100 protein-coding genes and 6 pseudogenes are annotated in these 97,359 nt (G+C 46.9%); 25 read left to right on the top strand and 81 right to left on the bottom strand.

Going from position 1 to position 97,359, the window contains the following annotated elements:
- Both BM058_RS09350 and BM058_RS18230 read right to left on the bottom strand, forming a co-directional pair.
- A pseudogene (locus BM058_RS09350) lies at nt 1-214 on the bottom strand (ISLre2-like element ISAot1 family transposase); the annotation flags it as partial.
- A 79-nt stretch (nt 215-293) separates the two neighbouring features.
- Nucleotides 294-545, bottom strand: coding sequence for an aspartyl-phosphate phosphatase Spo0E family protein (locus BM058_RS18230; protein ID WP_090926769.1), 252 nt, complete (start codon nt 543-545; stop codon nt 294-296).
- A gap of 166 nt (nt 546-711) precedes the next feature.
- On the opposite strand from BM058_RS18230, the gene mqnE (BM058_RS09340) reads away from it, so the two are divergent.
- Both mqnE (BM058_RS09340) and mqnE (BM058_RS09335) read left to right on the top strand, forming a co-directional pair.
- Nucleotides 712-1,830 carry an aminofutalosine synthase MqnE gene (gene mqnE / locus BM058_RS09340; protein ID WP_090926768.1) on the top strand — a complete coding sequence of 373 codons (1,119 nt, stop codon included), beginning with the start codon at nt 712-714 and terminating at the stop codon, nt 1,828-1,830.
- Between the two features lie 27 nt (nt 1,831-1,857).
- On the top strand, nt 1,858-2,955 hold the full coding sequence (mqnE, locus tag BM058_RS09335; RefSeq protein WP_090926767.1) for an aminofutalosine synthase MqnE: 1,098 nt from the start codon (nt 1,858-1,860) through the stop codon (nt 2,953-2,955).
- Between the two features lie 1,082 nt (nt 2,956-4,037).
- Here the strand turns inward: mqnE (BM058_RS09335) and dapF are convergent.
- The 3 genes from dapF to BM058_RS09320 all read right to left on the bottom strand — a co-directional run bounded on the left by dapF (nt 4,038) and on the right by BM058_RS09320 (nt 5,473).
- Entirely contained in the window at nt 4,038-4,901 is an 864-nt protein-coding gene (dapF, locus tag BM058_RS09330) for a diaminopimelate epimerase (protein WP_090926766.1), read from the bottom strand.
- Between the two features lie 13 nt (nt 4,902-4,914).
- Complete coding sequence (locus BM058_RS09325) at nt 4,915-5,154, bottom strand: hypothetical protein (protein ID WP_090926765.1); 240 nt, start codon at nt 5,152-5,154, stop codon at nt 4,915-4,917.
- A gap of 82 nt (nt 5,155-5,236) precedes the next feature.
- Nucleotides 5,237-5,473, bottom strand: a complete 237-nt coding sequence (locus BM058_RS09320) for a YuzB family protein (RefSeq protein ID WP_090926764.1) — start codon at nt 5,471-5,473, stop codon at nt 5,237-5,239.
- A 165-nt stretch (nt 5,474-5,638) separates the two neighbouring features.
- Between BM058_RS09320 and BM058_RS18605 the strand changes: the two are divergent.
- From BM058_RS18605 to BM058_RS09310, 3 genes and pseudogenes are all read left to right on the top strand, one after another.
- Nucleotides 5,639-5,797 (top strand): annotated as a pseudogene (locus BM058_RS18605) (TetR/AcrR family transcriptional regulator); the annotation flags it as partial.
- A gap of 411 nt (nt 5,798-6,208) precedes the next feature.
- Nucleotides 6,209-7,279 carry an NAD(P)/FAD-dependent oxidoreductase gene (locus tag BM058_RS09315; RefSeq protein ID WP_245736917.1) on the top strand — a complete coding sequence of 357 codons (1,071 nt, stop codon included), beginning with the start codon at nt 6,209-6,211 and terminating at the stop codon, nt 7,277-7,279.
- Nucleotides 7,280-7,419: 140 nt separating this feature from the next.
- Entirely contained in the window at nt 7,420-7,662 is a 243-nt protein-coding gene (locus BM058_RS09310; protein WP_170841014.1) for a NifU family protein, read from the top strand.
- Nucleotides 7,663-7,739: 77 nt separating this feature from the next.
- Here BM058_RS09310 and thrB read toward each other — a convergent pair whose 3' ends face one another.
- From thrB to BM058_RS09285, 5 genes are all read right to left on the bottom strand, one after another.
- Complete coding sequence (gene thrB / locus BM058_RS09305) at nt 7,740-8,669, bottom strand: homoserine kinase (protein WP_090926762.1); 930 nt, start codon at nt 8,667-8,669, stop codon at nt 7,740-7,742.
- Nucleotides 8,659-9,729: a threonine synthase gene (thrC, locus tag BM058_RS09300; protein ID WP_090926761.1), complete on the bottom strand. Its 1,071-nt coding sequence runs from the start codon at nt 9,727-9,729 to the stop codon at nt 8,659-8,661. The genes thrB and thrC overlap by 11 nt, the downstream gene beginning before the upstream one ends.
- Nucleotides 9,726-11,033, bottom strand: coding sequence for a homoserine dehydrogenase (locus tag BM058_RS09295; protein WP_090926760.1), 1,308 nt, complete (start codon nt 11,031-11,033; stop codon nt 9,726-9,728). Before BM058_RS09295 ends, thrC begins: the two co-directional genes overlap by 4 nt.
- A gap of 160 nt (nt 11,034-11,193) precedes the next feature.
- A complete protein-coding gene (locus BM058_RS09290) occupies nt 11,194-11,973 on the bottom strand; it encodes a TIGR01457 family HAD-type hydrolase (protein ID WP_090926759.1) in 780 nt (259 codons plus the stop codon).
- Nucleotides 11,970-12,425 carry a DUF86 domain-containing protein gene (locus tag BM058_RS09285; RefSeq protein WP_090926758.1) on the bottom strand — a complete coding sequence of 152 codons (456 nt, stop codon included), beginning with the start codon at nt 12,423-12,425 and terminating at the stop codon, nt 11,970-11,972. The genes BM058_RS09290 and BM058_RS09285 overlap by 4 nt, the downstream gene beginning before the upstream one ends.
- Before the next feature lie 151 nt (nt 12,426-12,576).
- Between BM058_RS09285 and glpX the strand changes: the two genes are divergently transcribed.
- Both glpX and BM058_RS09275 read left to right on the top strand, forming a co-directional pair.
- Nucleotides 12,577-13,551 (top strand): class II fructose-bisphosphatase, encoded by a 975-nt coding sequence (gene glpX / locus BM058_RS09280; protein WP_090926757.1) that lies wholly within the window; start codon nt 12,577-12,579, stop codon nt 13,549-13,551.
- 89 nt (nt 13,552-13,640) lie between these two features.
- Nucleotides 13,641-13,922: a hypothetical protein gene (locus BM058_RS09275; RefSeq protein ID WP_090926756.1), complete on the top strand. Its 282-nt coding sequence runs from the start codon at nt 13,641-13,643 to the stop codon at nt 13,920-13,922.
- A gap of 117 nt (nt 13,923-14,039) precedes the next feature.
- Here the strand turns inward: BM058_RS09275 and BM058_RS09270 are convergent, their stop codons facing one another.
- Nucleotides 14,040-14,360, bottom strand: coding sequence for a YutD family protein (locus BM058_RS09270; protein ID WP_407690170.1), 321 nt, complete (start codon nt 14,358-14,360; stop codon nt 14,040-14,042).
- Nucleotides 14,361-14,471: 111 nt separating this feature from the next.
- On the opposite strand from BM058_RS09270, the gene BM058_RS09265 reads away from it, so the two are divergent.
- Nucleotides 14,472-15,083 (top strand): YhcN/YlaJ family sporulation lipoprotein, encoded by a 612-nt coding sequence (locus BM058_RS09265; protein ID WP_177195496.1) that lies wholly within the window; start codon nt 14,472-14,474, stop codon nt 15,081-15,083.
- Nucleotide 15,084: 1 nt separating this feature from the next.
- On the opposite strand, the gene lipA is transcribed toward BM058_RS09265, so the two are convergent.
- Nucleotides 15,085-16,041 carry a lipoyl synthase gene (lipA, locus tag BM058_RS09260; RefSeq protein ID WP_281244690.1) on the bottom strand — a complete coding sequence of 319 codons (957 nt, stop codon included), beginning with the start codon at nt 16,039-16,041 and terminating at the stop codon, nt 15,085-15,087.
- A gap of 136 nt (nt 16,042-16,177) precedes the next feature.
- On the opposite strand from lipA, the gene BM058_RS09255 reads away from it, so the two are divergent.
- On the top strand, nt 16,178-17,173 hold the full coding sequence (locus tag BM058_RS09255) for a M23 family metallopeptidase (protein ID WP_090926754.1): 996 nt from the start codon (nt 16,178-16,180) through the stop codon (nt 17,171-17,173).
- A gap of 78 nt (nt 17,174-17,251) precedes the next feature.
- Here the strand turns inward: BM058_RS09255 and BM058_RS09250 are convergent, their stop codons facing one another.
- From BM058_RS09250 to BM058_RS09140, 23 genes are all read right to left on the bottom strand, one after another.
- Nucleotides 17,252-17,359: a methionine/alanine import family NSS transporter small subunit gene (locus BM058_RS09250; protein ID WP_090926753.1), complete on the bottom strand. Its 108-nt coding sequence runs from the start codon at nt 17,357-17,359 to the stop codon at nt 17,252-17,254.
- A gap of 5 nt (nt 17,360-17,364) precedes the next feature.
- Nucleotides 17,365-18,885 (bottom strand): sodium-dependent transporter, encoded by a 1,521-nt coding sequence (locus BM058_RS09245; RefSeq protein WP_090926752.1) that lies wholly within the window; start codon nt 18,883-18,885, stop codon nt 17,365-17,367.
- Nucleotides 18,886-19,038: 153 nt separating this feature from the next.
- Nucleotides 19,039-19,893, bottom strand: a complete 855-nt coding sequence (gene yunB, locus BM058_RS09240; protein WP_090926751.1) for a sporulation protein YunB — start codon at nt 19,891-19,893, stop codon at nt 19,039-19,041.
- A gap of 64 nt (nt 19,894-19,957) precedes the next feature.
- Nucleotides 19,958-20,449 carry a dihydrofolate reductase gene (locus BM058_RS09235; RefSeq protein WP_090926750.1) on the bottom strand — a complete coding sequence of 164 codons (492 nt, stop codon included), beginning with the start codon at nt 20,447-20,449 and terminating at the stop codon, nt 19,958-19,960.
- Nucleotides 20,446-21,240 carry a thymidylate synthase gene (locus BM058_RS09230; protein ID WP_090926749.1) on the bottom strand — a complete coding sequence of 265 codons (795 nt, stop codon included), beginning with the start codon at nt 21,238-21,240 and terminating at the stop codon, nt 20,446-20,448. Before BM058_RS09230 ends, BM058_RS09235 begins: the two co-directional genes overlap by 4 nt.
- 14 nt (nt 21,241-21,254) lie before the next feature.
- Entirely contained in the window at nt 21,255-22,367 is a 1,113-nt protein-coding gene (locus BM058_RS09225; RefSeq protein WP_090926748.1) for an HD-GYP domain-containing protein, read from the bottom strand.
- A 60-nt stretch (nt 22,368-22,427) separates the two neighbouring features.
- Nucleotides 22,428-23,813 (bottom strand): bifunctional metallophosphatase/5'-nucleotidase, encoded by a 1,386-nt coding sequence (locus BM058_RS09220; protein WP_090926747.1) that lies wholly within the window; start codon nt 23,811-23,813, stop codon nt 22,428-22,430.
- Nucleotides 23,814-23,850: 37 nt separating this feature from the next.
- Entirely contained in the window at nt 23,851-24,675 is an 825-nt protein-coding gene (locus BM058_RS09215) for a sulfite exporter TauE/SafE family protein (protein ID WP_090926746.1), read from the bottom strand.
- Between the two features lie 67 nt (nt 24,676-24,742).
- Complete coding sequence (locus BM058_RS09210; protein ID WP_090926745.1) at nt 24,743-25,606, bottom strand: DUF72 domain-containing protein; 864 nt, start codon at nt 25,604-25,606, stop codon at nt 24,743-24,745.
- A gap of 80 nt (nt 25,607-25,686) precedes the next feature.
- Complete coding sequence (gene sufB, locus BM058_RS09205; protein ID WP_090926744.1) at nt 25,687-27,084, bottom strand: Fe-S cluster assembly protein SufB; 1,398 nt, start codon at nt 27,082-27,084, stop codon at nt 25,687-25,689.
- 138 nt (nt 27,085-27,222) lie between these two features.
- The gene (sufU, locus tag BM058_RS09200; RefSeq protein ID WP_090926743.1) at nt 27,223-27,672 is read right to left on the bottom strand and encodes a Fe-S cluster assembly sulfur transfer protein SufU; all 450 of its coding nucleotides are present in this window, start codon (nt 27,670-27,672) and stop codon (nt 27,223-27,225) included.
- The gene (locus tag BM058_RS09195; RefSeq protein ID WP_090926742.1) at nt 27,659-28,882 is read right to left on the bottom strand and encodes a cysteine desulfurase; all 1,224 of its coding nucleotides are present in this window, start codon (nt 28,880-28,882) and stop codon (nt 27,659-27,661) included. Before BM058_RS09195 ends, sufU begins: the two co-directional genes overlap by 14 nt.
- Nucleotides 28,882-30,192: a Fe-S cluster assembly protein SufD gene (gene sufD / locus BM058_RS09190; RefSeq protein ID WP_090926741.1), complete on the bottom strand. Its 1,311-nt coding sequence runs from the start codon at nt 30,190-30,192 to the stop codon at nt 28,882-28,884. Before sufD ends, BM058_RS09195 begins: the two co-directional genes overlap by 1 nt.
- Nucleotides 30,193-30,209: 17 nt before the next feature.
- On the bottom strand, nt 30,210-30,995 hold the full coding sequence (gene sufC, locus BM058_RS09185) for a Fe-S cluster assembly ATPase SufC (protein WP_090926772.1): 786 nt from the start codon (nt 30,993-30,995) through the stop codon (nt 30,210-30,212).
- 580 nt (nt 30,996-31,575) lie between these two features.
- Nucleotides 31,576-31,974 carry a carboxymuconolactone decarboxylase family protein gene (locus BM058_RS09180; RefSeq protein WP_090926740.1) on the bottom strand — a complete coding sequence of 133 codons (399 nt, stop codon included), beginning with the start codon at nt 31,972-31,974 and terminating at the stop codon, nt 31,576-31,578.
- A gap of 53 nt (nt 31,975-32,027) precedes the next feature.
- Nucleotides 32,028-32,261, bottom strand: a complete 234-nt coding sequence (locus BM058_RS09175) for a hypothetical protein (RefSeq protein ID WP_090926739.1) — start codon at nt 32,259-32,261, stop codon at nt 32,028-32,030.
- A gap of 868 nt (nt 32,262-33,129) precedes the next feature.
- A complete protein-coding gene (locus BM058_RS09170) occupies nt 33,130-34,011 on the bottom strand; it encodes a MetQ/NlpA family ABC transporter substrate-binding protein (protein ID WP_090926738.1) in 882 nt (293 codons plus the stop codon).
- A gap of 16 nt (nt 34,012-34,027) precedes the next feature.
- The gene (locus BM058_RS09165) at nt 34,028-34,696 is read right to left on the bottom strand and encodes a methionine ABC transporter permease (protein ID WP_090926737.1); all 669 of its coding nucleotides are present in this window, start codon (nt 34,694-34,696) and stop codon (nt 34,028-34,030) included.
- Nucleotides 34,689-35,711 (bottom strand): methionine ABC transporter ATP-binding protein, encoded by a 1,023-nt coding sequence (locus BM058_RS09160; RefSeq protein WP_090926736.1) that lies wholly within the window; start codon nt 35,709-35,711, stop codon nt 34,689-34,691. The genes BM058_RS09165 and BM058_RS09160 overlap by 8 nt, the downstream gene beginning before the upstream one ends.
- A 630-nt stretch (nt 35,712-36,341) precedes the next feature.
- Nucleotides 36,342-38,168 (bottom strand): ABC transporter ATP-binding protein, encoded by a 1,827-nt coding sequence (locus BM058_RS09155; protein WP_407690169.1) that lies wholly within the window; start codon nt 38,166-38,168, stop codon nt 36,342-36,344.
- 16 nt (nt 38,169-38,184) lie between these two features.
- The gene (locus tag BM058_RS09150) at nt 38,185-39,933 is read right to left on the bottom strand and encodes an ABC transporter ATP-binding protein (protein WP_090926734.1); all 1,749 of its coding nucleotides are present in this window, start codon (nt 39,931-39,933) and stop codon (nt 38,185-38,187) included.
- Nucleotides 39,934-40,134: 201 nt separating this feature from the next.
- Complete coding sequence (gene gcvH, locus BM058_RS09145; protein ID WP_090926733.1) at nt 40,135-40,518, bottom strand: glycine cleavage system protein GcvH; 384 nt, start codon at nt 40,516-40,518, stop codon at nt 40,135-40,137.
- Between the two features lie 26 nt (nt 40,519-40,544).
- The gene (locus tag BM058_RS09140) at nt 40,545-40,904 is read right to left on the bottom strand and encodes an arsenate reductase family protein (protein ID WP_090926732.1); all 360 of its coding nucleotides are present in this window, start codon (nt 40,902-40,904) and stop codon (nt 40,545-40,547) included.
- 158 nt (nt 40,905-41,062) lie between these two features.
- Here BM058_RS09140 and BM058_RS09135 point away from each other — a divergent pair, with 158 nt between their 5' ends.
- The 3 genes from BM058_RS09135 (at nt 41,063) to thpD (ending at nt 42,851) form a co-directional block, all read left to right on the top strand.
- Entirely contained in the window at nt 41,063-41,332 is a 270-nt protein-coding gene (locus BM058_RS09135) for a hypothetical protein (RefSeq protein WP_090926731.1), read from the top strand.
- A 13-nt stretch (nt 41,333-41,345) separates the two neighbouring features.
- Entirely contained in the window at nt 41,346-41,681 is a 336-nt protein-coding gene (locus BM058_RS09130; protein ID WP_090926730.1) for a spore coat protein, read from the top strand.
- A gap of 225 nt (nt 41,682-41,906) precedes the next feature.
- Nucleotides 41,907-42,851, top strand: coding sequence for an ectoine hydroxylase (gene thpD, locus BM058_RS09125; protein WP_090926729.1), 945 nt, complete (start codon nt 41,907-41,909; stop codon nt 42,849-42,851).
- Nucleotides 42,852-42,874: 23 nt separating this feature from the next.
- On the opposite strand, the gene BM058_RS09120 is transcribed toward thpD, so the two are convergent.
- Both BM058_RS09120 and BM058_RS09115 read right to left on the bottom strand, forming a co-directional pair.
- The gene (locus BM058_RS09120; protein ID WP_143083006.1) at nt 42,875-43,066 is read right to left on the bottom strand and encodes a hypothetical protein; all 192 of its coding nucleotides are present in this window, start codon (nt 43,064-43,066) and stop codon (nt 42,875-42,877) included.
- Nucleotides 43,067-43,189: 123 nt separating this feature from the next.
- Nucleotides 43,190-43,489 carry a hypothetical protein gene (locus BM058_RS09115; RefSeq protein ID WP_090926727.1) on the bottom strand — a complete coding sequence of 100 codons (300 nt, stop codon included), beginning with the start codon at nt 43,487-43,489 and terminating at the stop codon, nt 43,190-43,192.
- A gap of 257 nt (nt 43,490-43,746) precedes the next feature.
- Here BM058_RS09115 and ilvD point away from each other — a divergent pair, with 257 nt between their 5' ends.
- Both ilvD and BM058_RS18010 read left to right on the top strand, forming a co-directional pair.
- Nucleotides 43,747-45,444 carry a dihydroxy-acid dehydratase gene (gene ilvD / locus BM058_RS09110; protein ID WP_090926726.1) on the top strand — a complete coding sequence of 566 codons (1,698 nt, stop codon included), beginning with the start codon at nt 43,747-43,749 and terminating at the stop codon, nt 45,442-45,444.
- 173 nt (nt 45,445-45,617) lie between these two features.
- Nucleotides 45,618-45,878: a hypothetical protein gene (locus tag BM058_RS18010; RefSeq protein WP_143083005.1), complete on the top strand. Its 261-nt coding sequence runs from the start codon at nt 45,618-45,620 to the stop codon at nt 45,876-45,878.
- 340 nt (nt 45,879-46,218) lie between these two features.
- Here the strand turns inward: BM058_RS18010 and BM058_RS09105 are convergent, their stop codons facing one another.
- The 4 genes from BM058_RS09105 to BM058_RS09090 form a co-directional block, all read right to left on the bottom strand.
- On the bottom strand, nt 46,219-47,247 hold the full coding sequence (locus tag BM058_RS09105; protein ID WP_407690171.1) for a siderophore ABC transporter substrate-binding protein: 1,029 nt from the start codon (nt 47,245-47,247) through the stop codon (nt 46,219-46,221).
- 88 nt (nt 47,248-47,335) lie between these two features.
- On the bottom strand, nt 47,336-48,091 hold the full coding sequence (locus BM058_RS09100; RefSeq protein WP_090926724.1) for an iron ABC transporter ATP-binding protein: 756 nt from the start codon (nt 48,089-48,091) through the stop codon (nt 47,336-47,338).
- Nucleotides 48,085-49,035 (bottom strand): iron chelate uptake ABC transporter family permease subunit, encoded by a 951-nt coding sequence (locus BM058_RS09095; protein WP_090926723.1) that lies wholly within the window; start codon nt 49,033-49,035, stop codon nt 48,085-48,087. Before BM058_RS09095 ends, BM058_RS09100 begins: the two co-directional genes overlap by 7 nt.
- Nucleotides 49,025-49,978, bottom strand: a complete 954-nt coding sequence (locus BM058_RS09090; RefSeq protein ID WP_090926722.1) for an ABC transporter permease — start codon at nt 49,976-49,978, stop codon at nt 49,025-49,027. Before BM058_RS09090 ends, BM058_RS09095 begins: the two co-directional genes overlap by 11 nt.
- Before the next feature lie 243 nt (nt 49,979-50,221).
- Between BM058_RS09090 and BM058_RS09085 the strand changes: the two genes are divergently transcribed.
- Entirely contained in the window at nt 50,222-51,028 is an 807-nt protein-coding gene (locus tag BM058_RS09085; RefSeq protein WP_090926721.1) for a ZIP family metal transporter, read from the top strand.
- 347 nt (nt 51,029-51,375) lie between these two features.
- Here the strand turns inward: BM058_RS09085 and BM058_RS09080 are convergent, their stop codons facing one another.
- From BM058_RS09080 to BM058_RS09045, 8 genes are all read right to left on the bottom strand, one after another.
- Nucleotides 51,376-52,959, bottom strand: a complete 1,584-nt coding sequence (locus tag BM058_RS09080; protein ID WP_090926720.1) for a catalase — start codon at nt 52,957-52,959, stop codon at nt 51,376-51,378.
- A 350-nt stretch (nt 52,960-53,309) separates the two neighbouring features.
- Entirely contained in the window at nt 53,310-54,251 is a 942-nt protein-coding gene (locus BM058_RS09075) for an aldo/keto reductase (RefSeq protein WP_090926719.1), read from the bottom strand.
- Nucleotides 54,252-54,272: 21 nt separating this feature from the next.
- Nucleotides 54,273-55,292: an NADP-dependent oxidoreductase gene (locus BM058_RS09070; protein WP_090926718.1), complete on the bottom strand. Its 1,020-nt coding sequence runs from the start codon at nt 55,290-55,292 to the stop codon at nt 54,273-54,275.
- A gap of 220 nt (nt 55,293-55,512) precedes the next feature.
- Nucleotides 55,513-57,447: a BglG family transcription antiterminator gene (locus tag BM058_RS09065; RefSeq protein ID WP_090926717.1), complete on the bottom strand. Its 1,935-nt coding sequence runs from the start codon at nt 57,445-57,447 to the stop codon at nt 55,513-55,515.
- 65 nt (nt 57,448-57,512) lie between these two features.
- Nucleotides 57,513-58,904, bottom strand: a complete 1,392-nt coding sequence (locus tag BM058_RS09060; RefSeq protein WP_090926716.1) for a glycoside hydrolase family 1 protein — start codon at nt 58,902-58,904, stop codon at nt 57,513-57,515.
- Nucleotides 58,905-58,919: 15 nt separating this feature from the next.
- Nucleotides 58,920-59,225, bottom strand: coding sequence for a PTS lactose/cellobiose transporter subunit IIA (locus tag BM058_RS09055; RefSeq protein ID WP_090926771.1), 306 nt, complete (start codon nt 59,223-59,225; stop codon nt 58,920-58,922).
- 31 nt (nt 59,226-59,256) lie between these two features.
- Nucleotides 59,257-60,561 (bottom strand): PTS cellobiose transporter subunit IIC, encoded by a 1,305-nt coding sequence (gene celB / locus BM058_RS09050; protein WP_245736910.1) that lies wholly within the window; start codon nt 60,559-60,561, stop codon nt 59,257-59,259.
- A gap of 49 nt (nt 60,562-60,610) precedes the next feature.
- A complete protein-coding gene (locus BM058_RS09045; protein WP_090926715.1) occupies nt 60,611-60,922 on the bottom strand; it encodes a PTS sugar transporter subunit IIB in 312 nt (103 codons plus the stop codon).
- A gap of 201 nt (nt 60,923-61,123) precedes the next feature.
- Between BM058_RS09045 and BM058_RS09040 the strand changes: the two genes are divergently transcribed.
- Both BM058_RS09040 and BM058_RS18005 read left to right on the top strand, forming a co-directional pair.
- Nucleotides 61,124-62,374, top strand: a complete 1,251-nt coding sequence (locus tag BM058_RS09040) for an NAD(P)/FAD-dependent oxidoreductase (protein ID WP_090926714.1) — start codon at nt 61,124-61,126, stop codon at nt 62,372-62,374.
- A gap of 200 nt (nt 62,375-62,574) precedes the next feature.
- On the top strand, nt 62,575-62,757 hold the full coding sequence (locus BM058_RS18005) for a hypothetical protein (protein ID WP_143083004.1): 183 nt from the start codon (nt 62,575-62,577) through the stop codon (nt 62,755-62,757).
- A 123-nt stretch (nt 62,758-62,880) separates the two neighbouring features.
- Here the strand turns inward: BM058_RS18005 and BM058_RS18225 are convergent, their stop codons facing one another.
- The 15 genes from BM058_RS18225 to BM058_RS08955 form a co-directional block, all read right to left on the bottom strand.
- Nucleotides 62,881-63,027 (bottom strand): hypothetical protein, encoded by a 147-nt coding sequence (locus tag BM058_RS18225; protein WP_177195495.1) that lies wholly within the window; start codon nt 63,025-63,027, stop codon nt 62,881-62,883.
- Nucleotides 63,028-63,126: 99 nt separating this feature from the next.
- Complete coding sequence (locus BM058_RS09030) at nt 63,127-63,882, bottom strand: TspO/MBR family protein (RefSeq protein WP_090926712.1); 756 nt, start codon at nt 63,880-63,882, stop codon at nt 63,127-63,129.
- A gap of 27 nt (nt 63,883-63,909) precedes the next feature.
- Nucleotides 63,910-65,361, bottom strand: a complete 1,452-nt coding sequence (locus BM058_RS09025) for an NAD(P)H-binding protein (RefSeq protein ID WP_090926711.1) — start codon at nt 65,359-65,361, stop codon at nt 63,910-63,912.
- Nucleotides 65,362-65,650: 289 nt separating this feature from the next.
- Nucleotides 65,651-66,517, bottom strand: coding sequence for a nuclease-related domain-containing protein (locus BM058_RS09020; protein ID WP_090926710.1), 867 nt, complete (start codon nt 66,515-66,517; stop codon nt 65,651-65,653).
- Nucleotides 66,518-66,523: 6 nt separating this feature from the next.
- Nucleotides 66,524-66,772, bottom strand: coding sequence for a hypothetical protein (locus BM058_RS09015; RefSeq protein ID WP_090926709.1), 249 nt, complete (start codon nt 66,770-66,772; stop codon nt 66,524-66,526).
- Nucleotides 66,773-66,914: 142 nt separating this feature from the next.
- Complete coding sequence (locus BM058_RS09010; RefSeq protein ID WP_090926708.1) at nt 66,915-68,180, bottom strand: ABC transporter permease; 1,266 nt, start codon at nt 68,178-68,180, stop codon at nt 66,915-66,917.
- Complete coding sequence (locus BM058_RS09005) at nt 68,173-69,072, bottom strand: ABC transporter ATP-binding protein (RefSeq protein ID WP_090926707.1); 900 nt, start codon at nt 69,070-69,072, stop codon at nt 68,173-68,175. The genes BM058_RS09010 and BM058_RS09005 overlap by 8 nt, the downstream gene beginning before the upstream one ends.
- A gap of 174 nt (nt 69,073-69,246) precedes the next feature.
- Complete coding sequence (locus BM058_RS09000) at nt 69,247-70,272, bottom strand: hypothetical protein (protein WP_090926706.1); 1,026 nt, start codon at nt 70,270-70,272, stop codon at nt 69,247-69,249.
- A gap of 29 nt (nt 70,273-70,301) precedes the next feature.
- On the bottom strand, nt 70,302-71,015 hold the full coding sequence (locus tag BM058_RS08995; protein ID WP_090926705.1) for an OmpA family protein: 714 nt from the start codon (nt 71,013-71,015) through the stop codon (nt 70,302-70,304).
- A 12-nt stretch (nt 71,016-71,027) separates the two neighbouring features.
- Nucleotides 71,028-71,333, bottom strand: coding sequence for a hypothetical protein (locus tag BM058_RS08990; RefSeq protein ID WP_090926704.1), 306 nt, complete (start codon nt 71,331-71,333; stop codon nt 71,028-71,030).
- Between the two features lie 123 nt (nt 71,334-71,456).
- The gene (locus BM058_RS08985; RefSeq protein ID WP_090926703.1) at nt 71,457-71,762 is read right to left on the bottom strand and encodes a hypothetical protein; all 306 of its coding nucleotides are present in this window, start codon (nt 71,760-71,762) and stop codon (nt 71,457-71,459) included.
- A gap of 1,040 nt (nt 71,763-72,802) precedes the next feature.
- Complete coding sequence (locus BM058_RS08970; RefSeq protein WP_090926700.1) at nt 72,803-73,105, bottom strand: hypothetical protein; 303 nt, start codon at nt 73,103-73,105, stop codon at nt 72,803-72,805.
- 516 nt (nt 73,106-73,621) lie between these two features.
- Nucleotides 73,622-73,927, bottom strand: coding sequence for a hypothetical protein (locus BM058_RS08965; RefSeq protein ID WP_090926699.1), 306 nt, complete (start codon nt 73,925-73,927; stop codon nt 73,622-73,624).
- 10 nt (nt 73,928-73,937) lie between these two features.
- Nucleotides 73,938-75,068, bottom strand: coding sequence for a hypothetical protein (locus BM058_RS08960; protein WP_090926698.1), 1,131 nt, complete (start codon nt 75,066-75,068; stop codon nt 73,938-73,940).
- Between the two features lie 17 nt (nt 75,069-75,085).
- Complete coding sequence (locus tag BM058_RS08955; RefSeq protein ID WP_090926697.1) at nt 75,086-75,331, bottom strand: hypothetical protein; 246 nt, start codon at nt 75,329-75,331, stop codon at nt 75,086-75,088.
- Nucleotides 75,332-76,091: 760 nt separating this feature from the next.
- On the opposite strand from BM058_RS08955, the gene BM058_RS08950 reads away from it, so the two are divergent.
- The gene (locus BM058_RS08950) at nt 76,092-76,499 is read left to right on the top strand and encodes a helix-turn-helix domain-containing protein (RefSeq protein ID WP_245736915.1); all 408 of its coding nucleotides are present in this window, start codon (nt 76,092-76,094) and stop codon (nt 76,497-76,499) included.
- Between the two features lie 55 nt (nt 76,500-76,554).
- Here BM058_RS08950 and BM058_RS08945 read toward each other — a convergent pair whose 3' ends face one another.
- The 8 genes from BM058_RS08945 to BM058_RS08915 all read right to left on the bottom strand — a co-directional run bounded on the left by BM058_RS08945 (nt 76,555) and on the right by BM058_RS08915 (nt 82,837).
- Nucleotides 76,555-77,211, bottom strand: coding sequence for an acyltransferase family protein (locus BM058_RS08945; RefSeq protein ID WP_090926695.1), 657 nt, complete (start codon nt 77,209-77,211; stop codon nt 76,555-76,557).
- 175 nt (nt 77,212-77,386) lie between these two features.
- Nucleotides 77,387-77,545 (bottom strand): hypothetical protein, encoded by a 159-nt coding sequence (locus BM058_RS18220; protein WP_177195494.1) that lies wholly within the window; start codon nt 77,543-77,545, stop codon nt 77,387-77,389.
- 117 nt (nt 77,546-77,662) lie between these two features.
- Nucleotides 77,663-77,854, bottom strand: coding sequence for an SGNH/GDSL hydrolase family protein (locus tag BM058_RS08940; RefSeq protein WP_090926694.1), 192 nt, complete (start codon nt 77,852-77,854; stop codon nt 77,663-77,665).
- Nucleotides 77,830-78,135, bottom strand: coding sequence for a hypothetical protein (locus tag BM058_RS08935; RefSeq protein ID WP_090926693.1), 306 nt, complete (start codon nt 78,133-78,135; stop codon nt 77,830-77,832). Before BM058_RS08935 ends, BM058_RS08940 begins: the two co-directional genes overlap by 25 nt.
- Before the next feature lie 308 nt (nt 78,136-78,443).
- Nucleotides 78,444-79,244, bottom strand: coding sequence for a polysaccharide deacetylase family protein (locus BM058_RS08930; protein WP_090926692.1), 801 nt, complete (start codon nt 79,242-79,244; stop codon nt 78,444-78,446).
- Between the two features lie 193 nt (nt 79,245-79,437).
- Nucleotides 79,438-80,127, bottom strand: a complete 690-nt coding sequence (locus BM058_RS08925; RefSeq protein ID WP_245736909.1) for an N-acetylmuramoyl-L-alanine amidase family protein — start codon at nt 80,125-80,127, stop codon at nt 79,438-79,440.
- A 242-nt stretch (nt 80,128-80,369) separates the two neighbouring features.
- Nucleotides 80,370-82,154: a HAMP domain-containing sensor histidine kinase gene (locus tag BM058_RS08920; protein WP_090926690.1), complete on the bottom strand. Its 1,785-nt coding sequence runs from the start codon at nt 82,152-82,154 to the stop codon at nt 80,370-80,372.
- Entirely contained in the window at nt 82,151-82,837 is a 687-nt protein-coding gene (locus BM058_RS08915; protein ID WP_090926689.1) for a response regulator transcription factor, read from the bottom strand. Before BM058_RS08915 ends, BM058_RS08920 begins: the two co-directional genes overlap by 4 nt.
- A 528-nt stretch (nt 82,838-83,365) precedes the next feature.
- On the opposite strand from BM058_RS08915, the gene BM058_RS08910 reads away from it, so the two are divergent.
- On the top strand, nt 83,366-84,004 hold the full coding sequence (locus BM058_RS08910; protein ID WP_090926688.1) for a hypothetical protein: 639 nt from the start codon (nt 83,366-83,368) through the stop codon (nt 84,002-84,004).
- Between the two features lie 149 nt (nt 84,005-84,153).
- On the opposite strand, the pseudogene BM058_RS08905 reads toward BM058_RS08910, so the two are convergent.
- A pseudogene (locus BM058_RS08905) lies at nt 84,154-84,348 on the bottom strand (ATP-binding protein); the annotation flags it as partial.
- Nucleotides 84,349-84,465: 117 nt separating this feature from the next.
- On the opposite strand from BM058_RS08905, the pseudogene BM058_RS08900 reads away from it, so the two are divergent.
- Nucleotides 84,466-84,645, top strand: a pseudogene (locus BM058_RS08900) (VOC family protein); the annotation flags it as partial.
- A gap of 67 nt (nt 84,646-84,712) precedes the next feature.
- On the opposite strand, the pseudogene BM058_RS08895 reads toward BM058_RS08900, so the two are convergent.
- Nucleotides 84,713-84,988: pseudogene (locus BM058_RS08895) on the bottom strand (ATP-binding protein); the annotation flags it as partial.
- Nucleotides 84,989-85,106: 118 nt separating this feature from the next.
- On the opposite strand from BM058_RS08895, the gene BM058_RS18600 reads away from it, so the two are divergent.
- A complete protein-coding gene (locus BM058_RS18600; RefSeq protein WP_322787878.1) occupies nt 85,107-86,411 on the top strand; it encodes an ISL3 family transposase in 1,305 nt (434 codons plus the stop codon).
- Nucleotides 86,412-86,673: 262 nt separating this feature from the next.
- Here BM058_RS18600 and BM058_RS18795 read toward each other — a convergent pair whose 3' ends face one another.
- The 5 genes and pseudogenes from BM058_RS18795 to BM058_RS08865 form a co-directional block, all read right to left on the bottom strand.
- Nucleotides 86,674-88,314, bottom strand: coding sequence for a GDSL-type esterase/lipase family protein (locus BM058_RS18795; protein ID WP_090926687.1), 1,641 nt, complete (start codon nt 88,312-88,314; stop codon nt 86,674-86,676).
- A 41-nt stretch (nt 88,315-88,355) separates the two neighbouring features.
- Nucleotides 88,356-89,507, bottom strand: a complete 1,152-nt coding sequence (locus tag BM058_RS08880; RefSeq protein WP_090926686.1) for a DHHW family protein — start codon at nt 89,505-89,507, stop codon at nt 88,356-88,358.
- 13 nt (nt 89,508-89,520) lie between these two features.
- A complete protein-coding gene (locus tag BM058_RS08875; protein ID WP_090926685.1) occupies nt 89,521-90,927 on the bottom strand; it encodes an MBOAT family O-acyltransferase in 1,407 nt (468 codons plus the stop codon).
- Between the two features lie 42 nt (nt 90,928-90,969).
- Nucleotides 90,970-91,329, bottom strand: a pseudogene (locus BM058_RS18215) (GDSL-type esterase/lipase family protein); the annotation flags it as partial.
- A 275-nt stretch (nt 91,330-91,604) separates the two neighbouring features.
- Nucleotides 91,605-92,645, bottom strand: coding sequence for an IS30 family transposase (locus BM058_RS08865; RefSeq protein ID WP_090926684.1), 1,041 nt, complete (start codon nt 92,643-92,645; stop codon nt 91,605-91,607).
- Between the two features lie 124 nt (nt 92,646-92,769).
- On the opposite strand from BM058_RS08865, the gene BM058_RS08860 reads away from it, so the two are divergent.
- Nucleotides 92,770-93,312 carry an acyltransferase family protein gene (locus BM058_RS08860; protein WP_245736907.1) on the top strand — a complete coding sequence of 181 codons (543 nt, stop codon included), beginning with the start codon at nt 92,770-92,772 and terminating at the stop codon, nt 93,310-93,312.
- A gap of 227 nt (nt 93,313-93,539) precedes the next feature.
- Here BM058_RS08860 and BM058_RS08855 read toward each other — a convergent pair whose 3' ends face one another.
- A complete protein-coding gene (locus BM058_RS08855) occupies nt 93,540-94,004 on the bottom strand; it encodes an SDR family NAD(P)-dependent oxidoreductase (RefSeq protein WP_281244691.1) in 465 nt (154 codons plus the stop codon).
- A gap of 306 nt (nt 94,005-94,310) precedes the next feature.
- Here BM058_RS08855 and BM058_RS08850 point away from each other — a divergent pair, with 306 nt between their 5' ends.
- From BM058_RS08850 to BM058_RS08840, 3 genes are all read left to right on the top strand, one after another.
- Nucleotides 94,311-94,598 carry an ArsR/SmtB family transcription factor gene (locus BM058_RS08850; protein WP_090926682.1) on the top strand — a complete coding sequence of 96 codons (288 nt, stop codon included), beginning with the start codon at nt 94,311-94,313 and terminating at the stop codon, nt 94,596-94,598.
- Nucleotides 94,599-94,738: 140 nt separating this feature from the next.
- Nucleotides 94,739-95,932 (top strand): MFS transporter, encoded by a 1,194-nt coding sequence (locus tag BM058_RS08845; RefSeq protein WP_090926681.1) that lies wholly within the window; start codon nt 94,739-94,741, stop codon nt 95,930-95,932.
- 183 nt (nt 95,933-96,115) lie between these two features.
- Nucleotides 96,116-96,415 (top strand): muconolactone Delta-isomerase family protein, encoded by a 300-nt coding sequence (locus tag BM058_RS08840; RefSeq protein WP_090926680.1) that lies wholly within the window; start codon nt 96,116-96,118, stop codon nt 96,413-96,415.
- Between the two features lie 311 nt (nt 96,416-96,726).
- Here BM058_RS08840 and BM058_RS08835 read toward each other — a convergent pair whose 3' ends face one another.
- Nucleotides 96,727-97,068 carry an MFS transporter gene (locus tag BM058_RS08835; protein WP_090926679.1) on the bottom strand — a complete coding sequence of 114 codons (342 nt, stop codon included), beginning with the start codon at nt 97,066-97,068 and terminating at the stop codon, nt 96,727-96,729.
- Nucleotides 97,069-97,359: the final 291 nt, after the last annotated feature.

Below are 97,359 nucleotides of genomic sequence, written 5' to 3'. Positions count from 1 at the left end.
CGAATAAAAACTGGACGGTTCTCGCATCCCGCGTTTCAACGTCCCATCCTTCGTCCTTTTTCGCTTCTCTCACCGGGTTATCCAGCAGGGTGAGAGCTTCTCCCACCAAATCACTGAACCAACGGAACATCAGCTGCTGCAGCTTTTCTTCCATATCCAAAACATCCGGTGTTTCTTTCAATATCTCGTGCATTTCTGCTATAATGGGTTTCATGAGAAGGCCTCTTTTCACTCTGTATTTGCTCGCTAGGCATACATTGATGATAGAGGACCTTCTCTTTTTTTGCCACCGATCAGCTCTCGCAACTACCGAGAACTATTTTACACATACGCCAATGTCTGCGAGTTGGATAAATCGTTGAAGGGAACCTCTTTTCATGATACTGAAGGCCGAGCATACGGTTGTGTTCCTGGTCAACTTCATGACTGTAGTAAAGCACCAATGGATGATGAAAGCCGTGTGTCCGGGCCGCTTCCATCATTTTCATGCGTAGAAGTTCCAGATGCTCTTTTTGATAATCATAGTAACCATACCTATTCCCCATCACACTACCTCCCTTTTCAAAGGTTCCCCTTCTTAAAACGGTGATTACTTCTATTCTACCTTTTTTTCCATAAAAAAACAATTGTTTTTGCTCAAAATTTGATGTGTATTTCTTCCATCGTCTTTAATTTTATTACAACCAGTAGTATAATATAGGAAATATAAGGGTGAAGGAGGCGGCTCACATAAAGCTGATACCGGATCAGATACAGGATGTTGCAGAAAAAGTCCATGCTGGTAAACGTTTGAGTTTTGAAGACGGTATGTTTCTCATGACGTCCCCCGACCTTCTGAACATTGGCTCCCTGGCCGACAGTGTACGCAGAAAATGGAATGAAAATCATGTGTATTTTATCCAAAACACCCATTTGAACTACACGAATGTCTGTTATCTTGACTGCAAGCTTTGTGCCTTTGGCGTTAAACCAGAAAACAGTTCCTCCTATTCCCTTAGTTTAAAACAGCTGGAAGAGAAATTCATGGATCTGCGGGGAAAAGGATTCACCGAACTCCACATTGTGGGAGGGGTGAACCCCAGGCTCCCATTTTCCTATTACGAAGATATGCTGGCACTGGCTAAAAAACATAACCCCGGCATTCACATTCAAGCTTTCACTGCTGTAGAGATTCATTACCTCGCCAAAGTATCCCGGATACCTGAAGAGGAAGTGCTCCAGCGGTTGCAGGCGGCTGGACTCGGTTCTATACTTGGAGGCGGGGCGGAGATTTTCGACCCTGAAATCAGGGGCATTATATCAGGGCATAAGACCGATGCCGGACATTGGTTTCATATCCACAGAACCGCCCATCAGTTGGGGATGCCGTCCAATGCTTCCATTCTTTACGGCCATATCGAGAAACCTGAACATGTTGTGGACCATTTCCTCCGGCTGCGGGCTTTGCAGGATGAAACGAATGGATTCCATGCTTTTTTCGGTTTTGCGTTTCAGCCGGAGAACACGACGCTTGCGGGGGAATTCAATATTCATCAGACGTCCACCGGATGGTATGATCTGAAAATACTTGCCGTTGCGCGGCTGATGCTCGATAATTTCCCGCATATCCGTGCCTTCTGGATGCTGATTGGGAAGAAACTGGCACAAATTTCTCTGCAGTTTGGTGTCGATGACCTTGACGGAACAGTGATGGAAGAACAGATTGTTCATGCTGCAGGAAACCAGTCATCACATATGGTGCCGAAACAGTGGTTCATTGATATGATTAAAGAATCCGGGAACATCCCTGCCGAGCGGGACACGCTTTATCGCATTCTGCAAACTTATTAAACCGTCCACCTGGAAAGGAAGGATAAAATGGCAGTCACCTTATCGAAAGACACCCGTATGGAAGAAATCGCCGCTAAAGTCCAGACCGGAGAAAGGTTATCCATCGAGGACGGCCTTTACCTGTATGATACAACGGATCTACTTACAATCGGCCAGCTCGCCGACCAGGTTAATAAACAAAAAAGCGGGGACAACGTCTACTTCATCGAGAACATGTATATCAACCCGACAAACGTCTGTGAAGCCAACTGCGGATTCTGCGGGTTTAAACGTAAACCGGGGCAGGAAGGCGCCTATACGATGCATGAAGAAGAACTGCTTGAATACGTGGAAAAACGCTGGAATGACAATATCCAGGAATTTCACATTGTCGGCGGCCACAACGTAGAAGTCGGTTTTGAATATTATCTGAATACTATCCGCACGTTGAAAAAACATTATCCACAGGCCGCTGTAAAAGCATATACCGCTGCGGAAATTGAGTTTTTCGCCCGTATCTCCGGCCTTTCCATGAGAGAAGTTCTGCAGGAATTGATGAATGCAGGACTGGACACACTCCCAGGCGGCGGGGCTGAAATACTTACTGAGCGTTACCGCGCCAAAATGAGCCCGGAAAAAGCTTCCACCTATGAATGGCTCGAAGCACATGAAACAGCCCATAATCTCGGCATGAAAACCCATGCTACGATGCTTTACGGTTCCATTGATACATTTGAAGAACGGCTCATTCATATGGATCGTCTGCGTCAGCTGCAGGACAAAACGAACGGCTTCATGGTTTTTATTCCGCTTGCCATGCAGCCGCGTAAATTGAATGCCGGATGGCACCAGCGTACATCTCCATATGATGATATGCGCACCATTGCTATTTCACGTCTGATGCTTGATAACTTCGATCACGTTAAAGCGTACTGGATTAATATCGGCGCGCAGCTTACCCAGATGGCGCTCACGTTCGGTTCCGACGACATTCACGGTACGTTGATTGAAGAGCGGATTTCTCATTCTGTCGGTGCATTAACGTCCCAGGGACTGACAAGAAAAGAACTGATTCACCTCATCAAAGCCGCCAACAAACAACCGGTAGAGCGGGACACTTTCTATAACCGCATTAAGACATACTAACAACCGGAAATGAGGATGCGACAAAGCCTTTTATAAGCTGAAAAAATGCCGCGCGATTTTTTTAATCGCCCGGCATTTTTCGTTGTTGAGACAAACCACTGCGCTAACATTCTTCGCTTTTACTTCAGAGCACAAGGGCGGCATCGATTCGCTGGCGCTCATCGTGTCTTCTATGCACTCCAGAGCACAAGGGCGACATCGATTCGCTGCGCTCATCGTGTCTTCTATGCCTGAATACGGTTTGCGGCCGCGGTGCTGTCGGATCAGCTGCTTGTTGCGTTCAGGTTGGGGGGACGGACGTTCGTTGAAAATGGGTTCTAAGGCACTTTAGGGGGTTGAGAGCCCCCGTAAACGTCGTTCGGCATGACGCCTGAGGCACTTTATAGTATCCAGTGCCCCCTTAAACGTCATTATGAATGGTTCATAAAGCACTTTAGAGGGGGTCACGCCACCATAAACGTCACCATGAAAGGATCGAGGCTGCATTCAACGGGAAAATGAACGGGCCGACGCAGCAAAGAGCCCGCATCCCTGCGTGAAAAAAGGGATGAATGGTCCCCAAGGCACTTTAGGGGGGACAGCGCTCCTGCAAACGTCGCTGGGGACATCGCCTGAGGCACTTTAGAATGTCCGGTGTCCCCTTAAACGTCGTCATGAATGGTTCATAAGGCACTTTAGAGAGTCTCGTTCCCCGGCAAACGTCATTATCCTGTGGAAGTACATCACATTCGGACGCCGACCTGACCGCACATCCTTCTGAGTACCCGTACTCCTGCTATACGACTGTTGAACAACGCCGCAAGACATTGTGTTTTCCCCCGCCTATTTTACTTTTGTCCCAGACTCTTTTAATGGAAAGCTGTTTCGCATGGATACTGTCAGAGGCTGACGAAGAATTAGTGTCCACTCATCAGCGTTTAGTGGACACTACAGCACTGCCGTCGGCGCCACAGTGTCCGTAAATACCGTTCCACCGTACACTATCGCTGTAAATCAGTCCGTTAGTGTTCACTTCCAGTTCATCTCAAAAAAGATACTCAAGCCCCGCCTGAGTATCTCTGCCTCTATTACCACCCGGTTTCCTACAACGAACGGATATAAGTACCGTGACAAATCGTTTCAGCGGGCCCTTTCATCCAGACGCGTCCGTCATGATCCCAGGTAATCCGCAGGTCTCCTCCTTCCAAATGAACAAGTACTTCCTCTCCCTGTCTGCTTCTCCCGGTCAGACAGGCGGCTGCCACAGCAGCACAGGCTCCTGTTCCGCAGGCCTGAGTTATTCCTGATCCTCTTTCCCACACCCGGAAGTTCATTTCGCCTGGGTTTACCATTTCTACAAATTCAATATTGGCTCTATCTGGAAACATCGAATGGTTCTCAAGCAGTGGTCCTATTTCGGCAACCGGTGCCGTCTCCAGATTTTTCTCAAATAATACAGCATGGGGATTTCCCATCGACAAAGTGGTGAGTAAAAGCCTTCGGCCGTTAAATTCAAATGGCTCCTCCACAGTCTGAGAAGCAGAATCCCCGGCCAATACCATTGGCACGTCCTGTTTTCGGAGATGCGGCTCCCCCATATCCACTGTGACATCCGTCTTTTTTCCGCCTGTGTCCCCGTCATCCAGAACAGCTTTCATGATGCCGCCCAATGTTTCCACTTGAATACGAGGAGAATTTACCCGGCCGTTTTCATAAGCGAGCTTCACGGCACACCTTATTCCGTTGCCGCAGTTTTTGGCCTCGGAGCCATCTGCATTAAAGACTCTCATTTTTATATCTGCTGTATCGGAGGGACCAATGAGGATCAGACCATCGGAACCGATACCAGTGTTTTTATCCGAAACCTCCTGTGCCAACACCGAAAGTCCGTCTTCGTCCAGTACTTCTTCAAACCCATCGACGTATATATAACTGTTGCCGAGCCCATGCATTTTCGTAAACTTCATTCTCTGTCTCTCCTCACTGCCGCAGCTTTTCTGTCGTCCAGAAATAATCATCATCCGCTTCAATGATCATCATCCGGCCGTGGCAGCAGGGCATAACGAGCCTTGTTTTCACGCGTTCTTTTGCCTGCTGCAGGTGTTTTTCCTTCATATGTGTTAAAACGCTCGTGCTGCCGCAGAAGGGACACTCTTCAATATAAATGTCTTCTCCCTGCTTTTCATACGGCCATGATTGTTCAAATGGAATTGGTTTCATCCGGCTCCTCCCATCGTCGTTGTGGTACAAACAGGGCTGCTTCCAAACAGCCGTTGGTCTGTAAGAAGCAGCCCCGTTCTTATTAAAACATCGGATTGTCTTCCAGATGTTGATAAACATTGCTTACAAGCTGATCTGCGTCTTCCCCTTGAACAACCTCACCGTTTACGAGTGCGTACATGGACATTGCACACTGCGAGCAATTACCGAGGCAGTCGTACTCAATGATATCGAGGCTTGGATCTTTTTCCAGTTCCTCCATGGCATCGTGGGCGCCGCTGGCCAGGTTGCTCATGCAGAATTCTATAATTGGCAGCATTGGTATTCACCCTCTTTATGATACTCTTGTTCATCCTATCTCTGCAGCTTCGATTCGTCAACCTGTATGCTTGAGTGAAATAATTGCGCATTGTATTCTTTTATTATAGTCGTTATAATCAAAGTGACCAGGGTCATTTTTACTTCAGCGCGGAGTTGATTCTCCTTGAAACGTACAGAAAAAAAACAACAGACACGCCAGAAAATACTTGATGCAGCAGCCGGTCTCTTTCGAAATCATGGATTCGACAATACCACTGTACAAGAAATAACCGAAGCTGCTCAAGTCGGCAAGGGAACTTTTTTTAATCACTTTCCCACCAAACAGTCGATTATGCAGACCCTTGCGGAGGACCGCCTGTTGCAGTTGGATGAACACATAGATACATACCGCTTGTGGAAACTTCCCTTTCTTCCGAAGCTGCGAGCTTACTTCAGCTTTTTTCTCGGCGAATATGAAAGGAACAGAGAATTAACCAGGCGCGCCTGGATGAACCTTCTGGAAACAGATTCTTATGTTCTGAAAAAATGGGAAGAACTATTGGAAGAAGGAATGAAAAATCAGGATATTGCACCTGACATTTCTCTGCGGACCTGGGCTTCAGTGATCAGCAGCCATTTTTATTACACTCTGGCTGTCTGCAGAAAGGAAACAAAAGACGCATTTCTGCATGAATTAATGTCGCTTGTGCATGTAAGTCTGCAAAGTATTTTAACGCAAAGGGGACATCGCATGATGAAAAAATTAGTTATGGTAGGCGGCGGCTACGGAGGAATGCGGATTCTTCAGAAGCTGCTTCCGAACGAACTGCCCGATGACGTGGAACTCGTTTTGATTGATAAGCTCCCTTACCACTGTATGAAGACAGAATACTACGCCCTTGCCGCCGGTACAGAATCCGATCAGGAAGTCCGCGTCCCGTTTCCGAAAGAGGACCGGTTGGTTCTTCGGTTTGGAACCGTGGAACAGATCGACAGGGAGAACCGCCTGATTCACCTGGTCGGAGAGGAACCTGTTTCTTATGATTACTTGATTATCGGGCTTGGCTGTGAGGACAAATATCACGGAGTTCCGGGCGCTGATACCCACACGTACAGCATTCAAAGTATGGAAAAAACGCGCCGCACCAGCGAAGCACTGAACAACCTTCCTCCTAACTCCGTCGTATCGGTTGTCGGCGCAGGACTCAGCGGAGTGGAATTGTCCAGCGAGCTCCGGGAAAGCCGGGATGATTTGTATATCCGGTTATTTGACCGGGGCGAGACCATTCTGCCGATGTTCCCGAAAAGACTCAGCAACTATGTGCAGAATTGGTTTGAAAAAAACAATGTGGATGTCATCAGTAACTCCGATATCACCAAGGTGGAGGAAGACGGCCTTTATAACCACAATGAGTTTATGCCTTCTGACGCCATTATCTGGACAGCAGGTGTCCAGCCGAATAAGGTGGTTCGTAACCTGGATGTGGAAAAAGACGATAAAGATCGTATCATCCTTACCAACCACCATCACCTTCCGGACGATGAAAATGTTTATGTTGTAGGCGACTGTGCCAGCCTCCCCCACGCACCAAGCGCCCAGCTTGCCGAAGGTCAGGGAGAACAGATTGCATCCATCCTGAAAAAGCGCTGGAAAGGAGAGGAACTCCCGAACCGGCTTCCTCCGATTAAACTGAAAGGAGTCCTCGGCTCCCTCGGCAAAAAACATGGCTTCGGTGTCATGGGAGATACAGCACTCACCGGCCGGGTTGCGCGACTTCTTAAAAGTGGTGTGCTGTGGATGTATAAACACCACTCCGGCGTATAACACAAAACTTATCTTCAAAAGGGAGAATACTTGTGGACGTTATCCCGGAGCTGTGCCGGTTGCCACTTACGGGTATTTCATAGTAGAATGTGTAGTAAGCCTTGCGTTTGGTAAAGGTAGAAGAAAGGAGAGATTGAATCATGCCGCAGACGACTGACAATATGTATGCACAGGTTAATGAAGTTCTCGAAAAACTCCGTCCGTTCCTCCTTCGTGACGGCGGGGATGTTGAATTAGTAGACGTAGAAGATGGCATCGTGAAAGTTCGGCTGATGGGAGCATGCGGTTCCTGCCCGTCCTCCACCATCACACTCAAAGCCGGTATTGAACGCGCACTGCTCGAAGAAGTACCAGGCGTTGTCGAACTGGAGCAGGTATTCTAAATACAGCATCAAAAAGAAGCGGGGTCCGGCAAAACCGGATCCCGCTTCTTTTTGCGGTATCTGTCTGAAAGCAGCGGCTACATGCTCATCGTACTGTCTTCGCTCATCTGCACGTACTTGGCGCTTGCCCCAAATGCGTCGGGCTGTACCGTCTGCACATCAAAATCGGGGAAATCCATCTGCAGCTGTTTTTGAACCGTTTCCCCGCTGCCACGCGGAGCAAGACACATCACGGTAGGGCCCGCGCCGCTAAGCGCAGCGCCGTATGCCCCGTACTCTTTGGCATGTTCCATGATATCTTCCAGACCAGGAACGAGTTTCGCCCGGTACGGATGATGAAATACGTCCTGTCCCATCATTTTCCCGGCAAGCTCCCAATCTCCTTTTATGAGCGCCGCGACTAATACATTGCTGACGGAACTGCCGCGGATGGCCTGATGATACTCCACCTGTTCAGGGAGGATACCGCGGGCTTTTTTTGTCATTAATTCTGCCGCTGGAATAACCATGACAAGATCAACCCCCGGCACACCACAATGAACCATGTCCGTCGCATCTTGGGAATGAGCTCCGACAAGCAGCCCGCCGTAAAGGCAGGGGCCTACGTTATCGGGATGACCTTCCCATAGACTCGCAAATCTCATTTTCTCCTTTTTCGAAAGAGAAGCGCCGGTTAATCGATCAGCCAGTTCCACAGCGGCGATGATAGCCGCTGCACTGCTTCCCAGTCCGCGGGCAAGCGGAATGTCACTGGTCATTTTCACGCGGCACGGGGGCAGTTCCAGCCCCAGCTGCCTGGCCAGTTCCTCTGCTGCCACATAAATGAAGTTCTCTTTTCCCTGCGGGATATCCTGAAGTTCCGCGGAATCAGAAGAGAAATGCCATTCCGGAGCCGGTTCTGCTTCCAGTGTCAGATAGCGGTTCACAGCGAGACCGATTGAATCAAACCCCGGGCCAAGATTCGCGGAACTCGCCGGCACGGTAATGACCAGTTTCTCATCTTGCACCTGCGGCACCTCCTTTAATCTTCTCCAGAAAGGCTTCTTCGCTGTTCGGAATAACGGTCGGCTTCACGGTTACTGTGTCGATGGCGGTGCTTGGATCCTTCAGTCCGTTACCGGTGAGTACACACACCACCTTGGAACCTTTGGCGATTTCACCACTCTCCAGCTGTTTTTTCAGACCGGCAATGGAAGCGCACGATGCCGGCTCGGCAAAAATACCTTCCTTCCGGGCAAGGAGCTGATAGGCGTTCAGTATTTCGTCATCGGTGACGTACCGGATAGATCCGTTTGATTCCTCCGCTGCTTCGACTGCACTCGACCAGCTTGCCGGATTACCAATGCGGATGGCAGTGGCCACAGTCTCCGGATAATCGATAACGCGGTTCTGCACAATCGCAGCAGCGCCTTCCGCTTCAAAACCGCGCATTTGCGGGAGAGCTGTTCCTTTGCTCTCATGATACTCTTTAAACCCTTTCCAGTAAGCGGTAATGTTTCCGGCATTACCAACCGGTATGGAAAGCACATCCGGTGCATCACCGAGTGCATCACAAATTTCGAAGGCTGATGTTTTCTGGCCCTCAATCCGGTATGGGTTGACGGAGTTCACGAGCGTAATGTTTTCTTTTTCGCTGATGGAGCGGACAATCTCAAGGGCATGGTCGAAGTTGCCCTGGATTTCAAACACTTCCGCTCCGTACATCACTGCCTGTGCGAGTTTTCCAAGCGCAATTTTGCCTTCGGGGATGACGACAATGCAGCGGAGTCCGGCTCTGGCCGCATAAGCGGCAGCTGAAGCCGAGGTATTACCGGTGGAAGCACAGATGACAGCTTTGCTGCCTTCTTCTTTGGCTTTGGCAACCGCCATTACCATTCCCCGGTCTTTAAACGAACCGGTCGGATTCGTCCCTTCGGTTTTTACGTATATTTCGGCTCCCCATTGCTCAGACAGATTCTCGAGTCCGATTAAAGGAGTGTTTCCTTCATTCAACGACAGTTTCGGGGTTTTTTCTGTCAATGGCAGTAATTCATCATAGGCATGGAGCAAACCTTTCCAGCTGCTCATGAGACTTTTCCTCCCTCTACGCGGTACGTGCTTTTTACATCAATAACAACGTCCATGTTCTCCAGTTCATGGTATATGCGTTCATAGGCTGCCCGGTTGGTGCTGTGCGTAATAATAACGACTTCCGACGCCGCGCCGTTCTCTTCTTCAAGCGGCCACTGCTGGAGTTTATCAAATCCGACATCTTCGTTTTTGAACAAAGTGGATAGATCGTCGAATGTGCCTGTCTGGTCTTTCACATGAAGACGGATGAAGTATTTCGATTCTACTTCCTCGTTGTTTTGAAGAACTTTCGTGTGAAGCGGTTTGGAAATCGTACTTCCCTCTGCTCCAAGCATCATATTTTTTACGACAGCAGTCACATCCGATACAATCGCCGTTGCTGTTGGAAGCGATCCGGCACCAGGTCCGTAGAACATTGTTTCTCCTACTGCTTCCCCGTGAATATACACCGCATTGTATTCATCCTGCACGGAAGCGAGAGGGTGATCGTTTGGAATGAGCATCGGCTGTACGGTCAACTCAATCCGGTCTTCCAATCTCTTGGCAAGCCCAATCAATTTCAGGCTGTAACCAAGCTGGGCGCAGTACTGCATATCTTCTGTCGTTACGCCTCGTATACCTTCCACTTCAACATCCTCAAGTTCCACATTCGTGGAAAAACCAAGCCTTGCCAGAATCGCAATTTTTCTGGCAGCATCAAGGCCGTCCACATCTGATGTCGGATCACTTTCTGCAAAACCGAGATCCTGAGCTTCGGCAAGGACTTCTTCATAGTCCCTTTCATCCTGGAACATTTTCGTCAGAATATAATTGGTCGTCCCGTTCATCACTCCCATAATCCGCGAAATTCGATCGGCGGCCAGGCCTTCGGTCATCCCTCGTATTACGGGAATTCCGCCGGCGACACTTGCTTCGTACAACAGCCAGCAGCCATTGTCTTCGGCTGCCTGAAGCAGTTCCGTTCCATGCAGAGCCATAACATCTTTGTTTGCGGTAATCACATGTTTTTTGCTGCCGAGCGACTGGAGAATGTAATCCCGGGATTCTTCCACTCCTCCCATTACTTCAATAACGATGCGGATTTCCGGGTCTTCCAGAACGTCTGCAGCATTTTCGGTCAACGTCATACCTTCTACATTCACATCACGCTGCTTGGATGCATCCTGAACGAGTATTTTTTTCGCATATATATCGCACCCGGTCTGGTGCGTCAGTTCTTTCCTGTGAGCCTCAAGTATCCGGATCACACCGCTTCCTACGGTTCCAAGACCTAATATGCCAACCGCCGCTTTTTGGGTCATTTTCTCTCTCCTCCTGCTGCTTCTATCTATTTCTGATTCGATTAATGTGTTTTCACGACAAAAACAAATGTCTTTTTATAATGGACATTATATAAGGTTTTGCGTTATTTTACAAGAGCGCAGAACGGACCTCTGTTGAATAAACACAGGTGCCCGGGTGTCACAGACGCCAGTCCGACAACGTCGCTACCGCGTGAGTGGGAAGAACAGGTTTGGAGGAAATTTCATGCGCCGGCGTCACGCCGGTTCCGACATGAAGCGTCGCGATACCGGCACGGATCCCGGCGGCAATATCTGTGTCATAATTGTCTCCTACAAGGAGCAGCTCTTCCTTTTGTACACCAAGCATCTGCAGGGCCTGATCCACCATCGTACTCTCGGGTTTTCCGATAAAAACCGGTTCCACTCCGGAAGCAAGACTGACAACAGATGTTAACGACCCGTTACCGGGAACAAATCCCTTTTCAGACGGCATGGCTTTGTCAGCGTTTGTACTGATAAAGTAAGCACCGTTTCGGACGGCGGTACAGGCAGCTGCCAGTTTGCTGTATGTGAGGTCACGGTCCATTCCCATGACAACGTAATCAGGATGGTCTTCTTTCTCCACAATCCCTGCGGTCTGTATGGCTTCTTTCAATCCGGCTTCTCCGATAACGTAGGCACTCGGATCGGACTGTCCCCGGGATTGTATGTAAGACGCAGCTGCCATGCTTGTCGTAAGCACCTGGTCTTCCCTGCACGATATCCCCATCTTTCTCAATTTCTCTGCCACCGAGCGCGGCGGTGCTGTTGAATTATTGGTGACAAATACGTAGGGGATGCCTTTGTCACGGAGCCTGTTCACAAAATCAACGGCCTCAGGAATAGGATCGGCGCCCCGGTAGATCGTTCCGTCCAGATCGAAAAGATACGCCTCATAGGGTGCATGGTCTTCCTTCATTGCCCGCGGTCCTCCTCCGGCAGAAAAGCCGAAACAGTGCCCGGTTCATGTGCGAGAAAGGTACGCACGCGGCCGGGAAAATGTTCGAGCGCCTGCTGATTGCCGGACAATGTTTCATGCAGGGCGTGCACCTGGATTGCATAATAATCCTGGAGCAGCATGCGGCGGTATCCTATAACGCTTTTCAAACCTTGCGCCTCCTCTTCAGGCAGCACATTTTCATCCTCTAAAATATCCACAATGTCCTCATAACTGCCGGGATCCCTCATCACAAACCCGTCGATCAATTGATTGCCTGTATCAGTTACGGCTTCCACCCAGCCCTGTGCCATTCTCTCAAGCGCCAGTTTCTCAATCTGAGTGTCCACTTTATCGAGGCTCTTGAATGCTGCCGCCAATGTTTCCATGTACTCCAATATCTCTTCGATTTTTTTCCGGTCTACAAAATACAAGTCAAAACCTCCTCTTCTGACATCTTCTCATCGTATTATACCACATGCCGCTCCCTCGTTTTCCATGAAAGAAATTATCCATTGACCTCTCTTTTGTGATAGGATAATGACGGATTTATTCTTACCTGGAAAAGATGGAGGAGGACACACTGTGGATAGAGAATTAGCGCTTGAAATCGTCCGGGTGACAGAAGCGGCAGGTATTGCATCCGCCCAGTGGCTCGGCCGCGGCGAAAAAAATGAAGCCGACGATGCAGCGACAACCGCGATGCGGACCATGTTTGATTCTGTCAGCTGCAAAGGCACAGTTGTTATAGGCGAAGGCGAAAAAGACCAGGCGCCGATGCTTTATATCGGCGAAGAAGTCGGAAGCGGTGAAGGACCGGAAGTTGATATTGCCGTCGACCCTCTTGAGGGAACCAATATCGTCGCCGGCGGACGGGCCAATGCTATGGCAGTCATTGCGGTGGCAGACCGGGGGACCCTTCTTCATGCTCCGGATATGTACATGGAAAAAATCGTCGTTGGACCTAAAGCCGCCGGGCTGATACGAATTGATGACCCGATTGAAAAAACCATTGAAATAACAGCCAAGATGACCAACAAACGAGTCCGCGACCTGACGGTTATCATTCAGGACCGGGAGCGCCACCAGCCTCTGATTGACCGGGTACGCGCCAAAGGAGCAAGGGTGAAATTGTTCGGGGACGGGGACGTCGGCGCTTCCATAGCCACGGCACTCCCGCAGACGGGTATTGATTTATTTGTCGGAACAGGAGGTGCTCCGGAAGGTGTCATTTCCGCGGCTGCCATTAAAGCGCTTGGCGGCGACATGCAGGCCCGTCTCGCTCCAAAAGATGACGAGGAACTGCAGCGCTGTCGTGAGATGGGCATTGAAGATACAGATGAACCGCTGGAACTCCGTGATCTCGTCAAAGGCGACGACGCCATCTTTGCAGCTACCGGCGTATCTTCGGGTGAACTTCTGGAAGGCGTCCGCTTTCTCGGGGGAGACTGGACCGAAACGGATTCCATCGTGATGCGCGCCAAAACACGTACCGTACGGTTCATTAAAGCTCATCACCATCTCGAACATAAACCTCATCTGATTATGGAAGAAGAGTAGGACCGGCTTTTTCTTTAGATGCCGCAACAGATATTCCCTCTTATGCCCGGCCGTTCAGCCGGGCATTTTAAAACGGAGGAGGGAAAAACATGCCGAACCGATATGAGAAAAACCGGGAACGCCATGAATCCGCGGAATACGAAGATTTCTCCAACGTGGAAGACGCGCGTGATACCGTACTTCCGGAAATTTTTCCAGAGGGACCGTACGGCTCTCCTATTAACAAAAAGCCCGGAAAAAGCACGTCCTGGAAAAAAGGACAGCATGCCGTCAGTGCGTTTACGTATGAAAACAGAAATCTCCACAACGACAACCCGCGGCATTATCCAAACAGTCACCCTGTTCATTCCTATTCCCAAAAGAAAAAGTAAAATACACGGGAGCTTGAAAAACCAGGGTGGTTCATGAAAAAAGGCAGTGCCCCTCAAACGTTGGAGTATCAATAAAACGTTTGAGGGGCACTGCTGCGTCGTTTGATGTTTCGTTTTTTATTCGGTCTGTTCTTCCCGCACCTGCTTCAGTACGAAATAAGCGCAGCCAAAATTACAATATTCGAGAAGGTAATCCTGGAGGGTACCGATTTTAAAATCGTATGATACCTTTTTTCTGGAATCTTCAAAAAAGCCGCGGAGGCGCAGTTGATTATGCCCCCAGTCGCCTACAATATAATCGTATTTATTCAGCACTTCGCTGTAGCGTTCCTTAAAAACCTGTTCATCCCAGCCGTCCCTTGATTCTTCCAGCAGTTCGTAGTTGCGGCCGTGAACCTGTATCACAACCAAACACCTCACTTTACTTATCACTGCCATTATAGCACATCCCCCGCCGCTTCGTATATTACCGCTAATTCCCATCTTAGAATGCCGGCCAGGCAGCCATACTAAATGCAGGACCACTTGAAGCAAAGGGGGAAATGCATCATGAGAACAATCGTTTTTATTGTTATTCTTTGTCTTTTCATGCAGGGATGCAGCGGGTTCACTAGTATGGATAAAGAAGATCTGGCTGCCGAATACGGCCCGGAGGATTCGCTTGATTACATCTCCAATAATAAAGATGACGCTCCGGAAGGCCGCAGTACCGGGAATTTGTTTGGATGGAACAAAAGCGGCAGCACAGAACCGGATCTCGACGAAGATTTGTCCCTGCATGACCTCCTGGACCGCCAGCGCATCGCAGAAGGATTAAGCAGGATTCTCGTTACGTCCCCGGATGTGAGCAAAGCCGGTGTGTTAATTACCAATGAATATGCACTGGCGGCCTTCGAACCAGATTCCGACGCCAGCAGTGAAGCAGCAAAACACGTGAAAATGATGGTGGAAGCCGCTGTCCCCTATTTTTTTGTTACCGTTGTTACGGATAATCCGACCATGATTCAGGATCTCGAAGCATTTAAAGGCATGGATGCCCGCTCGAGTGAAGGCCGTGAAGCCCTCCATCACACGATTGACACCATGCTGGAAACGACAGAACAACCAACCACTCCGAAAGAAAAGGCCGCCTCCATGCAGGAGCAGCGGCCTTCACCATGAACTACGCGCGGTATTTGTCTGCTTCTTCGAGTACCTGTGCTTCGTTGACCTGTTCGTCCGCGTGATAGGAAGAGCGTACGAGCGGGCCGGCTTCACAGTGACTAAACCCTTTTTCCATCGCTATTTCCTTCAGTTCGGCGAATTCTTCCGGAGAATAATAACGCTGCACTTTCAGATGCTTTTTTGACGGCTGGAGATACTGTCCGAGCGTCAAAATATTGACATCGTTAGCTCGGAGATCGTCCATCGTTTCGACAATCTCTTCTTTCGTTTCTCCAAGTCCGACCATCAGGCTTGATTTTGTCGGAATATCCGGATGTAGTTCCTTGGACTGCTGCAAAAACGTCAGGGTGCGTTCGTATGTAGCTCTCGCTCTTACTTTCGGAGTCAGACGACGCACGGTTTCCACGTTGTGGTTCAGGATATTCGGACGTGCTTCCATCAGGGTTTCCAGGTTTTCCGGACGTCCCATCATATCAGAAGGCAGCACTTCAATGGTCGTTCCCGGATTGCGGCGGCGGATGGCACGCACTGTTTCAGCGAAAACCGCAGAACCTCCATCTTTCAAGTCATCCCGGGCTACTGCGGTAATGACAACGTGGCGCAGTCCCATCTGCTCTACAGACTCAGCCACCCGTTCCGGTTCGCCCCAGTCGAGTTCGTTCGGGAGACCGGTTTTAACCGCGCAGAAACGGCACCCCCGTGTGCAGACGTCCCCGAGTATCATGAATGTCGCTGTCTTCCGTTCACCCCAGCACTCATGGATATTCGGGCATTTCGCCTCTTCACAGACAGTGTGCAGGTTTTTCTCCCGCATCATTTTTTTCAGGCCTTTATAGGATTCGTTGGTATTCAATTTTATTTTGAGCCATTCCGGTTTACGCAGATACTCTTCTGTTTTTGCCACTTTTATCACTCCTGCTGCTTGTTTCGGGTAGGAAGATCTTTCATGTAACAACTGTATATCCTTTACTTTAACATGTCCGGCACACCCCCGCCAAATTTCTTTTTTCCTTTCCAATACTTGGCGATAATGAAAATGCTCATATGTCACACACTATGACCAGAAAATTAACGAAGAAAGAATGATAAACATGAGAAAAATAATGATAATGACGGCTGTCTTGTTGATTTTCGGTACAGCAGAAACAATAACCGCTGATGCGGAGGAAGATCCGGAACAGGACGTTTACGCCGAACGCATGGCACTTTTTAAAAATATGGAAACCGTCACTCACATTCCTTGGTACTGGCTGGCCGGCGCCGATGCTTATGAAAGAGGGATACGCCGCGCTGGAAATGAGCGGGAAGAAGCGGAGGGCGTTATCAGCATTTATTATTCCCCGAAAGAATGGAGCGGGCCGCTGAATCCAGAATTTGATGCAGAGAACCCGGTGGCTGTTTCCATGTTTAATGGGGTCGGGTTGGACGGAAACGGCAACGGTACCGCTTCTCTATCCGAAGACGCGGATGTGCTGTACACGTTCGCAGACTACCTTTCGGGATACGGATATGATGACAACAACATCCGCAAAGGGTTGTGGGATTATTATAAACGGGACCAGGCGGTGCGCAGCATCACGAACCATGCGCGGATTTACCGTAAATACGGCACCCTTGACCTGGATGACCATGCTTTCCCCGTGCCGCTTCGTTATAACTACAGTTACAACAGCACGTGGGGGGACTCCCGCGGCTGGGGAGGCCGCCGTATTCACGAAGGAACAGACATCTTCGCGGACTACCGAACTCCGGTGCTGGCCACATCCTACGGCGTTGTGGAACTGACAGGGTGGAATAAATACGGAGGCTGGCGGCTCGGTATCCGGGATCTCACCAATACGTATCATTATTTCGGTCATTTAACCAGTTATGAAGAAGGACTGGAAAAAGGGGATATTGTCGCCCCGGGAGACACGATCGGCTACGTGGGAAGCTCCGGGTACGGCCCGCCGGGCACCGAGGGAAAATTCCCGCCGCATCTGCACTACGGCATGTACCGCGATAACGGATACAGCGAGTGGTCGTTTGACCCTTACCCTTCGCTGAAGTCTTGGGAGAAACAGGCGAAAAAGGATGCCTCTGCGTAAAAAAAACGCCGGCCATACCGCAGCACACAGGAAAAGGCTGTCCCGCATCAAACGGGACAGCCTTTTGGCTGGTATGCGTTATTTTCTTTGTTTAGTCTTACTCCGGGCATACAATATGCTTGAAATAAGACCGCCCCAGATAATGACCATACCGAGAATCATCATAAATACAGCGCCGCCTGTCATCTCTATCACGCCTCCTTGTCCGCTTCGGTTTCCGGATTACGTTTCCAGCGGATAAGAGCCAGAATGACACCAATAATCAGGGCAGCCGCCGGGACCGACCAACCGTTTGTCAGGATGAACATATCCGGATAACCCTCATAGTTTCCGTTATCGGTCTCAAACTGCTTCAACAGATTCTGCCGGAAAAGATCAAACATCATATACCCGAGTACAATCGGGGTAATAAGACCGAGACAGAGTTTCCACAATCCGCCGACCCGGATATCGGAAATACCGTTGGCGTGATCCTGAAGTACACCGAGTCTGCGCATAAACCAGGCAATGGTGATAACTTCCACCAGGCCGAGCAGTGCCACACCGAACTGGTTGATGAAATAATCTGCCGCATCCAGGAAGTTAATACCGCCGCGCGTCGCATACAAGAGCGAAATGAGCGCAGCCGGACCTCCCCCGAACAGGACGGCTTTGCCGCGGGAAAGGTTTAATTTCTCCGACAAGCCTTTCACGTAGGTTTCCGTAATGGAAATTAATGAAGAAAGTCCCGCCAGTGTCAGGGAAGCAAAAAACAGAAATCCGAACAGCCCGCTGAGCACCGGGAATTGGTTGATAATCTGCGGAATGACAACAAAAGCAAGGCCTATGCCGTCTGCTGCCACATCTTCCACCGGTACGCCGGACTGGGTGGCCATAAAGCCAAGTGCTCCGAAAATACCGATCCCGGCGAGCAGTTCAAAACTGGAGTTACTGAATCCGGTAATAAAGGCATTGTTCGTGATATCCGATGTTTTCGGAAGGTAACTCGAATACGTAATCATAATCGCAAACGCGATCGATAAACTGAAGAAAATCTGACCATATGCCGCCACCCAGACATCGCCGTTCATAATGGCAGTGAAATCAGGCTCAAAGAAGGCCTGCAGACCCTGCGCCGCTCCGGGAAGCGTCACCGCGCGGATAACGATAATAATGAAAATAATACAGAGTGTCGGAATGAAAATCCGGTTCGCGAATTCGATTCCCTTTTTAACACCGCGGTAAATCACTCCGAGCGTGACGGCCCATACGATGATGAGCGGAATCAGGATACCTGGAACGAGACCTCCGACCTGCCCGGGATCAGCAGCCTGCAGAAAGTCCTGAAACAGGAAGGTTTCTGTATCCTGCCCCCACTGCAGATTGAAAGAAAAAATACTGTAGGATATCGCCCAGCCGATGATAACCGCATAATACGTCGAAATAACGAACGCGACAAGCACCATCCACCAGCCGATCCACTCTGACTTCGGATTCATTCTGGCATAGCTCAGCGGCGCGGATCCGCGGTATTTATGACCTATTGTAAATTCCATAATCAAAAGCGGAATCCCCGCCGTGAGCAGGGCAAATAAATAAGGGATGAAAAAGGCACCGCCGCCGTTTTCAAAGGCTGTGGCCGGAAAACGCCAGATATTTCCGAGCCCTATCGCGGAGCCGACCGCAGCCAGAATAAAGCCGGCGCGTGTTCCCCACTGCTCTCTCATACTCATGATTCTGTCTCCTTTTTAATATGTTGTGCGCTGTTTATATATTCAGAATAGTGTTGCAATAAGGAACGACTCCTATCCTCCTCTGCTCCATTATTTTCTGATAATTCATTGTATTATTGTAATTTTTTCTGTGATATTTGTCAAAACAGTTTTTCATTCCATTGTTCGTTCTTCGAGCGCCGGTTCTTCGGTTTCTTCGATTTCTTCCTGCTCCCCGCCGCCACTCGTAATATCTTCTTCTTGTATAACAGCCGGGGAAGGCATGTCGCCGTCTCCTGCGTTGTAAAACTCCGGCACTTCTCCAGATATGAAAGCTACGCCGACAGGAATGGATGTCGCCACTACTGCGGTATCGGTCGCAAACGGAATGACGACCCGGACGTCGACTTTGATATCAATCGATACCCTGACATACGTATTGTTGATGCCTGACTCAATAATCGATTCACTCATCGATGCCTTCACGTGACCGATGGCGCTGAAACGTACCGGCACACGAGGACCGAGCTGGGCGAGCAGTGCATTATTGGTAGCCTGCCCCAGTGGAATAACATGAATGATTCCGTCTTCGGTAAATTGCTCTGTGTCTAGCTCCTGCTCAATTTCCTGAGGCAGTCCGAGATCTTTGATATTTCCTTCTTCCATCATCTGCAGATACCGCTGTACCCGCATGACGGATTCTGACTGAACCCGATTGTACATTTTCGAATTGAAGTTAATGGAAGATACATTGCCCTGGTTATCATGCTGCATGTCAATAATGTCTTCCACATCAATGTTCTCCACAATTTTATTCGAAATGGCATCGTTAATCGCCTGGGTCGCAAGTTTCTGGGTTTCAGTATGAGCAATGGCCATCAACGTCGGCCGTATTCCTTTTTCGACCAGTATCAGTCCCTGTACCGTGAACAATCCAAATAGAATAAACGATATCAAAAACACATACCGGAAAGGGAGCGGTCCTCTGAGAAGCCGTGGTTTCCTGAAAAGTCGTCCCCGTTTTTTCATGGGTGCCCCGTCCTCCTTTGCCTGCTTCATATATATGCAGAAAAAGACGGGTTCAATCCATGATTTACTGTTTTCGTTCGAGCGTTAAAAACGTGTGGGGAAACCTGTTTCTGTCATCCACAGCACCTTGTTCTTCATAAACAATGCGCCAGTCTTTTTCTTCCCATGCCGGGAAATATGTATCGCCGTTGAAATGATCATGGATTAACGTAAGGTGCATCCTGGAGGCCTGCGGCAGCAGTTCCTCAAACAACGCTTCTCCCCCGATAACAAACAATTCTTCTTTCGGATCCTCATCGTCCAGCGCCTTGACTTCTTCAATGGAATGTACCAATTCACAGTCCGGTGCATCCAGGGAAGGGTTCGAAGTTACGACGATATTTCTCCGTCCGGGAAGCGCCTTTCCAATCGATTCGAACGTCTTCCGTCCCATAATGACAGGCCCGCCGTATGTGACGTTTTTAAAGTGTTTCAGATCGTTTGGAAGGTGCCACGGCATCGAGCCGTCCGCCCCGATCAGCCGGTTTTCATCCATCGCGGCAACAAAGCTGATCATATCGAGACCTCCCCTTTGATATGCGGATGCGGATCATACCCCTGCAATTCAAAATCATCAATCGAAAAGTCGAAGATGGAGTCGATCTCCGGATTAATTTTCATTTCCGGAAGCGGACGCGGCGTCCGTTCAAGCTGCTGTTTCACCTGCTCCACGTGGTTCAGATAAATATGGGCGTCACCGAATGTATGGATGAACTCATATGCCTTCAGTCCGCATATCTGCGCAATCATCTTGGTCAAAAGCGCGTAGGAGGCAATATTAAACGGCACGCCAAGAAACATATCAGCACTTCGTTGGTAGAGCTGACAGGACAGCTTCCCGTCGTGCACATAAAACTGGAACAAACAGTGGCAGGGAGCAAGGGCCATGTCTTCAATCTCCGCTGCATTCCAGGCGCTCACAATCAGACGACGGGAATCAGGATTTGTTTTGATCTGGTCGATCACCTGTGAAATCTGGTCGACCGTTTTTCCGTCCGCCCCTTCCCAGGAACGCCACTGCTTCCCGTAAATCGGTCCCAGTTCACCGTCTTCACCGGCCCACGGCTTCCAGATGCGTACATTGTTTTCTTCGAGATACCGGTTGTTGGTATCTCCTTTCAAAAACCACAGTAACTCATGGATAATCGACCGCAGATGCAGTTTTTTTGTCGTTATGACCGGAAACCCTTCTTCAAGATTAAAACGCATCTGCCAGCCGAACGTGCTGATTGTGCCGGTTCCGGTACGGTCTTCCTTTTGAATGCCGTGATCAAGAATGTGCCGGCACAGGGTTAAATATTGTTCCATCCCTCTTCCACCTTTCAAAAATGGTATACATCCATCTCCTGTTCATCGTCTTCGTCGTTAGCAATCGTAATATCCATACGAACCGACAAGTCTATGTCATAGGGTTCAAAAACCGCTTCCCCTTCCTGCTCAACCACTCGTATAACCGGTCTCCACGGGAGATTCCGGTTTTTCCTGACTACGACCGCTTTGCTTCCGTTACTCACATTGACGCTAACCCCATTCGGGTAAAGCGCAATAACTTTCTGGAACGCAGCAACGATCTCATTGTCAAAAAGGGTCCCCGCCCCTTTATACAGAATCTCAAGCCCTTCATGAGGAAGCATCGCTTTACGGTATACCCGGTGGGATGTTACGGCGTCAAACACATCAGCTACCGCCATCACTTTCGCATAGTCATGTATATCTTTCCCCCTGCGTCCTTCCGGGTATCCGCTTCCATCGATACGTTCATGATGCTGAAGGGCGCAGTGAGCGGCAAGGATCGGGACATTGGGCATATCTTTGAGAATATAATACCCATCCGATGTATGCTGCTTTACCAATTCAAACTCTTCATCAGTCAGTTTTCCCGGTTTATTTAACACTTTCTCCGGAATCATCATCTTTCCGACATCGTGCAAAATAGCACCAAGGCCGATTTCGCGCAGTGCTTTCTCCGAAAAGCCAAGCTCCAACGCAAGGCGGAGTGTATACACGGTAACCTGGAGTGAATGTGTGAATACATAGGAGTCATACAGCAGCACATCCGACAGCAGTCCGATGGCTTCGTCGTGGCTTTTCACGTCGCTTAGGACCATATCTACAATGCCGGAGAACGTTTTGCTTAAATTCTGTCCTTTAAAAGAGCCGGCCAGGTTCTCCTCCCTGCCGATCCAGCTGAACTCTTCTTTCATTGTCTGTACAGCTTGAAGCCTTGTTTCATCCCGGAGCGGCTGTTTCACTTCAATATCATTAGTGAGCGGATCATCGACATAAATATACGTGAATGATTTATCCATCAAACGTTTAATGAGCACAGGTGTTAATTCCACTCCACGTTGAAGCAGAATCTTTCCTTCATCATCGACCAAAGCTTGTCCCAGCTTTTCACCGGGCTTCAGAGACTGGACCCGTTTTATTTTCATTGCAGTATCACTCCCATTTCTCCCCGAATCCTCTGCTGATCAATTCATTCCCCCATCGCTTTACTTGAGTGCAGCTGCCAGTACGTCCCGCATCATTTCCGGCATGTAATACGTTTTGGGACCACATTGGGCAAGACCCGGAAATAACGGGCCGAAGGTGAACATATCCGCTGTAGCAAGTTGATACGTCCGTTTCGGGTCGAGGGGTTCTCCGTGAATCAGAACCGTCTTTATCTGCGCTCCATGTTTTCTTTCTTCCCAGACAAGATCCAGACCCGAAAAAGCCATTCTTCCCATCATTTCTCCTCGGAATCCGAGACCTTTCACCGGAAGATGGATCATTTTTTCGGTAAAAGCAGCTAAAATGGTTTCTTTTAACACAGCTCCCGGTACCGGCAGTACACAAGGGTTAATCGGATGCGGACAGAGACGGTGAAGGTCTGCTCGACTGACCGTCCCGGCCTGCAGAGACTCCAGCAGCAAACCGGAATTGACCATGGCAATTTCTGCACGGCACCATTCTCTTAACCCCTGCGCCAGCTTATCAGCAAAAGGGGAAGCGTCCGTCCAGGAGACCGGCAGAGGCTCTTTAATAGACGCCACTGCTCTGTTCATTGTCTCTTTTGCATCACTTTTTAATTGTTGAAGCAGATGATTCGTATCGCTGTCAGGTTCTTCCTTACTGATATCGACAGCTGCCCCTTCTTTGTTTACGAGTTGATGCGTTTCTTTATCAAATTCCAGTTTCACCTGCCCGGCATAATACCCGCTTTTTCCGCATTGGGCGATAAGTGTATCATTCAGCAGAATGGATGTTTTCAGCAGGTGGTGCGTATGAGCTCCGAGAATAACATCGATGTCCGAGTACGTCCTGGCAATCTCTTCATCCTGGGGATAGCCGAGATGGGATAGAAGAATCACAGCATCAGCCTGCTTTCTCACTTTTGCTGCAAGACCGGGGAGAATGCCGCCGGGATCCCTCACATCCCAGCCCAGTTCACGGTAGAACGGGTAAAAAGGAACAGTCATTCCAATCAGACCGAGCCTTACCCCTTCTTTTGTTTCGACAATCTTATAGGGCTCAGCCCAGGAGGGGAGATGCCCGTTTTCATCAAAAAGGTTAGCCAGAAGCACCTTGAAATCTGCTTCTTCGTATAATGCTTCCAGTTCATCTTTGGACAGCGTAATCCCTTCGTTATTACCGATAGAAGCGTATTGTATGCCGGCGTGATTAAGAAGCGCCACATTTCCTTTCCCCCGGGTCGCTTCTGTCACTGGATGAACCCGGTCCGCATGATCTCCCAGATCAAAAAACAGAGCAGTTTCGTCTTTTTTTTCATGAAAACGGCTCCGTTCTTTCATATAGGACACCGCTGCCGGCCATTGTTCCAGGTTACTGTGCAGATCATTCGTATGGTATAAATAAATAGGTTGTATAGAAGACAATAACGTGCACCGCCTTTTTCATAACTGCCACGTGATGCTAAGTTCCGGTTACTCCCTGCCATATTAAACGTATGCCTATGATCACAAGAAATATCCTGAGAATAAGGACAAGGGTATTGCTTTTCAGGCGTTGATTGACAGCGGCTCCTATTTTCGCTCCAAACCAGGCTCCCGGTATGAGTGCCAGCGCATACAGCCACTCTACATTTCCAAGAGCAATGTGGGAAACGGAGCTGGTCAGCGCGGAAAGTAAAACGAGAAACATGGAGGTCGCCACAGCTGTATGAGGAGGAAAGCTGAAAAGAAGGATCATGACCGGTACCATGAGCGAACCGCCGCCAATGCCGAACAGGCCCGAGCACATCCCTACAACAAAGGCAGTCAGCACACCAGTAATTGGCTGAAAACCGTATTCCTTTTCGTCCCCTTCTGCATCTATGTATGTCCTGCGGATCCCTTTTTTCGGGGCTTTCATCGCAGGAAGCCGGTTACGGACGATCAGAATAAATGACATAAAAATCATGAATATACCGAACCAAACAAGAAACGGCTCTGTTTCCATACCTTTATTCAACCAGACTCCGGTTAATGCCCCCGGTCCGCTTCCGATAAAAAATACAGCCCCTGCAACATAATCGATCTTTTTTTGTTTCATGTAGGCAAGCGTTGAGGAGAGACCGGTGAATATCATAATCAACAGGGATGTGCCAACCGCCGTCTGCGGCGTAACATGGGAAAAAAACTCATGGATGCCGCTGTATACCATCAACGCCGGTACAACAATAATACCGCCGCCAAGCCCCATCAAGCTTCCCAGTATTCCCGCCAGGAGACCTGTCATCATCAACAGGATCCAAACCATAGTAATCCTCTTTTCTGCTATCTGCTTCCCTTACGTTTCCTTGTAAAGAATTCATTATTCCATTCTACTATGATTCCATATCATCAAACAATGAAATTTGCCGTGGAGCCAGTCCTTTATAGGAAATACCGGCAATCTTAAGAAAAGTTTCTGCATTCGGCGCGGCATGCCTCCCGGAATTATTATTAAAAATGAAATAAATGTTCTCCGTTACTTTTTCCAAATACTGCAGCCGTTCATACCATGCTTTCAACTCCTCATAGGAGTAATTGTACAAATAGCGGACATTGCGCCAGTTCTCCCCCTGTACCGGACGTCTCCATGCTTCCTTATTACGGCCGTGCAGCCGCACAAGCGTTTTTTTGGGATCTGTCGCACGCAGCACAAGCGGCACCGATCCCTCTTCGATCTGTGGTTCGTCACAGATACTGTGAATCCATTCTTCCTGCTTCATGAACGCCAATGTTTTTTCTTTCCACTCTTCGTTAAACCAGGACGAGTGACGAAACTCGAGAGCGCATGGAAAATGTGCCAGTTCTTCACGGACGTAGCGCAGATAAGCAACGTTTTCCTTGGTGCATTCAAACCACGGAGGAAACTGACAGAGGACCATCGCCAGCTTTCCCGCTTGCTGCAGCGGCTCAAGTGAAGCCTTGAAAGCAGCAAACATTTCTTTTTTGGAGGAAAAGGGGATTTCGCCGCGTTCGTGTCCTGTCATCCCCTGATACGCTTTCACAATAAACGAAAAACGCTCCGGCGTCTGCCGGATCCACTTCTCCATATTTTTCAGCGGCTGTACAGCGTAAAACGAGGCATCAAGCTCCACCACCGGAAAATGGGCACTGTATTCTTCCAGCTTTTCCTGCTGCCGGATTCCCGGCGGATACAGCAGGTCATGATCTCCCCAGCCTGTCAACCCTGTCAGAATCATACCAGTCTCCCCTTATGTATTAATATGAAAGGAAAAAGCGAACCCTTCGGACGGGTCCGCTTTCTCATAGTGTTCGTCTATTAACCGATGGATCCTTCCATTTCGAAACGGATGAGACGGTTCATTTCGACCGCGTACTCCATTGGAAGTTCTTTCGTAAATGGTTCGATAAAGCCCATCACAATCATTTCCACCGCTTCTTCTTCAGAGATGCCCCGGCTCATCAGGTAGAAGAGCTGTTCTTCCGATACTTTGGAAACCGTGGCTTCGTGTTCAAGAGCGATATTATTGTTCATGATCTCGTTATACGGAATCGTATCTGACGTGGACTCATTGTCCATGATCAGCGTATCGCATTCCACTTTCGATTTGGAGCCTTCCGCTTTCCGTCCGAAGTGGGCGATGCCGCGGTACGTCACCTTACCTCCGTGTTTGGAGATCGACTTCGAAACGATAGTGGAAGAGCAGTTCGGCGCGAGATGCATCACTTTTGCACCTGCGTCCTGATGCTGGTTTTTACCTGCGATGGCGATGGAAAGAATGGTTCCTTTCGCACCTTCCCCGCGCATCAGGACCGATGGATATTTCATCGTGAGCTTGGAACCGATATTGCCGTCGACCCATTCCATCGTCGCACCTGCGTCGGCTGTTGCACGCTTTGTGACAAGGTTATACACGTTCGGCGCCCAGTTCTGGATGGTTGTATAACGGCAGTATGCGTTTCGTTTTACCGAAATCTCCACAACAGCGCTGTGAAGGGAGTCGCTATTATATACCGGAGCGGTACATCCTTCCACATAGTGAACGGAACTGTCTTCATCGGCAATAATAAGGGTCCGCTCAAACTGCCCCATGCTTTCCGAGTTAATACGGAAGTATGCCTGAAGCGGTGTCTCGGTCTTCACTCCCTTTGGAACATAGATGAAGGAACCGCCGGACCAAACCGCGGAATTCAGTGCTGCGAATTTGTTGTCTGACGGAGGAATAACTTTTCCGAAATGCTCTCTGAAGAGATCTTCATTTTCTTTCAGAGCTGTATCTGTATCTTTAAATACGATACCCATTTCTTCAAGATCTTCCTGAAGGTTGTGATACACCACTTCCGATTCGTACTGCGCGGATACACCGGCAAGGTATTTCTGCTCGGCTTCCGGGATGCCTAGTTTATCAAACGTGTTCTTGATTTCTTCCGGTACTTCATCCCATGATGTTTCCGAGCGCTCGGAAGGTTTCACATAATACGTGATATCGTCAAAGTCAAGACCCGACAGGTCTCCGCCCCACTGCGGCGTCGGCATCTTATAAAACTGTTCCAGTGCTTTCAGGCGGAAGTCCAGCATCCACTGAGGTTCTTCCTTCATATTGGATATTTCACGAACAACGTTTTCTGTCAGTCCCCGTTCGGAACGGAACACCGAAACGTCTTTATCATGAAACCCGTACTGGTACTCTTCCATTTCCGGCATTTGCTTAGCCATTATTGAATGACCTCCTTTTTAGAAAAATCCATAGAATTTTTCGATTTTCTGCCGTTGTACAAGGTTATCGGGTTCTGTCTCCCATTATAGGGGGTAACCCCCCGTTAATGAAAGGTATATTGTCACTTTCCCTGCAAATCAGTCGGTTTCTTCTTCCTCATTACCGAGGCCCTTTTCCATGGCCTTCCATGCAAGTGTAGCACATTTTATTCTTGCAGGGAACTTTGTTACACCCTGCAGCGCTTCAATATCGCCAAGGTCATATTTATCATCATAATCCTCACCCTGCACCATCTGCGAGAAGATGTCGGACATTTCCAGTGCATTTTCCACCGGCTGACCTTTGACAGCCTCTGTCATCATAGAGGCGGAGGATAGGCTGATTGAGCATCCTTCTCCGACGAATTTGGCGTCTGAGATTTTGTCATCTTCCACTTTCAGCTGCAGCTGAATCCGGTCGCCGCAGGTGGGATTATTCATATTCACATGGAGAGTTTCCCCTTCCATGTCCCCTTTATTCCGGGGATTTTTGTAGTGATCCATAATGACCTGACGGTAAAGAGTATCGAGATTACTATGCGAAGACATCACCAAAATACTCCTTTGTTTTTATTAAACCTTCCGTAAGGGCATCAACATCTTCTTTTGAGTTATAGATATAAAAACTTGCCCTTGCCGTCGCCACCACATTCAACCATTTCATGAGCGGCTGCGCGCAGTGATGGCCCGCCCGGACCGCGATTCCCTCAATATCAAGTGCGGTAGCCGCATCATGGGGATGCAGTTCATCCACATTGAACGTAACGAGAGCTGCTCGTGTTTCCGGGCCGTAAATGTGAATGCCGTCGATTTCTTTCAGCCTCTTCATTGCGTACTGCGCGAGTTCCGCTTCGTGGGCTTCGACATTTTCCATGCCGATGTCCTCAAGAAAATCAATCGCAGCGCCGAGACCGATTGCCCCTGCAATAATAGGGGTTCCGCCTTCGAATTTCCACGGAATATCCTTCCACGTGGAATCATACAGGTCAACAAAATCAATCATTTCCCCTCCGAATTCCACCGGCTCCATTTTTTCAAGAAGACGTTTTTTCCCGTACAGCACTCCGATGCCGGTCGGACCGCCCATCTTGTGACCGGAAAAAGCAAAAAAGTCACAGTCAAGATCCTGAACGTCCACCCTCATGTGCGGAACGCTCTGCGCCCCATCTACAACAGTTACGGCATCGTGCTCATGCGCAATCTGTGTGATCTCTTTAATCGGGTTGATGGTTCCAAGTACATTGGAGACGTGCGTAACGGCCACGATTTTTGTCTTGGACGTAATGGTGCGGCGGGCATCCTCAAGAGACAGCGTTCCATCTTCGTGCATCGGCATATACTTCAGGGAAGCTCCTGTCGCCTTGGCTGCCTGCTGCCACGGAATGATGTTGCTGTGATGCTCCATCGGCGTCAGCACAATTTCATCGCCTTCCTGCAGCACTGACCGCCCGTAGCTGTACGCGACGGTGTTAATGGCGGTCGTTGTCCCGCGCGTGAAAATGATTTCACGGGCCCTTGGCGCATGGATAAAGGAACGCACCTTTTCCCGGGCTCCTTCATAACCATCCGTTGCCAGACTTCCGAGTGTATGAACACCCCGGTGCACGTTGGAGTTGTAGCGGCGGTAGTAATCTTCCACCGCTTCAATCACCTTATTCGGCTTCTGGGAGGTGGCGGCACTGTCCAGATAGACGAGCGGACTTCCGTTAACCTCCTGTTGAAGGATAGGAAACTGTTCTTTGATTTCCTTTACATCCATCAGTAGACTTTCCTTTCAATAACTTCCGTCAAGCGCTCTTTGACGGCCTGAATCGGAAGTTCATTAACCACCGGCGCAAGGAAGCCGTGAATAATCAGTCGTTCCGCTTCCGTTCTTGAGATGCCGCGGCTCATCATATAGAACATCTGCATCGGGTCGACCCGGCCGACAGAAGCAGCGTGTCCTGCTGTCACATCGTCCTCATCGATCAACAGAATCGGGTTGGCATCACCACGGGCACGTTCACTGAGCATCAGAACACGTTCTGTCTGCTGTCCATCTGCTTTTGTGCCGCCGTGTTTGATTTCTGTCACTCCGTTGAAAATGGAGGAAGCATGGTCTTTCATAACACCGTGCGTCAAAATATGACCGACGGAGTTTTTACCGTAATGGATAATATCGGTCCAGAAGTTCTGGCTTTGGTCACCCCGGCCGATCGATACAGCTTTTGTATCTGCCTTTGAACCATCGCCTTGAAGAACGGTTGTGTTGTCGGAAACGGTATTGCCTTCATTCATCTGGCCCAGTGCCCATTCGAGATAGCCGTCTCTTTCCACGCGGCCCCGCCGATTCACATACGTAGTGACGCCTTTTTCGAAATGGTCCACCGCACCATAAGATACTTTCGCATTCTGTCCAACGTACACTTCGGAGATGATATTGGCCGCTGCCGACTGCTCTCTGTTAAAGGAAGCGTAGTTTTCCAGATACGTCACTTCACTGTTATCCTCAGCAGCGATAATAACGTGATTGAAAAGACCCATTTCCGGATCGTCCTGCCAGTAAATCGTCTGTAGCGGCGATTCAACAGTTACATTTTTCGGAACGTATATAAATATTCCACCATTCAGAAGAGCTACGTGCAAAGCTGTCAAACGGTGTTCATCAACGTCCACGGCACTTCCCATAAAATACTTTTTAAGAAGATCACTGTGTTCTCTGGCCGCCGTTTCTATATCAAGAAACAGAACGCCCTGTTCCTGAAGGTGGTCACTTCCGGTACGATAAATCGGCTTGCCGTCCCGGAACACAATCAAATTCTGCTCTTCTGTGCTGCGGTCGATCAGTTTCTGAACGTCTTCATGAAGTTCATCCACCGAATCGATGGCAGAGAGTTCGCCCGGTTCATGTTTAAATTCAGTGAAGTTCCACGTTTTGATGTTGGTCTTTTCAGGCTTTGGCAGGTTCAGCTCATCCGCCAGACGAATGGCGGTAACACGCTGTTCTGTAAGCCACTCGGGCTCTCCGCGGTTTTGGGAGTATTCTCTTACGTAATTTTCGTCGTACGTCCATTTCGTATCCACTGACATTCTATTACCTCCCTCGCTTACGCCTGTTCGCCGACTTTTTCGTCTTCAATGCCGAGTTCTTCTTTAATCCAGTCGTACCCTTCGTCTTCAAGACGCTGAGCCAGTTCTGCACCACCGGACTTCACGACACGTCCCTGCATCATGACATGGACTTTGTCTGGAGTGATGTAATTCAAAAGACGCTGATAGTGAGTGATGATAAGACAGCCGAAATCCGGGGATTTTATGCTGTTGATTCCTTTGGAAACAACTTTCAGCGCGTCAATGTCGAGTCCGGAGTCAATTTCATCAAGGATAGCAATTCTCGGTTCAAGCATAAGAAGCTGCAGAATTTCATTCCGCTTCTTCTCACCGCCGGAAAAGCCTTCGTTCAGATAACGCTGGGAAAAAGATTGATCAATTTCCAGTTCATCCATTTTGCTGTCCATCTTTTTGATAAATTTCATCAGCGAAATTTCATCGCCTTCTTCGCGTCCTGAGTTAATGGCCGAACGCATGAAGTCGGAGTTTGTCACACCACTGATCTCGCTTGGGTACTGCATCGCAAGAAACATGCCGGCATGGGCGCGCTCGTCCACTTCCATTTCCAGAACGTCTTTACCGTCCAGGTAAACGCTGCCCTGGGTGATATCATATCTTGGATGACCCATGATTGCGGAAGCAAGTGTTGATTTCCCGGTACCGTTTGGGCCCATGATTGCGTGAATCTCGCCGCCGTTAATCTCCAAGTCGAGTCCTTTGATAATTTCCGATCCGTCAATTTCCACATGCAGATCCTGAATCTTAAGGGTTGATCCTGCCATCAGAAATACCTCCATCATATCAATATTAAAGGAACATTCCCGTTCCTTCATGATTCTCAATTTATTCTCATTATCATTTTAAAACAAATTCAAATAGACTTCAAGAAACACGGGCCTCTGTGCTTCAATAGAAAAGGGAGCCGCCCCTTCCAGGCTCAGCCCCCTTCACCACTTATCTTTTTTATTGTAACAAAAACACGCAATGATTCAAAGGAAAAGCAGATGGTATATTATTCACCAAACTGTTCAGCCAACTGGCGGCCTTTTCTGTGATTTTGTTCACGGGAAATTTCTACTTGGATGCGGCGGTCCAGACTGTTGTTGTACTCAGCGTAACCAAAGCCGTGAAACTGGTGCATAGCTTTTTCCATTTCTGTTGTCGGATTGCTGCTGATTGCGTGGATAACGAATCCATCCTTTCGTTGTTTTTAACACATTATCCACGGTACCACGCACTCTTTTTCAAAACAAAGCTTTGTTTTTGTTAAATTTTCTAACAAATGAAACTCAGCAGCAATCTGTCCTGTTTCTTTCGAACAGACGGAAACATGCTGGGTGTTTTTCGGCGTTTCTTTATTCTTTACTGTTTCATTTGATTGTCCGTGCTTAGTTCCTGCACCGCTTCCCGAACCAGGGTGACAGCCTGACTCATCGCTGCTCCGCCCCCAAATGCTGCGGTCACCCCGAGAATTTCCATGATTTCTTTTTCGGTGCACCCTTCATCCAGGCATCCTTTCGTATGATAGATGATACAGTACTCATCCTGTGCATACACACTGAGCGCAAGGGCCATCCGCTGTTTTTCCTTCGCCTGCAGTTCCCCTGATTTAAAACAGGCTTCTGTGAACGCGTTATACCGTCTTGCAATGTGGGGGATTTTCTCCTGGAAAATACCGATTCCTTCTTTGTACTCCTGCAGCGCCTGCTGAATAAATGATGTCTGCTGTTGCTGCTGCTGTTGCTGTTCCTGCTGCGGCATGACACGGCCTCCCTTATTTCCTTTTCCTGTAGTATGCCGGCAGCTGTATTGATTTATACCGCTTTGTAAGAAAGAAGTCGGCACACATCAGGAAGCGGACGCAGTTTACCTTCAAAAACGAAAAGAATCCGGGACAAAAGAAAACACGAATGTCCTGCGGTGTTGTTCATCAGTCGTACAGCAGCGGAGTCAACATGCTTCGACTCCTGGTCTCCTGCTCCGAACAGTGCGACCCGTGACTCCTCGGCAAGATGTGCGGCGGTCCGTTCGGCGCCTGCACGTGACATACCTCCACAGGATAATGACGTTTACGAGGGACCCCGTACTATAAAATGCCTCAGGCGATGTGACTAGCGACGTTTACAGGAGCGTGGAATCCTCTAAAGTGCCTTATGAATCATTCATGACGACGTTTAAAGGCGCACCGGACCCTCTAAAGTGCCTTCGGCGTCAGGCCTAACGACGTTTACGGGAGTGCGGAACCCCCTAAAGTGCCTTGGGACTATTCATCCCTCATTTCACGAGCTTTTTGCTGCATTGGTCCGTTCGTTTCCCGGCTGAACGCAGCCTCGATCCGTTCATAATGACGTTTACGGGTGCGCGAAACCCTCTAAAGTGCCTTATGAATCATTCATAACGACGTTTAAAGGCGCACCATACCCTCTAAAGTGCCTTCGGCGTCAGGCCTAACGACGTTTAGGGGGACGCAGCACCTCCTAAAGTGCCTTCGGACCCATTCCCAACGAACAACGCTCGTCCACCCATCCCGAACGCCACGCACTAACGCCTCCATGTTCTAAACCTCCCGTACATCCGCCATGCCTTTGCCTGCCTTTATACTGCGCTATACCGGCCGGCGTCGTGATCAGAGATCTGGAGCATCCGGGCTACGCCGGTTTCGACAGGCAGCTGATCCGGTGGAGCCCCGGCTAATCGATGCCCACCCTTGTACTATGGAGTGCATAGAAGACACGATGAGCGCCAGCGAATCGATGTCGCCCTTGTGCTCTGGAGTAAAAGCAAAGTATGTTGGCGCAGTGGTTGATCTCAGAAACGAAAAACGCCGAACGATTTCCTGAAATCGTTCGGCGTTTTTCATTTTTTTAAGGTGTTGTCCCAGTCCCTTTTTCCCATTTCACAAACCGTTATAATATCCTATTGCTTTGCCGGTATAACAGCTCCGTCGTATTCTTCTTCAATAAACTGGGCGGTTTCCTCAGACTGCAGCACGTCGACGAGCGTTTGAATGCTTTCCTTATCTTCATCTTCGCTTCGTACAGCGACAATATTGACGTAAGGGTTGTCTTCAGCGCTTTCCAGTGCAATCGCATCCTCAACCGGGCTTAATCCGGCATCAATCGCATAGTTGGAATTAATCAGCACGGCATCTCCTTCTCCGTTCTGGTAAGCCTGTGGAAGCACTGCAGCTTCAACATCAGCACGGAATGTGAAGTTATTCGGGTTCTCTTTGATGTCATTAATCGTCGCATCCACGCCCGAATCTTCCGGCATCGTAATCAACCCTTTTTCGTCAAGCATCTGCAGAATACGTCCGTGGTCGGCCACAGAACTGCTCATGATGATTTCGGCACCTTCAGGGAGTTCATCAAGATTGTCATACTCCTGGGAATACACACCGATCGGCTCAATATGAACACCACCTGCATTTGCAAAATCATAGTTGTCATTATCTTCAAGCTGTCCCTCAAAATAAGGGATATGCTGATAATAGTTGGCGTCAAGTTCTTCTTGAGCAAGTGCTTTGTTCGGAAGTACATAGTCGTTAAACGTTTCAATCTGCAGCTCAATGCCTTCTTCATTCAGCTGATCTTTGGCGAATTCCAGAATTTCCGCGTGCGGTACATTGGTTGCCCCCACTGTAAGGGTTGTGTTTTCTTCCTCTTCCGAAGCATTTCCTTCGTTATTTTCTCCAGTAGATCCGGAATCCTGTTCTTCCGAACCGTTATCGGCTGTGCCGCATGCTCCAAGAAGCAGCACCAATGATGGAACAGCGATAAGTTGTGCCAATTTTTTCATGTTCGTTCCCTCCATTTTATCTTTTATCTAATTTACTGGTCAGCTGGTCTCCAATCATCTGGAAGACGAATACGATAATCAATACGGCGATGGTAGATGCAAAAGTCACGTCAGGCTGCGTACGCTGGAATCCCTCCCGGTACGCAAGATCCCCAAGACCGCCTGCACCAATTGCACCTGCCATAGCTGTAAAGCTGACCAGCGTAATACCTGTAACCGTAATGCCGGAAACAAGGGCCGGCATCGATTCAGGAAGCAGCACCCTCATAATAATTCTTCCCTGGCCGGCGCCCATGGACTGGGCTGCTTCAATAACCCCTTTATCGACTTCCCGGAATCCAATCTCCACAAGCCTCGCATAAAACGGTGCCGCGCCGGCAACAAGTGCCGGAAGCGCAGCACTCGGTCCAAGAAATGTTCCAAGCATGGCATTGGTAAAAGGAATCAATAGGATAAGCAGGATGATAAAAGGGATGGAACGGAAAATATTAACAACGGCAGCCGTCAACGCATGCAGTGTTTTATTTTCCCAGAAATTCCCCTTATCCGTTAAATAAAGAAGCAGACCGAGTATGATTCCAAGAATAAATGTCATGATAACAGCTGCAAGGCTCATATAGACAGTCTCAAGCGATGCTGTCCAGAGAGCCGCCCATTCCACGTTCGGAAACAATTGTTCAATCATGCTGCAGCACCTCCGCTTTCACCCGGTGTTCTTCCAAAAAACGAAGGGCTTCCTTCAGGTGTTCATCATCTCCCTGAAGCTGCACGAACAATGTACCGTAGCTTCCGTGCTGGGTTTTGGACAGTTTCCCTTGAAGAATATTGACTCCTACCCCGCAATGACGCACCAATTCCGTCATGACAGGCTGTTCTGCATCTTCTCCGACAAACCTCAGCTTCACGACAGGACCGTTTTCATCATCAATGAGCTCATACACAGCGTCCATCGTTTCTTCAGGTTCCGTGATCTGTTTGACAAACTCTTTTGTCATGTCTTCCTGAGGATAACGAAAGACTTCGAGAACATTTCCCTGTTCCACGATTCTTCCTTCCTCCATCACGGCAACCCGGTGACATATTTTTCGGATCACGTGCATTTCGTGTGTGATCAGCACGATAGTAAGCCCCAGTTTTTTATTGATATCGGTGAGCAGCTCCAAAATGGCATCCGTCGTTTTTGGATCGAGTGCCGACGTAGCTTCATCGCACAGCAGTACTTTTGGATTGTTAGCCAGTGCCCTGGCGATGCCGACGCGCTGTTTCTGCCCGCCGCTGAGCTGGGAAGGATAGGCGTCCCCGCGCCCTGTCAGTCCAACCAGATCAATCAGTTCGTTGACCCGGCTGTCTTTCTCCTGTTTTGACATCCCTGCAATTTCGAGCGGAAATGCTATATTGTCTTTTACCGTCCGTGACCAAAGGAGATTAAAGTGCTGAAAGATCATGCTGATTTCCTGACGCGCTTTCCGCAGCTCGCGGCCTTTCAGTTCAGACATGTTTTTATCTCCGACTGTCACCTGTCCGGCTGTCGGCTGTTCCAGCATGTTCAGCAGTCTGACCAACGTGCTTTTGCCGGCACCGCTGTAACCGATAATGCCGAAAATCTCCCCTTCATTGATGGAAAGATCCAGTGTATCAACAGCAGCTATGTCCTGGTCAGGAGTACGGAAAATTTTCGACAATTGATGCATCGTTATCATAAAGTATCCCTCTCCGTTAATCCTGATTAAACTTATCAGAAAACTTATTATGTTTCCTATAAAAATTCCGGATCAGCACATTCAGAACCGGAAAGAACAAGCGTATTCTTATTTTGAAATCATAAAAAACACTAGCACGGTACCGGTCGCATGTCAACAGAAACAGACAACTTTGTTTGATTAGAACAAAGGGCTGCTGCCAGCCAAAATAGGCTTTGTTAACATGTTGGGCATGCGCTGCAGGCGGACGCTTTCCCTCCAAAGTACAAGGGCAGCATCAAAAGCCGCCGCCTTATTGCATTCTCTTTCATAAAAAAGGGCAGACAGCAGCGTCAGGGGATGCGGTTACTCAGGATCGGAGCAGCTCCATGGACACTAACCCGCCAAACAGCATACCTAGTATCCATAAAAGTAATTTGGGTAGACACTAAAACTCCGTTGCCGGCAATTAGTGTCCTTCGATTTCCACCGGCACTCACTAACTTCTGATGTCAGCGGCGTAGTGTCCACAAAACGATAATTCATGGACACTACGCCGCTTGTTTACGATTTTAGTGTCCATGGTCACATCCCCTGCCCGTGGTCGCGAAAATGAGTTACACTTTTTGTTAGAGGGGGCAAGGTATAGGTTTATCCGACATGAGAATGTTGAAACTGTGCTTTGACCAGCCGGTTGTACTCTCCGTGCTGCCGTATCAATTCATCATGACTGCCTTCCTCTAATACCCTGCCCTCCTTCAGCACCATGATCCGGTCTGCTTCCCGGATTGTCGAAAGACGGTGGGCAATCATCACTGCAGTCCGGTCTTTTAACAGTCTTTGCAGTGCCTGCTGAATAATCTGTTCGGTTTCTGTATCGATAGAAGCTGTTGCCTCATCAAGAATTAAAATGCGGGGGTCCGCCAGCAGCGCCCTGGCAAAGGAGATCAGCTGGCGCTCTCCGACAGAAAGAACATTCCCGCGTTCTTCCACTTCTGTCTCATAACCATCTCTCAATTCACGGATAAAACGATCAGCCCCAACCTGGAAAGCCGCCTCTTTCACTTCTTCGTCATCTGCCTCCGGATTCCCAAACCGGATATTATCCATAATCGTACCTGAAAAAATAAAAGTATCCTGCAGAACAACACTGACCTGCGAACGGAGGCTGTCGAGCGTAACATCACGAAGATCTTGGCCGTCGATCAACACTGTCCCAGCGGTGGGATCATAGAAGCGGCTGATGAGATTCACTATCGTCGTTTTTCCCGACCCGGTATGACCGACAAAAGCGAAGGTTTCCCCGGGACGAATATGAAGGTCCAGGTCCTGCAGCGCATATTTCACCGCGTCGTACTGAAAAGAAACCTGTTCGAAACGAACGTCTCCTTTCATTGTACCGATAGATACAGCGTCCTTTTTTTCCGGAACAGAAGGAGATTCATCCAGATATTCAAATATCCTTTCGGATGAAGCCATTGCCATCAATAATTGATTGTAAATCTGCCCGAGACGGGAAATCGGTTCCCAAAACATACCAAGAAACGTAGCAAACGTAACGAAATTCCCGATGGAGAGCGTACCGTTTCCTATCAAATGAATACCGTACCAGATCAAAACAGCGGTGCCGACAGCGTTGGAAAGCTCAACAACAGGGCGGAATTTCGCGCTTTTACGGGTGGCCTGTTCCCACGCGTCATACGTATCCATATTGAGATCGCCGAAATAACGCATGTTTTCCTGTTCCTGATGATACGCCTGTGTCACCCGCATCCCCTGAATGCTCTCATTCAAATGAGCGTTCATCGTGGACTGCCTGAGCCGGACCACCTGCCAGGACCGCCGGATTCTGCGCCGCAGATTTGTGGAAATGTAAAACATGACCGGAAGCACAATCATGACTGCTGTCGTCAATTCCGGGCTGATCACAAACAAAATGCTTACAATACCAACCAGCATGATGATATCCATCATCAAATTAATTACTCCATTAGTGAACAGTTCCTGCAGCGAATGGACATCATTGGTCACCCGGACGAGAATCGATCCTGCCGAGCGCTGGTCAAAAAAGCGGTGGGAAAGCGTCTGAATGTGATTAAACAAATCCCGGCGCAGGTCAAAAATAATATATTGGCCCATACGGTTAATCCAGCGGATACGATAAACATTCGAAACCCACTGCAGGCCGTACATTCCCGTTAGCACCACCACAACCCAGAGAAGCAAATCCCGATTCCCGGGACTTATCGCTTGATCGATGGCATAACCGATAAGAACCGGTGCAGCCAGCCGGACAATGGTTCCGATCAACATCGCTGCCGCAGCGAGCGGAAGCAATGTTCTGCCGTAGGGTTTCATGTAGCTGAACAGCCGTTTCAACTGAGACCAGTTAAACGCTTTGTCCACAACACGGTCCTGAGGGTAATGAAACCGCCCCGTGGATGCTCTGTCCTGTCCGGATCCCTCTATTCTTTTCATCTCCATCCCCCCGTTCTTACCCCTGACGCTGCATCACCTGATACTGGTCCCGGAATTGTATATCATGAATTCTGCGGTACATGGATGCATGATCCAGAAGTTCTTCGTGTGTGCCTTGTTCCACAATACTTCCTTTTTCCAGTACAAGAATCTGATCTGCATGCTTTAAAGAAGATATGCGATGTGCGATGATAAAGGTCGTTCTGCCCTTCATCACTTCCCCAAAAGCAGCCTGAATCCGCTGTTCGGTTTCCATATCCACCGCACTTGTTGCGTCATCAAGCACCAGAACAGCTGGATCCATGACGATGGCTCTGGCAATAGCCAGCCGCTGCTTCTGGCCACCCGACAATCCCATCCCGCGTTCTCCCAGGACGGTCTCGTATCCATGCTCCAAATCCATAATAAACGTATGAGCCTGGGCACGCTTTGCAGCTTCCACAACATCATCCATGGAAGCATCCGGCCTGCCGTAGGCTATATTATCCCGGATCGTCGACGAAAATAAAAACGATTCCTGAAGGACAAATCCTATGTTACTGCGCAGGTCGGCAAGACTGTACCGGGAAATCGGCTGACCATCCAGAAATATATCTCCTTCTGCAGCGTGATAAAAACCAGCCGTTAATTGAGTAATTGTCGTTTTCCCCGATCCGGCGGCTCCGATAAGTCCGATTGTACTGCCTGGAGGAGCATGGAATGAAATATCCTGGAGAGCATTTGATGCTTCTCCTTGATATATATGAGAAACATGTTCAAATTCAACATCCCCCTTCAAACGATCCAGAAAAAGTTCTCCCTTCCGGATATCCGTTTCTTCTTCATCCAGCACCTCAAGGAGACGCTCCCCGGCCGCCTTCGATTGGGAAAATGTATTAATAATGAATCCCAGGTTCATTAGAGGGCTGACAATATACCACATCAGACTGAAGGAAGCGGCCAGCTGGCCGATCTGAAGCTGTCCGGTCATGACCAGATATCCACCAAAGCCCAGCAGAAGAACGACACAAATATTCCCTATAAGTTCCATCACAGGAAAAAATACAGCCCAGAGTCCAGCGTTATACAATGACTTTTCTTTATAATCATCATTCCGGCGGCTGAAACGATCCTTTTCCATACCTTCCTGAGACAACGACTTTACGGTACTCATCCCACTTACATTCTCCTGTACTTTCGTCGTCATATCGGCAAATGATTCTCGTATTCTCTTAAATCCCGGATGAACTTTTTTGTCAAACCGATACACAACGACAGCAAGAAAGGGCATCGAGATCAAGGAAACCAGGGCCAGCTGGTAACTGTACACCATCATCACCGTAAAGCTCAGTACAACAATCAGAAAAAGATTCATCACCTGGGCAAATCCAAAAGATAGAAAGAAACGAAACGCTTCCACGTCAGCAGTCAACCTCGACATCAAATCCCCTGTCTTTGCATTATCATAAAATCTGAATGGCAGGTACTGCAGCTTTTCATACAGTGACTGACGGAGCCTGTAAACCGATCGGATTCCAAACATGTCGCCGCAGTATTGATGCAGGTATGTAGCAATCGCTTTCAAAACAGTCAAAAGCACAAAACCGACAGCTAAATACGGAAGAAGGGACGCGTTGGAAGCAATAACCACTTCATCAATAGCGTATTGAAGGACAATAGGGTAAGCCATCGTCAAACTAGTCATCATGATCAGGAAAACAATCGATGCAAAGAAGAGTTTCCGGTCCGGCAGGTAAAAATGTCTCAGGCGTTTGAATGTATTCACATCTTTCCTCCTTTGGAAAACGGTAGTATTACTATACCGATTTTATTCCTTTGTATCGAGAAGCAGGACAGTCTTAAAATAAAAGGGAAAGAAAGACCAGGGAAGAAACACCGATCTAAAAAGACCGTACCGTTCTATTTGAGAAAATTTGAAAGTTAAAGTAAAAAAAGCCCCGCTCTCTTCAAGAGCGGGACTTATGTATTAATCGTCTCCGATCATTTCTTCGTACTGCTCTGCTGTCATGAGCTTATCGATTTCAGCCGTGTCAGCAGGTTCTACGACAATCATCCAAGCTTTTTCATACGGGGATTCGTTTACAAATTCCGGCGAATCTTCAAGTTCGTCGTTAATTTCCACGACTTTCCCTGTAATCGGCGCATACAGCTCGGATACAGTTTTGACCGATTCGACACTGCCAAACGGCTCGTCCGTTTTCACTTCACTGCCTATTTCCGGCAGTTCGGCAAACACAATATCACCGAGTTCGGACTGCGCAAAATCCGTAATGCCGACACGGACTTTTCCGTCTTCCACCTTCACCCATTCATGCTCCTGGGAGTACTTCAATTCTTTTGGGACGCTCATACGTTAAACCTCCTTATTATCAATACCTACTGCTTCCACACTTCCTCAAATTCCTTTTCGCTAAACCCGACCGTCACGTTACTCCCATCTGTCAGGATCGGCCGTTTCATCAGCATGCCGTCGGAAGCAAGCAAATCCAGCAGTTCATCCTCGTCTGCTGTCTTCATTTTATCTTTTATGCCAAGCTCACGATACTTTTTTCCACTCGTATTAAAAAATTTTTTAAGCGGAAGACCGCTTTTCTCATAAAGGTTCTGCAATTGCTCCCGGCTTGGCGGTTCGTTCACAATATGATATTCCTCGTAGGACACATTGTTTTCATCAAGCCAGTTTTTAGCTTTCCGGCAGGTACCGCAGGGCGGATAGCCATAATAAGTCAGCGCCATTCTTTCCGCCTCCTTTCTGTTTGGAGATTCTCTGTACAGTATACCGTAAATTCCGCTGCATCTCTAACCAGAAGACATGTTTGGTTTGTTTTTCACATATCTTTCCGTCCTCCTGCAGATACTACCCGCGAAACGATAACACCGAAAGGAAGGATAAAATGAGTCCACAACAGCAGCCCGGTTCTTCCCCGGAAAATGTAATGCCCCAGCCGCCGCAGACCGTAACGGTGAAAGACCATCTGTATCTAAGTGATATGCTGAGCTGGAATTTGACTGCTGCGAAAAAAGCGGCTTTTTTCGCCAAACAATGCATGGACATGGAAGTTAAAAAAGAGCTCGAAAAAACAGCCCAAATGCACGAAAGACATTACCAGCAGCTTCTTACCCATCTGCAGCCCGCCGCGCAACCCGGTCCGGGTGCTAATTAAAAGGAGGATTCCTATGGCATCGTCTTCAAAAATTCAGAACCCTCAGACCCAAATTCCCAAGACGCCGGAAATGAATGACCGTGATTTTTTAAACGATATGCTGTCGACCGAAAAATACATGACATCTTCCTACAGCTACGCCATGAATGAAGCGAGCCATGAAGATCTTTACGACGATATCGCGATGATTTCAAGCGAAACCCAGAATCTGCAGCGCTCCCTGTTTAACATGATGTTCAAAAAAGGATGGTACAGTTTCGACGCAGCCGAAACGAACACACTCAGCCAGTCCTACCAGCAGTTCAACGGGTACACTAACCAACTTCCCGCTCAGGGAACCATCAATTAATTCAACAGTCCGCGCCGCCTGATGTTACAGGGCGGCGTTTTTTTAGTTACAATCAAGCAGAATAAAAAATGTTCTACATCGGATACTTTGCATTTTACACAGCATCTTTCATCGTGATATATTTAAAAGTTTTACAATTGTGTTTATTTCATAATATATACGGGTAAGAGTGTGACGGACCCGCCATTTCATTAACAGAATAATAGGAAAAGGAGTGATGGTGTAATGGCAGTCGATAAATATCCTTCCAGAAACGGGCAGCAGGCTCAGGTGATGGAACGGAAAGATCCTGTAGTTCACCGTAATCCTGCATTCTCAGATGGTCCTCTCAGCGAAAAAGAGATGAATGCTTTTGGGGAGAACGGCTATTTACTGTTTGAGAAATTGTTCAATGATGATGAAGTATCCATCATGAAAAGTGAACTGCAGCGGACGATGGAGTACAATCAGAACCGCAGTGCCGACGATGTGATTAAAGAACCTGGAAGCAATGAAATACGGTCTGTTTTTGAAATCCACAAAGACAGCGGTTTCTTTCAGGCTCTTGCCAAAAATGAACGCATCGTAAAGGTCGCACAGCAGCTTCTTGGAAGTCAGGTCTACATCACACAGTCCCGGATAAATTTTAAGCCAGGCTTTAAAGGTAAGGAGTTCTACTGGCATTCGGACTTTGAGACGTGGCATCAGGAAGACGGCATGCCGGATATGCGCGCAGTAAGCTGCTCGATTGTACTTACGGACAACTATGAATTCAACGGTCCCCTCATGCTCGTGCCGGGATCGCAGAAATGGTTTGTATCATGCCCGGGAGCCACGCCGGAACAGAACTATAAGAGTTCGTTAAAAAAACAGGAAACCGGTGTGCCGGATAATGACAGTATGACACGTCTGGTTGATCGTGCGGACGGCCGCATCGACCGCGCTACAGGGCCGGCGGGCTCCGTCCTGTTCTTTGACTGCAACACGATGCACGGATCCGCCGGCAACATTTCACCGTATCCGCGCAGCAACGTGTTTTTCGTATTCAATTCGGTGGAAAACAAACTGCAGGATCCGTTTTCGGGGCAGCCGCCGCGTCCGGAGTTTCTAGCAAACCGGGAGAACACCGAACCGATTAAACCGATCAAAGACCGTCTCCAAAACGTGTCCCACCGCATCAAACGAAATTAATGCCGGGCATACTAAAAGAAGGATCAGCCGCTTCCGTGCAGCTGATCCTTCTTTTCTTTCTGCTGCTTTGACCAGGTCGGCTCGCGGCAGAGAAGCACTCCATAAGACAGGGAAAACACCATGCCGGTAAAACCAATCACCTGCAGAGGGTATCCCTTTGCTTCTTCATAAAACACAGGGGCTGTAAAGAAGAGCACAACACATACTACCAGCATAATAAAGGCCCTCACGACAGGGATATGCAATAGAAGTCCTCCCGCCAGGATGATTTCCATCCATTCTATGCAGAGGACTCTTTTCTATGCAGAACAATGTGCCGGTCTGCTGATTCAGGGGTTTCACGCTGCACTGTCCCTGCGCTGCTTCCAAAGCATCCCCATTGCGGCCGCCAGCACCACAATACCTGCCCAGAACGAAATCGATCCGGCAAGCACAAGCGCACCGATAACAAATAATATAAGCCCGGACGCAACAGAAATTCCCGATCCTGCTCGTCGCAGCAGCCTGGCTCCTGTATAGAAGAGAAATATCGCAGTAAGAATGGATACCACCATCCCCACGTTGTCTCCCACGAGTGCGAAAAGTCCAACCACCGCCAAAACGATAATAATGACGTTCCATTTTCTACCGTACATCATGTGCCATCAGCCGCCTTTAGTTCCATCGTTTATTTACCATTTCATCCTACAGTAACATACAATCTTTATGGCATCACATGTCGTAACAAGCAGCAGGATGGCCAGAACGACAAATAGGAGAAATTTTTTGACATTGTCATAAGATACAATTGATAGTCAGTCCGAGTCCTAGTATTATGAGAATAAGGTTTCTTTCACAAAATACACAAACCTTATCTACCTATATAGGATAGAACATCACTTGGGAGGGTTAATGAATGACGGAAGAAAACAAAGACCTGCGCATCCGCAGTAAAGTAATCAGTGACGATCCCAACAGGGCTCCGAACCGTGCTATGCTCCGCGCCGTAGGTTTTGAAGATGAAGATTTTCAGAAACCGATGGTCGGCGTAGCCAGCACATGGACAGAAGTAACGCCATGTAATATACATATTGACGAGCTGGCGCGGTCGGCAAAGACAGGAGCATCCGACAGCGGCGCTGCCCCGATGATCTTTAATACGATTTCTGTTTCCGATGGTATCTCGATGGGACACGATGGCATGAATTATTCCCTGCCGAGCCGGGACATTATCGCGGATTCCATCGAAGCCGTCACCGGCGCGGAACGTCTGGACGGATTTGTAGCCATTGGTGCCTGCGATAAAACCACACCGGGCTGCCTGATTTCCATCGGCCGGATGAACCTTCCTTCCGTTTATGTATACGGAGGAACCATCCAGCCCGGCAAACTCGACGGCAAAGACATCGACCTTGTCTCTTCCTTTGAAGCCGTCGGGCAGTATCAGCAGGGAACCATTGATGAAAAGCAGCTTCACCGGGTGGAGTGTAACGCCTGTCCCGGCGCCGGAGCCTGCGGCGGCATGTACACTGCCAACACAATGGCAGCGGCGGTGGAAGCTCTCGGCATGAGTATCCCCGGCTCTTCGTCTACACCTGCCATTTATGATTATAAGAAAGAAGAATGCCGCCAGGCCGGTGCCATGATCACCGACCTTCTCGAAAAAGAAATTTATCCACGTGATATCATGACCAAAGAAGCGTTTGAAAATGCGATCACCGTTGTGATGGCACTCGGCGGTTCCACCAACGCGTTTCTGCACCTTATCGCGATTGCCCGCTCCGCTGATGTCGACCTGACGTACGACGATTTCGAACGCATCCGCAAAAACGTGCCGCATATCGCGGACCTAAAACCAAGCGGACAGTATGTCATGCAGGATCTGTATGAAGCAGGCGGTGTACCGGCCGTGCTGAAAATGCTTCATCAGGAAGGACTGCTTCACGGAGACTGCCTCACCGTTACCGGCAAAACGCTCGCGGAAAACCTCGAAGATGCACCAGACCTGAAAGAAGGCCAGGACGTCATCAAACCGCTGCATGATCCGATCAAACAGCAGGGGCCTCTCGTCGTGCTGAAAGGAAACCTTGCTCCCGAGGGCGCGGTAGCGAAAATGTCAGGCCAGAAAATCAGCCGTTTCGAAGGACCGGCCAAAGTGTACGACAGTGAAGCCGAAACAACAAAAGCCATCGAAGCCGGTGAAATTGTGGAAGGCGACGTGCTTGTGATCCGCAATGTCGGTCCGAAAGGTGGACCGGGGATGCCGGAAATGCTTTCCATCACGTCCATGATTGTCGGCCGCGGGCTTGGCGGAAGAGTCGCTCTTATTACCGACGGCCGCTTCTCCGGCGGATCCCACGGCTTTGTGATCGGCCACCTTGCGCCGGAGGCAGCCGCCGGCGGACCGATCTCCCTGCTGCAAAACGGAGATACGATCACCATCGACAGTGACACGCAGGAGATCAACTTTGATGTAACGGACGAGCAGCTCGAAGAACGTGCCCGCCACCGCGCACCATTTGAACCGCGCTACAAAACCGGTGCACTTGCCAAATACTCCAAACTCGTCTCCTCCAGCGCAAAAGGCGCCGTCACTGACGAAAATTTATTCTAGAAAAACGAGACTGCAGCGAGTCTGGGACAAAAGTAAAATAGGCGGAGGACAACACGAATGTCTTGCATCGTTGCTCAACAGTCTAATGGCAGCGGAGCCAAAATGCTTCGACTCCTGCGGGAACAGCACGAGTCTCGGGGACCCCGCAGGAAGCGATTTTCTTCCGAGGAGGCTTGAGCCGTGCCCGCGGCAAAGAAGACACGATGAGCCCCGGCGAATCGATGTCGCCCTTGTGCTCTGGAGTAAAAGCGAAGTATTTTGGCGCAGCGGTTTGTCTCAGCAACGAAAAATGCCGAACGATTTTTTTAAATCGTTCGGCATTTTTCTATCTTATACGGGTTTTGTTCCAGACTATTTTTTATGGGATGGAATTAAAAAGCTCTTTCCGCTTTCATCTATCAGGCCTTGGACACTACGCCCTTATTTTTCAATGATAGTGTCCACGGAGCATCATGTTGTGGACACTGCGCCGTTGAAATCGGAATGTAGTGTCCCTTGGAGGAAATTAATAGATACTAACCGCCGGCAGAAGAGTTACAGTGTCTACGAACACTACTTCCGTGGACACTAGGTATGCTCCCGGGCGGGTTAGTGTCCACGGAAGCACCCCAGCCCGGATCAGCCACAGCCCTGCTGCAGATCCCAAATGAAAAAGAGCTCCTATAAAGATTGTCAACACAGCGATGGCAGGATGCAGAACAAAAAAATACCGAACGATTCACTGAGAAATCGTTCGGTATTTTTGGTTTTACCCAGTCTCTTTCCTGTTACATTCTATTCGAGAGCAGCTGATGCCTGTTCCACCATGGCGGGCACAGATTGCAAACCGCCACCGGAAATGTACCAGTACTCCGGATTCAGGTAGACGATATTGTCATTCTTATAGGCTTTCGTCTGTTCGGTGAGTTCATTTTCAATCACTTCTTCAGCAGACACATCTCCGCCTACCACAGCTGTCCGGTCAATGACGAACAAATACTCCGGATTCTTTTCTTTCACGTATTCAAACGACACACTCTGTCCGTGCGTGGAAGTCTCTATGTTTTCATCCACCTGGGCAAACCCGAATTCATCGTGGATGACACCAAACCGGGAGCCCGCACCATAAGCACTCAGTTCCCCGTTGTTGGCAAGCGCGACAAGGGCTTCACCGTCAGCGGAAGAAGCTTCTTCTTCAAGGGACTCTACTTTATCTTCGATGGAAGCCAGTTTCTCATCCACCTGGTCTGATTCACCGAAAATCTCGCCGAGTGTCTGCGCATTGGAAGCAAAAGAATCCCAGTAATTCTGCGTATCAACCTGCATATAAATCGTTGGTGCAATCTCACTCAATTCTTCATAAGCGCCGGACTGTCTTCCGGAGATGATGATGAGGCCGGGTTCCATCGCCGCTATCTTTTCAAAATCCGGCTCTTTGATGCCACCGGCGTTTTCATACTCGGAGCTGTCATACTGGCTCAAATAGCCCGGCACCGTTCCTTTAGGTAATCCTGCTACATCAACTCCGAGAGTGTCCAGCGTATCAAGACTTCCGAAGTCAAACACCACAACGTCTTCCGGATTTTTCGGAACGGTCGTTTCTCCCAGTTCATGGGAAACGGTTATCTCTTCAGCTTCGGTACTTTCACCATTTGCGTCTTCTTCACTTGCGTTTCCTTCCGATGATGCACTCTCTTCGGCGGCGCTGTCACCGGACGTACCGGATGTTTCTCCGCTGGAGGCTTCCTCACTGTTATCCGTTCCGCAAGCGGTCATCCCCATAGCAAGCAGCACTCCTGCGATCATCAAATTCCATTTTTTCAACATGTTCATTCCTCCCTTTTTATTTTAAAACCTGAAATCTGATTTCTTTTATGATGACGTTGACCTGTGTCTCCCCCCTTTTTTGTACTTAAAAATACACACAGATTTTCTGCTGATCGATATGATGAACCGTCATATCCAGCTCATAGATATCCCGCAGTACTTCGCGATCAATGATTTCATCGGTAGTCCCTTCCTTGAAGACCTCTCCATCTTTCATCGCGATGATATAGTCGGAATAACAGGATGCAAAATTAATATCATGTATGACCAGAACCACGGTTTTTCCGAGGTCATCAACCAATTGACGAAGAACTTTCATAATCTGGACCGAGTGCTTTAAATCCAGATTGTTCAACGGCTCATCGAGCAGAATATAATCGGTATCCTGCGCAATAACCATAGCGATGAAGGCGCGCTGACGCTGGCCGCCGCTCAGCTGATCCAGAAATTTGTCCTTCATTTCATCCAGTTCCATATACGTGATGGCTTCTTTCACATAACGCCGGTCTTCGGAAGTAAGTCTCCCCTGTGAGTAGGGGAAACGGCCGAACGTGACAAGTTCCTCCACCGTCAGCCGGACATTCATTTCATTGGATTGTTTCAGGATGGCAATCTGCTTGGCAAGCTCTCTCGACGGCGTCCCGGAAACATCTCTTTGATCCAGCAGCACGTCTCCACTGTCCCTTTCAATCAACCGGCTCACCATGGACATCAGGGTACTTTTGCCGGCTCCGTTCGGCCCGATAAATGTAGTAATCTTACCAGGCTCAATCTCTGCGGACACGTCGCTTACCACGGTCTGGTTTCCGTATGTTTTGAATAAATTCTTCACGTTTACCATTTTCTATTCTCCTTTAACAGAAGGTATATAAAGTAGACACCGCCGGTAAAATTAACAATGACACTTAACGTTGTGGAAAAGGCGAAAACCCGCTCCACCAGCATCTGCCCGGCCACGAGCGCGATAATGCTTATCAGAATGGCTGCTATTATCAACGGTTTATGCCGGTACGTTTTCATAAACTCATAGGCAACGTTTGCAACGAGCAGTCCAAGAAAGGTAATCGGCCCGACAAGCGCTGTAGCAATGGATATCAGTACAACAACAACGAGAAGGAGCCGTTTTACTACGCTCTTGTAATTCACCCCGAGGTTAATGGCATGTTCTTTGCCAAGAGCCAGAACATCAAGATATTTCGCAGCCGGCAGAAAATAAAGAAACACCAGAACCATCCCCACGCACGATATCAACAGCAGTTCGGTCTGCACGTTGTTAAAACTGGCAAACATCCGGTCCTGTACAATCAGAAATTCATTCGGGTCAATGAGCATCTGCATGAAGGAAGAAATGCTTTCAAAAAAGGTGCCAAAGACCAGTCCGACTAAAAGAAGAAAATAAATATTGCGTCCTTCTCCCCGGAACAGGAATTTATACAAAAGCACGGCAAATACCATCATTAAACCAACCGAAAGGAAAAAGTTCAGCTGTTTGTTCGCAATGGTCAGTGTATCGGATCCATAGAAGAAGATAATGGCCGTCTGCGTCAGCATGTAAAGGGAATCCATCCCGATAATGCTCGGTGTTAAAATGCGGTTGTTCGTAAGCGTCTGAAAAATAATCGTTGAAAATGCGATGGCTGCCCCTGTCAAGCTGATGGCCAGTACCTTTTTGCCACGGCTTTCCAGCACATAACTCCAGTTTCCTTCCACCCCCTGGAACATGAACAACGCCAGGGAAACTGCAGCAAGCACGGCCAGCACGAATATTTTGGCCTTATGACTCATATGCTTTTCTCCTCAACAACAAATAAATAAAGATGCCGCTTCCGATCACCCCGACGGTCAGACCGATTGATAATTCGTATGGAAAAATGATAACCCGGCCGAGTATGTCACAGAACAATACGAATACGGCACCGAGAAGCGCTGTATGTGGAAGGTTTTTCCGTAGATTGTCCCCCTGGAAGATGCTTACTATGTTTGGGATCACGAGGCCGAGAAACGGAATCATACCTGCGGTCAGGACAACAACAGAAGTAACAGCCGCCACGACGATTAAACCGATGTTGACTACTTTCTGGTAATCAAGACCGAGGTTGGTGGAAAAGTCTTCCCCCATCCCCGCGACCGTGAATTTGTTGGCAAAAGCATACGCCAGGATAAGAGCGGGGAGACTGACATATATCAATTCATACTGGCCGCTGATAATCATTGAAAAATCCCCGTGCAGCCACGACGACATGCTCTGAATAATATTGTTTTTGTATGCAAAAAAAGTGGTTACAGAACCAATAATGTTCCCAAACATCAACCCGACCAGCGGTATAAACACGGTATCTCTGAATTTGATCCGTTCGAGAATTTTCATAAATACAAACGTCCCTGCCAGCGCAAAGGCAAAAGATATTGCTGCTTTTTCAAGTGGTGACGCATTGCTGAAAATCATCAGGGAAACGAGAATACCGAGCCTGGCGGAATCCATCGTTCCCGCCGTCGTAGGTGATACAAATTTGTTTCTGCTTAACTGCTGCATGATCATACCGCAGATACTCATGCTCATCCCTGCGATCAATATGCTTGCCAGCCTCGGCAGACGACTGACTGCGAGGGTGTGGGCCTGGTCTTCTGTTAAATCAAACAGGTCCAGCGGCGATATCGGTGTGACACCGATAAAGACCGAGGCAAAGGACAGTACCAGCAGTGCTGCTGCCAAATATCTTTTTTTCATAGTTGTCCCATACTCTCTCTTCTTTTCAAGTGATCATTTATACCTGCGCGCACAATTTAAAAATGATAATCATTATCAACTTAACTGATAACGATTATCATTCTACCAGTTTTGATGTGTTTGTCAATATTATCTAACGTATTTTGTTTGACAGGGTTCGACAGGGAGGAGTAGCATGAATGTAAAAGTTTACCTAAGGCAAAAAAATATGAATAGATCAACATTAAGGGAGTGGAGAAAAAAATGGAATACTTTCTATCGCTGCATCCAGTTATGCAGGCGCTGCTGGCTGGTTTATTTACGTGGTTCATGACAGCTCTCGGTGCGTCAGCTGTCTTTTTTTCCAAAGGGGCGAATTACCGTGTGATGGACGGCATGCTTGGATTCGCCGGCGGAGTCATGATCGCAGCCAGTTTCTGGTCCCTTCTGTCTCCGGCTATTGAACGAGCGGAAGAAAGTGGTGTTCCCGGCTACATTCCGGCCGTCATCGGCTTTTTGCTTGGCGGCGCCCTGCTGCTTCTCGTTGACAGAATGCTGCCGATGCTCCGTGATGAACGGTATTTCACGGAAATCAAAGACACGAAGGCCAAACACCGGACCGCCCTGCTCGTCTTTTCCGTAACGCTTCACAATATACCGGAAGGACTGGCGGTTGGTGTTGCTTTCGGGGCTCTTGCCGGTGATATAACCACAGCGTCCATCGGCGGGGCCGTCGCGCTCGCCCTCGGCATTGGGATTCAGAATTTCCCGGAGGGGCTCGCCGTATCCATGCCGCTTCAGCGGGAAGGGATGTCGAGGAGAAAAAGCTTTATGTACGGACAGTTTTCCGGTATGGTCGAACCAATTTCGGCTGTGATCGGAGCTTTTGCCATTATTATGATTGAACCTGTTCTGCCTTATGCCTTGAGTTTCGCGGCTGGTGCCATGATTTTTGTCGTCGCCAAAGAAATCATCCCGGGATCCCAGGAACGCGGGTACGTCCAGCTCTCCTCCATCTGTCTCATGATCGGGTTTGCTGTCATGATGACACTGGATGTCGCACTTGGGTGAGGCAGGATAATCAAAAGAACCCGGGTACAAACGAAGCTCCCGTCTATTGATCAGGATAGGCGGGAGCTTCGTTTTTGTACAGATTGAAACAGCCTTTTGCAGCAGCGTTTTGGCTGTATCCACTAACAGCTTGAGATCAGGCGTTAGTGTCCACAGAACATCATTCCGTGGACACTAAGCTGCTGAAATCAATCATTAGTGGCTTAATAGGAGTGCCCGGGGACACTAAACTCCCGGGCCAGTACTATAGTGTCTCCCAAAACAGTTTCCACGACCGTTCATGCGTTTTTTTCAAACAGATAGTGTCCCCGGGTCTGAAAAAAGCCCTTCTGCCATTCTTTCTTTTCTTAATACGGATCCGACACATGTCCAGTTTTTTCCGCTTCCATCACAGCTTCTTCACTGCCATCGGTCGCAATCGGACCGCTGCTTCCATTTTCATCCGCCATCTTCAACCCTTCAGCCACCCTTTTGCCGTACTCTTCGTCACATTCATGAAACAGGGAAATCATTTGTTCCTGAATTCCGGTGTGACAGGTTTTTAACGTGTTGACCAGGTTGTTGATCAGATCATTTCGTTCCCAGTCACTGAGACGGCGGTATGTTTCACCGGCCTGGCCGAAGTTGTTCGTACGCTTGATCGATTCACGTTTCAGACGCCCCGATACATAAGGCTCATGTTCCGTTCCCGGATTATGCTGTTCCTTCAACCCTTCGATGAACGATGGTTCATAGTTAATATGCGGGTTGCGGGGGCCGGCATAATCAGTCCGGTAATCCATCTGTCCTTTCTGCTGGTTTGTAACAGTTTCCTTGTCAGGTTTATTAATAGGAAGCTGCAGGTAATTGGTGCCGACACGGTAGCGCTGCGTGTCGGAATAGGAAAACGTGCGCCCCTGCAGGAGCTTGTCATCGGAAAAATCAAGGCCGTCCACCAGTACGCCGGTACCAAAAGCCGCCTGTTCCACTTCTGCAAAATAGTTGTCCGGATTCTTGTTCAGTACCATTTTACCGACCGGCAGCCACGGAAACTTATCTTTATACCACAGTTTCGTCGGATCAAGCGGGTCAAAATCCAGTTCCGCGTGTTCCTCATCACTCATAATCTGCACGTACAATTCCCATTCCGGATAGTCGCCCTCATCAATCGCTTCAAACAAATCCTGGGTCGCATGATTGAAATTTTTTCCCTGAATATGGTCCGCTTCGTCCTGGGTCAGATTCTTGATGCCCTGCTTTGGCTCCCAGTGATACTTCACCAATACGGATTCTCCATCTTCATTCACCCATTTGTACGTATTCACACCCGACCCCTGCATATGTCTATACCCCGCCGGAATGCCCCACGGCGAAAATAGAAACGTAATCATATGCATCGCTTCCGGCGATTGCGAGATAAAGTCAAAGATCCGCTCCCCGTCCTGAATGTTCGTCGCCGGATCCGGCTGAAACGCGTGGACGAAATCAGGAAACTTGATGGGATCCCGGATGAAAAAAATCTTCAAGTTGTTACCGACAAGATCCCATATTCCGTCTTCGGTGTAGAATTTCACCGCAAACCCCCTCGGGTCACGCAGCGTTTCCGGCGAATGCTTGCCGTGGTTCACTGTCGAAAACCGGACAAACACCGGTGTCTGCTTTCCTTTTTCCTGAAATACTTTCGCTCGTGTATACGTGGATGCCGGTTCCTTTCCGACCATGCCGTAGGATTCAAAATAACCATGCGCTCCGGCTCCACGGGCGTGCACGATCCGCTCGGGAATTTTCTCCCGGTCAAAATGGCTGATTTTTTCGAGAAAATCATAGTTTTCAAGGGTTGTCGGGCCCCGGTTTCCTACGGTCCGCGTATTCTGGTTGTCAGTGACCGGATGCCCCTGCCGGTTCGTCAGGTTTTCTTTCTTTTCATGCTGATACTTGTTTTTGTCATACATCGTGCGTATCGCCTCCCTCTTTTCTTCATTATTGCCAGGAGGCCTGAGATTATGACAGACGAAAGTTAAAAAAATGAACGGACCGGCATGTGCACGGCGCACCGTTACAACCATTTTACTGTGGAAAGTGTCGGTAAAACCGAAATAACAGACATGTTGACATGCAAAGTGTCCAGTACTTTTTTTTACTGGACACTTCGGGAGGAAATATAAGACAAAATGGTCCATAACCTGTTTTTACAGACACTTTGCCAGCCATTCTGTCTGTTACCACTGCTCTACCCCTCTCATCCACAGACATGGCGTCCAAAAAAATCCCGGATGCGCAGCCGGCATCCGGGATTTACTTCTTATGATTTGAAGATACGGTCGATCTCAGCCGTTTCTTCGTCTGTGAGATGGACGTCGATGGTTTTCAGGTTATCTACCACCTGTTCCGGCCGTTTGGCGCCGGGGATCACAGCATCCACTGCGTTTCTTGTTAAATACCAGGCAAGGACAACGTGGGCCGTGCCGGCTCCTTTATTTTCCGCAATGCGGCGTACCTGATCTACTTTTTCCAAGTTCTCTTTGAACGTTTCTCCCTGGAACATCGGACTGTTCGCACGGATATCGTCAGCTGCAAACGTTGTATGTTGATCATACTTCCCGGCAAGCAGACCGGAAGCGAGCGGGAAGTACGGAATAAACGTGATGCCTCGTTCCTGCACCAGCGGCAGCATATCCTGTTCCGCGCCCCGCTTAAACAGATTGTATTCTGATTGGATAACATCCACATGTCCATCCTGGTCCGCATCTTTCAGCTGATCAACAGAGAAATTGGACACACCGATGGAACGGATTTTGCCTTCTTCCCGTAACCGTTGCAATGCACCGACAGCTTCGGCTTTCGGCGTGTCTTCATCTGGAAAGTGAATGTAAAAGAGATCCACATAATCCGTCTGCATACGCTTCAGGCTGTCTTCCACCGCCTGCTTCAGAAAATCAGGATGATTGTTGAAAACCATCTCTCCGTCTTTAAAAGAGTGGGCCGCTTTCGTCGCAATGGCTGCTTCACGGCGGTTTCCGCGTTCTTTTATTACATCACCGATAAGTTCCTCAGAACGGCCCATTCCGTAAGCATACGCTGTATCAAGAAAGTTCATCCCATAATCAAGAGCATCGTGGACAACCTTTTTGCCCTGCTCTTCATCCAGGTTCGGATAAATGTTGTGGCCGCCTACTGCGTTCGTGCCGACTCCAATGGGATGAACCGTAACATCGGAGCGGCCGAGTGTTGTTTCTTTTTTCATTCTAAATCATCCTTTCCCTGTTTACTTCGAAGGCTCACTGACTTTCACGAGCTGCTTGCCGAGATTTTCACCGGTGAATAAACCGAGAAATGCATCCGGTACATTCTCAAATCCTTCTACAATGGTTTCTTCATACGTCAGTTTTCCTTCCGAAAGCCACGCAGCCAGTTTCTCGCTTCCTTCCTGAAAACGGGAAGCGTAATCACCGACAATAAAACCCTGAATCAAGGCCCGGCTCTTCACAAGAATCGGCTGCACTCTCGGGCCGACGTCGGCTTCTGTTTTGTTGTAGGAAGAAATCGCGCCGCAGACCGGAATCCGGGAGAAATCGTTCAGCTGGGACATCACAGCATCCGACACCGGACCTCCGACGTTGTCAAAGTAGACGTCAACGCCTTTCGGGCAGGCCTCTGCCAGAGCAGCTGTCAGATCAGACACTTGATTGTAATTAACCGTCTCATCAAAACCGAGTTCATTCTTCAGATACTCTGTCTTCTTATTTGTGCCGGCAATACCGACAACGCGGGCACCGCGCAGCTTTGCAATCTGTCCGGCCGCCATGCCGACCGCGCCGGCTGCTCCGGAGATAACCACTGTTTCCCCGGCGGCCGGCTTTCCGATATCGAGCATGCCGAAATAAGCGGTGAGTCCTGTAATACCAAGAATTCCTAAATAGGCGGACAACGGGGCAATAGTGTCGTCAATTTTGCGGACTGCGGCATCTTCGATTGTATTGTACCGTTTCCAGGCGAGCATTCCCATGACCTTGTCTCCTGGTTCAAACAAGCTGGACTTGGATTCCACCACTTCGCCGGCAACACTGCCGTTAATAACTTCATTGACTCCAAACGGTTCAACGTATGATTTTGCACTGCTCATCCGGCCGCGCATGTAAGGGTCGACCGATAAGTATATCGTCTTCACAAGAACCTGGCCGTCCTGCGGTTGTTCGATGGGTTCTTCCTGATAGTTAAAGGTTTCGTGGGAAGGCATACCTTCCGGGCGTTCTGCCAATAGAATTTTTTCATTTGTTTCGGGCATGGTACCACATCTCCCTTTAGTAATATCACGTACACCCCTATTTTCTACCACTGTTTTCCTTTTGTAAAACATTACGATTTACCATGAAGAAATCACGAAGTGCGGCATACAAGAAACGCAGCTTGTTGAGGGGCTGGAGCGTACTCCAGAAAATGCTGGAAATCCTATATCTGGATCTGTTAAAAAAACAGGCACCGTTTCCGGCCCCTGCTTCCTCGTTTCAGGATAAAAAAAGACGTATAAATTCGTTTCTGGTACTGCAGTGAACAAGCTGCTGGACGAGGGAAAGATCATCAATAACAGCGCCAAGGCTTTTGTACAGCACCTGCAGATCCTGGCGGCTGTTTTTTTCCACGCTTAACAAGCAGACAAGCTGCACCCGTTTATCGTTCCAGAGAATCGGCTTCTGCAAGGTACATACAGCGAGAAAGGTCGTCTTTGTCTGCGGGGTGATGGGATGCGGAACCGCCGTCATGTTGCCGAAGCTGGTCGGTGCTGCCTCTTCCCGTTCATATAGTTTTTCCAGAAAGCCTTCCTCCGTATAACCCTTCTCCATCAGCTGACTGCTTAGAAAATGCAGCACATCCTCCTTTGAAGATACATCCTGCTGCAGAAAAATCAGTTCTTCTTTCACATACTCCAACATGCTTCTCTGTTGATCCTCAGATACGACATGTTCCACTTTTTTCAGATCCCCTTCTCCAAGAATGGTGTTGACTTGAATGACGGGGATAGAGATCTCTTCAGGAATCGCAATAGTGCTGATAAGAAAATCGAGCTCCTCCAGGGGGATGCGGGGAAGATTATAATATTCTGTCGTGCCGGCCAGCTCCAGCTGCGAACCAAACCGGGCCTGCAGTTTGTAGTAAATCAGCTGGGCACTGCCGGCTCCCGAGGCACAGACGATCATGCAGCGTTTCGGTTTTTTCTTCAGGTTTTTTCGTTCCATAGCCGCCCCAAAATGAAGCGCAATGTAACCAATTTCACTTTCTTCAATGCTGACATTCTCTTCCTTTTCCAGAACCATCCCCGCAATCACTGCCGCTTCAAAGGAAGCAGGATAATTGGCTTTAATATCATCAAGCAGTGGATTCCGAATATTCATGCCGTACCGGTAACGGTTTACCGCCGGCTTTAAGTGAAGACTGAGGCCGATCTGTAATTCCCGGTCGTGCCGGACACCAAGGTCCAGTTTCTGCTCCACTTCCTCCAGTATGGCAGAGGTGAGGAAATAGGCACGTTCATCCATGACTGCTTCGATACGGTCTTCTGTCATATTCGCTTCAGAAATCATTTTGGTACCAAGCAGGTGCATCGCAATGTAGGCAATTTCCACCTCCGGAAACGTTACATCGAGGGCCTGTTCCACTTTCTTCACAATTGTTTCTGCCACTTCATATTCCTTCTGGTCCATGATTTCATCGAATTCTTTTGCGTAAAAAGAAATATGGTGACCGGTTTGTACCCGTTTGCAGGTGATGGCCGTATGAATAAACAGATTATTTAACGCAATATCCGAAAGGGTAATATCGTGTTCTTTAATTTCTTCTACGATGATGTCCCATATTTCATTCATGTTATCTTTCATCAGCCACGGCAGCCGGCTGTTGAACCGGGAGGCTTCGTTTTTGATACTGCGGTCAAATACATATTCAGACATACAGAACCGGAGTTTCATTTCGCTGCCGCTGACTTTCAACCCGTAATTCGGCCGGTTTTCAAGAGTAATATCATACGTCTGTAAAATATCCCGGACGATACGGATGTCATTTTGAATCGTGGAACGGCTGATGAGCAGCTCCTCTGCCATATCATCCAGTTTCACATATTCCCCTGCCAGCAGGAGGCGCTTCATTAAATAGTTCACCCGTTCTTCCGGTTCATCAGGCATCGTTTGGTCCGGTGCTGCATCTTCCTGAAAAATCTGTTCCAGATAATGGCGGAACTTCTCGTCATCATCAATCCGCAGTTCATACCCTCTCGCATGCAGGGCCTGTATGACAGCGCCGTGACGAGTAAGCCCATCATTCAGCTGTTTGATATCATTTCTTGTTGTCCGCGTCGTCACCTCATTTTGGTGCGCAAGGTACCTGCTCGTAAGCGGTGTATCTGCCGCCATAAACTCGCGGAGCAGCATCATGCAGCGTACATTCATAGCTTCCCTCCTTTCCTTGGAAGAATTCCCTGCCTTCCACTGTCAGCACCTTTCTCTTTGCTGCTTTATGAAAATCCGTTGTTTTGTGCCGTTTCTTTAAACCAGGCTGCACTTTTCTTCGCAGTCCTCTCTTTGGTATCCAGATCCACTGCAAAGAACCCGTATCTGTTCTTATACGCGTTCATCCAGGACCAGTTATCCATAAAGGACCATAGATGGTACCCTTTTGCGTTGGCTCCTTCCTGAATCGCCTGATGCAGCCATTTCAAATGACCTTTGATAAAATCAATGCGGTAGTCATCCTGAATCTGTCCATTTTCCAGAAAACGTTCTTCATTCTGAACGCCCATCCCGTTTTCTGATACAAACGATTCTATGTTGCCGTAGTTTTCTTTTAGATTCATCATAATATCATAAATGCCTTTTTCATAAATCTCCCATCCCCGGTACGGATTCATCTTCCGTCCCGGCATCTCGTACATGTCAAAAAACCAATCCATCATGAAGGGCCCGTATGGATTCGGGAGATGTTCTTTAGCCTTGACCCGGCGGGGCTGATAATAGTTGACACCAAGCATATCCGCTGTGTTTTCCCGGATCAGGCTGCTGTCCCCTTCTTTTGTTTCCGGCAGCTGCCCGTGCTCTTCGAGAATCTCAAGCAGTTCCTGTGGAAACTCTCCTTTTACCGCCGGATCAAGAAAGCTCCGGTTAAAAAACAGATCCGCTATACGTGACGCCCGGAGGTCCGCCGGATTGTTACTTCTCGGGTAGGACGGCGTCAGGTTCAGGATAATTCCGATTTTTGCTTCCGGCATCGAAAAAGACCGGAATACCTGCACCGCTTTGGCATGGGCGATAATCGTGTGATAGGCCACCTGCGCCGCCCGTTTGAAATCCACGACATTCGGATAATGAAAATCGTACAGATATCCCCCTTCCACCGGTACAATCGGTTCATTAAATGTGAACCATGTCGACACGCGGTCCCCGAACCGCTCAAAACATTCTTTCGCAAAGGCGGTATAGGCATCGGTTACGTACCGGTTCTCCCAGCCGCCGATCTTCTGCATCTCCATGGGCATATCAAAGTGAAATAGATTCACAAACGGTTCGATTCCCTGGGAAAGCAGCTCATCAATTACATTACTGTAAAAAGTAACAGCTTCTTCATTTACCGCCCCATCGCCATCAGGGATGAGGCGTGACCAGGATATCGAGAACCGGAATGTGTTATGACCGATTTCTTTCATTCTACGAATATCTTCTTTGTACCGGTGGTAAAAATCAGATGTTTCCTCCGGACCGACTCCTTCAAAGAATCGGTCCGGCTCTCTGGAATACCAGTAGTCCCATATATTCCATCCTTTGCCGCCTTCAAAGGCCGCTCCTTCCATCTGGGTGGCAGATGTTGCGCTGCCCCACCAGAATCCTTCCGGAAAACGATATTTAAGTGTCATGTCAATCCCTCCTGCTTATTTATTGCGGTAGATTTCGATAATTTCCACGGCCAGATCCCGAACCGTCATGGAGGTCATGAGGTGGTCCTGGGAATGAACGAGCATTACATTCAAAGGCGCCTCATCACCGTTTGCTTCCTGCTGAAGCAGTCTCGTCTGAAATTCATGCGCCTTACCAAGCTCCGTGCCGGCTTCTTCAATCAGCTCATCCGCACGTGCGAAATCATCTTTTTTTGCTTCCTGAATAGCTTCCATCGCGCTTGACTTTCCGTTTCCTGCGTATAAAATAATCTGAAATGCGGTTTCTGTTATTTCTTCCATCATTGGTTCCCCTCCTGCCTTCCACCTTTATCTATTCTTTTGAAGCTGCGGCGTCCTCCTGCTGTTCGGACTCATAATACTGTTTATCCATGATTTTCAGGAACGGCCACCAGATGAAAAAGACGATAAACATACTGACCATCTGAATGGCTGCCCCCTGCCAGGCATTTCCGGTCGCGAGAAAACCACTTAAGAGAGGCGGCGTTGTCCACGGTACGATGATACCGGCGGGCTTTGGAACAAATCCCGCTGCCATCGAAAAGTATACAACAACAGCCACTACAACCGGTGCCACAAGCCAAGGTACAAGCACCAAAGGATTCATAATAATCGGCAGACCGAAGATGATCGGTTCGTTCACATTGAAAATACCAGCCGGCGCGGACACGCGTCCGACCTGTTTCATCTGACGGCTCCGTCCGATAAGAAAAATGCCGATAATAACCGCAAGTGTCATCCCGGATCCGCCGATACCGACAATAAACGTATCAATGAACTGCTTTGTCACAATATTCGGAAGTTCTTCTCCGGCCTGAAAAGCTTCAAGGTTCTGATTATTCAGCGTGTACCAGATCGGATCCAGCACAGAATTGACAAGAATCTGACCGTGCAGGCCGAAAAACCAGAACAGCTGAATAAGAAGTACCGCCACGATCGTTGCCGGAAGACCTCCTCCCAGTACGGTGAGTGGTTCCTGCAAAACGGTATAAATGAAATTCTGTACCGTATCAAAAGGCGTTAAGCCAAAAAGAATACGGATGATAAGAAAGAGAAATAATGTCATTGCAATCGGAATGAGGGCACTGAATGAACGGGTCACAGCCCCCGGGACCCCGGCCGGCATTTTTATCGTCCAGTCCCGGTTCACAAAAAACCGGTACACTTCCGCTCCGAGAAAGGCCGTTAGTATCCCGAGAAACAACCCTTCTGCTCCGATACTTGCGGTCGGAATCACACCACTTGTTTCCTCGACCGTCTGCGGGGTAAGAATCAGAAAACCGGCAAGGGATACAACACCGCCGTATATTCCTTCCCCTCCGGCATGTTCTACCAGTTTATACCCTATACCTATAATGACAAACAATCCCATAATACTGAGGGTTGCAGCAGACGCCGGGTTCAGCGCATTCTGATAGGCTGTATACGCCTCCTCACTCAAAAGCTGATCAAGAAACGGAAGATTCGCGATAACGACGAAAATAGATCCGAAAATGATGAGTGGCAGGGCGACCAGAAATCCGTCACGCAAAGCGGTCAAATGACGGTTGTTATTCAACTTCTCAGCAATAGGCATTAAAATTCGTTCCAGCAGGTCCATAAACTTACTGTTATTCACAACACGTTCCCCCTGTTTTTCATATTATTTCTCCACCCCTTTTCTTCTTCTATTTTTTATCTATCAGTTCCAGCGCCTTGTTCAATACGGCTTCCCCATCGACCCGTCCGTATGCGACAGGATCGATAACATCAAGTGGTATTCCTATTTTTTCTGCTGTTTTGGAATATTTGTTTTTCATAAATCTCATCTGCGGACCGATCAGCAGCACGTCGGCCTGTTCCATTTCCGTTTCCGCTTTATCCTGGGCTACTGCCCAGATACGGACATCCATGTCTTTTGCTTCAGCAGCTTCCTCCATTTTCGAGACAAGAAGACTTGTCGACATGCCGGCAGAGCACGCCAGTAAAATATTTGTCACGGGGCATCTCCTCCTTCTTTGATTACCTTCAGTTTATGGGAAAAGGCACGTTATGAAAACGCATACTTTTTCCGTTAAGAAGCGGAAATCATTTAAAGAGCAGGAAAGGGGGAATTTGTGAAACATTTAACGTTACCTCCCTTTTTTTGTTATAATGAAGGTGGTTATTGTTAACGTTTCAGTCTTTGGACAAGACTTAGGATGTTAGGTTTTATATCTCAGCACAGAAAGGTGATCATTTTGAGCACAAAACCAAGAATTGTCGTAGTCGGCGCCGGATATGCCGGCATGATGACGACAAAGCGCCTGACCCAGCAGCTGCAGCCGCAGGAAGCGGACATCGTCCTCGTCAATAAGCATAACTATCATTACCAGACCACTTGGCTGCATGAAGTGGCAGCAGGAACGATTGATCCAAACCGCGCCCGGATTATGATCAGTGATGTGATTGACACAAAACGCGTGCAGATGGTGTATGATACTGTCACCGAACTTCAGCCGCAGAATGAACGTGTCCTTCTCGAAAACGGCGAATTGTCCTACGATTATCTGGTAGTATCCCTCGGATTTGAAACGGCGACGTTCGGCATACCGGGAATTGCGGAGAATGCATGGAAAATTGAGAATATAGAAAGCAGCAAAGCCATTTATCATCACATAGAATCGCAGTTCATCAAATACGCAAGCGGCGAAACCGAGGACGACACCGCACTGAACATACTTATCGGCGGATCCGGTTTCACCGGCATCGAATTTCTCGCAGAAGTCGTAGAAAAAGTTCCCGAGCTTTGCAGCAAGTATGACATTCACCAGTCCAAGGTCCGTATCATTAATGTAGAAGCCGCCCCGTCCATTCTCCCCGGTTTTGACGAAGAACTAATTGAGTATGCAGAGAAGAACCTGTCAGACCGCGGCGTAGAATTCCGTATCGGAACGAAGATTCAGGAATGTACACCGGACAGCTTTATCGTCGGCGACGACAACGAAGAGATCAAAGCCGGCACGGTCGTCTGGACAGGCGGTGTTCAGGCAAACCCTGTCGTCGGACATTCCGGTTTCGAGCTGACCAAAGGAAAAGTGAACGCACGCGATGACCTCCGCGCACCAAATTACGACAATGTATTCATGATCGGCGATACGTCCTGGGTATGGGACCACGAAAACGACAAACCATTTCCGGTCAACGCCCAAAGTGCCATTCAGGAAGCTGACACCTGTGCTGCGAACCTCCAGGCGCTCCTGCAAGGCAAAGAAACAAACAACTTTGTTTTTGACAACAAAGGTACAGTAGCTTCGCTTGGCAAAGGGGACGCCATCGGCACCATTCTCGATGACTATAAGCTGTTCGGCAAAAAAGCACGACTCATGAAAAACGTCATCGACAACCGTTACCTGTTCCTCGTCGGCGGACCGAAACTGATTCTGAAAAAAGGGAAAGTCCGTTTCTTCTAAAAGAACACAGAAGGAGGAGAATAAAATGAAGAACTGGTTTATGATTATATCATTGATTTCAGTTGCTGCAGCCGCCATTTACACAGCTGCGAGCCGCTGTATGGAAGGAAGCCGCGACTTCCGCTGAATCGCCGGCCGGCATAAATAATAATTTAAAAATCCCGAACTATTCTTTGTGAATCGTTCGGGATTTTTTGTGTATGATTCACCGCCTTGCCTGCATTACAAAGCGTAACAACGAAGTGCTTGGAGATTGGATTCGTATATTCCGGAACGGGTCGTTGGTTCCGTGGACACTAAATCACCCGGACGCATTCGTGGTGTCCACTCAAGCGGGGGCGATGGACACTAAGATTGCCGCTCCGGAAGATAGTGTCCATTGATTTTCGCCGGGGGCCGCTAATTTCTGATTTCCGCAGGATAGTGTCCACATATCAGTGCCCCGTGGACACTACGCAATTAATGTTCGATGATAGTGTTCATGAAAAAACTGTGCTTATACGGCATCAACCACCTCGTTGGCCCAGTTGGTAAAATGCTTGTTCCACCCACCAGCCGAACTGGTTGTTCACTCGTTTCAGACCCGCGGGTTCGCAGCCGCCGAATCCGTGGTGGGATTTTTCCATGAAAGCGCGGCTTTCCCGCGTTCTCATACAAAAAACGCCCGCAGCAGCCTCGGGCGTTTTTTTCATACATCGAATTTCTCGAACTTGGTTTTTTCGGCGCCAGGAGTGTTGCACGTCCCCGTATTCCTACCTTCTCGTATTCAACGACGGCGTTCCCCGCTTCTTCTTCTTCGCCTTCCGCCGGGATATGATCTGCATAACAAGATGGACGGCAAGGACAAGAATACCGATGACAGTGGTCAATACAATCAGATTCTGTTCACTTTTTACGAACACCGCTGCATACACCCAGATGAAGACGAGGGAATACCAGACGTCACGGTTCACTCTGGTGAATACAACAGCCACGACAGCCAGAAGGAGAAGTATGAGTACCGTCCAGGTCTCTTCCCCCATGCCGAGAAACGGCACGATGTCATTCCAGACAAACCAGGTGAAAATGTTAACCACAGCGGCCGCGGACACCCAGCCGATGTAAATGGAAAACGGCAGCCGCGCAAAGCCGGTCCGTTTATGTTTCCAGTAAATAATCTGGTAAATCCGGATTAAGGAAACGAGAAGCAGCACAATGACAATCGTCGATACAAGAATCCACTCCATCGTGAACGCGACAATCCAGGCGCTGTTCAGGAGGAAATTGATGGGGATCCATACCTGCGTGTCCCGGTAGATGTCCCCCTTCTCCCGGCGCTGAAACGGCGCCCGGAGAATCCATAAGAGCACGAGAACATAAATCAGTCCCCATATGGAAAAAGCGTAGCCCGCCGGCTGAATCAAAGCCGGTTCCTGGTTGGCCGTGATGCCTACATTGGTGGCCGAGGAATAGTTCACGGCGATCATGAGAATAAAAAATAATAGATTCACAAGCGTAATTCGGATCATGGATCATCACAGCCTTTCTTATGTCGTCTACTGATTAATGAACGGGCGGCCCTGCAAAAGTAATGGAAGCCGCGCCGTTCCATGCTTTCTTTCTTCTTTTTCCAGATGGCGCCGGAAGCGGTACATCACAAAGCGGTGGGCTTTGGCCTGCGTGTATTTATACATAAACCATGGCAGCGACGGCATGTAGTCATGGATGGCAATGATGCACTCTTCTCTTCCCGGGATTTTCCGGAATTCCAGCCTGCCCCGCTCATTCTCCTTTTTATCATCAAACAGCCCGCCTGTGATGTAGAAAAGGGCACGGTCCGGCTGGCTTCGGTCCGCCGAATGACGGAGTTCGAGCAGGGTCCAGCCGCGGAATTGTATGTTTATGACACCGTCGAAATCATCCTGAACGCTGAGCAGCGGATGGATTTTACGCGACAGCCATTCGGCATAGTAATGCGCCGTCCAAAGTGCTGTTTTGCCGTGCGGAAGTGGTATCCGCTGCACAGACCGTACGTCGTTGTCGATATCTGGAATCGTCAGCACTTTCAACCGGCCGGCGGGGCGTTTTTGTTTCTCCTCTTCCAGGGATTTGCGCGCCGCTTCCCGGAATGGGGTTGATCCCACGCTGATGCCGCTGACCATGTTTTCCGGCCTCGCGATCATCGGGTGAATCAGACTTTCAATCAGCGGATACACCATTTCCCTCGGCGAGTTGGACACGAGACTGACCCAGAGCCTGGATAAATTGACGGTCATGAAAGGAACCGGAATCATTTTCGGCTGTTTTCCCATGACTTCCGCCGTCTCTCTCATCATGTTTTTGTAGGTCATGACTTCCGGACCGCCGACGTCAATCGAGCGGTCATACAGATCCGTCCGGCCCGCGCACCGGACGAGCGAATCCAGCATGTCGCCGATATAAATCGGATGCGTCTTTTTTCTCGTCCATTTCGGAAGCAGCATGACGGGAAGACGTTTGACCATTTTCGCAAGAATCGGAAACGATGACCCGTTCGGCCCGACGATCAGACCGGCGCGCAGTGTTGTGACCGGCACCTGATAGGAAGTTAACACCTGTTCTACTTCAAGGCGGCTCCGGATATGACGGGAGAGGTGATCGGCATCGGGAACGAGTCCGCTTAAGTAGACAATCTGTTTGACCCCCTGCTTTTCAGCAGCCTGTGCGAAATTGTCCGCCAAAATGACATCCATATTTTCAAATGTGCCCTGCGTCAGTTTTGCCGACGGTTTCATGGAATGAACGAGATAATACGCATAGTCCGCTCCTTCCAGTGCTTTCTCCGCATCCGCCATGGAAAACAAATCACAGGAACGCCACGTCACATGCTCGGTATCTTCTTTATCATCGCCGTTTCGGGACAAAGCGATAATATCGGCATAAGGGGTAAGCTGCTTCAGCAGGTTCCGCCCGATATAGCCGCTGGCACCGGTTAATGCAATCACCGGCCTTCGGTTGGTGGCTGTCATAGGGGGATAACTCCTTTATTGGTATAGTGTATACCACCCCTATACCCGTCTATGTGATTATTCAGACTGGGAATCTTATACAAAGGTCCGGCGCGGCCTTCATTGCGCCGGTTGAATTCAGGCTGCTACATACCGGCTGGTTTCATACGAGCCAAGTGGAGGCCGATACGGTCCAATGTTGATAAAATACATGCCACATCGACTTCAATACATGCCAACGCCCGCAGTACCTGCCAAATTCATGCTTTTACAAGCCAATTTATGTCGAATACATGCGGAATGTCACCTCTTACATGCGATCAAGTATATCCAGCGGCAATGTATACCTTCGATTTTTATACGATCCTGTGTAAGGGAGATCTAATTGATGGAAAAGTTTGGCGGAAACAGAAGGAGAGTCGAGCTGCAGGAATGTGCGGCATTCCCGGTTGGTGATGGTGGATTTATGGAGAAGTGCATAATCGATGAGGGATGCGGTATGAGCATGGGGATGAAGCGTATGACAGGCACCGCAGTACCACCCGCCGCGCTGTCTCGGCAGCGGCAGATGATCACAATCCGGACAATATACCCCGGTGTGCAGCAGACGCGGATCGATTTCACTTGGCGTATCCGGGATATGGTGCTGATGGAGTTTCTTTAATTTGCGGGAGACTTTCTGCATCTGCTGCTTGGTGAGCGTAACGGCTTCGTATTTTTTCTGAAGCGATTCGTAGGAATAAGGAAGCGACGGGGGACGGATGACAGAGTGGTACATGTCACGGTGCGCCGGGTCAGTTTTGAGTACAGTCGAGGCGTTACTGATGACAACAAACCCCGGAACCGGTGCCTGAGGAAGTTTATGACGGATCAGCCAGTTTTGCAGCTGACTTTGCTGCCTCCGTAGCTGCAGCAGCGGATCGGGAAACGCTTCTTCTTTGTCGTCCAGGGTGCGAATCATTTGTTGAAACGATGGGTCAAAGTATAACGTTCCCGCTATGTTTTTAATCTCAAGGATCAGAAGAAAATGCGGAGTGACGAGCAGCGTGTCGATTTGAAAAAAAGTGCTGCGTTCCCCAGGGAGGCGGAGATCATGAAGAATGTAACAGTCATCAAAGGGAAGAAAATTCAAGTGATAATCAATCGATGTCTCCCCGCGGTACCCGGCGCGGCTCATCGCAAGCTACTCCTCCAGTTTCGCCCGCTCCGGATGAGCAGCCGGCAGCCGCCGCAGCACCGCTTCCCATTTTCTTATTTTCCACGGGATTTGTCGTTCTTTTTTAATCAGGTGGATCACCTCTTTCGTTTTGTCCTTCCTGTTATTCGACGTGTGACGAGGATTCTCCTTTATTGTTTTTGTGTCGGATGGTACTGTCCGTGTTTTGTCGAATACGAGCCGAATCACATCGGTTACATGCCGGATGGGCTCCAATTCATGCCGGCTGATTTAATACGAGCCAAGTGGAAGCCGATACAGTCCAATGTTGATAAAATACATGCCAAACCACTAATCAAACCACCAACCACCCTACACCAAAAAGATCCCGCTGTCCTCGCAGCGGGATCTGTCACACTTATTCTTTTTTCGATAACTGCAGGGCTTTCTTCACGTCTTTCAGGGAATTGGATTTCCCGTACAGCAGCACGCCGCCTTTGTAGACTCTCGCACCGGCCACCGCCAGTAAGACAATGGTACCGATCAGCAGCCCGAACGACAAAGCGGTTTCCCATATCGGCACTTCCAGCATCGTCACCCTCAAAAACATGATCATCGGTGCGAAAAAAGGAATGAAGGACGTAACTGTCACGAGCATATTATCCGGTGAATTCAGTCCGAAAATCGCGATGAAAAACGCAATCATGATGAGATATATAAGCGGCGCCATTAACTGGTTTACTTCTTCGGTCCGGCTCACAAGAGAGCCGATGGTCGCCGACATTGTTGCATACAATAGATAACCGAGCAGAAAGAAGATAATCGCGTAAATGAACGTGGCGGCTTCCGCATTCTGCAGACCGAAATACTGAAACACGCCGCCGGTTAACTGGTTCTGATTCGTCTGAAGCATCACGTAACCTGCCGCAAGGATGATGCCGAATTGCGTAAGACCGAGCAGCGCGATTCCCGCAATTTTGGCAAACATCTGCGTCACCGGCGAGACGCTCGAGACCAGGATTTCCATGACCCTTGATGATTTCTCGTTCGCGACGTCCATCGCAATCATGTTGCCGTACATAATAACCGATAAATACAATAAAAACAGCATCACATACACAATACCGCGGGCGTTGTTTTGTTCCTCCGCCGATGGCGCCCCCTGATCCTGCTCAAGCGCCGATGTGTCAAAAACGACCGGAGACGTGAGTTGTTCCACCACCGCCGGATCCACGCCGGCGTCCGCTGCCGCCATGTTCACTTTCACCGGCTGCAATGCCTGCTGCAGGCTTTGGGACAGTGCGGAGGGATTGCCCTGCATCGAAAAATACGCCGCCTGAGGCTCACCGCCTGCCATCATTATGTTCAGAAAGCCATCGAATGTGCCTTCTCTTACCTCCTCTTTGGCTTCTGCCTCCGAACCTCCATACTGCTCAAGCGATATGTTCCCGCCTGCACGCTGCATATTTTCCATTAAATCCGGAAAAACGTCCCCGGTCTCATCCAAAACCGCCACACGCTGGCCGGTGTCTTCTCCTCCGCTTCCACCAAAGGAAGACAGGATGGATGGCATATTGCCCGCAAGAAAAATAAACAGAACAGTGATAATGGTCGTAATGAGAAAGGACTTGGCTTTTACTCTGCTTAGATACGTATGACTTAAGATAATACCGAATTTATTCATACGACATGCCCGCCTTTTCAATAAAAATATCATTCAATGAAGGCTCTTCCAGTTCGAATCGGCGCACAAATCCTCTGCCCTGGAGCGTATGAAAAATATGTTCCGCCGTCTCTTCCCGGTCGATCTGCAGCACGCATCCATCCGGCACCTCGGCAAAGGTTACAACACCCTCCACCTCTTTGAGATAGCCAAGATCAAAATCAGCGTGGATGCGGAGATTTTTTCTCCCGTAGGAACGTTTGATTTCTTTCAGACTGCCATGCACAATCGGCTGTCCGTGCTGCAATATGCAGACATGCTCGCACAATTCCTCGACATGTTCCATCCGGTGGGAGGAAAAGACAATACTTGTGCCCATCTTCTTGACGTCCAGCACCGCCTGCTTCAAAAGTTCCACGTTGACGGGATCCAGACCAGAAAACGGTTCATCCAGGATCAGCAGCTTCGGCTGATGAATCACCGCGGAGATGAACTGGATTTTCTGTTGATTCCCTTTCGACAGCTCTTCCACCTTCTGATCCATATAATCCGGCACCTGAAACCGCGCGAGCCAGCCTTCCAGTTGTTTCACAATATCCGCTTTCTTCATGCCGCGAAGCCGGCCGAGATATACCAACTGGTCCCGGACGGTCAGTTTCGGATACAAGCCTCTCTCTTCGGGAAGATACCCGATCATGCCGCTGCCCGCATATGTCATTCTGCCGCCGTTCCAGTACACTTCTCCTTCTGTCGCTTCAAGCAGTCCGATAATCATACGGAACGTTGTTGTTTTCCCGGCACCGTTTGCCCCGAGCATGCCGAAAATCTCCCCTTCCGGAATCTCGAGCGAAAGATCACGAACCGCTGTCGTCTCTCCAAATGTTTTCGTAATGTGATCCAGTGTCAGCGTCATCGGCGCCCCTCCTTCTTCTTCCTTTATACTATACTTCTACGCACAAGAGAAGACTTTGTTTCAGAGCGGCTGAACGCAAAAACCGGCAGATTATCCATCTGCCGATTTTCTTCCCTCTATTTTCATTCCCTCTATTATAACGTGAAGCTTTTACACAATGAAACAGACCATCATTTATTCTGAACCGGACAACTCAGATATTTTAACTTCCTTGACTACCCTATACCTATCGGTTGACGTTTCTTCGACCATCGATCCCTGCAGGTTTCCTCCCGTTTCCCCGTATACTTCCTGAATGTAGGGCGGTTGTACTTGTGCGCTCATTTCCACTTCAACGTGCGGATCAGCGTCTTCACCCAGCTTGTCTTCCCCTGGAATAGGTACCCGCATCCGGAAACTTCCGTCCGGCCGAACATCATCGTAGTCGTTATAACCCGAAATAATGTAGTTATCTGCATCAATACTGGCTAGTATCCTCGCACCTTGCAGAATGTTACTCTGTCCTTCTATGTATACAAAGTCACCTTCTCTTTCTGCGTCAAAGTCCAGCCATGCCTCCATCTCTCCATAATCTTCAGGCGGCTCGTTCTCTGGAGGTTCTATCGTTATCGTTTGATCTTCTTCCCCCAGAACGTAATCGGTGTAAAGAATATGCTTTGGTTCGCCATTTTCCCGTTCTTCATCCGGGTCAATTCGAACAAACGGACCTTCCATGTTTTCTCCGTATTCACCGTAAGCTTCTACCATTTCTTCCTTTTGATCGTCCGGGGTGTACGTAATCTTGAGATCCAGTGGTTCATCAACATTCGGATAGTCTACTTCACCGGAAAAAGATCCATCTTCTTCCACCGTGAGGTTTGTCCAGTTCGAAAACAATATGTTTTTCACCGCATCAAAGCTTACAGTCAAATCCGCGCCCGGCATTAAATTGGTCGTTCCTTCGATTTGGACGGTATCATTATCCCGGCTGAACACAATCTCCCCGTTTATGTCCACTCGAGGATCCCCCTGATTTTCCATCCCTTTTTCTTCTTTTGTACTGCCTTCTTCCTGCTTTTCCGCTTCTTCCTTCTCCGTTGCGTCCTCCACTGTTTCTGTCTGATCAGAGGACTCTGTTGCTGCCGGATCTTCTGAACTGCATGCGGTCCCTCCCACAATCATCACGAGCAGACTCATAAAAAACAGACTGTTTCTTCCCATCGTCTTCCCCTCTCTCCAGCTTCAATACTTCATTTTGTCTCTTCTGGTTTAATAATTATTTCCACGCGGCGGTTCTTCGCACGATTTTCTTCGGTATCATTGGAGACAACCGGTTCCGTTTCCCCAAATCCTTTCGTGGAAAAGTCGAAATCATCCATCGTTTCCTCTTCTAAAAAGTAAGCCTCCACCGCTTCTGCACGTTTCTGGGAGAGCTGCTGATTGTATGACGCCTCTCCCTGGTTGTCGGTGTGCCCATGAATCTTGACTTCCCCTGCTTCATACTGCTCCAGTTCCCCGCTGATTTCTTCCAGTAAAGCCAGTGCATCATCTCGAAGCGTAGACTCATCAAAGTCAAACAGGAGATGATCCGGCACGTTAATCGTGATTTCCTCTCCCATACTTATCCCTACTTCTGGAACGGTGATCTCCGGCGCACTCACCTCAGGAACTGTTACTTCAGGTGCAGACACTTCAGGTGCAGATACCTCAGGAGCAGACACATCGGGAGGTGAATAATCAAAAGAAGAACCAGAGTCTTCTTCGTTATCTTTTTCCTCCTCTTCTTCCTCTGCTTTCTGTTCTTCCTCTTCCGGCTGCGCTTCATCGACTGACTCCTGCTCCTGCGCTTCTTCCCCCGTGTCGGGTGCAGACTCACCGGATGAATCAGAATCATCCTCTCCGGCGCACGCAGCTAAAACTATCACGAGTAAAAGGAACGGCATTCCTGATTTTTTTAACATCATATCCTCCCTGTTTTAGAAAAATGAACGGATAATCGGCCACCCGCTTTTCCAATCAACTATTAAAAGGCCGAATATCGATACCAATACGCCAATTTGAAAGTGAACAAGCCTCACCTGGTTTTCCTTGTAAAGCTTGCGAATGACATTCGTCACAGTTCCAATATATGCTATAAATGAAATAATTCTCAATAATATACTCAACCACGTAATGGTAAAGAGGTCTTCTGCCACCTCTGGCGCGAAACTACCTATAGCAAAGGAAGGAAGTCCTATACCTAATAATAATACACCACATAGATTCAATACCTTCACTAACATACTCATCCTCCTATCTACATGAACGACTGTTTGTTTTCTCATCGATGTTATGCTGAAGCTTTTCCCAGGGGAGGATGCCGCTTTACTTCTGCCTATTTGCAGTAATCACGAAAGGCAAACAAACTAGAAAAATGAACTAATAACCCGCCAACCGTTTTTCCATTCAAAGAACAAAAGACCGAATATCGTTATCAATACGCCATTGCGAAAGTGAACGAACCTTACCTGTTTTTCTTTATGATGTATACGTAACATATTGGTCACCGCACCGCTCAGTAATATCAACATCAATAATCCCAAGGAAACACTGAACCACGTAACGGTAAAGATATCTTCTACTACTTCTGGCGCGAAACCAGCTATAGCAAAGCCAGTAATTCCTATACCAAGAAATAATCCAACACACACATTTAATATCTTCACTAACATACCCATCCCCTATACGGCTATTTGTTTTCATCGATGTTATGTTGAAGTTGGTTCTGTATCGGCGCAGGCTACATCTTCAAGGGAGAGGCACATCCGGCTTCACCTCTACTTATTTGCAGCGTTCACGAAAAACGTACACAACTCTAGAAAAACGAGCTAATGATTGGCCACCCGTTTTCCCATTCACCTATTAAAAAGCCGAATATCGTTATATATACGCCACAGAAAAAGTGAACAGGCCTCACTTGGTTTTCCCTTGTAATGCTTGCGAATGACATTCGTCATTGTTCCAGTCGATACTATAAACATCAAAATTCCCATAGATACACTTAACCATGGAATGGTAAATATGTCTTCTGCTACCTCTGGCGTGAAACCAGCTATAGAAAAGGAAGTAACTATCAAGACAATAAATATTACACCACATACATTTAACAACTTCACTAACATACGCATCCCCTCACTATCCTCATGAATGACTGTTTTTTTCATCGAACTTATACTGAAGTTGTTCCGAATCGGAGCAGTCGAAATCTTCCAAGGGGAGGCTGCCGCTTTACCTCTGCTTATTTGTAGCGTTCACGACAGACGAACATACTAGAAATATGAACGGATAATCGGCCACCCGTTTTTCCATTCATAGTACAAAAGGCCGACTATCATTATAAATAGGGCAGTCTGAAAGTGGACAAACCTCACTTGGTCTTCCCCAAAATACTTGCGAACGAAATTGGTAATTGACCCTATACCTACTATAAATATCAAAATCTTCAAGGATTCACTCAACCATGAAATAGTAAATAAGTCTTCTGCCACACCTGGCGTAAAACCAGCCATAGAAAAGGAAATAACTACCATTTCGATAAATATAACAACACATACATTTAATATCTTCACTAACATACGTATTCCCCTATACGGCTATTTGTTTTCATCGATGTTATGTTGAAGTTGTTCCGTATCGGCGCAGGTTACATCTTCAACAGGGAGGCTGCCGCTTTACCTCTGCTTATTTAAAGCGTTCACGACAGACGAACAAACTAGAAATATGAACGGATAATCGGCCACCCATTTTTCCAATCAGCTATTAAAAGGCCGACTATCATTATCAATAGGGCAGTCTGAAAGTGGACAAACCTCACTTGGTCTTCCCCAAAATACTTGCGAACGAAATTGGTAATTGATCCTATACCTACTATAAATAGCAAAATCATCAAGGATTCACTCAACCATGAAATAGTAAATAAGTCTTCTGCCACACCTGGCATGAAACCAGCCATAGAAAAGGAAATAACTACCATTCCAATAAATATAACAACACATACATTTAATACTTTTACCAACTTTAGCCCCACCTATCTGCTCCGGTAAAAGCGTACATCCGCTGCACAATCCACTTAAGTGCCTGACAACGAATACAACACTAAAACAACGAGTTCATGATCGGCCAACCATTTTTCCAGTAAAAAAATAACATTCCGAATATAGTTACCAATACACCATTGCGAAAGTGAACAAGCCTCACTTGGTCTTCTTTTTATGCATCCGGAACAAATTGGTCATCGCACCAATCATTAATATCAACATAAACAGCCTCATAAAGATGCTGAACCATGAAATGGTAAACATCCCCAACTACGAATTGATACTTCCTAAAACCAAAAAAGCAATCCCTATACCAAAAAATAAGACAACACATACATTTAATATCTTCACTAACATACCCATCCCCTATACGGCTATTTGTTTTCATCGATGTTATGTTGAAGTTGATTCTGTATCGGCGCAGGCTACATCTTCAACAGGGAGGCTGCCGCTTTACCTCTGCTTATTTAAAGTGTTCACGACAGACGAACAAACTAGAAAATTGAACTGATAATCGGCCAGCCGTTTTTCCATTCAAAGAACAAAAGACCAACTATCGTTACCAACAGGCCAATCCGAAAGTGAACAAGCCTCACTTGGTTTTCCTTGTAATACTTGCGAACAGCATTCGTCACTGTACCGGTCCATACCATAAATATCAAAATTCTCATGGATACACTCAACCATGAAATGGTAAAGAGGTTTTCTGCAACCTCTGGCGTGAAACCAGCTATAGAAAAGGCAGTAACTATCATACAAATAAACAAAACAACACATACATTTAATACCCTCACTAACATAGGTACCCTCCTATCCTCGCGAACGACTATTGGTTTTTTCATCGATGTCATGCTGAAGCTGTTCCGTATCGGTGTGGTCGACATTGCTTACGTTTCCATCCATCAAACGGTTCCAGCCATTAGAGAACATATCACCCAGTTTATGAAACCCGTTCATTATTGGTTTTTTGAAAGTGTTGGTGAATGCGGTCTGTTTGAAACCATTGATAACATCGACAGCAATATTCAAATTTTTCTTTTGTGTTGAGGTCATCGTTTTTCCAATCGTTTGATTAGCCATGGTCGTCGAATAAGATCCCAATGGGAAGAAGATAGCAGTAATCAACGCACCGGTGAGAAATGATGAGAGGGTCAACCCATCGCCAAGAGCCCAGTCACCAAGGGTAGAAGCACCTCCTCCTATTCCGGAAGCTGTGAGTACCCTCTTCAATTTGTTCGCTAGACCAGGAGCCATAAATCCGCTGCCCAGTACAGCCAGGGACCCGCCAGTTAAAGTACCTGCTGTGATGTCCACCAACGCTTTTTTCATGTCAAAGGCTGAAGGATCTTCTAATAAAATAGCAAAATGTTGAAGAGAGGGTATACCTCCCCCGACAATAGCCCCCCATTTCATTTGACCAAAAACTCCGGAAAGACTTGCCCAGCCGGCTGATAATTTTGTCATCGCCCATCCGGCAAACCTACTGAGCGCAAGATGAGATCTTGTTCCCAACATGAACGCTGCCCGTGTACTGAGCAGTGCTCCAGCACTATAGCCTCCCAGTGGAATGAACACGGTTCCCAATACAATACCGCCGGCGGTGAGCGCATTAAAGTTATCTCCACCGACAATCGCACCATAAATCGCAGCACCAAGTGCTCCAATTCCTGCCAGGATAGCAAGCATTGTGCCCCCAATGCCGAGCAGGAGCGCACCGCCGATAATGGCACCGGCAATTGCTAATCCAACTCCGAGTCCTTTGAGTAATCCCTGGACCCAGTCAGGCGCTGCATTCCACGCGTCAACCGCACCACTTGATAACAAATCAGCAAACATCTGGCTCATGCCGGCGGGGGAGAGTGCAAACAGCCCTTCCCCTAATGACTTCAGAAAATCTCCTATTGAATCAGGGTTGGTAAGGCCTTTAATAATGCCTTCCATCTGCCCGCTGTACTCTTTTATTTTCTCACCGAGATTCGGGGCAATTTCTGATACCGCATCTCCCAGCCATTCTTGTCTTCCATAGAATACGGGGAAAATCGCAGGTTTTTAGAAAATACAGTCGAAGATTGATCCTTTTCATACTCTTCAAACATCTGGTTTTGCTTTTTTGTTTTCGCAGGCTTTATAACGTAGGAAATATCATTTTCAGCTTGAAACGGCAGGGAGCTGAATCCAATAGTCTCGTCCAGTACAATAAGCATGTTTATCATCCTCAATTATGTATGTATATAATAGTCACCTTAAAAAAGCAGTCATGAATGGATACAACCTAATAGATATTTTTATCACAGGAAATGTTTTCCTTCAATTCATTTTTCTTAAAGAGATGTTTCTTGGTGATAAAAATAAGACATTGGACATACATCTTACGAAACAATAAAAATATGTAACTGCCAGTGATTTATTTCTCATTTAAATAGTTTTCATTTTATAACTATTTTCATTGCTGGAATATTTGATCTTACATTTCCTTCATGAAACAAGCTGTCACTGTAATTTTTTAAGAAAATAATGGATACGAAATGGCACTAACGTAAAATAGGTGATACGACTATTATCTCTTTTTATATTTAATACTTTTTACCTTTTTTCGTCACTTCTATTACAATATCCGACACTCACTGATTTGCAAAAAAAGAGCAGGGCGCGGCCTGCCCTGCTTTTTCTCCGTTTTATTTATTGTCCTAAAAGTCATGGGTCTTTTTTAAAGGTGCGGGAAAATATACCTTTAACCAAGCCAAATGGTGTTGGTTTTAATAAAGGTGCTTCTTTCGTAGCAAGTGGAATATTCCGCCGAACTTTACGTTTCAAGTTCAGTAAACTTGCAGTGTAACTGCTAGATTAGAGTTAACACTTTTTGCTTGATAAAATTGAACACTTTTTCGTTACTAACTCTTCTCTGACCAGCTATACTAAAAGCAACGATGAACGCTGGTCAGGGGGAAACGAAAGGTGAGTAAAATGAAAGATCATATGCGTATTCATGACTTAAAAGACGAGGGTTTCAGTATCTCGGCTATCGCCCGCAAGTGCGGCGTATCAAGAAACACGGTTTATACCTATTTAGACATGGATTGGGATCAAGCGATGGAGTGGGTCGAAACGTTAAAGACCAGGACAAGGAAATTGGATCGCTATCAGGACTACATCCTGCGTTGGTTGAGAGAGCACCCGGACCTGTCGGCTTCGCAGATTTCGGACTGGCTGGAAGAAAAACATGCTTTCAAAGAAGCAGGAGACAGCACCATTCGAACCTATATCAAGGAATGGAGAGAAATATATCATATCCCAAAAACGGTGACCTACCGGTCTTTTGAGGCTCTGGAAGAATTACCGCAGGGGCAGCAGATGCAGAATGACCGTCAGTGAAAATGGAGCATTCCTGTTAGGGGAAAAAGGTGGTTCTATTTGACGCTTATTTTCCTCATGGCTGAGCCTGCTTCCCTTTTGGCACGTCCGATTTTTTTGCCGGCGTTCTATAACGAATGGGTTTCTCAATAAACCGCCAAGAAAAAGACGCAATCAAAAGAATAACAGCTATTTGTATAAAAATACGAGGTATAGATTGCCAGCCTTCCGTTACTGCAGCAGGAAAGGTCAACACAAGGATGGGATAATGCCAAATATAAATGCCATATGAACGAATCCCCAACCAACGCAACGGCCTGCATCCCATGATGCGAGTGATCCAACTGGATGGATGAACAGCTGCGGCAATACATTGGAGGACCATTCCACCGCGGTATAGAAACGGATCATACTGATTAGCCTGCCACATCAGCCAGCATAAACTGACAAGACCCATCGTTCCCCCTATATCCAGAGTAAGAAGTAGACGTTTGTTATCAGCCATTCTACCCGTGAACATTTGGGTGGGCAAAAATAACACAAGAGCTGCCCCAATCAGAAGGGCTAACGCACGGGTATCAGTCCCGAAATAAACCCTGCTTGTATCCAGCAGCCCTGGTTGATAGAGTACTGCCATTTCCAGTGCTGAAACCAATGCACCAACGAGGATAAGCACGATTAGGAACTTACGTTTTGGACGAAACGAAGTCCCAATAACAGTAAAAATGGCCAAACGAGATAAAATTGCTCTTCTACAGCGAGAGACCAGAGATGTAATAACGGCAAAGGATTTCCAAAATAGGAGAAATATCCAACATCATTAAATATGAACCACCAATTAGCAACGTAAAATAGAGAAGCCAGCCAATCGTCCCAAAGGTCAGCTAATTGGGAAACATGAAACAAGATCATCCAGCCAGCACAATCAAAAAAAGAAGCACTCCCGGCAGCAGCCGTTTGGCACGCCGAAACCAAAAATGACACCAATCAATCTGTCCTGTCTTCTCCCATTCCTTCATCATTAAATCTGTAATGAGATAGCCGGATAAAACAAAAAATACACCCACCCCTAAAAATCCTCCGGAGGCTCATCCCACATCGAGATGGTAGGCGATCACTGCAAATACTGCCAATACCCTGATCCCATCCAATCCCGGCATATATCTACTTTTCATTGTCTGCATCTAGGCATCCTCTTCAACAAAGGTCGAATGTTCTTTTTTTATGGCTTCTTCGGTCGCAGGGGGTGCCGATAAGACATGCAGCTGGGCATTTGGAAGTTTTTCTTTTAGTTTCTCGATTAATTTCGTGTAATGCGTCATGGAATGTTCCGTTGGATTGTCCACCGGCATCAATATGTCAGCGGACCCCAGCATAATAAAATATCCTGTGTTTTTTTATTGACAATTTGATCCACCTCTTCTATGGCGAATTGAGCCGTAGCCCCTTCATTACTTATAACTCGGGAATCATCCAATACTTCTGATAAACCATCTAATATAGAATCTCCTAAAAATATATTGTTTCTGTAAGTAGATTTATACTGGTCTCCTGCACCGGCAGAACCTGTTTGATTGTCGTCCTGTTTATTACTACAGGCTGCAGCCAATATGATGAGGATTCCAATAAGCACCGTAAGAAATTTTCTTTTTGTCATATCCATTACCTCCTAAATTTCAATCGATGCTCTGTGTGAAAACGGCAGGGCATCCTTGTACGGTAAAGATCAAATGAGGATGTTGTTGATCTCAAGTAAAGATTTCAACGAAAAATACGTTGGTTCTCTACCGAAGCAGGAATCGGTTCTCCTTTCATTTGGGCAACCTTCTACTGAATCCAAGCAATCTTGTTTTTTTAAAATTAAATAATAATAAAAATTGAACTTGAGAGTCGATGATAAGCAAATTTTTAACAACTGCTGGCAGGGGGAGACTCATTAACGCTCTCCTTCAATTCTTGTTCACTCTATTCCTGTGTGGATATTTGATGACAACGTTGATAACAGTTAAAGTTATATGGTTTTGTGTTTTCTTTAATTTTTTCAGTCTGGAACCCATGTTCCGATAGATAAGCTAATAGACTAGACAAATGGTCAGCTGTGTTTTGTTTATCATGCATAAGAATAATTGGCGTCACTCCTGCATTTACTTGTTCTTCTATTTGTTCAATAACCGTATCCAAATATTGCTCACTGGATAAGGACCAATCCCTGCTGTCAACATTCCAATCCCACAATTTAAAACCATTGCTGTCTAAAACCTCCCGATATGATTTAGTTAAATACGGAACACTGCCATAAGGTGTCCGAATGAGATTGGACCTGACTCCTGTAATTTGTTGAAGGGTCTCCTGTGCGGTAGTTATTTCTTTAAGAGCGGATTGTTCAGATTTATAAAAGTTGTTTATGTCGTGGGTCACACCATGTAAACCTACAGCATGACCTTGCTCTATGATCTTATTTACAACTTCTGGTGACTCTCTCATAGAAGGTTCCAGCATGAAAAAGGTTGCTTTGGCGTTAAATTGGTGTAAAGTATCTAAAATATCTGTGGTTGCTGAAGTAGGACCGTCATCAAAGGTTAAGTAGACAGTCTTTTTTTCTATATTTTTTTCCTGTGACCTATCAGATTCTGTTCTTTGTGAATCGGATGAGCCTTTATCTTCCGAATATATCTCAGATGATTCGTTATCAGGTTCTGTCTCCGTACTACAGGCATAAAAAATAACCAAACAGCCAAGGAAAATAAATAGTATGAGCTTTTTCATATAAAGACCTCGATTTCATTTATTAATCTTGTAGACAGATTAATAAAGTGGGATAAAGACGAAATGAAGATGAAATGGACTTGAGCTAAAGATTTGATAAAACGGAAAAAGCCATCCAATTTATTGACTTATAAAGTCAGAAAATTGGATAGCCTGCATTCCATAGAGATCTTTGGGCGGGCCCCTAAAAGATTCAGCTGAAAATACCTTGTTTTTCTGATTCTTCTTTGTATTCTTTAATCCCTTTCACAATGGAGTCGGCAACACGTGATTGAAAATCGTCCGTATGCATTTTGGATTCGTTCGCGGAATTCGTCAGGTAACCTACTTCAAGCAAGGCTGCCGGCATTTCCGTATCCCTTACAACGAACAGATCTTTCTTCTTGATTCCTCTATCCCTGAATTCGGTAGCTTTCACCACATGTTTCTGTAAAATCTGAGCAAACTGGTGGGAAGTCTTGTGATAATAATACGTTTCGGTACCTGAAACATTGGGATCGGAAAAAGTGTTACCGTGAATAGATATAAATACATCTGCGTTTTTTCTATTGGCGTATTTGGGCCTTTCTCGGCTTTCTTGGGAAATAAAGCTGTCATCTGTTCTCGTCATGAAAACTTCCATTCCCGATTCCTGCTCCAGCCGTTTTTCCACTTTTTTCGATAAATTTAACGTGAAACTCTTTTCATATTGGCCGCTGGCGCCTGTTGCGCCGGGATCTCTCCCGCCATGTCCCGGATCGATCGCCACCTTAAAGGCTGTGTTTTTGTTTTCACTGTTTTCACTGTTATTGCTGCTACTGGCATTATTATGATTGTTGTTCTCGGGATTGCCGGAGCAAGCCGACATTAATAGAATGGGAAATAAAAGCAATGTAACAACCAATATATTTCGTGTCCTGTGATTTCTCCCATTTTTCTGTTGAAATACCATCTTTCATCTATCCTTTCTTTTTCAAAGCTGCGTTTTAAAGATTAATAGATAGATGTAAAGTTCAGGTGCATATAAGATCAATACCGTATAAAAAATTTGTAATCTGATAGAATCGGTTTTTGTGGTCACTCCATACAAAAAAGCCATCCGTTCAATAAAATTAAACGGACGGCTTTTTTGCTTCATAAAATTTGCTATTCTTTTTTATTCAAATAGAAGTAAAACAGCACGCCTTCTTCTGTATTCGTTACACCATATTGCACACCATGCAATTCCAAGATATTTTTTGAAATAGCAAGCCCCAATCCCATACTGCCTTCTGAACGGTCACGGGACGTATCTCCACGATAAAAACGATCCCATATTTTTTCTACATGTTCTTCTGCGATAGGAGACCCGTTGTTTTCGACACATACTTTAACAAGTTCCTGCTCACTTTTAGTAGAAATAATAATGTTTTTATCTTCCGGGGTATGGCGGATCGCATTGGTAATGAAATTCGTAACAACCTGTTCTATGCGATGCTGATTTGCAACGACTCTTGTCCCGGAAAGGTGTTTATGCACATGTAATTGCTTGTCAGCGATATCTAAAGATAATTGTTCGCAAATATACTCGATGACTTGATCAATATAGAAGACATCCATTTCCATTTTGTACGTTCCGGATTCAAATTTTGCCAATTCAAGCATTTCGACAATAAGCATGTCCATTTTATCGACTTCGTTTGCCATTGCGTTAAAATAATAATCTTTTTTATCCTTAGCAACATCATCTTCTAAAATAGAGATGCAGCTCTTCAATATACTTAAAGGTGTCTTTAATTCATGTGACACACCGGAAATAAATTCTTTACGTGTATGTTCCAGTTGTTTTTCCTTCTCTATATCCTCCTGCAATTGATTAATGTGCGAATGCAGGGTGGTAGAGAGACTGTTAATATTGTGGGATAACGTACCAATTTCATCCTTTGACTTGACAGGTATGGTCTCGGAAAAATCCAGGTTGGCCATTCTGCTTGTCGTATCGTTGATTTGCAGCAATGGTTTGGCGATTTTTTTCGAAAAATAAAAGGATGCCAGAACAATAAGGAGCAATGCCAATATAATTAGGTAGATATAATAATCTTCTAACATTTGCACAGCTTCATCAATTGGCTGTAATGACGTCATAGCAAAAATATAAGCAGTTTCACCATTCGCATCTTTCATCGGTCGGATGAATATTTTGTACTCAATACCATTTTTCTCATAATCCATTGTTTTCGCACGGTCATTATAATTATCATTAAATAGCAGCTTTGCTTGAAATTGTTTGATTTGTTCGATAAACACACGATTTGTGTAAATAGGTGAACGTACGGTTCCTACAGGTAATTGTAATTTCTTAATGTTTCCCGTTAAATATACCTGCGAGTCTCTTGCTCCAAGGGGGTCTGTTTCCGTGCTGTTTCCATATAACTCTTCCGTGAGCAGCTTATTCTCTAATCCAAAATTCCCGTTCTGTCTAGTTAAAATGGCAGGAATTACTGTATTATCTGCTAGTATCCCATCTATCGTAATACGCTTTCCTTGTTCTAAATCAAACTTTATCCTTTCTAAGTCCTCTAAGCCGATAAAACTGTACAAAGGGATAGTAATATCACGATTAGCGAGGTTCTTATTCTGAGAAGCATCTGAATGAATTGTCACAGAAAAATCATTTGTGTGTTTCATATTTCCTGCACTGTCTAACGTTGTAATCCACGTCGAATGCTCCTGATAGAAATCCTGCTCCAACCTTTTCATTGCCTGTACATTTTCCCCGGCCTTCAAGAATTCCTTCTTAAAAGATTCAATACTCGTTTTAATGTCATCTACCTCTTGTGTTGCATAATATTGCTTGAAAAACACCGTTTGTCCAATATATATCGTTGCAAGAATAAGCATACACAATAAGGCTGTCAGCAAAAATAATTTTAATACAATGCCTTTTTTCATGTTTTGTCCTCAAATTTATAGCCAGCCCGAATAACCGTGACAATACAATTTCCTTTAGCGCCTATTTTATGCCTCAAATTGCGGATGTGACTATTGATTGTTCGATCATCACCGTCAAACTCATAGCCCCAGATTTTAGTGATAAGTTGTTCCCTTGTAATAATAATCCCTTGATTTTGCATTAAATAGGTTAATATTTCAAATTCCGTGTATGTCAGACTGATTCTTTCTCCATCTACTGTCACTGTCCGCGTAGAAAAGTGGACATGGATACCATTACTGATTAAAGTGTCTTCATCCGATAACTTACCTGCCCGGGCATAGCGGCTATCCATTAATCGTTTCACTCTCGCCAGTAATATTGGCGGACTGTATGGCTTTGTGACATAATCATCAGCGCCTAATTCAAAACCCAGCAGTGTATCATCTTCATCCGTACGTGCTGTCAGCATAATAATCGCCACATCGGAAGTTTTACGGATTTTTCTGCAAACGGACCATCCATCTACCTCCGGCAGCATAATATCCAAAATAATTAAATGTACATCATGTTCTTCAAAAATAGCTAAAGCTTCATTCCCATCTGCTGCTTCTAATACTTCATATCCTTCATTTAATAAATAATCCTTAACTATTTCACGTAAAATGGCTTCATCTTCTACGATTAATATTGTTTTTGGCATTTGTCTCCCCCACAATACCTAAATGATTACTACCTTAAAAGATAGCATAGTGATGTAAAGATGAGATAAAGATGCGGCTCTTCGCTGTTTCGTGTGAAAAGAGGAAGCTGTGCTCCCCTCGCTGGTCTATGATTTGTTGTTAGCAATAGTGGTTATCTCAGATGCCGGGTGAACTGTTTATGGCATTCTAAAAATGTAGGTAATGGCAGGCCTTCTATGTTGGTTGGCTAAGAAGGTGAAAAACAAAAAAAGCCACTTGTTAACCATTCCCAAAATCAATAGACTTCCTGCTTGAGCAACCAATAAGGACAGAAGACCATCTAGGAGATGTTAGTGTTGAGTATATCAGGAAGGAAGGAAATAAAAAAAAGATGAAGCTATTTTGATGCGGAGATAAGGATGTCAGGCTTTTACCCCGACTTTTTTATATACGTGAAAAATCATGAGAGCAGTACCGTTGTAGAAGTGTTTTATGAAGAGTATGATTAAAATAGAATACACTTACAATAAGTAGGGGTGAACGAAACGATGAAACGAATGCATGTAGCCGCCTTCTGTGCTTTCTCTATCCTGCTTACCGGTTGCACTTCCAACTCTTCAGCGGCAGATGACAGCGGCAGCACCCACCAGGAAAACACGCAAGAAGTCGGCAGCAGTCAGGAAGCGCAGGAACCTTCACAGCAGGAAACAGCATCAAGCAGCAATGATACCAGTGCCTCCTCTACAAACAGCGGAGTTGAAAAACAAAGCTTTGACAACTCTGAAAAAGCCGCGGCTGCCATAAGTGATTATCGTACAGTCAAACAGACGAATATTGATCTTGGCCACGGCATCACAGCCTTGCAGGATGCAGGTGCGGGTCATAAATTTATTTCCTGGAATGAGGGAAACTGGCTCATTAAAATAGATTACCCTATTCAATCGAAGTACGCTGTAAAAAACCACCCGGATAGCCGAAAGCTGGCAGAAACGATTGTAGCGTATCTCGAAACCCACTATCTACCAGCTCCTGATAATCAAGGCGTCATCAAAATCCAAGGATTCAAGGATTCTCCCAGCTCCGTCGTAAAATGGCAGGACGGTCGTGTAGTATATGAATTAAAATCTGAAAAAAATAACCCAATGGAATTGATCAAAAGAGCTGTTGAAGCCGGTAAAAACCTTTAACATCCCGGTTTCCAGGCGTTAACCGACACGCACACCTCGAACATACCGCTTGAGAAAAAAGAAATCGAAAGAACCCGGGCTATACCACTTTCCTTAAGCAGTGGCTATTTTCCACAGCACCTTTTGTTTCGTTCCATCCGATCCGTTCGAGCGTGATGGACCAGACGGTCCACAAGAGCTCCCGTTAAACGATTATCTCCAAATACACGATTCCACTGCCCGAATTCCAGATTGGTGGTGACAATAACGCTTTTTCGCTCGTAACAATCTGTTATAAGATGGAATAAAAGCTCTGTTCCTTCTTTTTGGAACGGCACATATCCTAATTCATCCAAAATAAGCAATGATGATATTTTCCTGATGCCCTAAAAATCGTAAGGCTGTTAATGATTCTTTGATTAATGTCGTTGGAAAATGAAGGGTTTCCGTTCACTCAGGAAAGGAGGTCCGTTTTTTTCAAGCTGCCGATTATCATGTGTGACGAAGGCATAGAGTATGCTCTTTTTGACACTGGGGAAACCAAGATCGAACTGTTACCTCGAAAAATGATGGCCGAAGGAGTTGGCGAGGAAAATAAACCTGTGGATGCGGAAACACAATCATCATTCTTGTTTCAGTTTAAGGTGGAAGATGTCGATAAGTGTATTTGGCAAGAGAAAAATGCATAAAACGGCAAAACATTTATGTAGCCACTTGCTTCCCTGATTCTTACATAGGCTGAAAAGCCATAGATTCTCTCAGCCGATGGCTGTCGCCATCAAATAATACGAGGTGAGAATGGTGAATCAGAGGATCCACGACAGCTTCTGTTAAGATGGGATTTCCAAATACATGATTCCATTCTCCAAACTGAAGATTCGTTGTGATGATGATGCTTCTCTTTTCGTAACACAGACTGATGACTTGAAATAACAGCTCAGCTCCCTGCTTATGCAAGGGGATATACCCAAGCTCATCCAGAATCAATAAATCAAGTTTGGATCTACACCGAAACATGTTCTTGACAATAAAATAGATGCGTTTAAATGGTCGTCATAAATGAAAAAACACCTGCCCCTCTGTTATGTTGAAAGTACCACCAACCAACAAAAGAGGGATACAGATGTACGTTCATTCTATCAATGATTTATTAGATCTGCCAGAGTTAAAGATTATCTCCGTTCAAAAAGAGATGGATACAATTGAATTTGGGGTCAAACCCTGCACTTCGCGGCAGTCCTGCCCGACCTGCCGGTCGAAAGAACGCGTTATTAGGCGCGGTGTGGCTTATCGCCGGAAAGTAAGAGACCTTGCAGCCTTTGGTTCTAAAGTATTTCTCCATCTGCCAGCCATCCGGCTTTATTGTCATTCCTGTAAGGGTTCGTTTGTCTGGAATTACGAGAGTGTAGAGCCGAAAAAAAAGGTTACCAAAAGATTGGAACGGCAGGCTTTTTCTTCTATTACAGGGGCGACTGTAAAACATGCAGCGGCCTTGTTACAGATGCCGGTTACCTCTCTGACGCGATGGTTTCACCGATGGATGAACACCGAAAGTCAACGTATCCAAAAGGAATGCAGGGAAGAAGCCGCGGCTCGTCCAACCCTTGTTTTAGGCTTGGATGATTTCGCCATTCGAAAAGGCCACACTTATAATACAGGTTTGCATGATTTGCGCGGCGAAACATTTCTTGATGTGATTCCCGGCCGCACGAAAGAAGAACTCCATGATTATGTCGAGAAAAACCCCGAATGGGGGACCCTTCAGCCGACAGCTGTCGTTCTTGATCTAGCAAGCAGTTACCATAGGTTTGTTAAGGAAATCTACCCCTCTGCCATTCGCATTGCAGACCGATGTCACGTGAATCGTTACGTCACAGAGGCGCTGCAGCATGTCCGGAAGGCAGAACAAAAAAAGCTGACCCCTCACGAAGGCCGTCATCTAAAGCGCAACCACCACTTGATAGGGAAACGACAGGATCGTCTCACGGAAAGGGAACGGCGGGAGCTCTCTGTTTTACTGTCTTATTCCCCGCTGCTTCACCAACCCCATGCCTGGAAAGAATCATTTATGCAATGGTACGACGAAAGTTCCTCCTATAAGCTTGCCAAAAAAGGATTTCAGCGATGGCTGCAGGACGGAGTATCCATCGATCATCCAGCCGTGAAGTCCTGCTTAAAAACAATGCAGACTTGGCAGGAAGAGATTTGTAATTATCACAAGTCCGTTATACGAATGCAGCCGTCGAAGGCAAAAATAATAAAATCAAAGCGCTGCAGCGCCGGCATTCCTTCACTCGCAACCCCGAAGGGTACAAGCAACGCATTTTGCTGGAGTGTAATGAAGAGAAAGTTCAGTATTAAGCAGTCAAGAACATATTATGGTTTAGACCCCAAAATAAATGAGCAAAAACTGTTCAAATTAACTTGACGGTTACAACCAAACGTTTTTTTAAACTCAACAGTACGGATCTCTTTTGTGGCTGCCTCAACTACGTATTCCATTTTATGAAACGCCATCCTGGGTTTTATTTCTGCACAATCTATTTCTTTTCGTTATTGTCACTGAAGGGATATAAGGACAAAGAAAAAGGCAGCCAAGAACATGAGCTGCCACTTTTTTGCTATGGGGGTTCGATTCATTTTTCGCTCGATATTACGTTAAGCCAACATCCAGAGCATCAATGTCCCCCCTAACCTACGTCGTCTTTTATATAGTCTAGAAATAGGGAATAAAAATCAGGTTTAAAATGTATTCCATTCTTAGTGTATTGGATTGTATTATTTTTAAAAATAGGCGATAAATCAATGTAATTTATTTTTTCAGTTGCAGCAAGATCTTGGAGCGATTGATTATACGCTTCGATATTTTCATAACGAGGCTCTTTGCGCAAGGCATTATCGGAAACAGGCGGAATCGACAATATGTTGATTTTGGCACTCGGAAGCTCCTCCTGAATACTGTTGATTAACTTTACGTATTTCTCGATGAATTCTTCCTGGTCCACAATGGTGATATCGTTGCTGCCAATCAGAATGAAGATATGTTCAGGTTTTTGATTTACCAATTGTTCAACATTAAGTTGAAGCAAGTCCAGCGTTGCCCCTGAAGGTGCGATTACATTTTCTTCATTCAATTTGTCCAGATAAGTTAGCGATCCAATGATATCATCTCCCATGAACACGCTATTTTTAAATATTTGCTTATATTCATCATTAGAATCGATGACCCTTGATTTTTGGAACTGTGTTTCGATATCCGTCTCCTCCTTTAAATAATCAAGCAAAAGCGGATAGAAATCATTTTGGAAATGCGAACCGTCTTCGGCGTAGCGAATATCGTTATTTTCAAAAATGGGGGACAGGTCGATGTAGTCAACATCTTCCGTCTCGGCGATGTCTTGCAATGCCAAATTAAAATCATCAATATCTTTGTTGGAAAGATTACCTTCCGGGACATCCGATGATACGGGTGTAATCGATAACATGTATATTTTTGCATTCGGGAGCTTTTCCTGGATCTCGCGCACCAATTTTGAATATTGATTTTCAAAATTTTCCTTTGATTCCTTAACGGGTTCTTCAATGTTGTTTTGCCCCAAAGATAAAAAAACATATCCCGGTTTTCGGCGAACTACTTCATCCACATGTTCCAATGTAAATTCAGCGGTTGCGCCCAAACCCCCCATCACATGAATGCCATCCAGAAGATCGTCATTGGTCAGGCCGCCAATAATGGAATCACCCACAAATACACTGTTGCTGAACGTGGATTGATAGGAAGAATTTGGTTGTTGATTGGGATCTTGATCATTTGAATCATTTGAAGCCGTGGAAGGTAAGTTGCCATTTAAAGCTTCATCAAACGCACGTTCGATTTGATCTACCTCTTCCGATATCGCAAGAAACACAAAGTTGCCTTTTGTTTTTAATACATAATTTTCGATGAGTGCATATTCAGCAGGAAGGTAGTCTTGAAAACTTTTCGCTTTATCTTGGACTCTGTTGGCTATTTTTTCTTTCATGTCCGCCACATTTTCGGCATCTTTTGCTTTGATCACAGCCACCTCGTCTGCTTGCACATTGGTGGAAGCAAGATTAAGGATAAAACTCTCAACCTCTTCAGCACGGATGTCATAAAGGTTTTGAAGTTGTTCGATGTCTTCCTCCTGCATTTCATCCAAATTGACATCCTGTTTGATTTTTTCTCCGACTTCTACAGCTGAAAGATCCATCATTTCCTCTTTGCTGGAACATCCGGTTAAAACACCTATGGTAAATACCATCATTGTAACAAATGACTTTTTATTGAACATTTTAAAATAGTGAAGCATGTGATTCGAAGCCCCTTTCCAGTATCGATTTTTTCGCATATTCACTCGGATAAATCCTTTATAAACGGATCGTCGAAAAACGTGGTGGCATTATACAGCAATAACATGTCCTGGATTTGATTTTCTCGTATGAGTGTATCGAGAGAATCCGTATAATATCGGAGATCCACGACATAAATTTCACTGAAATGCAATGCCAAAAAAGGAATAAAGGAATTCGCATAAGAGTCCTTCACCACCAGCAGTTTTCTTTCTTGTTCATGACCCGTTGTGATTTTCACTAATGAATGGTTGCCGTTAAGGAATACGTCATATTTATCTTTTTGATGGAGATGATCCATGGCATAAAGCGAATCGGTGCTTTTATATTCCCCGCCCAAATATTCAACCTGAACCTGCTCCTTGCTTTTTGGCAAATATAATGAAATACTGTCGGGATTTAAATGTTTGAAGCCGCTTTTCGAGTAGAGTGAACCATAAAATGCATCCGCCCCTTTTGTAATGTTAAAGTACTCTTCCTCCTTCGGTGTTAACCCCATTTCTTGACCCAGCGCTTGATAAGCGTAATAAGCGCCTTTTGTAGTCCAATGATGATCCGTTTTATAATAAATGTATTCCTCCCGCTTCGCATATAAGGCGGGATACACGTCAATAAAGCGAATATCGGGCCCAAGCCGCTCAAGCTTCTGCCGGAATTGATTCAGAACAGCCCGCTGATTGCCAACTGGCGCATACGCCGGCAATTTGCTCTGAAGCACCGAGGCGGCCGTCGGTGCCAGCAGAATATACTTGCGAAGGTCGGGCGTATCCTGATGAAACGAATGAATCGCCCTGATTCGTTCTTCCATATCCGCCTCTTGCGGTGACGTGAAAGATTGAATGAGATAGCCATCCGCACCCAGATATACGCCGTTGCTGTCTTTTTTACCCAGAGCGCGATCCGCATCGGTCTTTATCCCGATCCATTCGTTCCGGAATGCAAATTGATCGGTTACATATTGCTCATAATCTTTCATGAATTCCCCTGACAGTAACGATTGCAGCGAGAAAGACGGCCGGCTATCCAGCACCCGGTTTTCCGCTTCCGAGAACGTTTTGTCAGGCGTCAAAAAGTTGATGACAACCATCGTCCCGATAAATAACAGCAGCAATAAGCCGATGACAGACCGAACCCATTTGTTATATCCAGTCAAGATTCCCCTCCTCTCAAAAGCGAAAATACATAAACGGATTATAAGACTCGTCAACCAAATAAGCGGTCGACAATATCAATCCGATCGTATAGAATGTGGTAACCACGATCACGCCTCCGCGATTCCAGCGCCTTTCCACAAGCTCGACCATCTTCCGCGGAAGCGGTGTCGCACATATTGCCAAGAGCACGAACAATCCTCCGTTCGTCAGCAGGTCATAAAGCGCCTGGCGATCCACCCACTCGTGCGCTCCGAGCCCGAACATCGTCCCGATGAACGCCCATGCGGAAGGCAAATGTTCATATTCGAACAGGACCCACCCCAGAATCACGATCAACAGCGTATATAGATGTCCCGTCCAATTCGGCCAGCGCGTCAGCCACTTCAGGAGAAACAACTTCTCAACGGTCACGATAAAACCGAAATACAAGCCCCATACGACAAAGTTCCAACTTGCCCCATGCCACAAACCGGTCAAAAACCAGACGATCAAGAGATTTCTCAGCTGCTTGCGCAAGCCGCGCCGATTGCCGCCAAGCGGAATATAGACATACTCCCGGAACCAGGAACCCAGTGAAATATGCCATCTGCGCCAAAATTCCGTCACGCTTCTTGAAATATATGGATAATTAAAGTTTTGCGGCAAATCAAAGCCGAACATCTTGCCAAGTCCGCGCGCCATATCCGAATACCCGCTAAAGTCAAAATAAATTTGAAACGTAAACGCCAAAATTCCAAGCCAAGCGGAAAGAACGCTCAATTCCTCCAGCGGGGTGGATTTCACACTCGTCCACAACATTCCAATATTGTTCGCCAGAAGCACCTTTTTGACGAGTCCCCGGATGAACCACTTCGCCCCTTCACCGAACCGTTCCAGCGTCACTTTACGAGAGGCCAGCTGTTTCGCAATATCACCGTATTTGACGATCGGTCCGGCGACCAGTTGCGGAAACATGGCCACGTAAGTGCCGAAGTTTATCATGTTACGCTGTGGCGGCACCTTGCCTCGGTATACGTCCGCTATATAAGACATCGTTTGAAACGTGTAGAAGGATATGCCGATCGGAAGCGGCAGATCGGCGGCCTGCAGGCTCAAGCCGAACAGCTCGTTCACGTTCTGAATGACAAAGCCGGCATATTTGAAAAAACCGAGTATGGCCAGATTACCGCCGATGGAGCCGATAAGCACTGCTCGGGATATCGGTTTGCGGTGCCTGTACTTATCGATCAACAGCCCGTTCGCATAATCGAATATGGTGGAAAAAATCATAATGACGATATAGATCGGTTCGCCCCATGCGTAAAAGACGAGGCTTGCGGCGAACAGTACGGCATTTTTCAGCTTCCCCGGCGACAAGTAATAAATGAGCAAAGCAGCGGGGAGAAACAGAAACAGGAAAATCAGGCTGCTGAATACCAACGCTTATTCCCCCCTCCCGCACCTTCACTCCGCACTTTGCTTCGGCCACAAAATGTCATCCGAACCCTGTTGGATATAGATATGCTCCGGCATTCGACTGACCAGTCGATCTACATCCTCCTTCAGCGCAAATTCAGCTGTTTTTCCCACACCTGCAAGGACGTTCTCCTCATCCAGCACATCATGGTAAGACAGTCCTTCCGTAATCGAACCACCGAGAAACACACTCGTTTGATACAACTTCTCATAGGATATTGACTTCGAGGCGACACCGTCCTCTGACTCCCCAGAAGAAAAGTCCTCAGATTCCCCATTTGGAGCGTTTGGTTGGCCGTTGTTGCCATACGCCGAGGCCAACAAGGCGAGTATCATCATTCCCAATTTCTTCTTTCCCATCTTCATCACTTCCCTTTCGTCCAGTTCAAATGCAGAATCGATCTTATTCCATGCATCGTGCAACTCCGCATGCTCAAGGGAAAGTATAGGGGAAGGATGTCAAGATCTTGTGCAGATCAGATGCAGATGGGATGCAATCATAAAAAAAGTGCAGAACCGAAGTTCCGCACTCTAACGCTCCCTGCTTCATGTCGTCAAGGTTCTTCTTCCATTTTGATATATTGATAGATTCCGAATTGCAATAATAAATGCAACAACCACCTTAACTCCATTATTTGTAATTATATAACGCTGGTCAATGCCTGTTCATACCGGTCATTGGGAGATTGGTACCCCAGGATTTTGCGGGGAAGCGTGTTACACCAGTTCTCCACATAGGCAATGACGCTGTCATCCAGATCATCGATGGATTTTCCTTTGGGGATAAACCGCCGGATGAGTCCATTATGGCGTTGATTCGTACCTCTCTCGCTGGAGGTATAGGGGTGCGTATAATAGACGCTAACCTGATCACAGTCAACGGCTTCGGTAAGTTCGCTGAATTCGGAACCGTTGTCCGATGTAATGGACTGAAAGACGGACGAAAAAGTGTCATCAAACCTGGTTTTGAGCCGCTGGACAGCTTGGTTGACAGCTTCCGATGTCTTTTGCCCGATTTTCATGATAATTTCTTTGCGTGTCTGTCGTTCGGTCAACGTTAAGAGGGCAGTTCCTTTCAGGCGTTGGCCCAGCACTGTGTCGATTTCCCAATGACCAAATTCTTCGCGGTTCTCCAAATGTTCGGGGCGTTCTTCGATGCTCGTTCCATAAATCCTCTTGTTAACCCTGGGCCGCTTCGTTTTCGTTTTTCTCCGGACTTTCTGCAGAAGGTCGATATTTTTGATGGGAAGAAGCCCTTTATCAATATAGTAGTACAGCGTTTTGGTGCATACTTTAGCTCCTTCATATAACTGATGGAGATTGGCATGCCCGCAAACAGCATCGGGAGACCAACGTTCGGATTGTATCTTGGCCACGGCGAAGTGCACAAAGGAAGCTGCATGGGCCAACTTGTATTTGGCGCCGCAATGCGCACGGTTGGCCTCATAAACAGCTTGCCCTGTTTCAGGAAAGTAGGTCTGATACTTCGTCAAATCCGACGATCGTTGGGTTGTGGTTCCTCGTTGAAGCTCTTGAGATATCGTTGATTTATGGTGCCCAATTGCATCCGCAATGGCCTGCATGGATTTGCCTGCTTGACGAAAGGCTTGAATCTGTCCTCGATCAAATGCCGAAAGATGAGAAAAACACCGCTTTTCTGTGGTACCATGGGAAGTGGTCATCGTTATTCCTCCTGTTATGTTGGGTGTTGGGTTCCTTTCATCATAATGGAATAACGATGGCTTTAGCTATATCTTTAACGATGCCTTTAGCTGTTGCATTTAATTTTACAATCAAGCTTATGATATGCATAAACAACCAATGGTTGACAACCTTGCCGAAGAGATAAAAGGTCGTTATATGCCGGGATTAGATGGGATAAGAGCAATTGCTGTATGTGCAGTGATTGCTTTCCATTTTGGTTTTGCATGGGCACCTGGCGGATTTTTGAAAGTTGGCGTATTTTTTGTTTTATCCGGGTACTTGATTACGGACATTTTGATGAGGCAATGGAAAAACAAAGGGAAAATCGATCTGAAAGATTTTTGGCTGCGCCGTGCCCGCCGCCTGCTGCCGGGATTGTTTCTTTTATTAATCGTGGTAGGAGGATGGATGGTTGTCTTTCACTTTTCCCGATTTGTCGATATTTGGGGGCATTGGTTGGCTTCGTTTCTTTATGTATCGAATTGGTGGTACATTGGCACGGATGTCGGTTATTTTGCAACAACAGCCATCATCGCCGCTGCGGTTCATCCTGCGCTTGGATCGGTCGTGTGCTGGGATTTGGGCCGCTTCGTTGGCTGGGTGTTCGTTCATATGGCATCTATATCTGGCATTACCCGATTCTAGTGTTGACTTTCTCGGCTACGTGAGCCTACTCCTTTGTTACATCTTTGGTCTCTGGCTGTAGAGGAGCAGTTTTATCTATAATCACGATAACAGCGGCCAATTGTATAGTGATCTGAAGTATGGACAGATTGTCCACCATTTCCTGGCGATTTGTTGAAAAACCAATCCGTTACAAAGTGAAAAAGGGGACAGGGAAGACAAATAGACGTTCCAAAGATGTTTCAGGATCAACAGGATGATAAAAGAGCTGCGGAAACGATTCGTAGATGGAGGGGCTGGATATCCATTCCTATTTCTTCAAGTTGTTTGTATTGTCCAATTTCCTTTGCAAGTACCTCTACCAGATACATCGGCGCCAATTTACTGCTGCCGTACAAAGCCTTGCCCTCAAGGATATTAGTGATAGTACTTGAAGAAATGTAAATGATTCGTCCGTTATCCCCCGCGTGTTTTGCGCCCCCTTGTACCGTGAGAAATGCACCCTTTGTATTGATGGTAAATAATTTGTCATAATCTTCCTCAGTAATATCAATTGCCGGAAGGTAAACAACCTCAACGCCTGCGTTCGCTACTATAATGTCCATTTTTTTAAGCTCCTTTAATGTAGTTGCGAACATGATTCGAATTTTACCCAAATTTGAAATGTCTGCCTGAATCGCTAGTGCTTTGGTACCATATTTTGTATACTGGATACAGTCATCTCGGCCGATGCTTTGTTATTTGTATAATTAACTACACTATCAGCCCCTAAAGAGGCATACCTTTTCAGTAATTGCCTTTGTAAAGTGACAATAAAGTTTTTTAATTTTATAACCTTAAACATGCATAACCCCGTTCTAAGTAAGGACGAGGTCTGAAATATAGTTGTTTAGAAAACTAAGTTTTCTTCAACAGTCGCGCCCGTTTGTTTAAGTGAACTACTTCACAATATTCATTCATGGATAAAACTCATTGTGCGCGCGTGTTGACATTTTTAATCTTTATAGTACAATAATGTTATGACTTTAAAAGAAACAAATGACCAGCAACGTATGAAGGTATTTAATGCGTTGGCAGATGAAAAAAGAATACGGATGATTCGTTTACTATTCCACGAGAACAATCGCCTAATGTGTTTGGATATTGGAGGGAGGTTGGAAATCAGCAAATCCAACAGTTCATATCATTTAAAAATTTTATCTGATGCACAATTAGTTTCGATTGAACGTGAAGGTGTAACAAAATATGTTTCTTTAAATAAAGAAACATTTGATCATTATTTACCGGGGTTTTTGGCTACACTCTAGTGTGGTCAGTTTTTTTGAATATTAGTTAAATAGTTTTAAAACAATGTTACTTTGTATTATTGGATTGTATTGCAGTACCTATGGCCGCGAATTTAGGAAAAGTTACTTCAGATGAACATTTCAAACAGAGGTGATTATCAATGCATAAAAACAGTAACGCAGCTTTTTGGTTAGTTGGTTATTCTCTCATGATATTAATGGCAGGCACCAATATTCCTTCGCCTTTATACAGTGTATATCAACATCAAATGGGTTTCTCATCGGGTATAATATCGTTGATTTTTGCTGTATATGCCCTCGTTCTTATTCCTTCCTTGTTGGTTTTCGGACAGCTATCCGACCGGTTTGGAAGAAAAAAAGTGCTTCTAATAGGACTGGTGATTGCAGCTGCAGGTTCTGCTACATTTGTTTTCGCTACAAATCTAGTATGGTTATTTGTTGCGCGTGGCCTGCAGGGATTAGCAGCAGGAATGATGAGTGGAACAGCTACAGCAGCATTGGTTGAACTACGTCCCGATCATCGAAAGACTGCTTCGCTAGTTGCTACGATTGCAACGGCTGGTGGGAGTGGCGTCGGACCGCTTTTAGGGGGAATCCTTGCCCAATATGCGCCGAGCCCTCTTGTTTTGCCGTATATTGTTCATATCATTTTATTCATTCCAGGATTTATTGCGATCCTTATTATGAGTGAAACAATAAAATCAAAATCGTCAGGAAGCTGGCGACTGCAACGACCAAGTGTCCCTTCCACGATTCGTATGCCTTTTATAATGGGTGCTGTTACATCTTTTGCTGCATGGTCGGTGATGGCCTTGTTCATGTCCCTTTTACCTTCGTATATCTCGTCACTGATGGGGATTCATAATTTAGCCGTTACGGGGGGAGTGGTATTTCTAGTATTTGTAGCTTCAGCCATCATGCAGTTTACGCTCAAAAATCTAGCTTTTCAGACGTCTATGATCTCTGGGCTCAGTTTATTGATCATTGGCCTTACAGGGGTCTTATTCGCGGTCCCCATACAATCCGTTTTATTGTTAATGATCAGTGCTATCATCACCGGACTCGGACAAGGTCTCTCCTTCATGGGGAGCATGGCGCTTGTCAATGAAGTCGTCCCGGAAAGTCGGCGAGGGGATGTTGTTTCGAGCTTATATGTGATTATATATACTGGGGTAGGCCTGCCTGTCATTGGTATTGGTTTCATTGCTGAATGGATCGGATTATATGGGGCCATTTTCATCTTTGCCGTTTTTATTGCCGTATTGGTCATTTTGATGGCCGTCCTCATTCCAACAAAAATGAAGCAGGAAATGACCGCGAATTCCATGACTTAAACAAATTCGACTGACTATCCTCATCTGAGGGGAGTTCGTTTTCTGTATTTGAACGACCTTAATGATGTAAAAGATAGTATAATGTTTTCTTGAATTTAGCGAATATAGGCTTATGATAATTACGTCATAATCTAATGATGCTCTTAAATCATCCTAATAAACAGAAGGAGGAATAACAATCATATGGATTTCCTAGTAGAAATTGACGCTTCACGCGCCTATGAACTACCCTCCGACGAGTGTGCTGACCTAATCGAGCGTGAGCGAGTTCGCGGTCGAGAGTTAATGGAGGAGAACGTGCTGCGTCACTTCTGGCGACTTCCCGGCACCCGCTTCAACATCGGGATCTGGTCCGCACCAGATGCCGATAAACTCGAACAAATCTTGGAAAGTTTGCCCGTCAGGCCCTATGCTAATATTAAGGTAACCGCGCTTGCTTCACATCCGATGACGGTTAATACTTCGAGCAATTCACATAGATAGCCGGTGATAATTACTAAGGAGGCATCCAAGCACAGATTATTTTAGTCTGTGCTTGGATGCCTCTACATACTTAATGCGCTAATTAAGCATTTGTAAGTATTTCAACCACTCTAACAACGTTCTAATGCAAATTGATGTAAATATTAGAAGGTTGTCTGCAGATCAGCCAATAGTTAATTTTCCCGATAAGACAATTATTTGTTCAACAATATGGCCCAATTATTGAATAACTTCTTGTGGAAATAGCGGCGGATTGAAATAGTTTTTGTCACAAGAACAAACAATACGCCATTACATTGGAATCCCTGCCTTTAAGCATGTTGCTCCGTGTTTCTATTCTTTAATGAAAACGAGTAAAATGTAATAAGCAGACCGCTTATGACACTAATAGTTCCTGCCCAGCCCAGACTCATGATGGATGTTTGGCTGATCACCCATCCTCCTACACCGGCTCCTACCGACATTCCGAATTGGAGAACTGAATTATTTAAGCCAATTGCTAAATCAGAGGAGTTCGGAGAAAGCGATACAAGGTAGTGCTGCAGAACCGGAGTTGTCGCCCAGGTAGAACCGAACCAAATGGCAAGGATAAACAAAGCACCTATAAGGGTAGTCGCCACCCAGGTGTAATTGTCAACTGAAATTTCAGCCATATGTTCATCCAATTTTCAGCCAAAGATGAATCGCTTCACCTTTACATACAATAGGAAAAACAATAGGAAAAATTTCATTTCATCAATAAACTTTGTTTAATGAAATGGATTCAACGATTCATTGAAGCTTGGATAGCTACTACACTATTTGGCTTCTATTTCATTGTCAAAGAACAGTGATGCGCGTTTTCGATGTTTCGAATGAAGAATAAGGTGAATTCCCCCTTTTTTTATTCATCTGCCATGATGCTTGGTTCGGCCCCTTATTAGTTCTGTGACATCTAAACGCTT

Source organism: Salibacterium qingdaonense, from assembly GCF_900114715.1.
Taxonomy (GTDB): Bacteria; Bacillota; Bacilli; order Bacillales; family Marinococcaceae; genus Salibacterium; species Salibacterium qingdaonense.
The sequence above is the reverse complement of the archived record's forward strand: the minus strand, read 5'-3'. Positions and strand labels throughout refer to the sequence as shown.

Bases quoted from the DNA above. Each gene is read 5' to 3' on its own strand.
- BM058_RS18230 (WP_090926769.1), bottom strand. From the start codon at position 545: ATGGGGAATAGGTATGGTTACTATGATTATCAAAAAGAGCATCTGGAA.
- mqnE (WP_090926767.1), top strand. From the start codon at position 1,858: ATGGCAGTCACCTTATCGAAAGACACCCGTATGGAAGAAATCGCCGCT.
- dapF (WP_090926766.1), bottom strand. From the start codon at position 4,901: ATGAAGTTTACGAAAATGCATGGGCTCGGCAACAGTTATATATACGTC.
- BM058_RS09325 (WP_090926765.1), bottom strand. From the start codon at position 5,154: ATGAAACCAATTCCATTTGAACAATCATGGCCGTATGAAAAGCAGGGA.
- BM058_RS09320 (WP_090926764.1), bottom strand. From the start codon at position 5,473: ATGCTGCCAATTATAGAATTCTGCATGAGCAACCTGGCCAGCGGCGCC.
- BM058_RS09315 (WP_245736917.1), top strand. From the start codon at position 6,209: ATGAAAAAATTAGTTATGGTAGGCGGCGGCTACGGAGGAATGCGGATT.
- BM058_RS09310 (WP_170841014.1), top strand. From the start codon at position 7,420: ATGCCGCAGACGACTGACAATATGTATGCACAGGTTAATGAAGTTCTC.
- thrC (WP_090926761.1), bottom strand. From the start codon at position 9,729: ATGAGCAGCTGGAAAGGTTTGCTCCATGCCTATGATGAATTACTGCCA.
- BM058_RS09295 (WP_090926760.1), bottom strand. From the start codon at position 11,033: ATGACCCAAAAAGCGGCGGTTGGCATATTAGGTCTTGGAACCGTAGGA.
- BM058_RS09290 (WP_090926759.1), bottom strand. From the start codon at position 11,973: ATGAAGGAAGACCATGCACCCTATGAGGCGTATCTTTTCGATCTGGAC.
- BM058_RS09275 (WP_090926756.1), top strand. From the start codon at position 13,641: ATGCCGAACCGATATGAGAAAAACCGGGAACGCCATGAATCCGCGGAA.
- BM058_RS09270 (WP_407690170.1), bottom strand. From the start codon at position 14,360: ATGGCAGTGATAAGTAAAGTGAGGTGTTTGGTTGTGATACAGGTTCAC.
- BM058_RS09265 (WP_177195496.1), top strand. From the start codon at position 14,472: ATGAGAACAATCGTTTTTATTGTTATTCTTTGTCTTTTCATGCAGGGA.
- BM058_RS09255 (WP_090926754.1), top strand. From the start codon at position 16,178: ATGAGAAAAATAATGATAATGACGGCTGTCTTGTTGATTTTCGGTACA.
- BM058_RS09250 (WP_090926753.1), bottom strand. From the start codon at position 17,359: ATGACAGGCGGCGCTGTATTTATGATGATTCTCGGTATGGTCATTATC.
- BM058_RS09245 (WP_090926752.1), bottom strand. From the start codon at position 18,885: ATGAGTATGAGAGAGCAGTGGGGAACACGCGCCGGCTTTATTCTGGCT.
- yunB (WP_090926751.1), bottom strand. From the start codon at position 19,893: ATGAAAAAACGGGGACGACTTTTCAGGAAACCACGGCTTCTCAGAGGA.
- BM058_RS09235 (WP_090926750.1), bottom strand. From the start codon at position 20,449: ATGATCAGCTTTGTTGCCGCGATGGATGAAAACCGGCTGATCGGGGCG.
- BM058_RS09230 (WP_090926749.1), bottom strand. From the start codon at position 21,240: ATGGAACAATATTTAACCCTGTGCCGGCACATTCTTGATCACGGCATT.
- BM058_RS09225 (WP_090926748.1), bottom strand. From the start codon at position 22,367: ATGAAAATAAAACGGGTCCAGTCTCTGAAGCCCGGTGAAAAGCTGGGA.
- BM058_RS09215 (WP_090926746.1), bottom strand. From the start codon at position 24,675: ATGGTTTGGATCCTGTTGATGATGACAGGTCTCCTGGCGGGAATACTG.
- BM058_RS09210 (WP_090926745.1), bottom strand. From the start codon at position 25,606: ATGATTCTGACAGGGTTGACAGGCTGGGGAGATCATGACCTGCTGTAT.
- sufB (WP_090926744.1), bottom strand. From the start codon at position 27,084: ATGGCTAAGCAAATGCCGGAAATGGAAGAGTACCAGTACGGGTTTCAT.
- sufU (WP_090926743.1), bottom strand. From the start codon at position 27,672: ATGTCTTCGCATAGTAATCTCGATACTCTTTACCGTCAGGTCATTATG.
- BM058_RS09195 (WP_090926742.1), bottom strand. From the start codon at position 28,882: ATGGATGTAAAGGAAATCAAAGAACAGTTTCCTATCCTTCAACAGGAG.
- sufD (WP_090926741.1), bottom strand. From the start codon at position 30,192: ATGTCAGTGGATACGAAATGGACGTACGACGAAAATTACGTAAGAGAA.
- sufC (WP_090926772.1), bottom strand. From the start codon at position 30,995: ATGGCAGGATCAACCCTTAAGATTCAGGATCTGCATGTGGAAATTGAC.
- BM058_RS09180 (WP_090926740.1), bottom strand. From the start codon at position 31,974: ATGCCGCAGCAGGAACAGCAACAGCAGCAGCAACAGCAGACATCATTT.
- BM058_RS09175 (WP_090926739.1), bottom strand. From the start codon at position 32,261: ATGTCACGTGCAGGCGCCGAACGGACCGCCGCACATCTTGCCGAGGAG.
- BM058_RS09170 (WP_090926738.1), bottom strand. From the start codon at position 34,011: ATGAAAAAATTGGCACAACTTATCGCTGTTCCATCATTGGTGCTGCTT.
- BM058_RS09165 (WP_090926737.1), bottom strand. From the start codon at position 34,696: ATGATTGAACAATTGTTTCCGAACGTGGAATGGGCGGCTCTCTGGACA.
- BM058_RS09160 (WP_090926736.1), bottom strand. From the start codon at position 35,711: ATGATAACGATGCATCAATTGTCGAAAATTTTCCGTACTCCTGACCAG.
- BM058_RS09155 (WP_407690169.1), bottom strand. From the start codon at position 38,168: ATGAAAAGAATAGAGGGATCCGGACAGGACAGAGCATCCACGGGGCGG.
- gcvH (WP_090926733.1), bottom strand. From the start codon at position 40,518: ATGAGCGTCCCAAAAGAATTGAAGTACTCCCAGGAGCATGAATGGGTG.
- BM058_RS09140 (WP_090926732.1), bottom strand. From the start codon at position 40,904: ATGGCGCTGACTTATTATGGCTATCCGCCCTGCGGTACCTGCCGGAAA.
- BM058_RS09135 (WP_090926731.1), top strand. From the start codon at position 41,063: ATGAGTCCACAACAGCAGCCCGGTTCTTCCCCGGAAAATGTAATGCCC.
- BM058_RS09130 (WP_090926730.1), top strand. From the start codon at position 41,346: ATGGCATCGTCTTCAAAAATTCAGAACCCTCAGACCCAAATTCCCAAG.
- thpD (WP_090926729.1), top strand. From the start codon at position 41,907: ATGGCAGTCGATAAATATCCTTCCAGAAACGGGCAGCAGGCTCAGGTG.
- BM058_RS09120 (WP_143083006.1), bottom strand. From the start codon at position 43,066: ATGCTGGTAGTATGTGTTGTGCTCTTCTTTACAGCCCCTGTGTTTTAT.
- BM058_RS09115 (WP_090926727.1), bottom strand. From the start codon at position 43,489: ATGATGTACGGTAGAAAATGGAACGTCATTATTATCGTTTTGGCGGTG.
- ilvD (WP_090926726.1), top strand. From the start codon at position 43,747: ATGACGGAAGAAAACAAAGACCTGCGCATCCGCAGTAAAGTAATCAGT.
- BM058_RS09100 (WP_090926724.1), bottom strand. From the start codon at position 48,091: ATGGTAAACGTGAAGAATTTATTCAAAACATACGGAAACCAGACCGTG.
- BM058_RS09095 (WP_090926723.1), bottom strand. From the start codon at position 49,035: ATGAGTCATAAGGCCAAAATATTCGTGCTGGCCGTGCTTGCTGCAGTT.
- BM058_RS09090 (WP_090926722.1), bottom strand. From the start codon at position 49,978: ATGAAAAAAAGATATTTGGCAGCAGCACTGCTGGTACTGTCCTTTGCC.
- BM058_RS09085 (WP_090926721.1), top strand. From the start codon at position 50,222: ATGGAATACTTTCTATCGCTGCATCCAGTTATGCAGGCGCTGCTGGCT.
- BM058_RS09080 (WP_090926720.1), bottom strand. From the start codon at position 52,959: ATGTATGACAAAAACAAGTATCAGCATGAAAAGAAAGAAAACCTGACG.
- BM058_RS09075 (WP_090926719.1), bottom strand. From the start codon at position 54,251: ATGAAAAAAGAAACAACACTCGGCCGCTCCGATGTTACGGTTCATCCC.
- BM058_RS09070 (WP_090926718.1), bottom strand. From the start codon at position 55,292: ATGCCCGAAACAAATGAAAAAATTCTATTGGCAGAACGCCCGGAAGGT.
- BM058_RS09065 (WP_090926717.1), bottom strand. From the start codon at position 57,447: ATGAATGTACGCTGCATGATGCTGCTCCGCGAGTTTATGGCGGCAGAT.
- BM058_RS09060 (WP_090926716.1), bottom strand. From the start codon at position 58,904: ATGACACTTAAATATCGTTTTCCGGAAGGATTCTGGTGGGGCAGCGCA.
- BM058_RS09055 (WP_090926771.1), bottom strand. From the start codon at position 59,225: ATGGAAGAAATAACAGAAACCGCATTTCAGATTATTTTATACGCAGGA.
- BM058_RS09040 (WP_090926714.1), top strand. From the start codon at position 61,124: ATGTTAGGTTTTATATCTCAGCACAGAAAGGTGATCATTTTGAGCACA.
- BM058_RS18005 (WP_143083004.1), top strand. From the start codon at position 62,575: ATGATTCACCGCCTTGCCTGCATTACAAAGCGTAACAACGAAGTGCTT.
- BM058_RS18225 (WP_177195495.1), bottom strand. From the start codon at position 63,027: ATGAGAACGCGGGAAAGCCGCGCTTTCATGGAAAAATCCCACCACGGA.
- BM058_RS09030 (WP_090926712.1), bottom strand. From the start codon at position 63,882: ATGATCCGAATTACGCTTGTGAATCTATTATTTTTTATTCTCATGATC.
- BM058_RS09025 (WP_090926711.1), bottom strand. From the start codon at position 65,361: ATGACAGCCACCAACCGAAGGCCGGTGATTGCATTAACCGGTGCCAGC.
- BM058_RS09020 (WP_090926710.1), bottom strand. From the start codon at position 66,517: ATGAGCCGCGCCGGGTACCGCGGGGAGACATCGATTGATTATCACTTG.
- BM058_RS09010 (WP_090926708.1), bottom strand. From the start codon at position 68,180: ATGAATAAATTCGGTATTATCTTAAGTCATACGTATCTAAGCAGAGTA.
- BM058_RS09005 (WP_090926707.1), bottom strand. From the start codon at position 69,072: ATGACGCTGACACTGGATCACATTACGAAAACATTTGGAGAGACGACA.
- BM058_RS09000 (WP_090926706.1), bottom strand. From the start codon at position 70,272: ATGGGAAGAAACAGTCTGTTTTTTATGAGTCTGCTCGTGATGATTGTG.
- BM058_RS08995 (WP_090926705.1), bottom strand. From the start codon at position 71,015: ATGATGTTAAAAAAATCAGGAATGCCGTTCCTTTTACTCGTGATAGTT.
- BM058_RS08990 (WP_090926704.1), bottom strand. From the start codon at position 71,333: ATGTTAGTGAAGGTATTGAATCTATGTGGTGTATTATTATTAGGTATA.
- BM058_RS08985 (WP_090926703.1), bottom strand. From the start codon at position 71,762: ATGTTAGTGAAGATATTAAATGTGTGTGTTGGATTATTTCTTGGTATA.
- BM058_RS08965 (WP_090926699.1), bottom strand. From the start codon at position 73,927: ATGTTAGTGAGGGTATTAAATGTATGTGTTGTTTTGTTTATTTGTATG.
- BM058_RS08960 (WP_090926698.1), bottom strand. From the start codon at position 75,068: ATGGAAGGCATTATTAAAGGCCTTACCAACCCTGATTCAATAGGAGAT.
- BM058_RS08955 (WP_090926697.1), bottom strand. From the start codon at position 75,331: ATGCTTATTGTACTGGACGAGACTATTGGATTCAGCTCCCTGCCGTTT.
- BM058_RS08950 (WP_245736915.1), top strand. From the start codon at position 76,092: ATGAAAGATCATATGCGTATTCATGACTTAAAAGACGAGGGTTTCAGT.
- BM058_RS08940 (WP_090926694.1), bottom strand. From the start codon at position 77,854: ATGCTGGGGTCCGCTGACATATTGATGCCGGTGGACAATCCAACGGAA.
- BM058_RS08935 (WP_090926693.1), bottom strand. From the start codon at position 78,135: ATGACAAAAAGAAAATTTCTTACGGTGCTTATTGGAATCCTCATCATA.
- BM058_RS08930 (WP_090926692.1), bottom strand. From the start codon at position 79,244: ATGAAAAAGCTCATACTATTTATTTTCCTTGGCTGTTTGGTTATTTTT.
- BM058_RS08920 (WP_090926690.1), bottom strand. From the start codon at position 82,154: ATGAAAAAAGGCATTGTATTAAAATTATTTTTGCTGACAGCCTTATTG.
- BM058_RS08915 (WP_090926689.1), bottom strand. From the start codon at position 82,837: ATGCCAAAAACAATATTAATCGTAGAAGATGAAGCCATTTTACGTGAA.
- BM058_RS08910 (WP_090926688.1), top strand. From the start codon at position 83,366: ATGAAACGAATGCATGTAGCCGCCTTCTGTGCTTTCTCTATCCTGCTT.
- BM058_RS18600 (WP_322787878.1), top strand. From the start codon at position 85,107: ATGTACGTTCATTCTATCAATGATTTATTAGATCTGCCAGAGTTAAAG.
- BM058_RS18795 (WP_090926687.1), bottom strand. From the start codon at position 88,314: ATGCTTCACTATTTTAAAATGTTCAATAAAAAGTCATTTGTTACAATG.
- BM058_RS08865 (WP_090926684.1), bottom strand. From the start codon at position 92,645: ATGACCACTTCCCATGGTACCACAGAAAAGCGGTGTTTTTCTCATCTT.
- BM058_RS08860 (WP_245736907.1), top strand. From the start codon at position 92,770: ATGCATAAACAACCAATGGTTGACAACCTTGCCGAAGAGATAAAAGGT.
- BM058_RS08850 (WP_090926682.1), top strand. From the start codon at position 94,311: ATGACTTTAAAAGAAACAAATGACCAGCAACGTATGAAGGTATTTAAT.
- BM058_RS08845 (WP_090926681.1), top strand. From the start codon at position 94,739: ATGCATAAAAACAGTAACGCAGCTTTTTGGTTAGTTGGTTATTCTCTC.
- BM058_RS08840 (WP_090926680.1), top strand. From the start codon at position 96,116: ATGGATTTCCTAGTAGAAATTGACGCTTCACGCGCCTATGAACTACCC.
- BM058_RS08835 (WP_090926679.1), bottom strand. From the start codon at position 97,068: ATGGCTGAAATTTCAGTTGACAATTACACCTGGGTGGCGACTACCCTT.